The organism is Klebsiella pneumoniae complex sp. WS1778 (genome assembly GCF_049472055.1).
Lineage (GTDB): Bacteria > Pseudomonadota > Gammaproteobacteria > Enterobacterales > Enterobacteriaceae > Klebsiella > Klebsiella quasipneumoniae.
Genome location: NZ_JBKGTJ010000001.1, coordinates 1 through 111,808 on the forward strand (window position 1 = coordinate 1; position 111,808 = coordinate 111,808).

116 protein-coding genes and 1 tRNA gene (1 of these 117 cut by a window edge) are annotated in these 111,808 nt (G+C 55.8%); 75 read left to right on the forward strand and 42 right to left on the reverse strand.

Features of this window, described 5'->3' with window-relative positions; all coding sequences use genetic code 11:
- Positions 1-223 precede the first annotated feature (223 nt).
- Positions 224-311: transfer RNA gene (locus ACLEXF_RS00005), tRNA-Ser, on the reverse strand.
- A 268-nt stretch (positions 312-579) separates the two neighbouring features.
- On the opposite strand from ACLEXF_RS00005, the gene ghrA reads away from it, so the two are divergent.
- From ghrA to ACLEXF_RS00035, 6 genes are all read left to right on the forward strand, one after another.
- The gene (ghrA, locus tag ACLEXF_RS00010) at positions 580-1,518 is read left to right on the forward strand and encodes a glyoxylate/hydroxypyruvate reductase GhrA (protein ID WP_117263666.1); all 939 of its coding nucleotides are present in this window, start codon (positions 580-582) and stop codon (positions 1,516-1,518) included.
- Positions 1,519-1,606: 88 nt separating this feature from the next.
- The gene (locus ACLEXF_RS00015; RefSeq protein WP_407259857.1) at positions 1,607-2,344 is read left to right on the forward strand and encodes a phosphatase; all 738 of its coding nucleotides are present in this window, start codon (positions 1,607-1,609) and stop codon (positions 2,342-2,344) included.
- 22 nt (positions 2,345-2,366) lie between these two features.
- Positions 2,367-2,921, forward strand: coding sequence for a TorD/DmsD family molecular chaperone (locus ACLEXF_RS00020; RefSeq protein WP_049092945.1), 555 nt, complete (start codon positions 2,367-2,369; stop codon positions 2,919-2,921).
- Positions 2,922-3,024: 103 nt separating this feature from the next.
- Positions 3,025-3,507, forward strand: a complete 483-nt coding sequence (locus ACLEXF_RS00025) for a DUF1097 domain-containing protein (protein ID WP_004204528.1) — start codon at positions 3,025-3,027, stop codon at positions 3,505-3,507.
- Between the two features lie 152 nt (positions 3,508-3,659).
- Positions 3,660-4,187, forward strand: a complete 528-nt coding sequence (ymdB, locus tag ACLEXF_RS00030) for an O-acetyl-ADP-ribose deacetylase (protein ID WP_023317904.1) — start codon at positions 3,660-3,662, stop codon at positions 4,185-4,187.
- Positions 4,188-4,253: 66 nt separating this feature from the next.
- On the forward strand, positions 4,254-4,847 hold the full coding sequence (locus tag ACLEXF_RS00035; protein WP_043523171.1) for a TetR/AcrR family transcriptional regulator: 594 nt from the start codon (positions 4,254-4,256) through the stop codon (positions 4,845-4,847).
- A gap of 34 nt (positions 4,848-4,881) precedes the next feature.
- Here the strand turns inward: ACLEXF_RS00035 and mdoC are convergent, their stop codons facing one another.
- A complete protein-coding gene (gene mdoC, locus ACLEXF_RS00040; protein ID WP_064178142.1) occupies positions 4,882-6,042 on the reverse strand; it encodes a glucans biosynthesis protein MdoC in 1,161 nt (386 codons plus the stop codon).
- Between the two features lie 251 nt (positions 6,043-6,293).
- On the opposite strand from mdoC, the gene mdoG reads away from it, so the two are divergent.
- The 3 genes from mdoG to ACLEXF_RS00055 all read left to right on the forward strand — a co-directional run bounded on the left by mdoG (position 6,294) and on the right by ACLEXF_RS00055 (position 10,662).
- Positions 6,294-7,847 (forward strand): glucans biosynthesis protein MdoG, encoded by a 1,554-nt coding sequence (gene mdoG / locus ACLEXF_RS00045; RefSeq protein ID WP_064150321.1) that lies wholly within the window; start codon positions 6,294-6,296, stop codon positions 7,845-7,847.
- Positions 7,840-10,368, forward strand: coding sequence for a glucans biosynthesis glucosyltransferase MdoH (gene mdoH, locus ACLEXF_RS00050; RefSeq protein ID WP_004204533.1), 2,529 nt, complete (start codon positions 7,840-7,842; stop codon positions 10,366-10,368). Before mdoG ends, mdoH begins: the two co-directional genes overlap by 8 nt.
- A gap of 66 nt (positions 10,369-10,434) precedes the next feature.
- On the forward strand, positions 10,435-10,662 hold the full coding sequence (locus ACLEXF_RS00055) for a YceK/YidQ family lipoprotein (RefSeq protein ID WP_004204534.1): 228 nt from the start codon (positions 10,435-10,437) through the stop codon (positions 10,660-10,662).
- On the opposite strand, the gene ACLEXF_RS00060 is transcribed toward ACLEXF_RS00055, so the two are convergent.
- From ACLEXF_RS00060 to ACLEXF_RS00070, 3 genes are all read right to left on the reverse strand, one after another.
- Positions 10,663-11,049 carry a MysB family protein gene (locus tag ACLEXF_RS00060; protein WP_002898981.1) on the reverse strand — a complete coding sequence of 129 codons (387 nt, stop codon included), beginning with the start codon at positions 11,047-11,049 and terminating at the stop codon, positions 10,663-10,665.
- A 91-nt stretch (positions 11,050-11,140) separates the two neighbouring features.
- The gene (mdtG, locus tag ACLEXF_RS00065; protein WP_407259856.1) at positions 11,141-12,379 is read right to left on the reverse strand and encodes a multidrug efflux MFS transporter MdtG; all 1,239 of its coding nucleotides are present in this window, start codon (positions 12,377-12,379) and stop codon (positions 11,141-11,143) included.
- Between the two features lie 171 nt (positions 12,380-12,550).
- Positions 12,551-13,471, reverse strand: coding sequence for a Kdo(2)-lipid IV(A) acyltransferase (locus ACLEXF_RS00070; RefSeq protein ID WP_023317908.1), 921 nt, complete (start codon positions 13,469-13,471; stop codon positions 12,551-12,553).
- A 205-nt stretch (positions 13,472-13,676) separates the two neighbouring features.
- On the opposite strand from ACLEXF_RS00070, the gene ACLEXF_RS00075 reads away from it, so the two are divergent.
- The gene (locus ACLEXF_RS00075; RefSeq protein WP_017900742.1) at positions 13,677-14,741 is read left to right on the forward strand and encodes a rhodanese-related sulfurtransferase; all 1,065 of its coding nucleotides are present in this window, start codon (positions 13,677-13,679) and stop codon (positions 14,739-14,741) included.
- Here the strand turns inward: ACLEXF_RS00075 and ACLEXF_RS00080 are convergent.
- From ACLEXF_RS00080 to mdtH, 7 genes are all read right to left on the reverse strand, one after another.
- Entirely contained in the window at positions 14,727-14,840 is a 114-nt protein-coding gene (locus tag ACLEXF_RS00080; protein WP_004204539.1) for a DUF2770 family protein, read from the reverse strand. The two genes, ACLEXF_RS00075 and ACLEXF_RS00080, sit on opposite strands and share 15 nt — an antisense overlap.
- A gap of 72 nt (positions 14,841-14,912) precedes the next feature.
- Positions 14,913-16,031, reverse strand: coding sequence for an N-methyl-L-tryptophan oxidase (gene solA, locus ACLEXF_RS00085; RefSeq protein ID WP_004204542.1), 1,119 nt, complete (start codon positions 16,029-16,031; stop codon positions 14,913-14,915).
- A gap of 125 nt (positions 16,032-16,156) precedes the next feature.
- A complete protein-coding gene (gene bssS, locus ACLEXF_RS00090; RefSeq protein ID WP_002898992.1) occupies positions 16,157-16,411 on the reverse strand; it encodes a biofilm formation regulator BssS in 255 nt (84 codons plus the stop codon).
- 302 nt (positions 16,412-16,713) lie between these two features.
- Positions 16,714-16,965: a DNA damage-inducible protein I gene (gene dinI, locus ACLEXF_RS00095; RefSeq protein ID WP_002898994.1), complete on the reverse strand. Its 252-nt coding sequence runs from the start codon at positions 16,963-16,965 to the stop codon at positions 16,714-16,716.
- 72 nt (positions 16,966-17,037) lie between these two features.
- Positions 17,038-18,084, reverse strand: coding sequence for a dihydroorotase (gene pyrC, locus ACLEXF_RS00100; protein ID WP_004893020.1), 1,047 nt, complete (start codon positions 18,082-18,084; stop codon positions 17,038-17,040).
- A 125-nt stretch (positions 18,085-18,209) separates the two neighbouring features.
- Entirely contained in the window at positions 18,210-18,770 is a 561-nt protein-coding gene (locus ACLEXF_RS00105) for a lipoprotein (RefSeq protein ID WP_004204546.1), read from the reverse strand.
- Positions 18,771-18,883: 113 nt separating this feature from the next.
- On the reverse strand, positions 18,884-20,092 hold the full coding sequence (mdtH, locus tag ACLEXF_RS00110; protein WP_023289127.1) for a multidrug efflux MFS transporter MdtH: 1,209 nt from the start codon (positions 20,090-20,092) through the stop codon (positions 18,884-18,886).
- 228 nt (positions 20,093-20,320) lie between these two features.
- Here mdtH and rimJ point away from each other — a divergent pair, with 228 nt between their 5' ends.
- From rimJ to murJ, 4 genes are all read left to right on the forward strand, one after another.
- Positions 20,321-20,905, forward strand: coding sequence for a ribosomal protein S5-alanine N-acetyltransferase (gene rimJ, locus ACLEXF_RS00115; RefSeq protein WP_017900738.1), 585 nt, complete (start codon positions 20,321-20,323; stop codon positions 20,903-20,905).
- A 9-nt stretch (positions 20,906-20,914) separates the two neighbouring features.
- A complete protein-coding gene (locus ACLEXF_RS00120) occupies positions 20,915-21,568 on the forward strand; it encodes a YceH family protein (RefSeq protein WP_004204549.1) in 654 nt (217 codons plus the stop codon).
- Positions 21,569-21,582: 14 nt separating this feature from the next.
- On the forward strand, positions 21,583-22,494 hold the full coding sequence (locus ACLEXF_RS00125) for a Gfo/Idh/MocA family protein (protein WP_072140422.1): 912 nt from the start codon (positions 21,583-21,585) through the stop codon (positions 22,492-22,494).
- 111 nt (positions 22,495-22,605) lie between these two features.
- The gene (murJ, locus tag ACLEXF_RS00130) at positions 22,606-24,141 is read left to right on the forward strand and encodes a murein biosynthesis integral membrane protein MurJ (RefSeq protein ID WP_004204551.1); all 1,536 of its coding nucleotides are present in this window, start codon (positions 22,606-22,608) and stop codon (positions 24,139-24,141) included.
- A 53-nt stretch (positions 24,142-24,194) separates the two neighbouring features.
- Here murJ and ACLEXF_RS00135 read toward each other — a convergent pair whose 3' ends face one another.
- On the reverse strand, positions 24,195-25,409 hold the full coding sequence (locus ACLEXF_RS00135) for an MFS transporter (RefSeq protein ID WP_004204552.1): 1,215 nt from the start codon (positions 25,407-25,409) through the stop codon (positions 24,195-24,197).
- A 16-nt stretch (positions 25,410-25,425) separates the two neighbouring features.
- Between ACLEXF_RS00135 and ACLEXF_RS00140 the strand changes: the two genes are divergently transcribed.
- Entirely contained in the window at positions 25,426-26,454 is a 1,029-nt protein-coding gene (locus ACLEXF_RS00140; RefSeq protein ID WP_072140423.1) for a LysR family transcriptional regulator, read from the forward strand.
- A gap of 38 nt (positions 26,455-26,492) precedes the next feature.
- Here ACLEXF_RS00140 and rne read toward each other — a convergent pair whose 3' ends face one another.
- On the reverse strand, positions 26,493-29,738 hold the full coding sequence (rne, locus tag ACLEXF_RS00145) for a ribonuclease E (protein ID WP_335894915.1): 3,246 nt from the start codon (positions 29,736-29,738) through the stop codon (positions 26,493-26,495).
- 699 nt (positions 29,739-30,437) lie between these two features.
- Between rne and rluC the strand changes: the two genes are divergently transcribed.
- Entirely contained in the window at positions 30,438-31,391 is a 954-nt protein-coding gene (rluC, locus tag ACLEXF_RS00150) for a 23S rRNA pseudouridine(955/2504/2580) synthase RluC (protein WP_012542245.1), read from the forward strand.
- Positions 31,392-31,428: 37 nt separating this feature from the next.
- On the opposite strand, the gene ACLEXF_RS00155 is transcribed toward rluC, so the two are convergent.
- A complete protein-coding gene (locus ACLEXF_RS00155; protein WP_004204559.1) occupies positions 31,429-32,013 on the reverse strand; it encodes a Maf family protein in 585 nt (194 codons plus the stop codon).
- A gap of 141 nt (positions 32,014-32,154) precedes the next feature.
- Between ACLEXF_RS00155 and yceD the strand changes: the two genes are divergently transcribed.
- From yceD to ACLEXF_RS00265, 22 genes are all read left to right on the forward strand, one after another.
- Entirely contained in the window at positions 32,155-32,676 is a 522-nt protein-coding gene (yceD, locus tag ACLEXF_RS00160; RefSeq protein WP_017900733.1) for a 23S rRNA accumulation protein YceD, read from the forward strand.
- Between the two features lie 16 nt (positions 32,677-32,692).
- Positions 32,693-32,866 (forward strand): 50S ribosomal protein L32, encoded by a 174-nt coding sequence (gene rpmF / locus ACLEXF_RS00165; RefSeq protein WP_000290724.1) that lies wholly within the window; start codon positions 32,693-32,695, stop codon positions 32,864-32,866.
- A gap of 203 nt (positions 32,867-33,069) precedes the next feature.
- Positions 33,070-34,167 carry a phosphate acyltransferase PlsX gene (gene plsX / locus ACLEXF_RS00170; RefSeq protein ID WP_162544122.1) on the forward strand — a complete coding sequence of 366 codons (1,098 nt, stop codon included), beginning with the start codon at positions 33,070-33,072 and terminating at the stop codon, positions 34,165-34,167.
- 53 nt (positions 34,168-34,220) lie between these two features.
- Positions 34,221-35,174 (forward strand): beta-ketoacyl-ACP synthase III, encoded by a 954-nt coding sequence (locus ACLEXF_RS00175; protein ID WP_002899288.1) that lies wholly within the window; start codon positions 34,221-34,223, stop codon positions 35,172-35,174.
- 15 nt (positions 35,175-35,189) lie between these two features.
- The gene (gene fabD, locus ACLEXF_RS00180; protein WP_004204563.1) at positions 35,190-36,119 is read left to right on the forward strand and encodes an ACP S-malonyltransferase; all 930 of its coding nucleotides are present in this window, start codon (positions 35,190-35,192) and stop codon (positions 36,117-36,119) included.
- 12 nt (positions 36,120-36,131) lie between these two features.
- On the forward strand, positions 36,132-36,866 hold the full coding sequence (gene fabG / locus ACLEXF_RS00185) for a 3-oxoacyl-ACP reductase FabG (RefSeq protein WP_002899294.1): 735 nt from the start codon (positions 36,132-36,134) through the stop codon (positions 36,864-36,866).
- Positions 36,867-37,076: 210 nt separating this feature from the next.
- Positions 37,077-37,313: an acyl carrier protein gene (gene acpP, locus ACLEXF_RS00190; protein ID WP_000103754.1), complete on the forward strand. Its 237-nt coding sequence runs from the start codon at positions 37,077-37,079 to the stop codon at positions 37,311-37,313.
- An 88-nt stretch (positions 37,314-37,401) separates the two neighbouring features.
- Positions 37,402-38,643 (forward strand): beta-ketoacyl-ACP synthase II, encoded by a 1,242-nt coding sequence (gene fabF / locus ACLEXF_RS00195; protein WP_002900666.1) that lies wholly within the window; start codon positions 37,402-37,404, stop codon positions 38,641-38,643.
- 125 nt (positions 38,644-38,768) lie between these two features.
- On the forward strand, positions 38,769-39,578 hold the full coding sequence (pabC, locus tag ACLEXF_RS00200) for an aminodeoxychorismate lyase (RefSeq protein ID WP_043523203.1): 810 nt from the start codon (positions 38,769-38,771) through the stop codon (positions 39,576-39,578).
- Between the two features lies 1 nt (position 39,579).
- Entirely contained in the window at positions 39,580-40,602 is a 1,023-nt protein-coding gene (yceG, locus tag ACLEXF_RS00205) for a cell division protein YceG (RefSeq protein WP_004204565.1), read from the forward strand.
- Positions 40,592-41,233: a dTMP kinase gene (tmk, locus tag ACLEXF_RS00210; RefSeq protein ID WP_004204566.1), complete on the forward strand. Its 642-nt coding sequence runs from the start codon at positions 40,592-40,594 to the stop codon at positions 41,231-41,233. The genes yceG and tmk overlap by 11 nt, the downstream gene beginning before the upstream one ends.
- Positions 41,230-42,234 carry a DNA polymerase III subunit delta' gene (gene holB / locus ACLEXF_RS00215; RefSeq protein ID WP_277449013.1) on the forward strand — a complete coding sequence of 335 codons (1,005 nt, stop codon included), beginning with the start codon at positions 41,230-41,232 and terminating at the stop codon, positions 42,232-42,234. Before tmk ends, holB begins: the two co-directional genes overlap by 4 nt.
- A 10-nt stretch (positions 42,235-42,244) precedes the next feature.
- A complete protein-coding gene (locus ACLEXF_RS00220; protein ID WP_004204569.1) occupies positions 42,245-43,039 on the forward strand; it encodes a metal-dependent hydrolase in 795 nt (264 codons plus the stop codon).
- 296 nt (positions 43,040-43,335) lie between these two features.
- A complete protein-coding gene (gene ptsG, locus ACLEXF_RS00225; RefSeq protein WP_004204570.1) occupies positions 43,336-44,769 on the forward strand; it encodes a PTS glucose transporter subunit IIBC in 1,434 nt (477 codons plus the stop codon).
- Between the two features lie 261 nt (positions 44,770-45,030).
- Positions 45,031-45,387 (forward strand): purine nucleoside phosphoramidase, encoded by a 357-nt coding sequence (gene hinT / locus ACLEXF_RS00230; protein ID WP_004204571.1) that lies wholly within the window; start codon positions 45,031-45,033, stop codon positions 45,385-45,387.
- Positions 45,388-45,391: 4 nt separating this feature from the next.
- Entirely contained in the window at positions 45,392-45,766 is a 375-nt protein-coding gene (locus ACLEXF_RS00235) for a YcfL family protein (RefSeq protein ID WP_004204572.1), read from the forward strand.
- A gap of 21 nt (positions 45,767-45,787) precedes the next feature.
- Positions 45,788-46,426 (forward strand): penicillin-binding protein activator LpoB, encoded by a 639-nt coding sequence (gene lpoB / locus ACLEXF_RS00240; RefSeq protein ID WP_072096711.1) that lies wholly within the window; start codon positions 45,788-45,790, stop codon positions 46,424-46,426.
- Entirely contained in the window at positions 46,407-47,234 is an 828-nt protein-coding gene (thiK, locus tag ACLEXF_RS00245; RefSeq protein WP_043519502.1) for a thiamine kinase, read from the forward strand. The genes lpoB and thiK overlap by 20 nt, the downstream gene beginning before the upstream one ends.
- Before the next feature lie 23 nt (positions 47,235-47,257).
- Positions 47,258-48,268: a beta-N-acetylhexosaminidase gene (gene nagZ, locus ACLEXF_RS00250; RefSeq protein ID WP_072140424.1), complete on the forward strand. Its 1,011-nt coding sequence runs from the start codon at positions 47,258-47,260 to the stop codon at positions 48,266-48,268.
- A gap of 35 nt (positions 48,269-48,303) precedes the next feature.
- Entirely contained in the window at positions 48,304-48,846 is a 543-nt protein-coding gene (ycfP, locus tag ACLEXF_RS00255) for an alpha/beta hydrolase YcfP (protein ID WP_002900775.1), read from the forward strand.
- Between the two features lie 243 nt (positions 48,847-49,089).
- Entirely contained in the window at positions 49,090-50,394 is a 1,305-nt protein-coding gene (locus ACLEXF_RS00260) for an NAD(P)/FAD-dependent oxidoreductase (protein WP_008805997.1), read from the forward strand.
- A 193-nt stretch (positions 50,395-50,587) separates the two neighbouring features.
- Positions 50,588-51,127, forward strand: a complete 540-nt coding sequence (locus tag ACLEXF_RS00265) for a glycine zipper 2TM domain-containing protein (protein ID WP_002900781.1) — start codon at positions 50,588-50,590, stop codon at positions 51,125-51,127.
- Between the two features lie 57 nt (positions 51,128-51,184).
- On the opposite strand, the gene ACLEXF_RS00270 is transcribed toward ACLEXF_RS00265, so the two are convergent.
- Entirely contained in the window at positions 51,185-53,374 is a 2,190-nt protein-coding gene (locus ACLEXF_RS00270; RefSeq protein WP_043519501.1) for a TonB-dependent siderophore receptor, read from the reverse strand.
- Positions 53,375-53,443: 69 nt separating this feature from the next.
- Between ACLEXF_RS00270 and ACLEXF_RS00275 the strand changes: the two genes are divergently transcribed.
- Positions 53,444-53,566, forward strand: a complete 123-nt coding sequence (locus ACLEXF_RS00275) for a hypothetical protein (protein WP_004140642.1) — start codon at positions 53,444-53,446, stop codon at positions 53,564-53,566.
- A 52-nt stretch (positions 53,567-53,618) separates the two neighbouring features.
- Here ACLEXF_RS00275 and ACLEXF_RS00280 read toward each other — a convergent pair whose 3' ends face one another.
- Both ACLEXF_RS00280 and ACLEXF_RS00285 read right to left on the reverse strand, forming a co-directional pair.
- Positions 53,619-54,254, reverse strand: coding sequence for a TetR/AcrR family transcriptional regulator (locus ACLEXF_RS00280; protein WP_004204579.1), 636 nt, complete (start codon positions 54,252-54,254; stop codon positions 53,619-53,621).
- Positions 54,251-54,370: a hypothetical protein gene (locus ACLEXF_RS00285; protein ID WP_048294479.1), complete on the reverse strand. Its 120-nt coding sequence runs from the start codon at positions 54,368-54,370 to the stop codon at positions 54,251-54,253. The genes ACLEXF_RS00280 and ACLEXF_RS00285 overlap by 4 nt, the downstream gene beginning before the upstream one ends.
- Before the next feature lie 133 nt (positions 54,371-54,503).
- On the opposite strand from ACLEXF_RS00285, the gene bhsA reads away from it, so the two are divergent.
- Entirely contained in the window at positions 54,504-54,761 is a 258-nt protein-coding gene (gene bhsA / locus ACLEXF_RS00290; RefSeq protein WP_002900788.1) for a multiple stress resistance protein BhsA, read from the forward strand.
- Positions 54,762-54,889: 128 nt separating this feature from the next.
- Here the strand turns inward: bhsA and ldtC are convergent, their stop codons facing one another.
- Both ldtC and mfd read right to left on the reverse strand, forming a co-directional pair.
- Positions 54,890-55,843: a L,D-transpeptidase LdtC gene (ldtC, locus tag ACLEXF_RS00295; RefSeq protein WP_017898955.1), complete on the reverse strand. Its 954-nt coding sequence runs from the start codon at positions 55,841-55,843 to the stop codon at positions 54,890-54,892.
- Between the two features lie 164 nt (positions 55,844-56,007).
- Positions 56,008-59,454 (reverse strand): transcription-repair coupling factor, encoded by a 3,447-nt coding sequence (gene mfd / locus ACLEXF_RS00300; protein ID WP_043519500.1) that lies wholly within the window; start codon positions 59,452-59,454, stop codon positions 56,008-56,010.
- A gap of 39 nt (positions 59,455-59,493) precedes the next feature.
- Here mfd and ACLEXF_RS00305 point away from each other — a divergent pair, with 39 nt between their 5' ends.
- The 9 genes from ACLEXF_RS00305 (at position 59,494) to ACLEXF_RS00345 (ending at position 68,766) form a co-directional block, all read left to right on the forward strand.
- Positions 59,494-59,625, forward strand: coding sequence for a hypothetical protein (locus tag ACLEXF_RS00305; protein WP_004140630.1), 132 nt, complete (start codon positions 59,494-59,496; stop codon positions 59,623-59,625).
- Positions 59,626-59,758: 133 nt separating this feature from the next.
- Complete coding sequence (gene lolC, locus ACLEXF_RS00310; protein ID WP_004204582.1) at positions 59,759-60,958, forward strand: lipoprotein-releasing ABC transporter permease subunit LolC; 1,200 nt, start codon at positions 59,759-59,761, stop codon at positions 60,956-60,958.
- Positions 60,951-61,652: a lipoprotein-releasing ABC transporter ATP-binding protein LolD gene (lolD, locus tag ACLEXF_RS00315; RefSeq protein ID WP_004204584.1), complete on the forward strand. Its 702-nt coding sequence runs from the start codon at positions 60,951-60,953 to the stop codon at positions 61,650-61,652. Before lolC ends, lolD begins: the two co-directional genes overlap by 8 nt.
- Entirely contained in the window at positions 61,652-62,896 is a 1,245-nt protein-coding gene (gene lolE / locus ACLEXF_RS00320) for a lipoprotein-releasing ABC transporter permease subunit LolE (RefSeq protein ID WP_008806005.1), read from the forward strand. Before lolD ends, lolE begins: the two co-directional genes overlap by 1 nt.
- Before the next feature lie 48 nt (positions 62,897-62,944).
- Positions 62,945-63,856, forward strand: coding sequence for an N-acetylglucosamine kinase (nagK, locus tag ACLEXF_RS00325; RefSeq protein ID WP_043519499.1), 912 nt, complete (start codon positions 62,945-62,947; stop codon positions 63,854-63,856).
- 14 nt (positions 63,857-63,870) lie between these two features.
- Positions 63,871-64,701 (forward strand): Sir2 family NAD+-dependent deacetylase, encoded by an 831-nt coding sequence (gene cobB / locus ACLEXF_RS00330; protein ID WP_043519498.1) that lies wholly within the window; start codon positions 63,871-63,873, stop codon positions 64,699-64,701.
- A 90-nt stretch (positions 64,702-64,791) separates the two neighbouring features.
- Positions 64,792-65,136, forward strand: coding sequence for a hypothetical protein (locus ACLEXF_RS00335; protein ID WP_023317922.1), 345 nt, complete (start codon positions 64,792-64,794; stop codon positions 65,134-65,136).
- 280 nt (positions 65,137-65,416) lie between these two features.
- Positions 65,417-67,045: a long-chain fatty acid--CoA ligase gene (locus ACLEXF_RS00340; protein ID WP_407259854.1), complete on the forward strand. Its 1,629-nt coding sequence runs from the start codon at positions 65,417-65,419 to the stop codon at positions 67,043-67,045.
- Positions 67,042-68,766, forward strand: a complete 1,725-nt coding sequence (locus ACLEXF_RS00345; RefSeq protein ID WP_205426010.1) for an aldehyde dehydrogenase family protein — start codon at positions 67,042-67,044, stop codon at positions 68,764-68,766. The genes ACLEXF_RS00340 and ACLEXF_RS00345 overlap by 4 nt, the downstream gene beginning before the upstream one ends.
- Before the next feature lie 46 nt (positions 68,767-68,812).
- On the opposite strand, the gene potD is transcribed toward ACLEXF_RS00345, so the two are convergent.
- The 4 genes from potD to potA are packed head-to-tail and all read right to left on the reverse strand — an operon-like array spanning position 68,813 to position 72,615.
- Positions 68,813-69,859, reverse strand: a complete 1,047-nt coding sequence (gene potD / locus ACLEXF_RS00350) for a spermidine/putrescine ABC transporter substrate-binding protein PotD (protein ID WP_004206631.1) — start codon at positions 69,857-69,859, stop codon at positions 68,813-68,815.
- Positions 69,856-70,641 (reverse strand): spermidine/putrescine ABC transporter permease PotC, encoded by a 786-nt coding sequence (gene potC, locus ACLEXF_RS00355; RefSeq protein ID WP_004150813.1) that lies wholly within the window; start codon positions 70,639-70,641, stop codon positions 69,856-69,858. Before potC ends, potD begins: the two co-directional genes overlap by 4 nt.
- Positions 70,638-71,495 (reverse strand): spermidine/putrescine ABC transporter permease PotB, encoded by an 858-nt coding sequence (gene potB / locus ACLEXF_RS00360; RefSeq protein WP_048323692.1) that lies wholly within the window; start codon positions 71,493-71,495, stop codon positions 70,638-70,640. The genes potC and potB overlap by 4 nt, the downstream gene beginning before the upstream one ends.
- The gene (potA, locus tag ACLEXF_RS00365; protein WP_004150811.1) at positions 71,479-72,615 is read right to left on the reverse strand and encodes a spermidine/putrescine ABC transporter ATP-binding protein PotA; all 1,137 of its coding nucleotides are present in this window, start codon (positions 72,613-72,615) and stop codon (positions 71,479-71,481) included. The genes potB and potA overlap by 17 nt, the downstream gene beginning before the upstream one ends.
- Before the next feature lie 257 nt (positions 72,616-72,872).
- Between potA and pepT the strand changes: the two genes are divergently transcribed.
- Positions 72,873-74,105 carry a peptidase T gene (gene pepT, locus ACLEXF_RS00370; RefSeq protein WP_004206633.1) on the forward strand — a complete coding sequence of 411 codons (1,233 nt, stop codon included), beginning with the start codon at positions 72,873-72,875 and terminating at the stop codon, positions 74,103-74,105.
- A gap of 139 nt (positions 74,106-74,244) precedes the next feature.
- Here the strand turns inward: pepT and ACLEXF_RS00375 are convergent, their stop codons facing one another.
- The 3 genes from ACLEXF_RS00375 to phoP all read right to left on the reverse strand — a co-directional run bounded on the left by ACLEXF_RS00375 (position 74,245) and on the right by phoP (position 77,589).
- On the reverse strand, positions 74,245-75,366 hold the full coding sequence (locus ACLEXF_RS00375) for a cupin domain-containing protein (RefSeq protein ID WP_004206634.1): 1,122 nt from the start codon (positions 75,364-75,366) through the stop codon (positions 74,245-74,247).
- Positions 75,367-75,451: 85 nt separating this feature from the next.
- Positions 75,452-76,918 carry a two-component system sensor histidine kinase PhoQ gene (gene phoQ, locus ACLEXF_RS00380; RefSeq protein WP_004206635.1) on the reverse strand — a complete coding sequence of 489 codons (1,467 nt, stop codon included), beginning with the start codon at positions 76,916-76,918 and terminating at the stop codon, positions 75,452-75,454.
- Positions 76,918-77,589, reverse strand: a complete 672-nt coding sequence (gene phoP / locus ACLEXF_RS00385; protein WP_004206636.1) for a two-component system response regulator PhoP — start codon at positions 77,587-77,589, stop codon at positions 76,918-76,920. The genes phoQ and phoP overlap by 1 nt, the downstream gene beginning before the upstream one ends.
- Positions 77,590-77,871: 282 nt before the next feature.
- On the opposite strand from phoP, the gene ACLEXF_RS00390 reads away from it, so the two are divergent.
- Positions 77,872-78,678 carry an AraC family transcriptional regulator gene (locus tag ACLEXF_RS00390; RefSeq protein ID WP_004206637.1) on the forward strand — a complete coding sequence of 269 codons (807 nt, stop codon included), beginning with the start codon at positions 77,872-77,874 and terminating at the stop codon, positions 78,676-78,678.
- Between the two features lie 83 nt (positions 78,679-78,761).
- Entirely contained in the window at positions 78,762-79,124 is a 363-nt protein-coding gene (locus ACLEXF_RS00395) for a cupin domain-containing protein (RefSeq protein ID WP_004206638.1), read from the forward strand.
- A gap of 54 nt (positions 79,125-79,178) precedes the next feature.
- On the opposite strand, the gene purB is transcribed toward ACLEXF_RS00395, so the two are convergent.
- The 5 genes from purB to rluE are packed head-to-tail and all read right to left on the reverse strand — an operon-like array spanning position 79,179 to position 83,537.
- A complete protein-coding gene (purB, locus tag ACLEXF_RS00400) occupies positions 79,179-80,549 on the reverse strand; it encodes an adenylosuccinate lyase (protein WP_004150804.1) in 1,371 nt (456 codons plus the stop codon).
- Positions 80,550-80,552: 3 nt separating this feature from the next.
- The gene (gene hflD, locus ACLEXF_RS00405) at positions 80,553-81,194 is read right to left on the reverse strand and encodes a high frequency lysogenization protein HflD (RefSeq protein ID WP_004140557.1); all 642 of its coding nucleotides are present in this window, start codon (positions 81,192-81,194) and stop codon (positions 80,553-80,555) included.
- Positions 81,195-81,248: 54 nt separating this feature from the next.
- A complete protein-coding gene (gene mnmA / locus ACLEXF_RS00410; RefSeq protein ID WP_012542211.1) occupies positions 81,249-82,355 on the reverse strand; it encodes a tRNA 2-thiouridine(34) synthase MnmA in 1,107 nt (368 codons plus the stop codon).
- A 56-nt stretch (positions 82,356-82,411) separates the two neighbouring features.
- Positions 82,412-82,870: an NUDIX hydrolase gene (locus ACLEXF_RS00415; RefSeq protein WP_004150802.1), complete on the reverse strand. Its 459-nt coding sequence runs from the start codon at positions 82,868-82,870 to the stop codon at positions 82,412-82,414.
- 16 nt (positions 82,871-82,886) lie between these two features.
- The gene (gene rluE / locus ACLEXF_RS00420; RefSeq protein WP_032452457.1) at positions 82,887-83,537 is read right to left on the reverse strand and encodes a 23S rRNA pseudouridine(2457) synthase RluE; all 651 of its coding nucleotides are present in this window, start codon (positions 83,535-83,537) and stop codon (positions 82,887-82,889) included.
- Between the two features lie 240 nt (positions 83,538-83,777).
- Between rluE and icd the strand changes: the two genes are divergently transcribed.
- On the forward strand, positions 83,778-85,028 hold the full coding sequence (gene icd / locus ACLEXF_RS00425) for an NADP-dependent isocitrate dehydrogenase (RefSeq protein ID WP_004150800.1): 1,251 nt from the start codon (positions 83,778-83,780) through the stop codon (positions 85,026-85,028).
- A gap of 117 nt (positions 85,029-85,145) precedes the next feature.
- On the opposite strand, the gene ACLEXF_RS00430 is transcribed toward icd, so the two are convergent.
- From ACLEXF_RS00430 to ACLEXF_RS00460, 7 genes are all read right to left on the reverse strand, one after another.
- Positions 85,146-86,273 (reverse strand): site-specific integrase, encoded by a 1,128-nt coding sequence (locus ACLEXF_RS00430; protein ID WP_122927441.1) that lies wholly within the window; start codon positions 86,271-86,273, stop codon positions 85,146-85,148.
- Entirely contained in the window at positions 86,254-86,499 is a 246-nt protein-coding gene (locus tag ACLEXF_RS00435; RefSeq protein ID WP_423265692.1) for an excisionase, read from the reverse strand. The genes ACLEXF_RS00430 and ACLEXF_RS00435 overlap by 20 nt, the downstream gene beginning before the upstream one ends.
- A 52-nt stretch (positions 86,500-86,551) precedes the next feature.
- Positions 86,552-88,690, reverse strand: a complete 2,139-nt coding sequence (locus tag ACLEXF_RS00440; RefSeq protein ID WP_423265693.1) for a 3'-5' exoribonuclease domain-containing protein — start codon at positions 88,688-88,690, stop codon at positions 86,552-86,554.
- A gap of 141 nt (positions 88,691-88,831) precedes the next feature.
- On the reverse strand, positions 88,832-89,176 hold the full coding sequence (locus ACLEXF_RS00445; RefSeq protein WP_014228879.1) for an Rrf2 family transcriptional regulator: 345 nt from the start codon (positions 89,174-89,176) through the stop codon (positions 88,832-88,834).
- A 42-nt stretch (positions 89,177-89,218) separates the two neighbouring features.
- On the reverse strand, positions 89,219-89,413 hold the full coding sequence (locus ACLEXF_RS00450) for a DUF1482 family protein (protein WP_012542202.1): 195 nt from the start codon (positions 89,411-89,413) through the stop codon (positions 89,219-89,221).
- 421 nt (positions 89,414-89,834) lie between these two features.
- Positions 89,835-89,957, reverse strand: a complete 123-nt coding sequence (locus ACLEXF_RS00455) for a hypothetical protein (protein WP_016529975.1) — start codon at positions 89,955-89,957, stop codon at positions 89,835-89,837.
- A gap of 272 nt (positions 89,958-90,229) precedes the next feature.
- The gene (locus tag ACLEXF_RS00460; RefSeq protein ID WP_223178525.1) at positions 90,230-90,574 is read right to left on the reverse strand and encodes a transcriptional regulator; all 345 of its coding nucleotides are present in this window, start codon (positions 90,572-90,574) and stop codon (positions 90,230-90,232) included.
- Positions 90,575-90,754: 180 nt separating this feature from the next.
- Between ACLEXF_RS00460 and ACLEXF_RS00465 the strand changes: the two genes are divergently transcribed.
- From ACLEXF_RS00465 to ACLEXF_RS00485, 5 genes are read left to right on the forward strand one after another with little or no spacing between them, the layout of a single operon-like run.
- A complete protein-coding gene (locus tag ACLEXF_RS00465) occupies positions 90,755-90,976 on the forward strand; it encodes a transcriptional regulator (RefSeq protein ID WP_004147982.1) in 222 nt (73 codons plus the stop codon).
- A gap of 2 nt (positions 90,977-90,978) precedes the next feature.
- On the forward strand, positions 90,979-91,533 hold the full coding sequence (locus tag ACLEXF_RS00470; RefSeq protein ID WP_069197138.1) for a toxin YdaT family protein: 555 nt from the start codon (positions 90,979-90,981) through the stop codon (positions 91,531-91,533).
- 51 nt (positions 91,534-91,584) lie between these two features.
- On the forward strand, positions 91,585-92,568 hold the full coding sequence (locus tag ACLEXF_RS00475) for a DnaT-like ssDNA-binding domain-containing protein (protein WP_122927444.1): 984 nt from the start codon (positions 91,585-91,587) through the stop codon (positions 92,566-92,568).
- Positions 92,480-93,025 (forward strand): replication protein P, encoded by a 546-nt coding sequence (locus tag ACLEXF_RS00480; protein WP_228688653.1) that lies wholly within the window; start codon positions 92,480-92,482, stop codon positions 93,023-93,025. Before ACLEXF_RS00475 ends, ACLEXF_RS00480 begins: the two co-directional genes overlap by 89 nt.
- A gap of 13 nt (positions 93,026-93,038) precedes the next feature.
- Entirely contained in the window at positions 93,039-93,479 is a 441-nt protein-coding gene (locus ACLEXF_RS00485; RefSeq protein WP_032439844.1) for a PerC family transcriptional regulator, read from the forward strand.
- Between the two features lie 205 nt (positions 93,480-93,684).
- On the opposite strand, the gene ACLEXF_RS00490 is transcribed toward ACLEXF_RS00485, so the two are convergent.
- Positions 93,685-95,472: a DUF4209 domain-containing protein gene (locus ACLEXF_RS00490; protein WP_020315086.1), complete on the reverse strand. Its 1,788-nt coding sequence runs from the start codon at positions 95,470-95,472 to the stop codon at positions 93,685-93,687.
- Positions 95,473-95,883: 411 nt separating this feature from the next.
- Here ACLEXF_RS00490 and ACLEXF_RS00495 point away from each other — a divergent pair, with 411 nt between their 5' ends.
- The 5 genes from ACLEXF_RS00495 (at position 95,884) to ACLEXF_RS00515 (ending at position 98,454) form a co-directional block, all read left to right on the forward strand.
- Positions 95,884-96,117 carry a DinI family protein gene (locus ACLEXF_RS00495; protein WP_023279529.1) on the forward strand — a complete coding sequence of 78 codons (234 nt, stop codon included), beginning with the start codon at positions 95,884-95,886 and terminating at the stop codon, positions 96,115-96,117.
- 62 nt (positions 96,118-96,179) lie between these two features.
- On the forward strand, positions 96,180-96,419 hold the full coding sequence (locus ACLEXF_RS00500) for a hypothetical protein (RefSeq protein ID WP_050597314.1): 240 nt from the start codon (positions 96,180-96,182) through the stop codon (positions 96,417-96,419).
- Positions 96,420-96,459: 40 nt separating this feature from the next.
- Entirely contained in the window at positions 96,460-96,852 is a 393-nt protein-coding gene (locus ACLEXF_RS00505; protein WP_049114843.1) for a DNA-binding protein, read from the forward strand.
- A 199-nt stretch (positions 96,853-97,051) separates the two neighbouring features.
- Positions 97,052-98,083: a DUF968 domain-containing protein gene (locus ACLEXF_RS00510; RefSeq protein WP_423265694.1), complete on the forward strand. Its 1,032-nt coding sequence runs from the start codon at positions 97,052-97,054 to the stop codon at positions 98,081-98,083.
- A gap of 11 nt (positions 98,084-98,094) precedes the next feature.
- The gene (locus ACLEXF_RS00515) at positions 98,095-98,454 is read left to right on the forward strand and encodes an antiterminator Q family protein (protein WP_129550460.1); all 360 of its coding nucleotides are present in this window, start codon (positions 98,095-98,097) and stop codon (positions 98,452-98,454) included.
- A gap of 233 nt (positions 98,455-98,687) precedes the next feature.
- Here the strand turns inward: ACLEXF_RS00515 and ACLEXF_RS00520 are convergent, their stop codons facing one another.
- On the reverse strand, positions 98,688-101,852 hold the full coding sequence (locus tag ACLEXF_RS00520; RefSeq protein WP_423265695.1) for a metallophosphoesterase: 3,165 nt from the start codon (positions 101,850-101,852) through the stop codon (positions 98,688-98,690).
- A gap of 861 nt (positions 101,853-102,713) precedes the next feature.
- On the opposite strand from ACLEXF_RS00520, the gene ACLEXF_RS00525 reads away from it, so the two are divergent.
- Genes ACLEXF_RS00525 through ACLEXF_RS00535 form a run of 3 tightly spaced genes read left to right on the forward strand, consistent with a single transcriptional unit; the run spans position 102,714 to position 103,967 of the window.
- On the forward strand, positions 102,714-102,950 hold the full coding sequence (locus tag ACLEXF_RS00525) for a class II holin family protein (RefSeq protein ID WP_004111739.1): 237 nt from the start codon (positions 102,714-102,716) through the stop codon (positions 102,948-102,950).
- Positions 102,928-103,458, forward strand: a complete 531-nt coding sequence (locus tag ACLEXF_RS00530) for a lysozyme (protein WP_023317949.1) — start codon at positions 102,928-102,930, stop codon at positions 103,456-103,458. Before ACLEXF_RS00525 ends, ACLEXF_RS00530 begins: the two co-directional genes overlap by 23 nt.
- Positions 103,455-103,967 carry a DUF2514 domain-containing protein gene (locus ACLEXF_RS00535; protein WP_129550462.1) on the forward strand — a complete coding sequence of 171 codons (513 nt, stop codon included), beginning with the start codon at positions 103,455-103,457 and terminating at the stop codon, positions 103,965-103,967. The genes ACLEXF_RS00530 and ACLEXF_RS00535 overlap by 4 nt, the downstream gene beginning before the upstream one ends.
- Positions 103,968-104,201: 234 nt before the next feature.
- Here the strand turns inward: ACLEXF_RS00535 and ACLEXF_RS00540 are convergent, their stop codons facing one another.
- Entirely contained in the window at positions 104,202-104,462 is a 261-nt protein-coding gene (locus tag ACLEXF_RS00540; protein WP_423265696.1) for a hypothetical protein, read from the reverse strand.
- A gap of 316 nt (positions 104,463-104,778) precedes the next feature.
- On the opposite strand from ACLEXF_RS00540, the gene ACLEXF_RS00545 reads away from it, so the two are divergent.
- The 9 genes from ACLEXF_RS00545 to ACLEXF_RS00585 all read left to right on the forward strand — a co-directional run.
- Complete coding sequence (locus ACLEXF_RS00545) at positions 104,779-105,141, forward strand: HNH endonuclease (RefSeq protein WP_117064037.1); 363 nt, start codon at positions 104,779-104,781, stop codon at positions 105,139-105,141.
- Positions 105,093-105,410, forward strand: coding sequence for a hypothetical protein (locus ACLEXF_RS00550; protein ID WP_016160653.1), 318 nt, complete (start codon positions 105,093-105,095; stop codon positions 105,408-105,410). Before ACLEXF_RS00545 ends, ACLEXF_RS00550 begins: the two co-directional genes overlap by 49 nt.
- On the forward strand, positions 105,407-105,838 hold the full coding sequence (locus tag ACLEXF_RS00555) for a hypothetical protein (RefSeq protein ID WP_077272073.1): 432 nt from the start codon (positions 105,407-105,409) through the stop codon (positions 105,836-105,838). Before ACLEXF_RS00550 ends, ACLEXF_RS00555 begins: the two co-directional genes overlap by 4 nt.
- Positions 105,839-106,086: 248 nt before the next feature.
- The gene (locus ACLEXF_RS00560; RefSeq protein ID WP_023297387.1) at positions 106,087-106,521 is read left to right on the forward strand and encodes a phage terminase small subunit P27 family; all 435 of its coding nucleotides are present in this window, start codon (positions 106,087-106,089) and stop codon (positions 106,519-106,521) included.
- Positions 106,521-108,242, forward strand: a complete 1,722-nt coding sequence (locus ACLEXF_RS00565; protein WP_049115063.1) for a terminase large subunit — start codon at positions 106,521-106,523, stop codon at positions 108,240-108,242. Before ACLEXF_RS00560 ends, ACLEXF_RS00565 begins: the two co-directional genes overlap by 1 nt.
- Positions 108,236-108,415, forward strand: coding sequence for a hypothetical protein (locus ACLEXF_RS00570; RefSeq protein WP_020318187.1), 180 nt, complete (start codon positions 108,236-108,238; stop codon positions 108,413-108,415). Before ACLEXF_RS00565 ends, ACLEXF_RS00570 begins: the two co-directional genes overlap by 7 nt.
- Entirely contained in the window at positions 108,415-109,674 is a 1,260-nt protein-coding gene (locus ACLEXF_RS00575) for a phage portal protein (protein WP_004148010.1), read from the forward strand. Before ACLEXF_RS00570 ends, ACLEXF_RS00575 begins: the two co-directional genes overlap by 1 nt.
- Positions 109,675-109,710: 36 nt before the next feature.
- Complete coding sequence (locus ACLEXF_RS00580; protein ID WP_100097636.1) at positions 109,711-110,631, forward strand: S49 family peptidase; 921 nt, start codon at positions 109,711-109,713, stop codon at positions 110,629-110,631.
- A 77-nt stretch (positions 110,632-110,708) separates the two neighbouring features.
- Positions 110,709-111,808, forward strand: the 5' portion of a protein-coding gene (locus tag ACLEXF_RS00585) for a phage major capsid protein (protein ID WP_023279519.1). Its footprint extends 187 nt past the window's final position; only the first 1,100 of its 1,287 coding nucleotides appear in the window; it begins with the start codon at positions 110,709-110,711; the stop codon falls past the right edge of the window.

The window sequence follows — 111,808 nt, forward strand, 5'->3', positions numbered from 1 at the left end:
AAAAAAAGCCCGTACTTGCGTACGAGCTCTTCTTAAAATATGGCGGTGAGGGGGGGATTGACTCGCTTCGCTCGCCCCTGCGGGGCAGCCCGCTCGCGGGCTCGCGGTCTGTCCAACTGGCGTTGCCAGTTGTCGAACCCCAGTCGGGGGTTCTCTACCCCCCCCGGTGGGTGCCACATGCGAAAAAAAAGCCCGTACTTTCGTACGAGCTCTTCTTAAAATATGGCGGTGAGGGGGGGATTCGAACCCCCGATACGTTGCCGTATACACACTTTCCAGGCGTGCTCCTTCAGCCACTCGGACACCTCACCATATTGTCTTTCCCGTTGTTGTCGGGAACGGGCGCTAATGTAGGGAAATACGTATCGCCCGTCAATCAACTTTTTGCAAAATCAGCGCGTTTAGACAAACTTCGAACAACTTGCTCCTTAAACGTGCGAAATTAGTTTTTTTTGTCGCCACTCCCTTTTCACTTTGCGGCAAGGGGAAATTTGTTATGCTGGCAAACCAATAGAAAACAATAAGTAAAATAAGACGCCTGCATTAACCTGCTCCGGGCGTCTGCTATCAGGAGCCCCTATGGAGATTATTTTTTACCATCCGACCTTTGATACCCAATACTGGATCCGAGAGCTGGAAAAGCAGTTACCCGGCGCGCGAGTACGCGAATGGAAAGCGGGCGATAACCAGCCGGCGGACTATGCCCTGGTCTGGCATCCACCGGTAGAGATGCTGCAAGGCAGGGCGCTGAAGGCCGTGTTCGCCCTTGGGGCGGGGGTGGATTCGATCCTTAGTAAGCTGCGCGATCATCCGGATATGTTGCCCTTGTCGATCCCGCTGTTTCGTCTCGAAGATACCGGTATGGGACGGCAGATGCAGGAGTATGCCGTGAGCAAGGTGCTCCACTGGTTCCGCCGGTTCGATGACTATCAGGCGTTGAAGTTGGCTTCCCGCTGGCAGCCGCTGCCCGAGTACCGCGCCGACGAATTCACCATCGGGATTATGGGCGCCGGCGTGCTGGGGGCGAAGGTTGCGGAAAGCCTGCAACCCTGGGGATTCCCGCTTCGCGTCTGGAGCCGTAGCCGTAAATCCTGGCCGCAGGTACAGAGCTTTGCCGGCCAGGCCGAGCTGGGTGGATTCCTGCAGGGGACCCGCGTCCTGATCAACCTGCTGCCGAATACCGCCGAAACCGTCGGTATTATCAACCAGACGCTTTTGGCGCAGCTGCCTGATGAGAGTTATCTCCTCAACCTTGCCCGCGGCGTGCATGTCGTAGAAGAGGATCTGCTGGCGGCGCTGAACAACGGTAAGCTCAAAGGCGCGATGCTCGATGTCTTCAGTCGCGAACCGCTGCCGCAGGAGAGTCCGCTATGGGCGCACCCGCGGGTGGCTATGACTCCCCACGTGGCGGCAGTCACCCGCCCGATGGAGGCAATTGCCTATATCGCCGGGACCATTAGCCGGCTGGAGCGAGGGGAATCGGTTAGCGGTCAGGTCGATCGTCAGCGCGGTTATTAAGATAAGCGAACCCCGCCACGGCGGGGTTTTTGCTAATCAATAGCCCGGTTTCCTGCTATTCTTGCGGCAAACAGAAGAGGAGAATGTGATGTATCCCGTTGACCTGCACATGCATACCGTCGCCAGCACCCACGCCTACAGCACCCTGCACGATTATATTGCGGAAGCAAAGCGTAAAGGGATCAAACTCTTCGCCATCACCGACCATGGCCCGGATATGGCGGATGCCCCGCACTACTGGCACTTCGTTAATATGCGCATTTGGCCCCGCCTGGTAGACGGGGTGGGGATCCTGCGCGGTATTGAGTCGAATATTAAAAATATCGAAGGTGAGATCGACTGCTCCGGGCCGATGTTGACGTCGCTCGATTTGATCATCGCCGGATTCCACGAGCCGGTGTTTCCGCCGCAGGATAGCGCCACCCATACGCAGGCGATGATTGCCGCGATGGCCAGCGGTAAAGTGCATATGATTAGCCATCCCGGTAATCCGAAATTCCCGGTGGATATCCCGGCCATTGCCGAAGCGGCGGCCCGTTACCAGGTGGCGCTGGAGATCAATAACTCCTCTTTCGTTTCATCGCGCGTGGGCAGTGAAGATAACTGCCGTGCTATCGCCGCCGCGGTGCGCGACGCGGGAGGGTGGGTGGCGCTGGGCTCGGACTCTCATACGGCGTTTACCCTCGGAGAGTTTACCGAGTGCCGCAAGATCCTTGATGCTGTCGATTTCCCGGAGGAGAGGATCCTCAACGTTTCTCCGCGTCGCCTGCTCGACTTCCTCGAGTCGCGTGGTATGCCGGCGATCCTGGAATTTGCTGACCTTTAATTTGTATAACTGGAATAACTGAATGAACGAGTTTTCAATCCTCTGCCGCGTGCTGGGTTCGCTGTATTACCGTCAACCGCAGGACCCGCTGCTGGTGCCGCTGTTTAGCCTGATCCGCGAGGGCAAACTGGCCGCCAGCTGGCCGCTGGAGCAGGACGAGCTGCTGGCGCGTCTGCAGAAAAGCTGTGAAATGCAGTCCCTGGCGACGGACTATAATGCGCTGTTCGTCGGTGAAGCCTGCAGCGTTCCGCCGTACCGTAGCGCGTGGGTGGAGGGTTCCTCTGAAGCGGAGGTCCGGGCTTTTCTGAGCAATCACGGCATCCCGACAGGAGAAGGTCCGGCGGATCATCTCGGATCGCTGCTGCTGGCCGCCTCCTGGCTGGAGGATCATGCCACAGAAGCGCAGAGCGAGACGCTGGAGCTCCTGTTTGCCGACTATATCCTGCCGTGGTGCGGGACGATGCTGGGGAAAGTCGAAGCGCATGCGCACACACCGTTCTGGCGCACCATGGCGCCGTTAACCCGCGACGCCATCGCCGCGATGTGGGATGAGCTTCAGGAAGAAGATGAGCAATAAAATGTGATTTAAGTCACTAATTTAATGTAACTGAAATCAGGTTCATTCATTTATTGTGTTTTAGATCGCATTCTTTCGGTGCGTATCTGCTAGGATACGCGCCATGAACATACTCTTCGCAATCGCATTAACGACGGGCATTCTCTCCGGGATTTGGGGATGGGTGGCCGTCGCCCTCGGCCTGCTGAGCTGGGCCGGTTTCCTCGGCTGTACGGCCTATTTCGCCTGCCCGCAGGGCGGTCTGAAAGGCCTGGCCATCTCCTCCTGCACGGTAATGAGCGGCGTGGCCTGGGCGTTGGTGATTATCCACGGTAGCGCGCTGGCCCCACAGCTGCAGATCCTCAGCTATATGATGACCGGCGTCGTGGCCTTTCTGATGTGTATCCAGGCGCGACAGACGCTGCTGTCGTTTGTCCCTGGCACCTTTATCGGCGCCTGCGCGACCTTCGCGGCAGATGGCGACTGGCGTCTGGTGATCCCTTCCCTGGCGCTGGGCCTGGTCTTTGGCTATGCCATGAAGAATAGTGGCCTGTGGCTGGCGGCCCGTGCGGAAAAGCAAAAATCGTTCGCCAACGACAACGCCTGAACGGCGGGACGATGATATCAACAGGACCCTCAGGGTCCTGTTTTTTTTAACTTCTTGTCGCCGGCGCTGCGGGATAATCTTGCTCCCGGGGGCGGGTATGCCCTAGTATCGGCAGAAAGCCGTACCCACGCGCTATGCCGACAGGAGGAGAAATGGCTGTTCAACCTGAAGTAATTCTCGGCGATATTACGACGCTTGATGTCGATGTGATTGTGAATGCGGCAAACCCCTCGCTGTTGGGCGGCGGCGGGGTGGATGGCGCGATCCACCGGGCGGCCGGTCCCGCGTTGCTGGCGGCCTGCAAGCAGGTGTTGCAGCAGCAGGGCGAATGTCCCCCAGGTCATGCGGTGATCACGATAGCGGGCGATCTTCCCGCCAGCGCGGTGATCCATACCGTGGGTCCGGTCTGGCACGGCGGCGACCGCATGGAGGCGCAAACCCTGGCCGACGCCTACAAAAACAGCCTGCAACTGGCGGCGGCAAACAACTATCGCTCCATTGCGTTTCCGGCGATCAGCACCGGCGTGTATGGCTATCCGAAAGAGGAAGCGGCGGCGATCGCCGTGCGCACCGTGACCGCGTTTCTCACCCGCTATAACCCGCTTGAACGGGTCCTGTTCGTCTGTTTCGACGAGGAAACGGCAGCTATCTATCGTCGCCTGCTGGCGGCATGCCCCTGATTCAGCAGAATAGGCTATGATAACCGCCGATATTGACAGGAATGATGGATTGCAGGAGGGAGCAGGGTGTCAGAAGGAAAAGTACAGCAGAAGCAGCAGGCGCGCCGCGCGGAGATCGTTGCCGCTGCCCAAAGATGTTTCGCGGCGAAGGGATTGCATGGCGCCTCTGTCGCGGATATCGCCCGCGAGGCGGGTCTGAGCGTCGGTCAGCTGTATCGCATTTTTGCCAGCAAGGAAGCGATCATCGAAGCAATTGTCAGCGAAATCGTCAACGCCAGAGTCGGCGAGATGATCGATGAAAACCACAATCTGGCGCGAAAAGCGGCGGTGCTGGCGGGCAGGATCCCGACTTCGGCAGCCACCAAAAGCGACAATTATCTGTTGATGGAAATTAACGCCGAAGCCTCGCGCAACCCACGCTTGCGCGAGATCCTGGTGCAGGCCGACCGGCGGTTGAAAGAGGAGGGCGGGCGTTTGTCGCAGCGTTATCATCCCGGGCTCAGCGATGCGCGACGCAATGCCGCTTCAGAGCTCATCGCCGTTCTGACGGAGGGGGCAGCCTACCGCTGTGAGCTGAGCGCATCCACCCCGGTCGATAAAGCGGATTTAGAAGCCCTGTATAACATGATCTTCGACCGGCTGTTTGATGAGCAAGCGTAGCGCGGCACGCCAGGCGTGCCGCAAAAGCTAAAGGTTAACTGGCCGAGGCCGGGGTTTTGGCCGGTTTGTTCATCGGTTTACCGGAGAACAGGAAACGCAGCAGCGGAATACGCAGGTGAATTTCGTACAGGATCAGGGCAATACCCACCACAAAAACCAACCCGCCAATAAAGCCTAAGGTATTTGACTTGATGGCCGGGGTGATCCACGCCCCGTACAACAGCGTCAGCGGATGGTGCACCAGGTAAATAAACAGCGAAGCATTGACGAAATAGGTCACCCGCGCCGACTGGAAGTTCAGCAGGCGATGGCCGAGCGAAAAGACGACATTGACCATCCACAGCCCCAGCACCATGGTGATCACCGATTCCGTTTCATACATCCAGCCGTCGCCGGAGCCGTACTGCTGGTTCAGCCGATAGGCGATAAATCCCAGCAGCGCTGCCGCGTAGCACCATGGCGACGGCGTGGTGAACATCGCCTTTAAGCGCGGATTAATAAAGGTCTGCGCCCCCAGCACAAAGAAGGGCAGATAGAACAGCGTCTGCATGACCACAAAGTTAAACAGACCATTGCTTAGCAGGGGCGGATAGATCACGAACAATGACCGACGGATCAGCGCGTAAAGCACCCCTAGCGCAAGGAAAATCATCGTCAGCTGGCCCATAGTGACAGTGTCACCGAAAGCGTGAGCACCTCCTGCCGGGCGGCGCGTCAGCCATTTAAACAGCACCACGCCCAGCGAAGTCAGCACCACCAGGACCAGCAAAAACCACAGGTGGGAAATGAGCTCCCACGCCAGGGTGTTGAATTTGTCGTACCCGGAAAGGGTGTGCCAGTTTTCCGCCTTGCCGTTGACGTACTGCAGCATAATAAACTGCGGCAGCGTCAGCAGCGGGATGGCGGTCAGCATCGGAATGCCGACCCGTTCGACGCGCACTTTCCACCACTTTTTCAGCGGGTAGCGCAGGAACAGCATATAGGAAAAATAGCCGGAGATGACGAAGAAGACCTGCATGCGGAAGGCATGAATGAAATCATTAAACAGCGTCAGCCACCACGAGGGCTCAGCGCTGTTGACATGCCAGCTGTGGCTGGAATAAATCAGCGAAATGTGAAAAGGGATCCCCAGCAGCATCAGCCAGGCGCGGATGCTGTCGAAAAAATATTCACGCTGTACCGGAGTATTATTCATACGATTCACGACAATCTCAGATAATTCGTCTTATCACTCAAGATGATAACGCTTACATTATCAGCAACCCTACATGAACTCGGGGTACCTGTCTCCAGGATAAGCACGCAAAGTGCAAACGGGACTGCGAACTGTTTATTCCCTGCGCCGCTACGCTGAACAAAGCAGGGATTATGTTGTCGGATTGCCTGAGTTTCCATTAAAATAGATCGGATCGATTTAAGCACACAAAGGGGGAAGTGCTTACTTATATGAAACATAAACCACAGATGATGAAAATGCGTTGGTTAAGCGCAGCCGTAATGTTGTCCCTGTGTACTTCATCTGCATGGGCATTTAGCATTGATGACGTTGCAAAAGAGGCCAAAACGTTAGCCGGGAAAGGCTATGAAGCGCCAAAGAGTAACCTGCCCTCCGCTTTCCGCGATATGAAATACGCGGACTACCAGCAAATTCAGTTTAATCACGATAAAGCTTACTGGAATAACCAGAAAACCCCATTCAAGCTTGAATTTTACCATCAGGGTATGTACTTCGACACGCCGGTCATCATCAATGAAGTGACGGCCACCAGCGTGCGTAAAATTAAATATAGCCCGGACTATTTTAACTTTGGTAACGTTCAGCACGATAAAGACACGGTGAAAGACCTTGGTTTCGCCGGCTTCAAAGTACTGTATCCGATCAACAGCAAAGATAAGAACGATGAAATCGTCAGCATGCTCGGTGCCAGCTACTTCCGCGTGCTGGGTCAGGGTCAGGTATACGGTCTGTCCGCGCGCGGTCTGGCTATCGATACCGCGCTGCCTTCCGGCGAAGAGTTCCCGCGTTTTCGTGAGTTCTGGATCGAGCGACCAAAAGCCACCGACAAGCGTTTGACTATCTATGCGCTGCTGGATTCGCCGCGGGCAACCGGCGCCTATCGCTTTGTGATCATGCCGGGACGCGACACCGTGGTGGATGTCCAGTCCAAAGTTTACCTGCGTGACAAAGTGGGCAAACTGGGCGTGGCGCCGCTGACCAGCATGTTCCTGTTCGGTTCCAACCAGCCTTCTCCGGCGCTCAACTATCGTCCGGCGCTGCACGACTCCAATGGTCTGTCGATCCTGGCGGGCAACGGCGAGTGGATCTGGCGTCCGCTGAACAACCCGAAACACCTGGCCGTTAGCAGCTATGCGATGGAAAACCCGCAAGGGTTCGGCCTGCTGCAGCGCGGCCGTCAGTTCTCGCGCTTCGAGGACCTTGACGATCGTTATGACCTGCGCCCGAGCGCCTGGATCACCCCGAAAGGGGAGTGGGGCAAAGGGAAAATCGAACTGGTCGAAATCCCGACCAACGATGAAACCAACGATAACATCGTGACTTACTGGACGCCGGATCAGCTGCCGGAGCCGGGCAAGGAGATGAACTTCAAGTACACCATCACCTTCAGCCGCGATGAAGACAAGCTGCATGCGCCGGATAACGCGTACGTTATGCAGACCCGCCGCTCTACCGGCGACGTGAAGCAGTCGAACCTGATCCGCCAGCCGGACGGCACCATTGCTTTCATTGTCGACTTCACCGGCGCCGATATGAAAAAACTGCCAGCGGATACCCCGGTCGCCGCCCAGGCGAGCACCGGCGATAACGCTGAAATCGTTGAAAATACCGTGCGTTACAATCCGGTGACCAAAGGCTGGCGTATGATCCTGCGTTTGAAGGTGAAAGATCCGAAGAAAACGACGGAAATGCGCGCCGCACTGGTTAACGGTGATGACACGTTGAGCGAAACCTGGAGCTATCAGCTGCCTGCCAATGAATAAGATAACGAAGTACATTGACGCATTGCCGCTGTCGGACGCCGAGAAATCGGCGCTGCCGGACACCAGCCTGCAGGCCGTTCATCAGGCCCTGGATGACGAACATCAGACCTTCGCCCGCGAAGACGACTCCCCGCTGGGGTCGGTAAAGGCGCGGCTGGCGCACAGCTGGCCGGATTCGCTGTCTGGCGATCAGCTGGTGAAGGATGATGAAGGCCGCACCCAGCTGCATGCGATGCCGAAAGCCAAGCGCTCCTCGATGATCCCGGACCCGTGGCGTACCAACCCGGTTGGCCGCTTCTGGGACCGTCTGCGCGGACGCGATGTCACGCCGCGCTATCTCTCCCGCCTGACGCAAGAAGAGCGCGAGAGCGAGCAAAAATGGCGTACCGTCGGCACTATTCGTCGCTACATCCTGCTGCTGCTGACGCTGTCGCAGACCGTGGTGGCCACCTGGTACATGAAAACCATTCTGCCTTATCAGGGCTGGGCGCTGATCAACCCGGCCGACATGGTGGGGCAGAACCTGTGGATCTCGTTCATGCAGCTGCTGCCGTACGTGTTGCAGAGCGGCATTCTGATCCTCTTCGCGGTGCTGTTCTGCTGGGTTTCCGCTGGCTTCTGGACCGCGTTAATGGGCTTCCTGCAGCTGTTGATCGGTCGCGATAAGTACAGTATTTCCGCCTCGACGGTCGGTGACGAACCGTTGAACCCGGCGCACCGTACAGCGCTTATTATGCCGATCTGTAACGAAGACGTTGACCGCGTGTTCGCCGGGCTGCGGGCGACCTGGGAGTCGGTGAAAGCCACCGGCAACGCCGCCCATTTCGACGTCTATATCCTCAGCGACAGCTATAACCCCGATATCTGTGTCGCTGAGCAAAAGGCGTGGATGGAGCTGATTGCCGAAGTGCAGGGCGAAGGGCAGATCTTCTACCGTCGTCGTCGTCGTCGCGTGAAGCGTAAAAGCGGCAACATCGATGATTTCTGCCGCCGCTGGGGCAGCCAGTATAGCTACATGGTGGTGCTTGACGCGGACTCGGTAATGACCGGAGAGTGTCTGAGCAGCCTGGTGCGTCTGATGGAAGCGAACCCGAACGCCGGGATCATCCAGTCATCCCCACGCGCCTCGGGCATGGACACGCTGTATGCGCGTTGCCAGCAGTTTGCCACCCGGGTGTATGGTCCGCTGTTTACGGCGGGTCTGCACTTCTGGCAGCTGGGGGAGTCCCACTACTGGGGACACAACGCCATTATCCGCGTGAAGCCGTTCATTGAGCACTGCGCGCTGGCGCCGCTGCCGGGCGAGGGCAACTTTGCCGGGTCAATTCTGTCGCACGACTTTGTTGAAGCCGCGCTGATGCGTCGCGCCGGCTGGGGCGTGTGGATTGCCTACGATCTGCCGGGCTCTTATGAAGAGCTGCCGCCGAACCTGCTGGACGAGCTGAAACGCGACCGCCGCTGGTGCCAGGGCAACCTGATGAACTTCCGCCTGTTCCTCGTGAGAGGGATGCACCCGGTCCACCGAGCGGTGTTCCTTACCGGCGTGATGTCCTACCTGTCAGCGCCGCTGTGGTTTATGTTCCTTGCCCTGTCGACAGCGCTGCAGGTGGTGCATGCCCTGACCGAGCCGCAGTACTTCCTGCAGCCTCGTCAGCTGTTCCCGGTGTGGCCGCAGTGGCGTCCGGAGCTGGCTATTGCACTGTTCGCTTCGACCATGGTGCTGCTGTTCCTGCCGAAGCTGCTGAGTATTATCCTGGTGTGGTGTAAGGGGCCGAAGGAGTACGGTGGATTTATCCGCGTGACGCTTTCCCTGCTGCTGGAGGTCCTGTTCTCGGTCCTGCTGGCGCCGGTTCGCATGCTGTTCCACACCGTCTTCGTGGTCAGCGCCTTCCTCGGCTGGGAAGTAGTGTGGAATTCGCCGCAGCGTGATGATGACTCCACGCCGTGGGGAGAAGCCTTTATGCGTCACGGCTCGCAGCTGCTGCTGGGGCTGGTATGGGCGGTCGGAATGGCATGGCTGGATCTGCGCTTCCTGTTCTGGCTGGCGCCGATTGTCGTATCGCTGATTCTGTCGCCGTTCGTGTCGGCTATCTCCAGCCGGGCGACCGTGGGCCTGCGCACCAAGCGCTGGAAGCTGTTCCTGATTCCGGAAGAGTATTCGCCGCCGCAGGTGCTCAAGGATACCGATGCGTACCTGACGCTGAACCGTCAGCGTTCGCTGGACGATGGCTTTATGCACGCGGTGTTTAACCCGTCGTTTAACGCCCTCGCCACCGCGATGGCCACCGCGCGCCACCGTCAGGGTCATATCCTGGAGATCGCCCGCGAGCGTCATGTCGAACAGGCGCTGAATGAAACGCCGGATAAGCTGAACCGCGATCGTCGACTGGTGCTGTTGAGCGACCCGGTAACCATGTCGCGTCTGCACTATCGCGTATGGGCCGCGCCGGAGAAATACTCCTCGTGGGTGAACGCCTATCAGCAGCTGGCGCTTAACCCGCTGGCGCTGAAAACGAAATAAGCCGTACGTTAATGAAAATACCGGCAGCGATGCCGGTATTTTTTTATCTGAAAGACGAGGTTGTGGATGCGAATACTACCGATCATTGCCATGGCGCTGCTGCTCAGCGGCTGCGGCAGCATTATCAGCCGGACGGTGCCCGGGCAGGGGCATGGCAATCAATATTACCCGGGCGTGCAGTGGGACGTTCGCGATTCAGGATGGCGCTATCTCACCATTCTGGACCTGCCGTTCTCGCTGGTATTCGATACGCTTCTGCTGCCGCTGGACGCCAGCCACGGGCCCTATAACTGATTAACGCTCGTCCCACTCGTCGGCCGCCGTCTGTCCCTCTTCGGTGTCCAGAGAGGGCTCGAGCTGGAATTCACCTTCATCCCACTCATGAAGCGTATTTTCCTCCAGCCACTCCTGACGGAGCTCTATCTCATCATAATCCCCATCGAAGACGCTCTGCGCGGCTTCGCCGCTAAGCATCGGTAAGCATTCGCCTTGTTCCTCTTCGTCAGCAAAAAATTCGGCCTGCCAGGCGATATCGCCATCCTGCAGCACATACTTTTGAATATTGAGCTGCTCAACGTTAGCGCTCTCTTCATCGCTGTCAGGGTTGTTGGCGAGAAATTCTTCACGTGCTGCATCAATAGCTTCTTCGAGCGTGGCATAGAACATCGAATCCTTTGGCATAGCGAATCTCCTGAGAAGAATATGAATTGAACACGATTCAATCTATAGAAGGCGCTTGGCAAGGCGTCAAGGGGCTGAGCCCCTCTGGACGTTAATTTACTGAATGGCGGTCGGGCTGCGAGGCGTCCGCGGCTGGTCGGCGCAGGCTAAGGGTCGAATAGATCGCGTTAAACAAAACCACTCCTGCGGTGACAAGGAAGACGGCGCGAAAGCCGTAGTTGGCGGAAACCGAGGCGCCGATCAGGGGGCCGGTGACGTTGCCAATATCACGAAATGACTGGTTATAGCTGAAAATCCGCCCGGAGATCTGGCTGGTGGAGTTATACACCAGCAGGGTTTGCACTGCCGGCAGCAGCGCGCCGTCCGCGGCGCCGAGCAGGAACCGCAAGATACCTAACTGCAGCGGGGTCTGGACGAACGCCATCGGGATCAGCAACAGCACCGAGATAATCAGCGCCACGATGAGGATTTTTTCCGGTCCGATACGATCCCCCAGTTTGCCCAGACGGGGGGCGCTCATCAGGGCGGCAATGCCCGGCACTGAGGCGATCATCCCGCTGATAAAGGCGATATTGCTGACGTTACCCGCCAGATCGCGCACGTAAAGCGTCAGGATCGGCGCAATGGAGCCGGTGGCGACCTGGATGATCAGCGAGGTGACAAACAGGCTGAGCACCAGTTTCGGATTCTGCAGAGAGGAGAATACCGCCTTCGCGCTGAGCATCTCTTTTTTAGCAATTGGGACAAAATTTTCACGGATTAAAAACAGGGTAAACAGAAAGCAGATAAACAGCACTGCGGCGGTCATAAAGAAGACGGTACGCAGGCCCGAGTGGTCTGCCAGGAAACCACCCGCCAGCGGGCCGAGCAGGGCGCCGCTTACCGCGCCGGTTGACAGCGTGCCCAGCGCCCAGCCGCTTTTATGACGTGGGATCTGGGTGGCGATCAGGGCGTTGGCGTTGGGAATAAAGCCGCCCAGCAGGCCGAGCAGCGCGCGCAGCAGCAGAAACTGCCAGATATTCTGCGCCATCCCCATCAACATCATGACGATGGCCATCCCGAGGGCTGAACGCAGCAGCATGATTTTACGTCCCTTGCGGTCAGCAAGTCCGCTCCAGAACGGCGAGGCGATGGCGGAGAAGAGAAAGGTAATGCTAAAGACCAGCCCGGACCACATGTTCAGGGCGCTATGGCCGGTGACGCCGAGTTGTTCGACATAGAGCGGCAGAAAGGGCATGACCAGGCTGAAGGCGGCGCCGGTTAAAAAGCAGCCAAGCCAGGTGACGGTCAGGTTTCGTTTCCAGTTGATGGGGGTATCAGCAGACGACATAGGGTTCCACTGGCCTGCGCAGCAGGTCAAATTAAGAGAAAATATGAGCCTGCTAATTATGCGCCTGGGAAATAAATGCCGCAATGGAGGAGAGCTTTTAAAGCTAAAGCAGAGCGTAAAGCCTGAGCGGTGGGGATTCCCGGCCGGGAGGCGCGCGGCCGGGAAAGGGGATCAGTAGCGGGAGGGCGTCCCCTCGGGGCGGGTTTTAAAGCGGCGATGGAGCCACATATACTGTTCCGGGGCCATCATAATGCACTGCTCTACTATCTTGTTCATCCACGCGGCGGTGGTTTCCGCGTCGTCCAGCGGCGGGGAGCACTCTGGCGGCAGGATAATCAGTTCATAACCTTTACCGTCCGGTTTACGGCGTGGAACAAAGGGCACGATGCAGGCTTTGGACATTTTCGCCAGCATCCAGGTGCCGGAGGTGGTCGCCGCCTGGTCAACGGCAAACAGTGGGGCGAAGACGCTGGCGGTCGGGCCGTAATCATGATCCGGCGCGTACCACACCACCTCGCCTTTTTTCAGCGCGCGGATCATACCTTTCAGATCCTTGCGGTCGATCATGTCCTTGTTGGAGCGCAGCCGGCCCCAGGTCTGCAGCCAGTCGATGACCGGGTTATCGTTGGGACGATAGACGCCAATCCCCGGCTCGTTCATGCCGAACATTCGCGCGCCCATTTCCAGTGTCAGGAAATGAATGCCGATCAGCAGAATGCCGCGCTGCTGCGCCTGCACATCGCGAATATGCTCAAAGCCGATGGTGTCGGTCCAGCGGGCGATTCGGCGAACTGGCCAGAACCAGGCCATACCGGTCTCCATCAGCCCCATGCCAACCGATTCGAAGTTCATCACCACCATCCGGTGACGTTCCTGCTCGCTTTTCTCGGGGAAGCAGAGCTCAAGGTTGCGATAGGCGATCTTCGCCCGGCGCTTCATAAAGCGCATGGCCAGGCGGCCGATGGCGTTCCCGATGCGGTAGATCAGCGGGTAGGGCAGTTGGACAACCAGCCACAGCAGGCCGATACCCAGCCACAGCAGCCAATAGCGCGGATGCAGCAGCGCCGGAGAAAATTTAGGCAAATGAGTCATTTCATACCCGTATCAGTAAGCAACATCTTATATTATCGCATTTTTTTACCGGCCAGCCAAAGGCGGCGACAGGCACATTGTTTTGTTAAGTGGGGGGCGACCGGGGGAGAAAAATGTAGCGTAAAATGTAGGGATGTAAATTAATAAGCTTTGCTATATCATGCCCGCCGTTTATTTCCTCATTTCTATGTCGAGCAGGTACACCATGCCAGTGTTACACAACCGCATTTCAAATGAGACGTTAAAGGCGCAAATGCTGGCTGAAACCGAGCCGCGCACGACGATCTCGTTCTATAAATATTTCACCATTGTCGATCCGCAGGCGACCCGCGATGCGCTGTGGGTTGCCTTAACCCAGCTGAAAGTCTTTGGCCGCATCTATCTGGCCCGGGAAGGGATCAACGCGCAAATCAGCGTGCCGCAAAGCAACGTTGAAGCCCTGCGTGAGTTTCTCTATGGCTTCGATCCTGCGCTGGCGGGGCTGCGTTTCAATATCGCTCTCGAGGACGACGGTAAATCGTTCTGGGTACTGCGCCTGAAAGTACGTGACCGCATCGTTGCCGACGGCATCGACGATCCCTCCTTCGACGCCTCCAACGTCGGAGACTATCTCAAGGCGGCTGAGGTCAATGCGATGCTTGACGATCCGGATGCTGTGTTTATCGATATGCGCAACCACTATGAATATGAGGTGGGCCATTTCGAAAACGCGCTGGAGATCCCGGCGGATACCTTCCGCGACCAGTTGCCGAAAGCCGTGGAAATGATGCAGGACCATAAAGACAAAAAAATTGTCATGTATTGCACCGGCGGTATTCGCTGTGAAAAAGCCAGCGCCTGGATGAAGCATAACGGCTTCAATAAGGTCTGGCACATCGAGGGTGGCATCATCGAGTACGCCCGCCGCGCCCGTGAGCAGGGGCTGCCTGTGCGTTTCATTGGCAAAAACTTTGTCTTTGATGAACGGATGGGCGAGCGGATCTCCAATGACGTTATCGCGCACTGTCATCAGTGCGGCACGCCGTGCGACACCCATACCAACTGCCTGAACGATGGTTGCCATCTGCTGTTTATCCAGTGCCCGAGCTGCGCCGAGAAGTTTGCCGGCTGCTGTAGCGAAGCCTGCATGGAAGAGCATAAGCTACCGGAAGAGGAGCAGCGTAAGCTGCGCGCCGGGCGTGAAAACGGCAATAAAATCTTTAATAAATCGCGTGGTCGGCTGAACACCAAACTCGGGATCCTCGATCCTGAGCCATCAGAAAAACCATAACCAGACGAGATCGATGATCGCCAGCAGCAGCCAAAGCGCCAGGTAGATCATAAAGTGCTCGCGGACGTTATTGACCAGCAAATTAAACAGGCGACGCATAATCGCTCTCAATGACTAACGGCCTCGACAGAGGCCGTTTTTTTTGCCCGACTGCAAAAGTGCCGCATTCCATTACGCGTTAAAGCGCGCCAGCGAGAAGGGCGCCAGGTTGAAGCTCGATGCTTCGCCCTGAGCAAACTGACTGGCAATTTCCCCCAACACCGGGGCAAACTTAAAGCCATGCCCGCTCAGACCGGTGATTAGCAACGTGTCTGGTCTGCCGGGTAACGTATCGATAATAAAATCTTCATCGACGGTATTGTCATAAGTACAGGAGGCGCCGTGCAAGCAGCCGCCGATCCCTGGCAGGACGTTGCGCAAAAAAGGAAACGATTCGGAGCCATCGCTGGCGACAGCGCCAAATGCCACTCGCTCCTGCGGCATGGAGATCGGTTGACCGCCGTTATGCTTGCCAATCTTCAGCTCGTTATCTTCTGCCGGGAAACCGTAGTATTGATCTCCGTTGGGCAACTCGCCGGTGAAGGCCGGAAAGTGATTCTTGCTGCTGTAACGGCCATCGGCCTGGTACCAGGCAAACACCTTACGTACCGGCTGGATGGGGAGGTCCGGGAGCAGGCGGGTGACCCAGGTCCCGGCGCTGACCAGCAGCTTTTTACCATGATATTCACCGTCGAGGGTATCGATGGTGATCCCGTCAGCATGGTGATGAATAGCCGAGACCGGACAGTTGAATAGCTGCGCGCAGCCTGCTTCCCGCGCCAGACGGATCCAGGTTTCGACGGCCAGCTCGCTGCGCAGTACGCCGGAAGCGGGTTCGAAAATCGCCCGATAGTCCTCGGGGAGGCGTATCTCTGGCCAGCGCTGCATTACGGCCTGGGCATCCAGCTCTTCCACCTCAAGCTTGAACGCACGGGCGCTGGCGGCGACGTTGGCGAGAAAAGCGGAGCTGGCGGGGCCGAGGTTAATGACGCCGGTGCGTTCAAACACGGCTTCGCCACTGATCTCTGCCAGTTCATCCCATAGCTGCTGGGCACGCAGCACCAGCGGAACATATTTCTCACCTTCGCCATAGGCGTGACGGATAAGACGGCTGCTGCCGTGATGGCTGCCTTCCTGGTGGGGAGGTTGATGGGCGTCGGTCATCAGAACATTGAGTCCGGCACGGCGCGCATAATAGCCAGCGGCGGCGCCGACGGAGCCGCTGCCAATAATGATAAGATCGTATTGCATGGTGAGTTCCGGGTAATTGCCTTGTTAGCAGGGTAATTAACTCCCTGTGCTTATACAAGCCCGAAAATAATTCAGGCACCCGCAGGTGCCTGTTAAGTTTAATGTTAAGTCATTCGCAAGCCGCGTTAATGTCGGCGGTACTCGTTTTCCTGGTATTCGCCAGATTCAATCTTCGCAATGCCTGCTTCCAGGATTGAAATAAACTGACGTGCGACGTCCGTCGTTAGCCATAGCGTCTGGCCGATCTCAGCATCATTACTGTTTTCTTGAGTGGGGTTCTGGTAGTGCAGGCGCAACATCAGCGCATCGTAGCTATCAACGGTGCTGATGTCCCATCCAACGAGGGGATGGGTCTGAATGACTTCATTATTTTTTTCCATCATAACCCCTTATTCATATGTTAAAAGACAACAATTCTCGAGGTTTAATGCATATTTTTTGAAGCAAGTTAATTATATCAGGGATCAAGAATAAACTCGAGAAATTAAATGAAAGGCAGCATGATTTTCTTCTTTTGCCGCTTTTTTATTCAAGATAAGCGCGTAAAATGGCCACTTTAGTCGATATTGAGCAGAATAATCAGGACTATTCTGAACAGAAGAGGGGCTAAAAAAAGCCGGGGCGACCCGGCAAAAAAAGCACAATGAGGGAGCAAACCAGAGTAACTGGATCCCGCTATGCTTCAGGAGAGATCGTGGACAAACCAGTCGTCCGCGCTTTCCCATGTTTCCTGCAGGATTTCGCTTATCCGGTCTTTGTCTTCTTTCAGGGCGCCAAACACCGAGAGCTGATTGCCGGTGGCGTAGCGGACGCTCACCTGGCTGTCGATGGCCGGGAATTGCTCGGCGATACGGCGAGAGAGTTCGTTATTCAGCGCTTCCAGCGCGCCGTTGGGTAAGGCGGTAGTTTTGGCGATAGACACTTCAATGCGCATAATTGCCCCCTGCGTTCGATACTGGTTATTTATACAGTACCCGGTTGGCGTTGACAACAGGGGGCTACGTTTTTATTTCTTCACGGTCCAGCGAACGGTTTCACCTGCCAGGAAGGGCACCAGGGTGTCATTAGGCAGGGAAATGCTGTCCACAACGGTCGTCTCTTCACGCACCAGTTCAACGTAGCTCTCATTGACCGGCAGACCGTAGAAGCGCGGGCCGTTCAGCGAGCAGAAAGCCTCAAAGTGCTGCAGAGCGTTCATTTCTTCAAACACCGTGGCGTAGCTGCCGAGGGCGGTCGGGGCGTTGAAGCAGCCGGCGCAGCCGCAGCTGGCCTCCTTACGGTGGCGGGCGTGCGGTGCGGAGTCGGTGCCGAGGAAGGCGCGGCTGAAGCCGCTGGCGACCAGCTCCCGCAGAGCCTGCTGATGAATATTGCGTTTAAGTACCGGCAGGCAGTATAAGTGAGGACGAATACCGCCGACCAGCATATGGTTACGGTTGAACATCAGATGCTGCGGGGTGATAGTGGCCGCCAGCAGTTCATTGCCGTCACGCACATACTCGGCGGCATCTTTGGTGGTGATATGCTCAAAGACCACCTTCAGTCCGGGCAGGCGCTGGCGCAGCGGCTCCATCACGGTTTCAATAAAGCGCGCTTCGCGATCGAATATATCAATCTCGGCGTGGGTGACTTCCCCATGTACCAGCAGCGGCATCCCCAGTTTTTCCATCCGCTCCAGCACCGGCATAATGGCGTCGGTGCTGGTGACGCCGTGGCTGGAGTTGGTGGTGGCGTTGGCCGGGTAGAGCTTGGCGGCGGTGAATACGCCTTCGTTAAAGCCGCGCTCCAGCTCCGCCGGGTCGAGGGAGTCTGTCAGATAGCAGGTCATCAGCGGGGTAAAATCATGCCCGGCCGGGACGGCGTCCATAATGCGCTGGCGATAGGCGATAGCCGCCGCGACGGTGGTGACAGGCGGCACCAGATTCGGCATCACGATCGCCCGGCCATAAAACTCACTGGTATAAGGCACGACGGTTTTCAGCATATCGTCATCACGTAGATGAATATGCCAGTCGTCTGGGCGGCGGATTTTCAATACCTGGGATTGTGCTGTCATGGAAGGCTCCGGCTAATAGGTTCAGTCATCAGGGCTGTTTTTTGCCGGGCACTAAGGATAAGCGTAAACGTTTTCCTTTGCACTCATTTCCGTAAAAAATTGAGGGCGCCGCGGCGCCCTGGAGATTAATTGGTAAAGGGGATGACAATCTCGCCCGGCTTCACCTCAATGCCTTTGGCGTATTTCTTCGCCAGCGCTTCACCGGTGCTGGCGTCCTCACGCAGGACATAGGCCGGCTGCTGGCTGAAGTAACTGCGCAGCGACTGATTTAGGTAGGGGAGCAGGGCCTGAATGACCGACTGCAGCTTCTCGGGCGCCACTTTGGCATCCACCACCTCCATTTCCTGCAGGAAGATGGCGCCTTTCTCTCTGTCAAAGGTTGGCAGCGCTTTGAGCTTCAGATCGATCGTCGCTTTCTGCGTGCCGAACAGGGAGTTCAGGTCAACGTTAGCGATCCCGGTCAGCGTGACTTTGCCCGGCTCCTCGCGCCCGATAGCGCTGGTCAGGTTCTGCAGTTCGATATGGGCGTCGGCAACGCCTTTCAGACCAATATCTTTGGCAAAATGGTTTCGCTTCTGCAGGGCCTGGTTAATCTCCTGCTCGCTTACCGTGTATTGGGTCAGCTGATTACAGCCGCTCAGCAGGCCGCTGACAATCAGCGCGGCGGCGATCAAAATCTTTTTCATGGGGTTCCTCTGGCTCATACCTTCATTCATCCTGACACAAAGCATCATGACCTGTCAGCATCCTCGATACCAGCAGAATAGGCTGAAAGCAGGAGAAACCGCCGCCGCGCGCATCAGGTCCGCGGCTCCAGCATGCCGGAGGCAGAGCGTTTCGGACTAAACTGCCACCACAGCGCCAGAAAGGTGATAACCCCGATGGCCCCGAGCATCAGCCACGGCAGCTCGGGCTGACCGGCGGCTTTACCAGCATCAAACAGCCAGCCGCCGCCCGCATATCCCAGCGCGCCGCCAAAGGCGAGCCCCAGGCGGCTGAAGCCCATATAGCTGCCGCGCGCCCGGGCGTCCGCCAGCGAGGCGCCCAGCGTCTCCCGGGCAGGTTCGGCAATGATGGAACCGATGTAAAACAGGCAGATCAGGGTAAACAGCTGCTGCAAACTGCTGGTCATGCCGATGGGGAGCATGGCCAGGGTCATCACCAGCAGACCGGCCATCAGCCGGTGCTCAAGGCGAAAACGTTTTTCGCTCCAGCGGGCAATGGGATAGAGCAGGGTCAGCGAAATGGTGGCTTCGATGGCGTACATCCACTTTACGGCGGCCGGCGAGCCGGCGATGTCATTCACCATGATCGGCAGCATCAGCATCACCTGCACCGCCAGCATGTAATAGCCCGTCAGCGTCAGGACATAGGTGACGAAGCGCTTGTCCCGCAGCACCCGGCCCAGCCCCTCGCGGATCGGCGTTTTTACCGTCGAGAGCTTCCATGCCGGCAGATACCAGGCGTTAAACGCCGCGCAGGCGATAAACAGCGCGGCGCCGGCGCTGCACACCAGGCGGAAATCATACTGCAGCAGCCAGCTGCCCAGCAGCGCGCCAATCACCGCGCCGGCGCTATCCTGCATCATCAGGATGGAGAAAAAGCGGCCGCGCTGATGCGGGCGCACCAGCTTAACCACCAGCGCCGCCCGCGGCGGGTCGAACAGCGTGCCGCCGAGCCCGGAAAGTATGCATGAGAACCACAGCACCCACGGCTCATGGGCGACGGCCATCGCCGCGAAGCCGCCGGCGCGCATCAGCATACCGGTGACAATCATCGGTTTGGCACCAAAGCGGTCGGCGATGGCGCCGCCAAAGATACCTAATCCCTGCTGCACGAGCTGGCGCAGGCCGAGCGCGATGCCGACCATCAGCGCCGCCCAGCCCATCTGATCGACAAAGCGGATGGAAATCAGCGGGAAGACGACAAAAAAGCCCAGCACGACCAGCATGTTATCGACTAACAGGAAATATTTACCCAGGCTCCTTGCCTGCGAGACGCGGGACATTTCCCCTCCAGGGAAAAATAGAGATAAGCGTGAATATTCTGCGGGCAATCTGCTGCTTTTCCCAGCGCCCTTGCGACAATATTTTTTTATCAAAATGCAAGTTCGATTGAGGCTATTCATCGAAAAGAGGAGATGGCGCAGAAAATGGTATGTTGCTGTTTTCACACCGTCGCGCAGGACAGGTATAGTGAAGGCAGCAAGAATGAAGTCAGGGGGACTGAAAAGGAAATGTTTGGCTATCGCAGTAACGTGCCGAAGGTGCGTTTGACGACGGACCGGCTGGTGGTGCGCCTGGTTCACGATCGTGACGCCTGGCGTCTGGCCGATTATTACGCCGAGAATAAGGCGTTCTTAAAACCCTGGGAGCCGGTTCGTGACGACAGCCACTGCTATCCTTCCGGATGGCAGGCGCGTCTGTCGATGATCGCCGAGTTTCATAAGCAGGGGTCTGCTTTTTATTTCGCGCTACTCGATCCGGAGGAAAAGGAGATCGTCGGCGTGGCGAATTTTTCCAACGTGGTGCGCGGGTCATTCCATGCCTGTTATCTCGGCTACTCTATTGGCGAGAAGTGGCAGGGGCAGGGGCTGATGTTTGAAGCGCTGACGTCGGCGATTCGCTATATGCAGCGTACGCAGCATATTCATCGCATTATGGCCAACTATATGCCGCATAATCAGCGCAGCGGCGCGCTGCTGGCGCGGTTGGGGTTTGAAAAAGAGGGTTACGCCAAAGATTACCTGCTGATTGACGGGCAGTGGCGTGACCATGTATTGACGGCGCTAACGACGCCGGACTGGTCAGCGGGACGTTAAGGAGAGAGGATGAAATATCAGTTAACCGCGCACGAAGCGCGCGTCATTGGCTGTCTGCTGGAAAAGCAGGTCACCACGCCTGAGCAGTATCCGCTGTCGGTGAACGCCGTAGTGACCGCCTGCAATCAGAAAACCAACCGCGAGCCGGTGATGTCGCTGAGCGAAGGCGAAGTCCAGGCTCTGCTGGATACCCTGGTGAAACGCCATTATCTGCGTACGGTCAGTGGCTTCGGCAATCGGGTCACTAAGTATGAGCAGCGCTTTTGCAACTCCGAATTTGGCGATCTGAAGCTCAGCGCCGGCGAGGTGGCGGTGGTGACGACGCTGCTGCTGCGGGGCGCCCAGACGCCGGGTGAATTACGCAGTCGGGCGCAGCGGATGCATGAGTTCAGCGATATGGCGGAAGTGGAAAGCGTGCTGGAAGGGCTGGCGACCCGCGAAGATGGTCCCTTTGTCGCCCGTCTGCCCCGGGAGCCGGGGAAACGGGAAAGCCGCTATATGCATCTGTTTTGCGACGACATGGACACACTGATCACGACAGTGGAAGCACTCTCGCCGCTGGAAGAGGAAGACGATCTGCGTGCCAGGGTTGAAGCGCTGGAAGGCGAGGTGGCGGAGCTGAAAGCGCGCCTCGATTCGCTGTTACACCATCTGGGGGACTAAACGTGGGGACAAGATTGCGCATCGGGGTGGTTGGCCTGGGCGGTATTGCGCAGAAAGCGTGGCTGCCGGTTCTGGGGGCGGCGGAAAGCTGGACGCTGCAGGCGGCCTGGTCGCCGGGAAAAGAGAAGGCGCTGCGGGTTTGCGAAACCTGGCGGATGCCATACGCTGAATCGCTGGATGCCCTGGCGGCGCAGTGCGATGCGGTCTTTGTTCATACGTCGACGGCTTCACATTATGAAGTGGTGAATCATTTGCTGAATGCCGGGGTTCATGTTTGCGTAGATAAACCGCTGGCGGACAAGCTGAGTGAGGCGGAGACGCTGGTCGAGCTGGCGGCGCGGCGTCGTCTGACGCTGATGGTCGGTTTCAATCGCCGCTTCGCACCGCTCTATCGGGAGCTAAAGGGGCGGCTGGGCGAGGCGGCCTCGCTGCGGATGGATAAGCACCGCAGCGATAGCGTGGGCAACGATCTGCGCTTTACCCTGCTTGATGACTATCTGCACGTGGTGGATACCGCGCTATGGCTGGCCGACGGTCAGGCGCGTCTGCGCGGTGGCGCGCTACAGATCACTCCGCAGGGCGAGATGCTGTATGCCGAACACCAGTTCAGTTCGCCCCGGCTGCAGGTCACCACCAGCATGCACCGCCGCGCAGGCAGCCAGCGCGAGTGGGTGCAGGCGGTTACGGATGGCGGGCTATATGCCGTCAGCGAGATGCGCGAATGGCAGGAGGAGTGCGGTCACGGCGTGGTCCAGCGCCCGGTCGCCAGCTGGCAAACCACCCTTGAGCAGCGCGGCTTTGTCGGCTGCGCGCGCCATTTTATCGAATGCGTGCAAAATCAGACGGTTCCTGAAACCGCAGGCGAACAGGCGCTGCTGGCTCAGCGGGTGGTCGACAAACTTTGGCGCGACGCCATCAGCGAATAATCCGTTGTAACAACTGACAGTAGTAATTCATGTTGAACCCGGTAGACTATCGCCACTTTCCAGCGCCCGCATTTGCGGGCGTTTTACTCCAGGGTTTGGAATAACAGCGTAATGAACCTTTTAAAATCACTGGCGGCCGTCAGTTCGATGACCATGTTTTCGCGCGTGCTGGGCTTTGCCCGCGATGCGATTGTGGCGCGCATTTTTGGCGCCGGGATGGCGACCGACGCCTTTTTCGTCGCCTTTAAACTGCCTAATCTGCTGCGGCGTATTTTTGCCGAAGGCGCCTTCTCTCAGGCGTTTGTACCGATCCTTGCCGAATATAAAAGCAAGCAGGGCGAAGATGCCACCCGGGTGTTTGTCTCGTATGTCTCCGGATTGCTGACCCTGGCCCTGGCGATCGTCACCGTTATCGGGATGCTGGCGGCGCCGTGGGTGATCACCATCACCGCCCCCGGGTTTGCTGATACCGCCGATAAATTTGCGCTGACTACCCAATTGCTGCGCATTACCTTCCCCTATATTTTGCTGATCTCCCTCGCCTCGCTGGTGGGGGCGATCCTTAATACCTGGAACCGCTTCTCGGTGCCGGCCTTTGCGCCGACGTTCCTCAACGTCAGCATGATTGGCTTTGCGCTGTTTGCCGCACCGTACTTTCATCCGCCGGTGCTGGCCCTGGCCTGGGCGGTCACGGTCGGCGGCGTGCTACAGCTGGCCTACCAGCTGCCGCACCTGAAGAAAATTGGCATGCTGGTCCTGCCGCGCATCAATCTGAAAGATGCCGGCGCGATGCGGGTGGTGAAGCAGATGGGGCCGGCGATCCTTGGCGTGTCGGTAAGCCAGATCTCCCTTATTATCAATACTATCTTCGCTTCGTTTCTCGTGTCGGGATCGGTGTCTTGGATGTACTACGCCGACCGTCTGATGGAGTTTCCGTCCGGTGTCCTGGGAGTGGCGCTCGGCACTATCCTGCTGCCATCGCTGTCAAAAAGCTTCGCCAGCGGTAATCATGACGAGTATTGCCGGCTGATGGACTGGGGGCTGCGTCTCTGCTTCCTGCTGGCGCTGCCGAGCGCGGTGGCGCTGGGGATCCTCGCCAAACCGCTGACCGTGGCCCTGTTCCAGTACGGCAAATTTAGCGCTTTTGATGCGGCAATGACCCAGCGCGCGCTGGTGGCCTATTCCGTGGGACTAATGGGGCTTATCGTGGTGAAGGTGCTGGCGCCGGGCTTCTATTCCCGCCAGGACATCAAGACCCCGGTCAAGATTGCTATTGTCACCCTGATTATGACCCAGGTGATGAACCTGGCGTTTATCGGCCCGCTGAAGCATGCGGGTCTGTCGCTGTCCATTGGCCTGGCGGCCTGCCTGAACGCCGCGCTGCTTTACTGGCAGTTGCGTAAACAGAAGATCTTTACCCCGCAACCGGGCTGGCTGGCCTTCCTGCTGCGTCTGATTGCTGCGGTGCTGGTTATGGCTGCGGCGCTGCTGGGCGTCATGCATATCATGCCGGAGTGGTCGCTGGGGACGATGCCGTTCCGTCTGATGCGCCTGCTGGTGGTGGTTGTCGCCGGGGTGGTGGCCTATTTCGCCACACTGCTGCTGTTGGGCTTCCGCGTGAAAGAGTTTGCCCGACGTACAGCCTAAGCGGTTGTGCGGGAATGGATGAACCCGCTTCGCCTCAGGCGAAGCGGGTTTTTTTATGATGCGCGGCGTTCGGCAGCGACGATACGGGCATTCTCCAGCAGGCGGATTGCCAGGGCGATCGCCCCGCTGACCACCGCCAGGGTAACCACCCCGTTCCAGCCGGCCAGCACGTACAGCTTGCTACCCAGCACCGACCCCAGCGACATCCCGATGAAGACCACGGTAAACAGCAGGGCGTTAAGGCGGCCGCGGGCCTGCGGCTCGAGGCCATACACCAGGTTCTGATGCGCCACCAGGCTTGACTGCAGGCCAAGGTCGAAGCCAATCGCCGACAGGGCAATCAGCGCCAGCTGGCCATGCAGTGGCAGCAGCGGCAGTATAAACATCAGGGCGAAGGAGACGGTGACCAGCGCCGCCCCCATTTGAGTCACTTTACCAGCGCCAAATTTATCGGCCAGTCCGCCGGCCAGCGGCGCGGCCAGCGCCCCGGCAGCCCCGGCGATACCAAAGCCGCCCGCTACCGCACTGCCCATGTGATAGTGTTCGGAGAGCATCACCGCCAGCGTCGACCAGAAGGCGCTGAAGGCGACAGAGAGCGCCCCCTGAGCCAGCGCAGCGCGGCGTAGCGCCGGGTAGCGCTGCCACAGATGCGCCATTGAGGCCATCAGCTGCGGATAGCTCAGCGTCGAGTGAATGGCGAAGCGCGGCAGCACCCGCCACATCACCAGGCCAATCAGTGCCACGCTGACCGCCGCCGCCTGATACATCACCCGCCAGCCGAACACTGCGCCCACCACGCCGCTGACCGTCCGGGAAAGCAGGATCCCCAGCAGCAGCCCGGTCATCACCGTGCCCACCATTTTGCCCTGCTTGCCCGCCGGGGCGAGGATCGCCGCCGCAGGGACGATATCCTGTGCCATGGTCGCCGCCATACCGATCAGCAGACTGACCACCAGCAGTGAGCTGAGCTGGCCGGTGAGGCTGCACAGGAGCAGCAGGAGCGCCAGCAGCGCGCTTTTCACCAAAATCAGCCGGCGGCGATCGTGGCGGTCGCCGAGCGGGAGCAGGAACAGAATGCCGAGCGCATAACCCGCCTGCGTCAGAGTAGGGACCAGACCCATACCTTCTACCGTCAGGTGGAGATTGGCGCCCATCAACGGCAGCAGCGGCTGCGCGTAGTAGATAGAGGCGACGCTAAAGCCGGCGCCGAGCGCGAGAATGAAGATAATCCAGCCTGCGTCGCGGGTGGAAAGGGAAGTCGGTGTCATGATCAATACCTCGTGAATGCGATGGGGCTATTTTTCCCTGAATGCGGCTGGCGCGGTAGCCGGGCTGGTGGTAAAACGGTTATACGTAGCACGTATAGGCAAAAGAAAAATGAAAAGACAGGAGCGTATAGATCGCATTGAGCTGATGCGTACCTATATTCGTATTATAGAGGCAGGGTCGCTCTCCGCCGCGGCGGGGCAGATGGAGACCACCCAGGCGACCGTCAGCCGCCGCCTGCAGTCCCTTGAAGGGCTGCTGGGAGTCAAGCTGATCCTGCGTACCACCCATGCGATGAAGCTCACTGACGATGGCGAACGCTGCTACCGTCACGCCCGCCAGCTGGTGGATGCCTGGCTGGCGCTGGAAGACGACCTGCGTATTGCCGACGATCGGCCGGTGGGGGTGCTGCGGGTGAGGGCGCCGCACGCTTTTGGCCAGCAGCAGCTGCTTGGGCCGCTGGTCGCCTTTCTCCAGCGCCACCCGCAACTGTCGGTGGAGTGGATGCTGAATGATAATACTGTCGACTTTCTCAGCGATAATATCGACTGCGCCATCCGCGTGGGGGCGGAGGTGGATCCGGCCACGGTCTCCGTGCTGCTGGCGGAAGTGCCGCGCTGCGTGGTGGCCTCCCCTGAACTGCTGGCGAAGTACCCGCCGTTAACCTCGCTGGAGGCGTTATCCGGCCTGCCGTGGATCGCCATTAACACCTTTTATCAGCATGAGGTGCGGCTCCGACATCAGGTCAGCGGACAGCTCGTCTCCACGGCGATCACCCCCTGTCTGAGCACCGACAGCCTTTACGTCGCGCGTAACACTGCGCTGGCGGGGCTGGGGGTGGCGATGGTGTCCAGCTGGGCCGTGGCGGAGGATCTTGCTGCCGGAAGGTTGACAGAGCTGTTCCCGCAGTGGCGTCCCGCCTCGCTGCCGGTCCACCTGGTCTATCCCTGGGCGCGCTATTATCCGACGCGGCTGCGTAAGTTCCTCGACCTGATGCGGGAGATCATGCCGGACCTCGCCGGCATGCAGCCTCCGCAAAGCGCATAAAAAAACCGGCCAGGAGGCCGGTTTTTTATTTAGCACGCTTACTCGACGGGCTGTGGGCGGGTCGGTTCAGCGGTGGCTTTATGGGTGGCGCTATGACCGCCGGCGGCGCCTTTGCCTTCAAAAGCGAATGGCGGGCGCACCCAGGTGCTGTGGCGCGGCGCTTCCGGGACATAGTCCGGCGCTGGCGCACGGGTCATTGGCGCGGTGGCATGGCGATGACCCGCCACCACTACCGGCTTACTCACCGGAGGCTCGGCTTTGACCGGCTCGACAGGCGCGGCTTCGACAACCGGTGCGTCAACAACCGGTGCTTCAACTGCGGTTTCCGCCGCCGGCGCGATGGCTTCCACTGGCGCTTCAACGACAGGCGCCGTTTCCACCACTTCAGGTTCTACCACCACCGGCTCGGCGTCGAGCGTCGCTGGCGCGATAGCCTGAGGCGCTTCGACAGCCGGCGCTTCGGTGACCAGCTCCTGCGGCGCTGGCTCGACGGCTGCTGGCGCGACACCCTCCGCAGCATCAACCACCACCGGCTCGGCGGCTACGACCGGCTCGACGACCACAGGCTCGGCGGTAACCGGCTCCATGGTAGCCGGCTCGACGGTGACCGGGGCAGCGGTAACGGTTTCAACGATGGCAACCGGGGTCGCGACGGCCGCGACGGTTTCCACAAGGTTGTCGTTCTGAACCTGAACCTCTTCCGGCTGCTGATCCTGCGGACGAACCACCGGGTAGCGGATCCAGACTTTACCGGAAGCCATCTCCGGCGATGCGCAGGCTACGGTCAGCGGCATTGGCGACTGGGTCGGATAGCGTTCGTCACGATAGCGACGACGACGCTGACCGCTAACGCGCAGGTGACGCGGGGAACGACGTGAGCGACGCGGCATACCGTTCGTTTCACGGGATTCGCCATTTTCGTCCTGGTCAGCCCTCTCCACTACTGCTGGCAGCTCGCCTTTCACCGGCTCGCTGCGCGGAGCGATAACTTCCGCCACTACGGCTTCTGGCACGATCTCGGCAACCTGCTCAACGACAGCGGACTCAACGCGTACTTTCTGTGCCAGCTGGCGCGGTTTACGACGCGGCAGGGTCTGCACACGCTCTTCCTGCTCCGTCTCCTGCGCTACCGGCTCTTCGCGAGTCTGCGCTTTGGCTTCCTGCTGCGCCTGACGTTTGTCGTCATTGCGGCGGCGGGTGCGTTCGCGGCGCGGCTGCTGCTCGTCACGAGATTTCGCTTTCTCCGCGTCGTCGCCTGAGGTCTGGCGAACATCACGGGCTTCCACGTTCTGCGACGGCTTCTCACGACGGTTGCGACGGTTCTCTTCACGCGATTCGCGCGGTTCACGGCCCTCGGCATTGTCCGCACGAGTGTCACGATTGTCACGGTTATCGCGGTTGTCACGATTGTCGCGGTTTTCACGGCGGTCGTTGCGATCGCGGCGGTTGTTGGCGCGCGGTTTACGGCGCTCCTGCTGACGCTCCGGTTTTTCTTCCGCTTTCTTCTCGACCTTAACCTCAGCCGGTTTGGCCTCTTCGGCGCCTGAGAAGATATTCTTCAGCGCGCTGAAGAAGCGTGAGAGCAGGCCAGGCTGCGCCGGTGCGGCGGCCGCGACCGGTGCCGCTGCGGCGACAGGCGCGGCGACAGGCTCTTCAAGCATCGGGGCCGGCGGCGCGTCAGGCATGACAAAAGCGGCCAGGGCCGGCTGTTCCGGACGTTTCCGTTCTGCCGGCTCATCGTCGCCCGGCAGCGCCATCTCTTCTTCATGCAGCTTCGGCAGCAGGTAGCTCAGCGTTGAGGTCTCTTCACCTTTGCGCACGCGCAGGACGGAGTAGTGCGGCGTCTGCATTTCGTCGTTTGGCACGATAATAACGCGCACATCGCCCTGACGGGATTCGATAGCGCTCACCGCGGCACGTTTTTCGTTCAGCAGATAGGAGGCGATCGGTACCGGAACGATGGCGTGTACTTCTTTGGTGTTCTCTTTCAGCGCTTCTTCTTCAATCAGACGCAGAATAGAGAGCGACAGCGATTCGTTATCACGGACGGTACCGGTGCCGGAGCAGCGCGGGCAGACGTGGTGGCTGGATTCGCCCAGCGACGGGCTCAGGCGCTGGCGGGACATTTCCAGCAGGCCGAAGCGCGAGATATGGCTGATCTGAATGCGCGCCCGGTCCTGACGGACGGCTTCGCGCAGACGGTTCTCCACAGCGCGCTGGTGGCGAACCGGAGTCATATCGATAAAGTCGATAACGATCAGGCCGCCGAGGTCGCGCAGACGCAGCTGGCGGGCAATCTCGTCAGCCGCTTCGAGGTTGGTGTTGAACGCCGTCTCTTCGATATCGCCGCCGCGGGTGGCGCGGGCGGAGTTGATATCGATCGCGGTCAGCGCTTCAGTGCTGTCGATGACGATAGAGCCACCGGACGGCAGACGCACTTCACGCTGGAAGGCGGATTCAATCTGGGATTCGATCTGGTAGTGGCTGAACAGCGGGATTTCACCGGTGTACAGTTTGATTTTGCTGCTGAAATCAGGACGACCCAGCGCGGCGATATGCTGGCGCGCCAGCTCGAGCACTTTCGGATTATCGATCAGGATTTCGCCGATATCCTGGCGCAGATAGTCACGGAAGGCGCGGACAATGACGTTGCTTTCCTGGTGGATAAGGAACGGCGCCGGACGGCTTTCCGCGGCTTTCTGAATCGCTTCCCAGTGTTTCAGACGGAAGCTCAGGTCCCACTGCAGGGCTTCGGCAGATTTGCCGACGCCAGCGGTGCGAACGATAAGGCCCATGCCGTCCGGAAGCTCCAGGCTCGCCAGCGCTTCTTTCAGTTCGGTACGGTCGTCGCCCTCGATACGGCGGGAAATTCCCCCCGCGCGCGGGTTGTTCGGCATCAATACCAGATAGCTGCCCGCAAGGCTGATAAAGGTGGTGAGCGCAGCGCCTTTGTTGCCGCGTTCTTCTTTATCAATCTGCACGATAACTTCCTGACCTTCACGCAGTACGTCTTTGATATTAGGACGGCCGTGCGCATTGTAGTTGGCGGGGAAATATTCGCGGGCGATTTCTTTGAGGGGGAGGAAACCATGACGCTCGGCGCCGTAATCAACAAACGCGGCTTCAAGGCTGGGTTCAATGCGGGTGATTTTGCCTTTGTAGATGTTCGCTTTTTTCTGTTCGTGCCCGGGGCTTTCGATATCCAGGTCGTACAGGCGCTGCCCATCAACAAGGGCGACGCGCAACTCTTCCTGCTGAGTTGCGTTGATTAACATTCTTTTCATCGTAACTTACTCATTATTCTTACATTGACGACTAAGCTGCGGGCAGAGTAATGCCTTTCCGGGGGAAAACCGATGGCCTCGTGTCTGGTTCACGTCGCCAACCTCACGGTTGTCGCGCGCTTAAGAGGCGCAGAGTGTCGGTCGCCTGTGTTTCAAACGGAAACACAGCGCAATTATTCAGGGGAACAGCCTGGGATGTATCACCAGAGAATATTCCATTTATACTCGTCGTCTTTCGCGTTGCAGGCATGATGGCTTAACCTGCTCACCTCGATCAGCGGATCCAGATGAGCTCCCGGGAGTCCCGGAGTTGACGCCTTCCTGCGACTTGAAATCCATAGAGCCTGTACCGGTAAGGACTGCAACCCGCAGCCCGCTAACTGTCTGAAAGATCACAACGTCTTACGCCATTGCTGCGTGGGCGATCGGTCAGACAAAACTGGTCATTCCGCTAATGTCTTGTTCTAACAAGATGCAATACGGAAAACGGTCTCATTATTCCATTGCTAACCTTGTTATAGCAAGTTGACTTTCACCTTTTATCACCCGGTTACTCACAGTTTTATCACCTGCCCATACAGATTGTTCTAATAACAAACAATATGGCGGTCAGGCAAACCGTGAAAACAGGATAATGATAAATATAAGCATATAAAAATGAGTGGCGCTAATGCGTCCGGCTATTTAGAATCGCGCACCATGAAAACTGAGACCCCAACCGTAAAAATGGTTGCCATTGCTGCTGATGAAGCGGGGCAACGTATCGACAACTTTTTGCGTACCCAATTGAAAGGCGTACCGAAGAGCATGATTTATCGCATCCTGCGTAAAGGCGAGGTGCGGGTGAATAAAAAACGCGTGAAGCCGGAGTATAAGCTGGAAGCGGGCGATGAAGTCCGTATCCCGCCGGTGCGTGTGGCGGAACGTGAAGAAGAGGCGGTATCGCCGCATCTGCAGAAAGTGGCGGCGCTCTCTGAGGTGATCCTCTATGAAGACGATCATATTCTGGTCCTCAATAAGCCATCCGGTACCGCGGTACATGGCGGCAGCGGCCTGAGCTTCGGCGTGATTGAAGGGCTGCGCGCCCTGCGCCCGGAGGCGCGCTTCCTTGAGCTGGTACATCGGCTCGACCGCGATACCTCTGGCGTGCTGCTGGTGGCGAAAAAGCGCTCGGCGCTGCGTTCGTTGCACGAGCAGCTGCGTGATAAAGGCATGCAGAAAGACTATCTGGCGCTGGTCCGCGGCCAGTGGCAGTCGCATACAAAAGTGGTGCAGGCCCCGCTGTTGAAGAACATTCTGCAGAGCGGCGAGAGAATCGTCCGCGTGAGTCAGGAAGGCAAGCCGTCAGAGACGCGCTTCAAAGTGGAAGAGCGTTATGAATTCGCCACTCTGGTGCGCTGCAGTCCGGTCACCGGACGCACGCATCAAATTCGCGTTCATACCCAGTATGCCGGCCATCCTATCGCCTTTGACGACCGCTATGGCGACCGCGAATTTGACAAGCAACTCTCTGGTACCGGTTTAAACCGCCTGTTCCTCCACGCTGCTGCGCTGAAGTTTACCCACCCGGGGAGCGGGGAGGTGATGCGCGTTGAGGCGCCGCTGGATAACCAGCTGAAGCACTGTCTACAGGTGCTACGGAAGAGCAAATAAGTGCAACGGCGGAATCAGTTCCGCCGTTTTTTTTACCTCAGCCTAACAGCGGGTTGTAATTTTCGCGGCGCAGCATCTGACAGAGCGCGATCAAGGGTAAACCGACCAGCGTATTCGGATCGCGGCCTTCCAGCCGTTCGAACAGCGTAATACCTAACCCCTCGCTCTTAAAACTCCCGGCGCACTGCAGCGGGTTCTCTTTACGCACATAGCCTTCGATCTCTTTATCGCTGAGATGCCGGAAGTGGACGTCAAAGGGCTCGCATTCGGTTTGCAGATGACCGCTGGCGGAGTTGTACAGCGCGAGGCCAGTATAAAAGGTAATGATCGACCCGCTCGCCTTTCTCAACTGCCTGCGGGCATTTTCCTCGGTGTGCGGTTTGCCGGTGATCTCACCGTCCAATACGCAAACCTGATCGGAGCCTATAATAAGGTGATTGGGGTAGCGCGAAGCCAGGCTCTGCGCTTTGGCCTGCGCCAGCCGGGTGACAAGCTGACGCGCGGATTCTTCAGGGCGGGGCGTTTCGTCGACGTCAGGCGCCGCACATTCAAATGGTAACCCCAGTTTTTCCAGCAGCATGCGCCGCCAGGGAGAGGTTGACGCCAGGATAAGTTGAGACATATTTTTTCATCCACATATAGCGCTTCGCAGAGCATCATCTTAAACTATGCGCCGCAATGTGTGCGAATAAATGGCAAAAGGCAACCTGAGGCTGCCTTTTTCTTTGACTCTATGACATTACAAAGTTAATATGCGCGCCCTATGCAAAAGGTAAAATTACCCCTGACTCTTGATCCGGTACGCACGGCTCAAAAACGCCTTGATTACGAAGGCATCTATGCCCGCGATCAGGTTGAACGTGTAGCCGATTCTGTAGTCAGCGTGGACAGCGATGTGGAATGCAGCATGTCGTTCGCTATCGATAACCAGCGTCTCGCCGTTATTACAGGCGATGCGAAGGTGACGGTAACCCTCGAATGCCAGCGTTGCGGGAAACCGTTCTCCCATCACGTCCACACCACGTATTGTTTTAGCCCCGTCAGAAATGACGAACAGGCCGAAGCACTACCGGAAGCGTATGAGCCGATTGAGGTTAACGAATTCGGTGAAATCGACCTGCAGGCAATGGTCGAGGATGAAATTATCCTCTCCCTGCCCGTAGTTCCGGTGCATGATTCTGAACACTGTGAAGTGTCCGACGCGGACATGGTCTTTGGCGAACTGCCTGAAGAGGCACAAAAACCAAACCCATTTGCCGTATTAGCCAGCTTAAAGCGTAAGTAATTGAGGAGTAAGGTCCATGGCCGTACAACAGAATAAACCAACCCGTTCCAAACGTGGCATGCGTCGTTCCCATGACGCGCTGACCGCAGTCACCAGCCTGTCTGTAGACAAAACTTCTGGTGAGAAACACCTGCGTCACCACATCACTGCCGACGGTTTCTACCGCGGTCGCAAGGTTATCGCTAAGTAATCACGCGATACTCGCAGGATTTCCCGTTGCAGGCCATGGCGGGTTTGTACGTACCTGGGCACTCGGTTAACCCGATAACCAGAGGCGTCAATGCCCGGATTGTTGCGTCTGCAGCGTGAAAATTCGCGGGTGCCAGCGTGATGAAGCTTAGTGAGGACTCCCCGGGCAACTGGGGAATCACCGAACCGGGCAGCGACGATACCTTGACACGTCTAACCCTGGCGTTAGATGTCATGGGGGGCGATTTCGGCCCATCCGTGACAGTGCCTGCAGCACTGCAGGCACTGAACTCTAATTCGCAACTCACACTTCTTTTAGTCGGCGATCCCGACGCCATCACGCCATTACTCGCCAAAGCTGACTTCGAACAACGTTCGCGTCTGCAGATTATTCCTGCGCAGTCAGTTATTGCCAGTGATGCGCGACCCGCACAGGCTATCCGCAGCAGTCGCGGAAGCTCAATGCGCGTGGCGCTGGAGCTTGTGAAAGAAGGGCGGGCGGAAGCCTGCGTCAGCGCCGGCAACACCGGCGCGCTGATGGGCCTGGCGAAACTGCTGCTCAAACCGATTGAAGGTATTGAGCGGCCGGCGCTGGTGACGGTGCTGCCGCACCAGCAGAAGGGCAAAACCGTGGTGCTGGATCTCGGCGCCAACGTCGATTGCGACAGCACGATGCTGGTGCAGTTCGCGGTGATGGGGTCAGTGCTGGCGGAAGAGGTGGTCGGCATTGCCAATCCTCGCGTCGCCTTGCTGAACATCGGCGAAGAAGAGATGAAAGGCCTCAGCAGCATCCGCGATGCTGCCGCAGTGCTCAGAACGCTGCCTTCCCTCAACTACATCGGCTATCTTGAAGCCAATGAACTGTTGACCGGAAAAACCGATGTGCTGGTTTGTGATGGATTCACGGGCAACGTCACATTAAAAACCATGGAAGGTGTTGTCAGAATGTTCCTTTCACTGCTGAAATCTCAGGGAGAGGGCAAAAAACGGTCGTGGTGGCTGCTGTTACTAAAACGTTGGTTACAAAAAAGCCTGGCGAGGCGATTCAGTCACCTCAACCCCGACCAGTATAATGGCGCCTGTCTGTTAGGATTGCGCGGTTCCGTGATCAAGAGTCATGGTGCTGCCAATCAACGCGCCTTTAGCGTCGCGATAGAGCAGGCAGTGCAGGCGGTGCAGCGGCAAATTCCCCAACGGATCGCCGCGCGCCTGGAATCTTTATACCCAGCTGGTTTCGAGCTGCCGGAAAGCGACAGTGACGTGAACGCCCGACAGCAAAGCGGGACGAATGGACACCACTGACGCCGCGGCGGTTGAACGAGGCGGGTATATTACCCAAGAGTGACTGAGCGTACATGTATACGAAGATTATTGGTACCGGCAGCTATCTGCCCGAGCAAGTGCGTACAAACGCCGACCTGGAAAAAATGGTAGAGACCTCTGACGAGTGGATTGTCACCCGCACAGGTATCCGTGAGCGTCGTATTGCCGCAGCGCATGAAACAGTTGCTACGATGGGCTTTGAAGCCGCAAAGCAGGCGCTGGCGATGGCGGGCGTGTCCGCGGAGCAAATTGGTCTGATCATCGTTGCGACCACCTCCGGCACGCACGCGTTTCCGAGTTCGGCATGCCAGATTCAGTCTATGCTGGGCGTCAAGGGCTGCCCGGCGTTTGACGTCGCGGCCGCCTGCGCCGGTTTCACCTATGCGCTGAGCGTCGCCGATCAGTATGTCAAGAACGGCGCGGTGGACTATGCGCTGGTCGTCGGCGCTGATGTGCTGGCGCGCACCTGCGATCCGGCCGATCGCGGGACGATTATTATTTTCGGCGATGGCGCCGGGGCGGTGGTGCTGGGCGCCTCCGAAGAGCCTGGCATTATCTCGACGCATCTGCATGCTGACGGTAGCTATGGCGAACTGCTGACCCTGCCGAACGCCGATCGCGTCGATCCGGAAAATCCGATCTATCTGACGATGGCCGGCAATGAAGTCTTCAAAGTGGCGGTCACCGAGTTAGCGCACATCGTTGATGAGACGCTGGCCGCGAATAATCTCGAACGTTCAGCGCTGGACTGGCTGGTGCCGCACCAGGCAAACCTGCGGATCATCAGCGCGACGGCGAAGAAACTGGGCATGTCGATGGATAACGTCGTAGTGACCCTCGACCGCCATGGCAACACCTCCGCGGCGTCAGTCCCTTGCGCGCTGGATGAGGCCGTCCGCGATGGCCGCATTCAACGTGGGCAGCTGATTTTGCTGGAAGCCTTTGGTGGCGGTTTCACCTGGGGTTCCGCGCTGGTTCGTTTTTAGTATAAGGATTTAAACATGACGCAATTTGCTTTTGTGTTCCCGGGACAGGGCTCGCAGGCCGTAGGCATGCTGGCCGATATGGCGGCGACCTGGCCGGTCATTGAAGAGACCTTCGGAGAAGCTTCCGCAGCGTTGGGTTACGATCTGTGGGCGCTGACGCAACAGGGCCCGGCAGAAGAACTGAATAAGACCTGGCAGACCCAGCCAGCGCTGCTGACCGCCTCCGTGGCGCTGTACCGCGTCTGGCAGCAGCAGGGCGGCAAAGCGCCGGCGCTGCTGGCTGGCCACAGCCTCGGCGAATACTCCGCGCTGGTTTGCGCGGGCGTTATCGCTTTCGCTGATGCCGTTCGCCTGGTTGAACTGCGCGGCAAATTCATGCAGGAAGCTGTACCGGAAGGTACTGGCGCCATGTCAGCGATTATCGGTCTGGACGACGCGGCTATTGCCAAAGCCTGTGAAGAATCGGCCGAAGGGCAGGTCGTCTCTCCGGTGAACTACAATTCCCCGGGCCAGGTGGTTATCGCCGGTCACAAAGAGGCCGTTGAACGCGCAGGCGCCGCCTGTAAGGCCGCGGGCGCTAAACGGGCGCTGCCGTTGCCGGTGAGCGTGCCGTCTCACTGTGCGCTGATGAAGCCAGCTGCGGAGAAACTGGCGCTTGAGCTGCAGAAAATCACCTTCAACGCGCCGACGATCCCGGTGGTAAATAACGTCGACGTGAAGTGCGAAACCGCGCCTGACGCCATTCGCGACGCGCTGGTACGCCAGCTGTATAGTCCGGTTCAGTGGACTAAAACCGTTGAGTTTATGGCTGCTCAGGGCGTAACGCATCTGTATGAGGTGGGCCCGGGTAAAGTCCTCACCGGCCTGACCAAACGTATTGTTGACACCCTGACCGCTTCCGCGCTTAACGAGCCGGCGGCGATGTCTGCGGCGCTTGAGCAATAAAAGAGGAAAACCATGAGTTTTGAAGGAAAAATCGCGCTGGTTACCGGTGCAAGCCGCGGTATTGGCCGCGCCATCGCTGAAACGCTCGTCGCCCGCGGCGCGAAAGTTATCGGTACTGCGACCAGCGAAAGCGGCGCGCAGGCGATCAGCGACTATTTAGGCGCCAACGGTAAAGGTCTGATGTTGAATGTGACCGACCCGGCATCTATTGAATCTGTTCTGGAAAATGTGCGCGCAGAGTTTGGCGAAGTGGATATCCTGGTGAATAATGCCGGGATCACTCGCGACAACCTGTTAATGCGCATGAAAGATGACGAGTGGAACGATATCATCGAAACCAACCTGTCATCGGTTTTCCGTCTGTCAAAAGCGGTAATGCGCGCTATGATGAAAAAGCGTCATGGACGTATTATCACTATCGGTTCTGTGGTTGGTACCATGGGAAATGCGGGTCAGGCCAACTACGCTGCGGCGAAAGCGGGTCTGATCGGCTTCAGTAAATCACTGGCGCGTGAAGTTGCGTCCCGCGGTATTACTGTAAACGTTGTTGCTCCGGGCTTTATTGAAACGGACATGACGCGTGCGCTGACCGATGAGCAGCGTGCGGGTACGCTGGCGGCAGTTCCTGCGGGGCGCCTTGGCACCCCAAATGAAATCGCCAGCGCGGTTGCATTTTTAGCCTCTGACGAAGCAAGTTACATCACTGGTGAAACCCTGCACGTCAACGGCGGAATGTACATGGTCTGACCGAGATTTGTGCAAAACGTTCAGGAACCGCGCACTTCGCACGGTTCTCTGTGCGGTTTTGTGCGAAAAGATTTGCGTTCTTAGGGCAAACGGCCTCAAAATAGCGCAAAATCGTGGTAAGACCTGCCGGGATTTAGTTGCAAATTTTTCAACATTTTATACACTACGAAAACCATCGCGAAAGCGAGTTTTGATAGGAAATTTAAGAGTATGAGCACTATCGAAGAACGCGTTAAGAAAATTATCGGCGAGCAGCTGGGCGTTAAGCAGGAAGAAGTTACCAACAATGCTTCCTTCGTTGAAGACCTGGGCGCTGATTCTCTTGACACCGTTGAGCTGGTAATGGCTCTGGAAGAAGAGTTTGATACTGAGATTCCGGACGAAGAAGCTGAGAAAATCACCACCGTTCAGGCTGCCATTGATTACATCAACGGCCACCAGGCGTAAGTGAACATCTCCAGGCGGTCATTCGACCGCCTGAGTTTTATCTTTATTTGTCCCACAAGAATCTATTTTCCCTCCCTGGAGGACAAACGTGTCTAAGCGTCGTGTAGTTGTGACCGGACTGGGCATGTTGTCTCCTGTCGGCAATACCGTAGAGTCTACCTGGAAAGCTCTCCTTGCCGGTCAGAGTGGCATCAGCCTGATCGACCATTTCGATACTAGCGCCTATGCAACGAAATTTGCTGGCTTAGTAAAGGATTTTAACTGTGATGACATCATCTCGCGCAAAGAGCAGCGCAAGATGGATGCCTTCATTCAATATGGAATTGTCGCTGGCGTTCAGGCCATGCAGGATTCTGGCCTTGAAGTGACGGAAGAGAATGCTACCCGTATTGGTGCCGCAATCGGCTCTGGTATTGGCGGTCTCGGCTTGATCGAAGAAAACCACAGTTCGCTGGTCAACGGCGGACCGCGTAAGATCAGCCCATTCTTCGTTCCCTCCACAATTGTTAACATGGTGGCCGGCCATCTGACCATCATGTTTGGTCTGCGTGGACCAAGTATCTCCATCGCGACCGCCTGTACTTCAGGCGTGCACAACATCGGTCAGGCTGCGCGCATCATCGCCTATGGCGATGCCGATGCGATGGTGGCAGGCGGTGCGGAAAAAGCCAGTACCCCCCTTGGCGTGGGCGGCTTTGGCGCAGCGCGGGCGCTCTCCACGCGCAATGACAACCCGCAGGCGGCAAGCCGTCCGTGGGATAAAGATCGCGACGGTTTCGTGCTGGGCGACGGCGCGGGCATGGTGGTGCTGGAAGAGTACGAGCACGCAAAAAAACGCGGCGCGAAAATCTACGCCGAGATCGTCGGCTTCGGCATGAGCAGCGATGCTTACCATATGACGTCACCGCCGGAAGATGGCGCGGGCGCCGCGCTGGCGATGGTGAATGCCATTCGCGATGCGGGCATTGAACCGGGCCAGATCGGCTACGTCAACGCCCACGGCACCTCGACGCCGGCTGGCGATAAAGCGGAAGCGCAGGCGGTTAAGTCTGTCTTCGGCGATGCGGCGAGCCGCGTACTGGTGAGCTCCACCAAATCCATGACCGGGCATCTGCTGGGCGCGGCAGGGGCGGTAGAGTCGATTTACTCTATCCTGGCGCTGCGCGATCAGGCGGTTCCGCCGACGATCAACCTCGACAACCCGGATGAGGGCTGCGACCTCGACTTCGTTCCGCACGAAGCGCGTCAGGTTTCCGGTATGGAGTACACCCTGTGCAACTCCTTCGGCTTTGGCGGCACTAACGGTTCGCTGATCTTCAAAAAAGTGTGACAGGGCTTGCCCCGGTACTGCTTTAACAAAAGGCCCGATTGTCGGGCCTTTTTTATTCGGCTTTCTCCGCTTGTCCTCTGCTCCGTGTCCTGAGACACTCACCGACCAGTGAAAAGGAGTCCTTTATGTTCTTGATAAATGGCGTTGAACAGGACACGCTGGCGGTGAACGATCGCGCCGTCCAGTTTGGCGACGGTTGTTTTACCACTGCCCGTATACAGCATGGACAGGTTGCGTTACTGGACGCCCATCTGCAGCGTTTGCAGACAACCTGCGAAAAATTACGCATCCCGTTTGACGACTGGCTGACGCTAAGCGACGAGATGCAGCGTCTGGCTCGACCGCACGCGCAGGGCGTGCTTAAGGTGACCCTTACCCGCGGCGTTGGGGGAAGGGGATACAGCACGGCGGGCTGTGCGTCGCCCACCCGTATTCTGAGCGACTCTCCGCTTCCGGCGCACTACGCGCGCTGGCGGGAGGAGGGCATTACCCTGACCCGGAGCCCGGTGACCCTGGGGCGCAACCCCTGGCTGGCTGGCCTGAAGCATCTTAATCGTCTGGAGCAGGTGCTGATTCGCTCTCATCTTGAACAGACGGACGCCGATGAGGCGCTGGTCCTTGACAGTGACGGGTGGCTTACGGAATGCTGTGCCGCGAATTTATTCTGGCGTCAGGGACGGGATGTATTTACTCCGCGACTCGATTATGCCGGGGTCAACGGCATAATGCGGCAGCGCTGTATCGCGCAGCTGGCACCATCGACGTTTCGCGTTGTCGAAGTGACAGCGCGTCCCGAGGCGTTGCGGGAGGCCGATGAAGTGCTGATCTGCAATGCGCTGATGCCGCTGGTGCCGGTTCGTCGCTGGGAGGAGACCGTCTGGTCCTCGCGCGAGCTTTACCATTTTTTAGCCCCTTTGTGTGAGCTGTCTGGTTAGTATGAAGAAAATGTTACGTTTTATCCTGTTGCTGGTGGTGCTGTTGGGCATCGCCGCGGCGGCAGGAATGTGGAAGGTACGCCAGCTGGCGGACAGCAAGCTGCTGATTAAAGAAGAGACCATCTTTACCCTCGAAGCCGGCACCGGCCGGCTGGCGCTGGGGCAGGATCTCTATCGCGAGAAGGTGATCAATCGCCCGCGCGTGTTCCAGTGGCTGCTGCGGATGGAGCCTGAGCTGTCTCACTTCAAGGCCGGGACCTATCGCCTCACGCCGCAAATGACGGTGCGCGAGATGCTGCAGCTACTGGCCAGTGGCAAAGAGGCGCAGTTTCCGCTGCGCTTTGTCGAAGGCATGCGCGTCAGCGACTACCTTCGTCAGCTGCGCGATGCTCCCTACGTGAAGCACACGCTTGAAGACGATAGCTACGCGACGGTGGCTAAGGCGTTAGGTCTTGACCATGCCGACTGGGTGGAAGGCTGGTTCTGGCCGGACACCTGGATGTACACCGCCAATACTAGCGACATCGCCATCCTCAAGCGCGCGCATCAGAAAATGGTCACTGAAGTGGCGAAGATTTGGGAAGGACGGATGGATAATCTGCCCTATGCCGATCAGAATCAGCTGTTGACCATGGCCTCGATTATTGAGAAAGAGACCGCGGTGGCGGAAGAGCGCGATCGCGTCGCGTCGGTATTTATCAACCGCCTGCGCATCGGCATGCGCTTACAGACCGATCCAACGGTGATCTACGGGATGGGCGAAGGGTATAATGGAAAGTTAACGCGTAAGGATCTGGAGACGCCGACCGCGTACAATACCTATACCATCAGCGGCCTGCCGCCAGGCCCTATCGCGGTGCCGGGCGAAGCGTCGCTGAAGGCGGCCGCCCATCCGGCGAAAACACCATACCTCTATTTTGTCGCCGACGGGAAAGGGGGCCATACGTTTACCACAAACCTGGTCAGCCATAACCGCGCGGTGCAGGACTATCTGAAAGTACTTAAGGAAAAAAATGCGCAGTAACTATATCGTCATCGAGGGGCTGGAGGGCGCCGGGAAGACCACCGCACGTCAACTGGTGGTGGAGACGCTGCAGTCGGCAGGTATTCACGATATGGTGTTTACCCGTGAGCCGGGGGGCACAATCCTTGCTGAAAAACTGCGTAGCCTGGTGCTGGATATCCAGTCCACGGGCGATGAAGTGATTAACGATAAAGCGGAAGTGCTGATGTTTTACGCGGCGCGCGTCCAGCTGGTGGAGACGGTGATTAAGCCTGCTCTGGCTCGCGGCCAGTGGGTGATCGGCGATCGTCACGATCTCTCCACCCAGGCCTATCAGGGCGGCGGCAGGGGCATTGACCGCACGATGCTGGCGACGCTGCGCGACGCCGTTCTCGGCGATTTTCGTCCCGATTTGACGCTGTACCTCGACGTTACGCCGGAAGTGGGGCTGCAGCGCGCCCGCGCCCGCGGCGAACTGGATCGCATTGAGCAGGAGTCGATGAACTTCTTCAATCGTACCCGCGCGCGCTACCTTGAGCTGGCTGCGGCAGATCCTTCTATCCGCACGGTGGACGCGACGCAGCCGCTGGATGCCGTCGCACGCGATATTCGCGCCACGATCGCCCAGTGGATGGCGGAGCAACCGGCATGAAATGGTATCCGTGGCTGCGCCCCTCGTTCGAGCAACTGGTCGGTAGCTATCAGGCCGGACGTGGCCACCACGCCTTACTGTTACAGTCTCTGAGCGGGATGGGCGGCGAGGCGTTGATTTATGCGCTGTGCCGCTTCCTGATGTGCCGCCAGCCTGAAGGGCATAAAAGCTGCGGTCACTGCCACAGCTGCCAGCTGATGCAGGCCGGTACGCACCCCGATTACTATGCGCTGAGCCCTGAGAAAGGCAAGAGCGCGCTGGGTATTGACGCGGTGCGCGATGTCAACGACAAGCTCTATGAGCGCGCGCGCCTCGGTGGGGCGAAGGTGGTATGGATTAGCGATGCCGCCTTGCTGACCGATGCCGCCGCCAACGCGTTGCTGAAAACGCTGGAGGAGCCGCCGGAAAATACCTGGTTCTTCCTCGCTTGCGAGGAGCCGGCGCGTCTGCTGACCACCCTGCGCAGTCGCTGCCGCCTGCACCACCTGTCGCCGCCGACGGAATCTTATGCCCTGGCCTGGCTGGAGCGTGAGGTGAACCTGCCGCAGGAGGCGCTGCTGGCCGCGTTACGTCTGTGCGCCAGCGCGCCGGCCGCTGCGCTCGAGCTGCTTAAGGAGCCGCAGTGGACGGCGCGACAGCAGCTGTGTCAGGCGCTGGCGACCACACTGGCGAGCGGTGACTGGCTGGCGCTGCTGCCGATACTCAATCATGAACAGGCGGCGGTTCGCCTGCACTGGCTGGCATCGCTGCTGGTCGATGCGCAAAAACGACAGCAGGGAATTGCCCTGGTGAGTAACCCGGATGTCTGGCCGCTGCTGGAGCAGCTGGCGCACAGTCTGCCCGCCGCCCGGCTGCAGGCGATTGCCCATGACGTCTGTACCTGCCGCGAGCAATTGCTGAACGTCGTCGGCGTCAACCGCGAACTGCTGCTCACCGAGCGCCTGCTGCGCTGGGAACATTACCTGCAACCCGGGACGGTTTTACCCGTCTCCCACCTCTGAGTGAGACATTATGTTTTTAGTCGACTCCCACTGCCATCTTGATGGTCTGGATTATCAAACCCTGCACAAAAACGTCGATGACGTACTGGCAAAAGCGGCCGCACGCGATGTGAAATTTTGCCTGGCGGTCGCCACGACGCTGCCTGGCTACCGCAGTATGCGCGAGCTGGTAGGAAGGCGTGACAACGTCGTCTTCTCCTGCGGCGTGCACCCGTTAAACCAGGATGAGCCCTACGAGGTGGAGACGCTGCGCACGCTGGCGGCGGAAGAGGGCGTCGTCGCGATGGGAGAGACCGGACTGGACTATTTTTATACCCCGGAAACCAAAGTCCAGCAGCAAACTTCGTTCCGTGACCATATCCGCATCGGCCGGGAGCTGAACAAGCCCGTGATCGTGCATACCCGTGACGCTCGCGCCGATACCCTGGCCATTTTACGCGAAGAAAAGGTGACGGATTGCGGAGGCGTACTACACTGTTTCACTGAGGACAGGGAGACGGCGGGTAAGCTGCTCGACATGGGGTTCTATATCTCGTTTTCCGGTATCGTCACTTTCCGTAACGCCGAGCAGCTGCGCGATGCGGCGCGCTATGTTCCGCTGGATCGTCTGCTGGTGGAGACCGATTCGCCATACCTGGCGCCGGTACCCCATCGCGGCAAAGAGAACCAGCCGGCGCTGGTGCGTGACGTTGCTGAATACATGGCGGTACTGAAGGGTGTGTCGCTGGAGCAACTGGCTCAGCAGACCACCGACAATTTTGCCACGCTGTTCCACATTGACCCCGCCCGCTTGCAACCTGCTTGATCTGCTTATTATTTTAAGGCTCGTAATTAATAGCCAAAGCGAGTAAAGTTCACCGCCACAAAAGTGGCGGTGAAGGTTTTTTGGCAACATCTGGATACAACTTATGTAAGCTGATGTAAATTTTTACCGGAAGGCTGATTGAAACGTGATAGCCGTCAAACAATCATCCCGTTAATTATTTTACTCTGTGTAATAAATAAAGGGCGCTTAGATGTCCTGTCCACGGCGCGGTTCTCCCCCCGGGCCAATGCGTGAAAACGTAAAAAAGTACCAAATACTCAGGAGCACTCTCAATTATGTTTAAGAATGCATTTGCTAACCTGCAGAAGGTCGGTAAATCGCTGATGCTGCCGGTATCCGTACTGCCTATCGCAGGTATCCTGTTGGGCGTCGGTTCCGCAAACTTCAGCTGGCTGCCAGCCGTGGTCTCCCACGTTATGGCAGAAGCAGGCGGTTCAGTTTTCGCCAACATGCCGCTGATCTTCGCTATCGGTGTGGCCCTCGGCTTCACCAATAACGACGGTGTATCCGCACTGGCTGCAGTGGTAGCTTACGGCATCATGGTGAAAACCATGGCGGTGGTTGCGCCGCTGGTGCTGCATTTACCTGCTGACGAGATTGCGGCAAAACACCTGGCTGATACCGGCGTGCTTGGCGGTATTATCTCCGGTGCTATCGCCGCGTACATGTTTAACCGCTTCTATCGCATTAAGCTGCCAGAATATCTCGGCTTCTTTGCGGGCAAGCGCTTTGTACCGATTATCTCTGGTCTGGCCGCTATCTTCACCGGCGTGATCCTCTCCTTCATTTGGCCGCCGATCGGTTCCGCGATCCAGACCTTCTCCCAGTGGGCTGCTTATCAGAACCCGGTGGTGGCGTTTGGTATCTACGGTTTCATCGAGCGTTGCCTGGTGCCGTTTGGTCTGCACCACATCTGGAACGTTCCTTTCCAGATGCAGATCGGCGAATACACCAACGCGGCTGGTCAGGTATTCCACGGCGATATCCCGCGCTACATGGCAGGCGACCCGACCGCGGGCAAACTGTCTGGCGGCTTCCTGTTCAAAATGTACGGTCTGCCGGCAGCGGCTATCGCGATTTGGCACTCTGCTAAACCGGAAAACCGCGCCAAAGTGGGCGGTATCATGATCTCCGCCGCGCTGACCTCGTTCCTGACCGGTATCACCGAGCCGATCGAGTTCTCGTTCATGTTCGTGGCGCCGATCCTGTACGTTATCCATGCCATCCTGGCGGGTCTGGCGTTCCCGATCTGTATCCTGCTGGGTATGCGTGACGGTACTTCGTTCTCTCACGGCCTGATCGACTTTATCGTGCTGTCCGGTAACAGCAGCAAGCTGTGGCTGTTCCCGATCGTCGGTATCTGCTATGCGATCGTGTACTACGTCATTTTCCGCGTGCTGATTAAAGCCCTGGATCTGAAAACACCGGGTCGTGAAGATACCACCGAAGAGAGCAAAGCTGGCGCAACCAGCGAGATGGCTCCGGCTCTGATCGCCGCTTTCGGCGGTAAAGAGAACATCACCAACCTCGACGCATGTATTACTCGTCTGCGTGTTAGCGTGGCGGATGTAGCGAAAGTTGACCAGGCTGGCCTGAAAAAACTGGGCGCCGCTGGCGTGGTAGTGGCAGGTTCTGGCGTACAGGCCATCTTCGGTACCAAGTCCGATAACCTGAAAACTGAAATGGATGAGTACATCCGTAACAGTTAAGACGTAGTATCGGGGAGACTAAGGCAGCCAACTGGCTGCCTTTTTTACGTGACAAGATCGGCCTTCCAGAGGCGATAACCCTGCTAACTGTCCGCCAAATGCTTATTCCCTCAGCAGCTAAGTCTATAGTTGAATAAGAAAAAGAGCTTTCAGGTTGAAAGAGAGGGAGGATGTCGCTCATACTCTTACCGGAACCTGTGCGTCTGCGTTTATCTGCAGAAGCAGGCCAGCGTACGGGATAAAACTAATAAGGAATCAGTCATGGCAGAAGAAACGATTTTCAGCAAAATCATTCGCCGGGAGATCCCGTCGGATATTGTTTATCAGGATGAGCTTGTGACCGCTTTTCGCGACATCTCCCCGCAGGCGCCCACCCACATTCTGATTGTCCCGAACGTTCTGATTCCTACCGTAAATGACGTCACCACCGAACATGAACTGGCCCTGGGCCGGATGATGACCGTCGCGGCGAAGATTGCCCGCGATGAAGGCCTCGCCGACGATGGCTACCGGTTGATCGTCAACTGCAACCGCCACGGCGGCCAGGAAGTTTACCATATCCATATGCATCTGCTGGGCGGTCGTCCGCTGGGTCCGATGCTGGCGCACAAAGGCTAACGCCATGCTAAGGACCCTTTTGGGCGCGTGTCTGGCGGCGGGGCTGCTGGCCGGATGTAGTTCACACCCGGAGATCCCGGTTTCTGACCAGCAGGCGCTGGTGATGGAGTCGAGCGTGCTGGCCGCCGGGATCAGCGCCAGCGAGCCTGTCGTCGTGGCGACGGAGATCCAGGCCACCGCCTCCTCTACGCTGTATAACGAGCGCCAACAGCCGGTCACCGTGCATTATCGTTTTTTCTGGTATGACGCCCGAGGGCTGGAGATGCACCCCCTGGAGGCGCCGCGCACCATCGTGGTCCCGGCTCGCTCCTCGGTGACGTTGTATGGCAGCGCCAATATCCTGGGGGCGCATAAGGCCCGCCTTTATCTTTATCTGTAAGGGGTAATTATAATGATGAAAATGTGTCGCTATGCGTTAATCACAGCACTGGCGATATTCCTCGCAGGCTGTGCGGGGCTGCGTGAGCAGCCCGCGCCGGTAGAAGAGGCCAAACCGCAGCCGCAGCAGCCTGCGCAGCCGCAGCCCACGGTGCCGACGGTACCGGCGGTGCCCTCCGTCCCGTCGCAGCCAGGACCGATTGAGCATCAGGATCAGCAGTCGGGTCAGCCGGCGCCGCGCGTGCGTCATTATGACTGGAACGGCGCGGTGCAGCCGATGGTGGGACAGATGCTGCAGGCGGGCGGGGTCAATGCCGGCAGTATTCTGCTGGTTGACAGCGTGAACAACCGCACCAACGGTTCGCTGAATGCCGGAGAAGCCACCACCGCGTTACGTAACGCGCTGGCGGGCAACGGCAAATTTACCCTTGTTTCACCGCAGCAGCTGGCGGTCGCCAAGCAGCAGCTGGGCCTGTCGCCGCAGGACAGCCTCGGCAGCCGCAGCAAAGCCATGGGCATCGCCCGCAACGTGGGCGCGCAGTATGTGCTTTATTCCAATGCCACTGGCAACGTCAACGCGCCCGAGCTGAAGATGCAGTTGATGCTGGTGCAAACCGGCGAGATTATCTGGTCAGGTAAAGGTGCGGTTCAGCAACAATAAGCTAACGCGCGACGAGCTCTTGTCGCGCTTCTTTCCCCACTATCATCCTGTCGCCTCGCTGAGCCAGACCGGCCTCAGCGGCGGCAGTGTGATTATCAGCGATGGCGACCAGCGACGAGTGCTGCGTCAGCCGCACGACCCGTCTGCCGCTGCCTGTTATTTTCGCCGTCAGTATCGTGCGCTGCGCCGGCTGCCTGCCAGGCTGGCGCCCAATCCTCTGTTTTACTCGCCCTGCTGGATGGTGGTGGAGTATTGCGCGGGTGAGGTGAAAAGCGAGTTACCTGACTGCCCGCAACTGTCTGGCTTATTGTATGATTTGCATCAGCAACCACGGTTCGGCTGGCGTGCTAGTCTCGGGCCGCTGCTGGCGCAGTACTGGCAGAGGAGCGATCCGGCCCGGCGCACGCCGCGCTGGCTACGTTGGCATCAGCGGCTGTGCCGCCGGGGCGAGCCTCGTCCTCTGCGGCTGGCGCCGCTGCATATGGATGTCCATGCCGGCAATATTATCCACAGCGACGCCGGTCTGAAGCTGATCGACTGGGAATATGCCGGCGATGGCGATATCGCGCTGGAGCTGGCCGCCGTGTGGATCGCCCCGGACGAGCGCCGCCAGCTGGTGGCGGCATATGCCCGACGGGCGGCTATCGACGCGCAGCAGCTATGGCGGCAGGTGGCGCGCTGGCGTCCGTGGGTACTGCTGCTCATGGCGGGCTGGTATGAAATGCGCTGGCGGCAGAGCGAGGATCGGCAATTTATCATGCTGGCAGATGAAACATGGTGTCAGTTAGACAACGAACGCAAAGGATAAGAGAGGTCAGTGTGGGCCCAGTGATGTTGGATGTTGAAGGGTATGAACTGGATGCGGAAGAGCGAGAAATTCTGGCGCATCCATTGGTGGGAGGGTTGATCCTCTTCACCCGAAATTATCACGATCCGGCGCAACTGCGGGAGCTGGTGCGCCAGATCCGCGAAGCCTCCCGTAACCATCTGGTGGTGGCGGTCGATCAGGAAGGGGGACGCGTTCAGCGTTTCCGCGAAGGCTTTACCCGTTTACCGGCGGCCCAGTCTTTCGCTGCGCTGCTGGGGATGGAAGAGGGGGGCAAACTGGCCGCCGAGGCCGGCTGGCTGATGGCCAGCGAAATGATCGCCATGGACATCGATATCAGCTTTGCGCCGGTGCTGGACGTCGGCCATATCAGCGCCGCAATCGGCGAACGTTCTTATCATGAAGATCCGCAGAAAGCGCTGACGATGGCGCGTCACGTCATTGACGGCATGCACGCCGCGGGCATGAAAACCACCGGCAAACACTTCCCGGGACACGGGGCGGTGACTGCCGATTCGCACAAAGAAACCCCGTTCGATCCGCGTCCGGCATCGGTTATCCGCGACCACGATATGGCGGTATTCAAAAGCCTTATCGCCGAGCAGCGTCTGGATGCCATTATGCCGGCGCATGTGATTTACCCGGAGCTCGACCCGCGTCCGGCGAGCGGTTCGGCCTATTGGCTGAAAACGGTGCTGCGCGGCGAGCTGGGCTTCGATGGGGTGATTTTCTCCGACGATCTGTCGATGGAAGGGGCGGCGATCATGGGCAGCTATGCCGAACGCGGCCAGGCATCGCTCGACGCCGGTTGCGATATGATACTCGTCTGCAATAATCGTAAGGGCGCGGTCAGTGTGCTGGATAACCTGTCGCCGATCAAAGCAGAGCGTGTTACGAAATTGTATCATAAAGGTTCCTTTTCCCGTCAGGAGTTAAGGGATTCAGCCCGTTGGAAAACGGTGAGTGCCCAGCTGGAGCAGCTTCATGCGCGCTGGCAAGAGGCGAAGTCCGCGTAACGCTCTGCGGGGCGTTGTTGTCTGGTGAGGATGCGATGATTATCTATTTACACGGTTTTGACTCGAACAGCCCCGGTAACCACGAGAAGGTGATGCAGTTGCAGTTTATTGACCCTGACGTGCGGTTGATAAGCTACAGCACGCGCCATCCCAAGCACGACATGCAGCATCTGCTGAAAGAGGTTGATAAAATGCTGCAGCTTACCGCCGATGACCGGCCGCTGATCTGCGGCGTTGGACTCGGCGGTTACTGGGCGGAGCGGATTGGTTTCCTGTGCGATATCCGTCAGGCGGTGTTCAATCCGAACCTGTTTCCGCATGAGAATATGGAAGGCAAAATCGACCGACCGGAAGAGTATGCTGACATCGCCACCAAATGCGTGACCAACTTCCGCGAAAAGAACCGCGATCGCTGCCTGGTGGTGCTTTCCCGACAGGACGAAGCGTTGGACAGCCAGCGTTCCGCCGACCTTCTGCACCACTATTATGAAATTATCTGGGATGAAGAGCAGACCCATAAGTTTAAAAACATTTCGCCGCACCTGCAGCGGCTGAAAGCGTTTAAAACCCTCGGTTAAGCCTTTCCCCTGTCTCCAAACCCGCGCCGGGTTCGCCGCGCGGGTTTTTTCATGTCTACACTTATTGGTTTCGCTGAAAAAATACGCGACAAAACTTGATGCACATCAATTTTGGTATGACCAATGCACCGTTCATGGTATTCTCGACAGTGCTGAATGGTTTCATTGACGTAACTTGTTGTTAAATAAAGGCTATTATAATAACTTTTATTTAACAATTGGTTAATAATTTTAGGGGTACACATGACTACGCCATTGAAAAAAATCGTAATTGTGGGTGGCGGCGCAGGCGGACTGGAACTGGCAACTCAGCTGGGGAAAAAGTTAGGGCGCCATAAGAAAGCGAAAATCACCCTGGTGGACCGTAACCACAGCCATCTGTGGAAGCCGCTGCTGCACGAAGTGGCCACCGGTTCTCTGGATGAAGGTGTCGATGCGCTGAGCTATCTGGCCCATGCCCGCAACCACGGCTTCCAGTTCCAGCTGGGGTCGGTGGTCGATATCAATCGCGAAGGGAAGACCATCACCCTCGGCGAGCTGCGCAATGAAAAAGGCGAGCTGCTGGTGGCTGAGCGTAAACTGCCGTACGACACGCTGGTGATGGCGCTGGGCAGTACCTCGAATGACTTCAACACCCCTGGCGTTAAAGAGAATTGCATTTTCCTCGACAACCCGCACCAGGCGCGTCGTTTCCATCAGGAAATGCTCAACCTGTTCCTTAAATACTCCGCGAACCTCGGCGCTAACGGTAAAGTCAACATTGCCATCGTCGGCGGCGGCGCCACCGGCGTGGAACTCTCCGCTGAGTTGCATAATGCCGTGAAACAGCTGCACAGCTACGGCTACAAAGGGCTGACCAACGAAGCGCTGAACGTCACGCTGGTCGAAGCGGGCGAACGCATTCTGCCGGCGCTGCCGCCGCGCATTTCCGGGGCGGCGCATAATGAGCTGACCAAGCTGGGTGTACGGGTGCTGACGCAGACCATGGTCACCAGCGCCGATGCGGGCGGCCTGCACACCAAAGATGGCGAATATATTGAAGCGGATCTGATGGTCTGGGCGGCCGGGATCAAAGCGCCAGATTTCATGAAAGAGATCGGCGGCCTGGAAACCAACCGTATCAATCAGCTGGTGGTTGAGCCGACGTTGCAGACCACCCGCGACGCGGATATTTTCGCCATTGGCGATTGCGCCTCCTGCGCCCGTCCGGAAGGCGGCTTTGTACCACCGCGTGCCCAGGCGGCGCACCAGATGGCCACCTGCGCGCTGAATAACATCCTCGCGCAGATGAAAGGTAAACCGCTGAAGGCGTATACCTATAAAGACCATGGCTCACTGGTGTCGCTATCCAACTACTCCACCGTCGGCAGCCTGATGGGCAACCTGATGCGCGGCTCGATGATGGTGGAAGGGCGCATTGCGCGCTTTGTGTACATCTCCCTGTACCGTATGCACCAGATCGCCCTGCACGGCTATTTCAAAACCGGCCTGATGATGCTGGTTGGGCGCATCAACCGCATCATTCGCCCGCGCCTCAAGCTGCATTAATTGCTGTTGCGACCCGGAGCGCGCCCTGGCGGCGCCTCCGGGCTCTTCTGCTGAACCGGCGGCAATCCCGCTCGGAATCCTCTGAATCCCTTTGATTTGCAGCGAATTCTCGCACTTTTCATCCGCTATCTGATTTGCGCCTTCCCGGGTCCGGTTGCAAAATTGTATCAACAGCAACAAAGGAGGATCTCCCGTGAATAAATCTATGTTGGCGGGTATAGGGATAGGCGTGGCTGCCGCGCTGGGCGTTGCAGCTGTCGCTGGTCTCAACGTGTTAGATCGCGGCCCGCAGTATGCGCAAGTGGTCTCCAGTACACCGATTAAAGAAACCGTGAAAACCCCGCGCCAGGAATGCCGCAATGTCACCGTGACCCATCGTCGTCCGGTACAGGATGAAAACCGCATCGCCGGTTCTGTGCTGGGCGCGGTGGCGGGCGGGGTGATTGGCCACCAGTTTGGCGGCGGTCACGGACGCAGCGTGGCGACGGTGGTGGGCGCGCTGGGCGGCGGCTATGCCGGTAACCAGATCCAGGGCGCGATGCAGGACAACGACACCTACACCACCACGCAGCAGCGCTGCAAAACGGTGTATGACAAATCCGACAAAATGCTGGGTTACGATGTGACCTATAAGATAGGCGATCAGCAGGGGAAAATCCGGATGGATCACGATCCTGGCAGCCAGATCCCGCTGGACAACAACGGCCAGCTGGTCCTGAACAACAAAATCTAAAAACAGATTTGTGTATTGATTAGCCCCTCAATCGCTCAGGCTGAGGGGCTTTTTTTATCAGAAGGTTAACGCGTAATTCAGACCGAAGGTGCGGCCGCGGCCCTTGTATTCATACAGCGACGAGCTGCCGTAGGTTGGGCTGTAGAGCAGCGGCGCGCGCTGGCCCCAGATGGTGATATAGTCTTCGTTAAGCAGGTTTTCGATACTGAAGGTCAGTTTTCCCACCGGCAGCGCGTAACTGCCGATAAAATCGACGGTGTTATAGCCTTCCAGCTTGTTGCCGGCGGCGTCGCTGAGGTCAAACACCTGCTGGCTCTGCACGCGCAGGCTCCACGGATCCGGCGCCCAGCCCACCCAGGCGGTGGCTTTGGACGGCGAGGCGAGGGTGACGTCCCACTTCTGCCAGCGGCCATCGGTCTGCACCTGTGATTTCAGCACGTTGAAGTTGCCGCCGACGCTCCAGTCGCTGTCCGGAATAAAGTAATCGACCGCACCCTCAACGCCGTAAATACGCCGTTTGTCGGACTGAACATCGATGGTCATATCGGTACGGTTGACGACGATGGTCTTATCCGAAGTCGAGTAATACGCCGCCAGCTGGGTGCGCAGGTTATCGCCGGTATAGCGCCAGCCCAGCTCATACGAGTTAACTTTGATCCCCTGCAGCGGCGAGTCATCGACGTTGACGCTGGAGAGCAGCGGCAGATGACCGTTGACCGCCGCGCCGTATTTCCCGATGCCATAGTATTTACCCGGATCCGGCAGCTCAACGCCCTGCGAGAAGTTAAACCAGGTCTGCTGACGCTCGGTCAGATGGGCCACGATCCCGGCGTTAAACAGGAAGTTGTCATAATCGGTTTTGCCGCCTTTGATGGCGTCGGCGGAGCGCGCTTTGCCGTTGGCGATATCCTGTTGCTGGGCGTAGCCGACAAAGTCGTCAACCCGGTTTTCGGTCCACTGGTAGCGAACTCCGCCGCTGAGGGTAAAGATATCGTTCAGATCATAGCTCGACTGCAGGAACGGCGCGACGTTGGAGATACTGTATCCCGGATAGCGGCCGGTGGTGTAGATCGATTCGTTGTGCAGCCCGCCCGACGCCAGCGATTGTTGCAGATCGAAGAACATCTGGTTGGCATTGAAGGTCTCATGATCGGCGTCGAGACCCCAGGTGAGATCCCATCCCGCCAGCGGCTGGCTGTTGAGGGTCAGCTTTGCCCCGTACTGATCGGTATCCTGCTGCGACGAGGAGAAGCTGCTGACCTGACCTTTGCTGAGCGTCGGGAATGGATAAAAGGTGAGGGACTCATCGCGATAGTACACCTGGCTCACCAGATTCTGGCCGAAGAAATCGGCATCGGAGTACTGGAGGCTGATCAGATGGCGCTCGGTGCCGGGGATACGATCGGAATTGAGCCCATCGGTGGTGTACGCTTTGCCGCCGCTGGTGACCGCGGACATATTTTTCCCGAGCCACAGGCCATAGTCATCATCGCCCTGGCTTTTATAGTACTGGGTGACCAGCTGCAGCTGGCGGTTGTCGTCGATCTCGATCGTTCCCGTCCCCATGACGTCCAGACGATCAGAGTGCTGGAGCCCCGTTTGGGTGTTATCGAGGATCAGCGCATCGTTATTGCCGTCGTACCAACCGCCGAAACGCTGATAGGCTACCGATAAACGCCCGGACGCGTGGTCTGTCCCGCCGCTGACCGCCGCCGCGACACGCTCATCATGATCGTTGCTGTTTGCAAACCCGCTCTTGCTGCCCACCTCAAGATCGACCTGGCGATCCTGCTGCCCTTTTTTGGTGACGATGTTGATAAGTCCGCCGGTACTGCCGCCGCCGTACAGCGAGGTTGCCCCGGAGATCACTTCGACATGCTCGATGTTGAACGGGTCGATGGCGTCGAGCTGGCGGCTGTCGGTGCGTGAAGAGTTGAGCCGGACGCCGTCAATCAGCACGACGATGGCGCGCCCGCGCATGTTCATCCCATAGTTGGTGCGCCCCTGGCTGCTGACGTCGATGCCCGGGATCAGCTGCGCCAGCACGTCTTTGAACTCTTTTCCGCCCTGGACCTGCTGCTCAATTTCCTGGCCCTCAATGACCCAGGTGGTTTGGGCCATTTCGGCTACGGTGCGATGGGTGCGGTTCGCGCTAACGATGATGCTGTCTTCTTCAGACTGAGCCGCCAGCGCAGGCAGAGCGCTGGCCAGCAGCAGAGGGTGGAGCACCCAGAGGCGCTTTTTCATATCCATTCCTTTTATGAGCAAGTTGTTTTGTCGTTGTTATGGGCCGGCGTCGGGCCGGTATTCGTTACAATGCGAAACATCTGGAAAAACTCAAAAAAGGATTTTGCACATAATGAATATCGCAATCAATATCATTTGCGTTTATCTTGCGCGAGAAAAGGTAATAAAAATCAATCTATTTTGTGGGGATAAAGCGAAACGGCTGGCGGTTCCGGCGGTTGAACACCGCCGGAAGCGGGGCGCATCAGGACTCGAGGACCAGCGGCCAGAGACGGAGGGTGGTGTCAGTGATTTGCATCAGTTTGTCAAAATCGGCGCCTTCCCGTGCGCTGATGGACATCCCCTGCAGGACACAGTTGAGAAACTGCGCCAGCTGCCCCACGTCGCGGCCCGCGGGCAGTTCGCCCTGTGCTTGCCGCTGCTGCAGAAACTGGGTTAGCGCCTGCTCCTGCATCGCATGGCGGGATTTGATGGTATTGGCGATATCCGTCGAGGAGGCGGCCAGCGCGGCGGAGGTATTAATGATAAAGCAGCCGGCCGGTGTCTCTTTGCTGGTAAAACAGGTGGCGACCGCGGTGAAGTAGTCGCGCAACGCCCGATCGACGGATTTTCCCTCAGCAAACAGCACGGCTTCGTGCTTCGCGGCAAAGCGCGAAATGTAACGGTCCAATACTGCGCGGAACAGTCCTTCTTTATTCACAAATTCCGCATACAGGGTGGGGGCTTTTGCTCCTGTCGCCTCGACCAGATCGGCGAGCGAGGTCGCCTCATAGCCGTGCTGCCAGAAGAGTGTCATGGCTTTGTCCAGCGCCGCATCCCTGTCGAACACCTTCGGTCGGCCACGGCTTTTTTTGGCGCAACTTTGAACGTCAGTTGTCATGATGCCGTTGTACCTATGTTGGTTTGGTGAATCGTCATTATAAAAATAAACGATCGCCGGGGCCAGCGCTGTTGGTTCAAAAATAAATAATTCATATGCGTATGAAAATTAAGCATTTTATAAATAGTTAAACGATCGTTATAAAAATGCGTTGACGTGTGACTTAGATCACATTAATATTTACCTATCGATCGTTAAGTTAATGCTTACGACCCTACTATAAAATTCATCTGCATAGGTATAATAATCATGAAAACCGTTAATACTCTGGCTATTGCCGCCGTTCTTAGCTCCCTCTCTTTCGCCAGCTTTGCCGCTGTTGAGGTGCAGTCCACCCCAGCCGGCCAGCATAAAGTGGGTACTATCTCAGCTTCCGCAGGGACTAACCTGGGTTCGCTGGAAGACCAGCTGGCGCAGAAAGCGGATGAGATGGGCGCCACCTCATACCGTATTACTTCGGTAACCGGTCCGAATACCCTTCACGGTACCGCGGTTATCTACAAGTAAACCCGATGCGTCGCTGCCCGGCCCCCTTCACCGGTCAGCGATGAGTAAAACCCTGTTGTACCCCTGTTTGACCCTTGCCAACAAAAAACCCGCCTTCAGGCGGGTTTTTTGTTTTCTGCGGTGTGAGGTTACAGCGACTGCGGGCCGGGGTCCGCATGACGGGTGACGTCAATGGGCATGCCCGAGCGGTAATTCATCGCGCGCTCCATCACTGTTCCGTCGGTCTGCGGCGCCTGTTTGAACGCCTTCATGGCCGCGTTAAGCGTAATAGGCAGGGTCTGCGGGTCGTCATCGATATGCTCAGACAGCGGCTGATGGACCTCAACCAGACGGCGACCGTCCGGCTCTACCGACGCCTTGATCGGCGTGTTGATAATATTCACCTTCGTGCCCGGCGAGATGGCGTTGTACAGCGCCTTGATATCGTTGTCGCGCAGACGAATACAGCCGGAGCTGACGCGCATACCAATGCCGAAATCGGCATTGGTGCCGTGCAGGAGATAGACTCCGCCATAGGCGGCGAGGCGGATGGCGTGATGTCCCATCGGGTTGTCAGGACCGGCAGGCACCACCGCCGGCAGCTCAATCCCCATCGCTTTGTAGCGCGCGCGAATGTTGGCGGTTGGCGTCCAGGTCGGATTGGCCCGCTTGTCGGACACGGTGGTAACCATTGTCGGTGTGATGGTGGTTCCGCCCAGCTGGCCGATGCCTATCGGGTAGACGGTCACTTCATTCTTGCCCGGCGGGTAATAGTAGAGGCGCAGTTCGGCAAGGTTAATCACCAGCCCTTCGCGCGGCGCATCGGGCAGCAGCGTCTGCAGGGGGATGGTCAGCACGCTGCCGGCGCGCGGAACGTAGGGGTCCACCCCGGGATTGGCCTGCAGCAGGGCCAGGAAGCCGACATTGTACTTTTTGGCAATCGCCTCCAGCGAACCGCCGTTATCCTGCACCACATGGAACTGATTCTGCCCCACCAGTCGGCTGCCCGGCGGGGGAAGGGGCCAGGTGTTAGCGCGCGCGGGCAGCGCCAGCGCAGCAACCAGCGCGACCAGCGCCAGCATCAAGGGGAAACGGATTCTCATTACCATAACTCCAAAATATATAAGTGGTTATTTTTATATGAAAAAGGAGATGAGATTATGGCGTGAGTCTGTGTGGGGAAATCCAGGCGGATTGCAAAATGTTTGTAAAGATTGCCAGATATGTGGAAAGGGGGATACGGCGTAACGGCCATATCCCCCCGCGATCAGGCGACGGCGTTCTCTTCCAGCTGGCGCATGAACTGGCGAACCCAGTCCATCCGCGTCTTACGCTCCTCGAGATCCTGCATGAACTTCAGGCGCGTCGGCCCGTCCAGGCGGAAGTGCTGCGGCTGCTTCTGCAGCAGGCCAATTAACCACACTGGATTGACGTTGTTTTTCTCGTTAAATTCGATCACGCCGCCTTTTTCGTTACTTTCCAGTTTACGGATCCCCAGCTTCTGCGCCTGCTGACGCAGACGGGCGATATCCAGCAGGTTGCGGGCGGCGTCGGGCAGGCGACCAAAACGATCGATCAGCTCGACTTTGATCTCCTCCAGATCCTGTTCGTTTTTGGCGCTGGCAATGCGCTTATAGAACGACAGGCGGGTATTGACGTCGGGGATGAAATCGTCAGGCAGCAGGGAAGGCATGCGCAGTTCGACTTCGGTCTGCTGGCTGGTGAGATCCTCCAGCGACGGCTCGCGCCCGGCTTTCAGCGCATCCACCGCATTCTCCAGCAACTCCATATACAGGGAGAAGCCGATGGTCTCCATCTGACCGCTCTGATCTTCGCCCAGCAGTTCCCCGGCACCGCGGATCTCCAGATCGTGGGTGGCTAGCGCAAAGCCGGCGCCGAGATCTTCCAGCGAGGCAATGGCTTCGAGGCGCTTTTGCGCATCGGTGGTCATCGCCTTTGGATGCGGCGTCAGCAGCCAGGCATAGGCCTGGTGATGGGAGCGGCCAACGCGGCCGCGCAGCTGGTGCAGCTGGGCGAGGCCAAAATGGTCGGCGCGTTCGATGATGATGGTGTTGGCGGTGGGAATGTCGATCCCGGTTTCGATGATGGTGGTGCACACCAGCACATTGAAGCGCTGGTGATGGAAGTCATTCATCACCCGCTCCAGCTCACGCTCCCGCATCTGACCGTGGCCGATGGCGATCCGCGCCTCAGGCACCAGCTCCGCCAGTTTGTCGGCGGCTTTCTGGATGTTCTCGACGTCATTAAACAGGTAGTAAACCTGGCCGCCGCGCAGTGTTTCACGCAGGATCGCCTCGCGCACCACCAGCGCATCGTATTCGCGAACGAAGGTCTTTACCGCCAGGCGGCGCGCCGGCGGCGTGGCGATGATCGACAGATCCCGCATCCCGCTCATCGCCATGTTCAGCGTTCGCGGGATCGGCGTGGCGGTGAGGGTCAGGATATCGACATCGGCGCGCATCGCTTTGATGCGCTCTTTATGCCGCACGCCAAACCGGTGCTCTTCGTCGACGATCAGCAGCCCCAGATCGCGCAGCTTCACCTCGCTTTGCAGCAGCTTGTGGGTGCCGATCAAGATATCGATTTTGCCTTCCGCGGCCTGCTCGAGGATCTGCGCCTGCTCCTTAGCGCTGCGGAAACGGGAGAGCATTTCGATGCGTACCGGCCAGTTGGCGAAACGATCGCGGAAGTTGTCATAGTGCTGCTGAGCCAGCAGGGTGGTCGGCACCAGTACCGCCACCTGTTTGTGGTTCTCCACGGCGAGGAAGGCGGCGCGCATGGCCACTTCAGTTTTGCCGAAGCCCACATCGCCACACACCAGGCGGTCCATGGCCAGCGGCTGGCACATATCGCTGAGGACGGCGTTGATCGCCTGCGCCTGATCCGGCGTGGTTTCAAATGGGAAACCGTCGCAGAACAGCTGATACTGTTCGCGGTCGTGTTTAAAGGCAAACCCGGCTTTCGCTGCGCGCTGGGCGTAGATATCCAGCAATTCGGCCGCGACGTCGCGTACCTTCTCGGCCGCTTTTTGCCGCGCCCGGGTCCAGGCATCGCCGCCCAGCTTGTGCAGGGGCGCGTTCTCTTCCGCTCCGCCGGCGTAGCGGCTAATAAGATGCAGGGAGGAGACCGGAACGTATAATTTGGCATCGTTAGCGTAGGTCAGCATCAGGTATTCGCCGGTGATGCCGCCCGCCTCCAGGGTAGTCATGCCTGCGTAGCGGCCCACGCCGTGTTCCAGGTGAACGACCGGCTGGCCGATATGCAGTTCGGCAAGGTTGCGAATGAGTGTGTCAGGGTTAATGGTGCGACGGGAATCCTGACGACGGCGCGCTACGCGCTCGCCGAGCAGGTCGCTCTCGCAAATCAGCGCCAGGCCGCGCTGGCTGTCGATAAACCCGTGCTCGGCGGCGCCAATCATCAGATAGCGGCCGTTGCCGGTGGCTTCCTCCAGACGCAGCACGTGTTTTGGCGCAACTTTAATCCGCGCCAGCATTTCGCTCAGCGCTTCACGGCGACCCTCGCTTTCCACCGAGAAGATAACCGGGCCGGTAAACGCTTCGAGGAAGCGGCGCAGATTATCCAGCGGCGCTTTGTTTTGTGCCTGGACGGCGATGTCCGGCAGCGTCTGGTAGCCCAGATTGGTATTTGCCGCTTTGTCCGCCAGGCGCTCGGTTTTCAGCTGTACGCGCGGCCACTTTTTCAGTTCGCTAAACAGCTCATCGCTGCGCAGCCACAGCAGTTCCGGCGGCAGGAGCGGGCGCATCGGATCGACGCCGCGGTTTTCAAAACGGGCGCGGGCTTCATTCTGGAAACGCTCCGCGCTGGTCTCGAGATCGCCGGTGTTGACGATCAGCGTGCTGGACGGGAAATAGCTGAATAACGGCGGCAGCGGCTCGCTGAAGAACAGCGGCTGCCAGTATTCGATACCGGCAGGCAGCGTCCCTTTACTGACCTGCTGATAGATATGCTCGGCATCGCGTTTCACTTCAAAGCGGTCGCGCCACTGGCTGCGGAACAGCTCGATGGCGGTCTGGTCGGTGGGGAATTCGTGCGCCGGGAGCAGGTTAATGGCCGCCACTTCCTCCAGCGTGCGCTGGCTGTCGACGTCGAACAGGCGCAGGCTGTCGATTTCATCGTCAAAGAAATCGAGGCGGTAGGGCTGGTCGCTGCCCATCGGGAACAGATCGAGCAGCGCGCCGCGGGTAGCATATTCGCCATGCTCCATCACCTGATCGACATGGCGGTAGCCGGCCCCCTCAAGCTGATCGCGCAGCGCATCGCGCGACAGGCGCTGACCCTTTTTCATCACCAGCGCGTGGCCGTGAAGGAAGCTGTGCGGACAGACGCGCTGCATCAGCGTGCTGACCGGGACGATCAGCACGCCGCGCTGCATGGTGGGTAACTGGTAAAGGGTGGCAAGACGGGAGGAGATGATGTCCTGATGCGGTGAGAAGCTGTCATAAGGGAGCGTCTCCCAGTCCGCCAGCCCCATCACCATGCTGTCGGTGAACTGCCTGATCTCGTCGTTCAGACGCAGCGCGTTTTGCATGTCAGGCGCCACCAGCACCACCGGGCCCTTGTGGCGTTCGGCCATCTCCGCCACCAGGGTGGCGCAGGCTGCGCCGGTCAACTCGCCAAGCTGGCGCTGGTCACCGGCTTTCACCGGCAATGAGTATCGATATTGTTCAGGCATAGACGGTTTCATGGTCTCTTAGGGATTCGCTCTGCCGATATGGAGGGCAACTCGCTGATATTCAATAGTGAGATTATCCGCGATTGGTCTGGATTCGCCAACCCGAATTGCCATCGCGTGTTGGGTGAAGAAAGGTCAGCGCTGTCGATAAGCGTAAAGATAAATAAGTAAGTACTTATCTATCCGTTTGTATTTGCTTGGGTTTTAGGATTTTTGCTAATAAAGTCGTCAGGTATCAGTCATTTACGCTGCCCCTAATCGCTTATATACTCGGGAATCGGCTATCAGCAACCAGATGGATGACATGTATCAACCTGCCGCACTCTTTATCGGCCTGCGCTATATGCGTGGGCGAGCAGCCGACCGCTTCGGTCGCTTCGTCTCCTGGCTTTCCACCATCGGTATTACCCTCGGCGTCATGGCGCTGGTGACGGTCCTGTCGGTGATGAACGGCTTTGAACGCGAGCTGCAAAACAACATCCTGGGGCTGATGCCCCAGGCCATACTTAGCGCCAAACAGGGTTCGGTGAATCCCCAACAGCTGCCGGAGCGCGAGGCGAAACTCCAGGGCGTAACCCGGGTGGCGCCGATCACCACCGGCGACGTGGTGCTGCAGAGCGCGCGCAGCGTGGCGGTTGGGGTCATGCTGGGCATCGACCCGGCGCAGAACGATCCCCTGACCCCGTATCTGGTGAACGTCAAACAGAGCGATCTGCAGGCGGGTAAATATAACGTTATTCTCGGCGAGCAGCTGGCGGGTCAGCTGGGGGTTAATCGCGGCGATAAAATTCGCCTGATGGTTCCTTCCGCCAGCCAGTTTACGCCGATGGGCCGCGTGCCGAGCCAGCGCCTGTTTACGGTCATCGGCACCTTCGCTGCCAACAGCGAAGTCGATGGTTATCAGATGCTGACCAACATCGACGACGCTTCCCGTTTGATGCGCTATCCGCTGGGGAATATCACCGGCTGGCGCCTGTGGCTGGATAAACCGCTGCAAGTGGATACCCTCAGCCAGCAGACGCTGCCGCCGGGCACCCAGTGGCAGGACTGGCGCGAGCGCAAGGGTGAACTGTTCCAGGCGGTGCGCATGGAGAAAAATATGATGGGCCTGCTGCTCAGCCTGATCGTCGCCGTCGCGGCCTTCAACATTATTACCTCGCTGGGGATGATGGTGATGGAGAAGCAGGGCGAAGTGGCGATCCTGCAGACCCAGGGGCTGACGCCGCGGCAGATTATGGCCGTCTTCATGGTGCAGGGCGCCAGCGCAGGGATCGTCGGCGCGCTGCTGGGAGCGGTGCTTGGTGCGCTGCTGGCCAGCCAGTTGAATAATTTAATGCCGATCATCGGCGCCTTCCTTGACGGCGCGGCGCTGCCGGTGGCGATTGAGCCGCTGCAGGTCGTCGTTATCGCCCTGGTGGCGATGGCGCTGGCATTGTTGTCTACGTTGTACCCTTCCTGGCGCGCTGCCGCCACTCAACCCGCTGAGGCTTTACGTTATGAATAAGATCCTGCTGCAATGCGACAACCTGTGCAAACGCTATCAGGAAGGCAATGTGCAAACCGATGTCCTGCACAATGTCAGCTTCAGCATTGATGAAGGCGAGATGATGGCCATCGTCGGTACCTCCGGCTCCGGCAAAAGTACCCTGCTGCATCTGCTGGGCGGCCTCGATACCCCCACCTCTGGCGACGTGATTTTCTCCGGCCAGCCGATGAGCAAGCTCTCCACCGCCGCGCGCGCCGACCTGCGTAACCGCGAGCTGGGCTTTATCTATCAGTTCCACCATCTGCTGCCGGACTTTAGCGCACTGGAAAACGTGGCGATGCCGCTGCTGATTGGCAAAAAGAAGCCGGCGGACATTGAACGCCAGGCGAAAGCGATGCTGCAGGCGGTCGGGCTTGAACACCGCAGCCATCACCGTCCGTCGGAACTCTCCGGTGGCGAACGCCAGCGGGTGGCGATTGCCCGCGCGCTGGTGAACAAACCGCGACTGGTATTGGCGGATGAGCCGACCGGTAACCTCGACGCTCGCAACGCCGACAGCATCTTCCAGCTGCTGGGCGAACTGAACCTCGCGCAGCGCACCGCGTTTCTGGTGGTGACCCACGACCTGCAGCTGGCGAAGCGGATGAGCCGCCAGCTGGAGATGCGCGATGGCCGCCTGACCGCCGACCTGACCCTGATGGGGGCCGAGTAATGGCCTCTCCGTTATCGTTACTGATTGCATTGCGTTTCAGCCGCGGCCGGCGGCGCGGCGGCATGGTGTCGCTGATCTCGGTGATCTCCACCATCGGTATTGCGCTGGGGGTGGCAGTGCTGATCGTCGGCCTCAGCGCGATGAACGGCTTTGAGCGCGAGCTGAATAACCGCGTGCTGGCGGTGGTGCCGCACGGTGAAATCGAACCCGTGAACCAGCCGTGGAATAACTGGCAGGAGGCGCTGGCTAAGGTGCAGAAAGTGAAGGGGATAGTCGCCGCGGCGCCCTATATTAACTTCACCGGCCTGGTGGAAAGCGGCAGCAATATGCGCGCCATCCAGGTGAAAGGGGTCGACCCGCAGCAGGAAACCCGGCTCAGCGCGCTGCCCACCTTTGTGCAGAATAACGCGTGGGCCGGCTTCAAGGCCGGTGAACAGCAGGTGATTCTGGGTAAAGGCGTCGCTGATGCGCTGCACGTGAAGCAGGGAGACTGGGTGTCGATCATGATCCCTAACGCCGACGCCGACCATCAGCTGCTGCAGCCGAAACGCGTCAGGCTGCATGTGACCGGTATTTTGCAGCTGAGCGGCCAGCTCGATCATAGTTTTGCCATGATCCCGATGCAGGATGCGCAGCAGTACCTGGAGATGGGCGGCAGCGTGACCGGTATCGCCATCAAGGTCACGGACGTTTTCCATGCTAACAAGCTGGTGCGCGACGCCGGCGAGGTGACCAACAGCTACGTCTATATCAAGAGCTGGATCGGCACCTACGGCTATATGTATCGCGATATCCAGATGATCCGCGCCATTATGTACCTGGCAATGGTGCTGGTGATCGGCGTGGCTTGCTTTAACATCGTCTCGACGCTGGTGATGGCGGTCAAAGACAAGAGCGGCGATATTGCGGTGCTGCGCACGCTTGGCGCAAAAGACGGCTTAATTCGCGCGATTTTCGTGTGGTATGGTTTATTAGCCGGATCGGTAGGCAGCCTGTTTGGGGTGGTGATCGGCGTGATCTGCGCGTTGAACCTGACGTCAATCATCAACGGCATCGAATACCTGATTGGGCATAAATTCCTCTCCGGCGACATCTATTTTATTGACTTCCTGCCGTCAGAACTGCACTGGCTGGACGTCTTTTATGTGCTGGTGACAGCACTGTTGCTGAGTTTGCTGGCCAGCTGGTATCCCGCCCGCCGCGCCAGCCGTATCGACCCGGCGAGGGTGCTGAGTGGCCAGTAATTTATCGTCATCGTCGGCCTGGCTGACGACACAAGAGGAATTGCTGAAATGTACTATGGATTTGACATTGGCGGCAGCAAGATAGCACTGGGCGTATTTAATCAGGAGCGGCGGCTGCAGTGGGAAAAACGCGTCGCCACGCCGAAAAGCAGTTATGAGGATTTTCTCCAGGCGGTAGAGGCGCTGGTCCGCGAGGCCGATGAGCGCTTCGACCAGCAGGGGTCGGTTGGGATCGGTATCCCGGGGATGCCGGAAACGGCGGACGGCACGCTGTATGCCGCTAACGTGCCTGCCGCCAGCGGCCGGCCGCTGCGCGCCGACCTCAGCGCGCGGCTGGGGCGCGATGTGCGCCTCGATAATGACGCCAACTGCTTCGCGCTGTCGGAAGCGTGGGACGATGAGTTTACGCAATACCCGCTGGTGATGGGGCTGATCCTCGGCACCGGCGTGGGCGGCGGCCTGGTGTTGAACGGTAAATCGATTACCGGACATAACTATATCACCGGCGAGTTTGGTCATATTCGTCTGCCGGTGGATGCCCTGGAGGTGGTCGGGCGTGATTTTCCGCTGCTTCGCTGCGGCTGCGGCCAGCTGGGCTGCATTGAAAATTATCTCTCCGGCCGCGGTTTTGCCTGGCTGTATGAACATTTTTATCAGCAACCGCTCACCTCGCCGGAGATTGTGGCGCAGTGGCAGCAGCACGATCCGCGCGCCCAGGCGCACGTAGAGCGCTATCTCGATCTGCTGGCGGTGTGTCTGGGGAATATACTGACCATTGTCGACCCGGATTTGCTGGTGCTCGGCGGTGGATTATCTAACTTTACGGCCATTAGCGAAGGGCTGGCGCAGCGATTGCCGCGCCATCTTCTGCCGGTCGCCAGAGTACCGCGCATTGAGCGCGCGCGCCATGGCGATGCCGGGGGAATGCGCGGTGCGGCCTTCCTTCATCTGACCCATTAATCACAGAGGTAGCTATGCAGTCGCGCCGTTTACATCGATTGAGCCGTTTTCGTCGCAATAAACGTCAGTTGCGTGACCGTCTGCGTCAGCGGATTTTCTTTAGGGAGGACAGGATGAAGCCTGAAGCGATGGCCAAACCGAGAGTGGTGGTGTTAACCGGCGCGGGCATATCGGCGGAGTCGGGGATCAAAACTTTCCGCGCGGCCGATGGCCTGTGGGAAGAGCATCGGGTGGAAGATGTGGCGACGCCGGAAGGCTTCGCCCGCGACCCGGCGCTGGTGCAGGCGTTCTACAACGCCCGCCGTCGTCAGCTGCAGAGTCCGGAGATCGCGCCGAACTCGGCGCATCTGGCGCTGGCGCGTCTGGAGGATCTGCTGGGCGACCATTTTCTGCTGGTCACCCAGAATATCGATAATCTGCACGAACGCGCCGGCAACCGCCGGGTGATCCATATGCACGGCGAGCTGCTGAAGGTGCGCTGTTCGTGGAGTGGCCAGGTGCTGGAGTGGACCGGCGACGTCACCGCAGAGGATAAGTGCCACTGCTGCCAGTTCCCGGCGGCGCTGCGTCCCCACGTGGTCTGGTTTGGCGAAATGCCGCTGGGGATGGACGAGATCTACAGCGCGCTGGCCGAAGCGGATATCTTTATCGCCATCGGCACCTCCGGCCACGTTTATCCGGCGGCCGGCTTTGTGCACGAGGCGCGGCTGCACGGCGCCCACACCGTTGAACTGAACCTGGAGCCCAGCCAGGTGGGCAGCGAGTTTGCCGAAAAGCACTACGGACTGGCGAGCGAAGTGGTGCCCGCCTTTATCGATAAGCTGCTACAGGAAAACGCGCTGTAAACTGAAGCAGCCTGCCGGGGACGAGGGCGACGCCCGCCGCCTCCGGCAACGCTGCTGACAAGGATGATACGTCATGACAGGAGTCAGACCATGCATAATCCCCTGGTCATTGAATCGATCGCCTTGATCGCGGCCATTCTCGTTGGCGTCTGGAGCCAGCGTGCTTTACCGCTACACGCCGACAGCCGACCGATCCTCTTCCTGCTGTGTCTGTTCGTCGGCACCGGCAGCGCATTGTGCCTGCTGCTGGATGGTTTAGCCCTGTTGCTAACCGGCCAGATAGCGACCGGCGGTGTGCGAATATACGGCCCGTTGCTGCTGCTGGTGGCGCTGTGGAAACCCCTCAACGGGGTTGTCGGCATCATGGAGGGGGTTTTGCAGCGGCGAGCCGCAAAAGGGAAGGGTAAAGGCCAGCGCGACGGCGGACGACGCTGATTCGCTTCCCCCTGAGACGCGCATAACTTTCTCCTTGCTACCGTCAGCCCCCGGCGGTCGCTCTGACGATATCGCCCGGACCGGCGCCGGGCAATGACCTCCATCCTGTCATTCTCGGCTTCTCCTTTCTGAGCGATTTCCTACTCTATTTTGTGCGTGACCGCTGATTTCTGTACGTTTTTTTGTGCAGACCGGCAAATGTAGACCAGATTCAATAGGCGCCCGCGCGATCGCGCCGCACCCCTCAATTCCGCCGGAAGTCTGCAAAGGAGACCCCGCCATGCCGTCACCGATGATTTATCAGGATCTCACCACCACCGCGCTGCTCAGCCATGCGGCGCAATACCACAGCGAGACCGAGATCGTCTCGGTGAGCGCTGGCGGTGAGAAGGAGCGCAGCAGCTGGGGGGAGGTGGCCTGCCGCGCTCAGCGGCTGGCCTCGGCGCTGGCATCATTGGGGCTGCCACCGGGCGCCCGCTGCGCCACCCTCGCATGGAACAACCGCCGCCATCTGGAGATCTATTTTGCCGTCGCCTCCGGCGGCTGGGTGACGCATACCGTCAATCCGCGGCTGTCGGTTGACCATCTGCGGTATATCCTCAACGACGCTGCCGATGAAGTGCTGTTTTTTGACCAGACCTTTTTGCCGCTGGTAGCGCAGCTGCTGCCGCAGCTGCCGACGGTGAAACACGTCGTGCTGATGGAGTCCCGCAGCGAAGCGGCGCTCAGCCAGCTGCCCTCATTGCTGTTTTATGACGATCTGTTGCAGCAGGGGATGGCAGACTATCGCTGGCCGCAGCTCAATGAACTGACTCCGGCTTCGCTCTGCTACACCTCGGGAACCACCGGCCGGCCGAAAGGGGTGTTGAATACCCATCGTTCGCTGGTCCTGCACGCCCTGAGCGGCAACCAGCCGGACGCCGCCGGCATATCGGCGAAGGATAGCCTGTTGCCGGTGGTGCCGATGTTCCATGTCAACGCGTGGGGGACGCCGTTTATCGCCGCCATGGTCGGCGCGCGGCTGGTGCTGCCGGGGCCGCACCTCGATGGCGACAGCCTGCTGCAGCTGCTGGCCGCCGAGAAGGTGACGGTGGGGTTTGGCGTGCCGGTGATCTGGGCCGGCTTGCTGGCGGCGATGCGCCGGACAGAGGTCCGGCTGCCTGAATTTAAACGTGCGCTGGTCGGCGGCTCCGCGCTGCCGCCGTCGATGGCCGAGGCCTTTCAGCGCGATTACGGCATTGCGCTGACCCACGCCTGGGGAATGACCGAAACATCGCCCATCGGCACCATCAACACACCGTTGAGCAAACATGACGCGCTCCCAGCACAGGAGCAGCAAAAGCAGCGCGCCGGTCAGGGGCGGCCCATTTTCGGCATCGAACTGCAGGTGGTGGACGTGGATGGCGAACCGTTGCCCCGGGATGGTCAAAGCCAGGGGTATCTGCAGGTCAGAGGGCACTGGGTGGTAGAGCAATACTATGGTCAGGACGCGAGCGCCCTGACCGCGGCAGGCTGGTTTGATACCGGTGATATCGGTACGCTCGACGCCAATGGTTATCTGGTGATCAGCGATCGGGCAAAGGATATTATCAAGTCCGGTGGCGAGTGGATCTCCACCGTTGAGCTGGAGAATATCGCCATCGCGCATCCGGGGGTGCGCAGCGCAGCGGCCATCGCCGCCCGCCACCCGCGCTGGGACGAACGGCCGGTGCTGCTGTGCGTCCGCGCGGAAGGGGGGGAAGTGGAGGAGAGCGATCTGCTGGCCTGGTTTGAGAAACGGGTGCCTAAATGGCAGATCCCGGACCGGGTGATATTTGTCGATGCGCTGCCGGTCAGCGCCACGGGTAAGGTGCTTAAAAACCAGCTGCGCCAGGCCTACGGGGAAATTTTAATGAGTGAGGGACAATGAGCCACGCGCGACCCGGTCTGACGACCTGCTCTCAGTATGACGCAGCGCTGCACGCCTTGTCGGCGGCGCGCCAGCGCTGGGCGGAAACCTCAGTGAACCGTCGTCTGGCGCTCCTGCGCCAGATCAAGGATGCCCTGGCCAGCATAGCGCCGGCGTGGGTGGAGGCGGCGGCGAGGGCTAAAGGGCTGCCGCCGGGGGATCCGCTGACGGGCGAAGAATGGCTGGCGGGCCCCTGCGCGCTAATGGTCGGCTGCAACGGGCTTATCACCACCCTGGAGCAACTGGAGGAGAAAACCTTTCTGCGGCGGATCCCGCTGAGGACGCTGGCGGACGGCCGGCTGGCGCTGCGGGTGGTGCCCGGCACGCTCTGGGATCGGTTGCTGCTCTCCGGTATTCGCGCTGAAATTTGGATGCAGCCGGGAGTCACCCGGGCCAATCTCGATCGCTGCGCGGCAGCCGCATACGACATCCCGCCGGCCGCGCGGCAGGGCAAGCTGGCGCTGGTGCTCGGCGCCGGAAATGTGGCCTCTATCGCGCCGCTGGACGTGTTACACAAGCTGTTTATTGAAAATCAGGTCTGCCTGCTGAAGCTCAATCCGGTGAATGATTATCTGCACGATCTGCTGGCTCAGGCCCTGGCGCCGCTGATCGCCATGGATGCGCTCCGCATCGTCACCGGCGACGCCCGGGCGGGGGCGTGGCTGACCACCCATCCCGCTGTCGATGAGATCCATATCACCGGATCGCGGGAGAGCCATGACGCCATCGTCTGGGGCGACGGTGAGGCCGCTCGCCAGCGTCGGGCCGCCGGGATGCCGCTGAACCCGCGCCGGGTGACCTCAGAGCTGGGCGGGGTCAGCCCCACCATTATCGTCCCCGGGCCATGGAGCGAGGCGGATATCGCTTTTCAGGCGCAGCAGCTGGCGACGCAGAAAATGAACAACGGCGGGTTTAACTGCGTGGCCAGCCAGGTGCTGATCCTGCAGCAGGGCTGGGAGCCGGCGTCGGCCCTGCTTAACCAGCTGTACCGGCTGATCGCCGCCAATACCCGCCAGGACTATTACCCCGGTGCGGAAAACCGGTTGACTAACTTTCGCCTGCGCGCCCGCCAGCCGCTGGAGATAGCGCGCGGCGATGCGCTGCCGTTGATTGTGGCGAACACCGAGGATGACCCCGACTTCTGCCAGCAGGAGGTCTTTGGTCCGGGGCTGTCGATCACCCGCCTTGAGGCCGACAGCGCGGAAAGCTTTCTGCGTCAGGCGATCGGCTATGCCAATCAGCGGCTGCAGGGCACGCTGGGGGCCAATATTGTGATCCACCCGCGCACCCGTAAAGCGATAGGGCGTAAGCGTTTTAACGCGCTGATCGCCGAGCTGCGCTACGGCACGGTGGCGATCAACTGCTGGAGCGGGGTAGCCTTCCTGTTAGCCCCTTGCCCGTGGGGGGCGTTCCCTGGCCATACGCTCGACGATATTCAGAGCGGGCGGGGCAAGGTGCATAACAGCTTTATGCTGGAGAAAACCGAGCGCACGGTGATTGAGGCGCCGTTTCGGCCGTTTCCGCGTAGTCTTTGGCATGGCGAACTGACGCTGATGCCCCTGCCGCCCTGGTTCATCACCCACCGGGGGCAGGAAGCGGTGGCGCAGCGGCTGGTGGATTTTTACCATCGGCCGCGCTGGCGCAAATTGCCGGCGCTCCTCTGGCGCGCGCTGCGGGGCTAAGGTGAGAGCAAAAAAAAGGGCGGAACCGCGGTTCCGCCCTGCGGGATTAACGGCCCGCTTTCAGCTTCTGGTAATACTCTTCATAAATGGCGCTGGCGCTGCCGACGTCATTCTGCCATTCGCCTTTCTCAATGGTTGCGGCGTCCGGATAGAGCGATTTATCGTTGGCCACTGCCGGGCTGAGCATCTTGCGCGCCGCAAGGTTCGGCGTCGGATAACCGATGGTTTCAGCGACCTGTTTGGCGACATCCGGGCGCAGCAGGAAGTTAATCAGCTTCAGCGCGCCGTCGACGTTTTTGGCGTTCGCCGGGATCGACAGGCTGTCCATCCAGAAGATGCCGCCCTCTTTCGGCCAGATCACTTCCAGCGGAGTACCTGCCTGGCGGGCGACGTAAGCCGAGCCGTTCCATACCATCCCGAGGTTCACTTCGCCTTCCATATACGGGTTCGCCGGGTTATCAGAGTTAAACGCTGCGACGTTGGGCATCAGCTTTTTCAGCTCGTTATAGGCGGCTTCAATCTCTTTCGGGTCGGTCGTGTTGCCGGAATAACCCAGCTTACGCAGCGCCATCTGGAACACTTCGCGCGCGTCGTCGGTCAGCAGCAGGCTGCTTTTGTATTCCGGTTTCCACAGGTCGGCCCAGCTGGTGACGGTTTTCGGATCGATAGCGTCGCTGTTAACGCCGATAGCCGTCGCCCCCCAGATGTAGGGGATGGAGTAGTCGTTATTCGGGTCGAACGGTTTGTTCAGCATCTGCGGATCGAGGTTGCTGAAGTTAGTCAGCTTGCTCTTATCGATCTTCTGCAGCATGCCTTCTTTGCGCATCTTGTCGACGAAGTAGGTCGACGGGACGACCAGATCGTACGCTCCGTCTTTATAGGTCTTGAGCTTGGCGTACATGGTTTCGTTCGACTCGTAGGTCGAGTAAATAACCTTGATGCCGGTCTCTTTGGTGAACTGCTCCAGCAGGCCCGGCGGCACATATTCGGTCCAGTTGTAGAAGTAGAGCGTTTTGCTGTCGTCCGCGTGGGCAGCGCTCATGCCGATTGCCAGAGCGCCCGCCGCGAGCAGGTGGCGTGACCATTTTTTCATTTTAACGTCCCCTGAGTTTTATCACGTGCAATTAACTGACTGGCGATAACCATCACCAGCGACAGAACCAACAGTATCGTTGCCAGGGCGTTCACCTCTGGCGAAACGCCGACCTTCACCATCGAATAGATCTTCAGCGGCAGGATTTCATACCCCGGACCGGTGACGAACGAGGAGACCACCACGTCATCCATCGACAGCGTGAAGCTCAGCAGCCACCCGGCGGCCACCGCCGGCAGGGCCAGCGGCAGGATGATTTTACGCAGGATGGTCATCTCGCTGGCGCCCAGATCTTTCGCCGCCTCCAGCATCCGCACGTCAAAGCCTTTCAGCCGGGAGTATACGGTGACCACCACAAACGGCAGGCAAAAGGTGATATGCGAAAACAGCAGCGACCAGAAGCCAAGCTGGACGCCAATCAGCATAAACAGCACCAGCAGGGAGATAGCCATGACAATATCTGGCGACATCATCACTACAAACAACATACCGCTAACGAACGGTTTGCCGCGAAAGCGATAGCGATACAGCGCCACGGCGGTCAGCGAGCCGATAAGGGTGGCGAAGGTCGCCGACAGCACCGCCATGGTCAGCGAGTGCTGGGCGGCCTGCAGCAGGCTGTCGTTGTTCATCAGCAGGCTATACCAGTCGGTGGTGAACCCCTGCCAGTTGATGCCGAAGCGCGACCGGTTAAACGAGTTAACGATCAGGATAATAATAGGGATGTAGAGATACGCGTAGATGGCGGTCATAAAGCCGCCGCGCAGCAGTCGACCGATCATTCCAGCTCCACCTTTTTATTCAGCAGGCGCGCCGCGCGCCAGTAAATCAACAGCATCAGGCCCATCACCAGGGTTAAGGTAATGCTGGTTGCCGCGCCGAACGGCCAGTCGCGAATATTGAGGAACTGGCTCTTGATCACGTTGCCGATCAGCAGGTTCTTGGCGCCGCCCATCAGGTCGGAAACGTAGAATAGCCCCATCGCCGGCAACATCACCAGCAGGCAGCCGGCGATGATCCCCGGCATGGTTAGCGGAATGATGATGCGGATAAACGTCTGCAGCTTGCTGGCGCCGAGATCTTTCGCCGCTTCCAGCAGCGGACGGTCCAGTTTCTCAATGCTGGAGTAAAGCGGCATCACCATAAACGGCAGCAGGATGTATACCAGGCCGATAATCACCGCCGACGGAGTGAACATAATGCGTATCGGCGTGTCGATCACTCCCAGCCACAGGAGAAACTCGTTAAGGTAGCCTTTGGTGCTGAGGAAAATCTTCAGCCCGTAGATGCGGATCAACGAGTTGGTCCAGAAGGGAACGATCAGCAGGAACAGCAGCAGGGGGCGCACCTTCTGCGGCAGCCGGGCGAGGAACCACGCAAACGGGTAGCCCAGCGCCAGGCAGGCGAGGGTCGCCAGCAGCGCCATGTTCAGCGAATGCAGCAGCACGTCGTAATAGAGCGGATCCAGCAGCCGCGAGTAGTTGTCCAGCGTGAAGACCAGCTTGACGAAGTTAGCGTCGTCGCGGGTCAGGAAGCTGGTGGCGATGATCATCAGGTTAGGCAGAAAGACAAACAGCACCAGCCAACCGACGATGGTGGCGATCACCACACTCTGGAATTTACTGGTGTTCTTCATCGGCCAGCACCACCTCCCAGCTTTCCACCCAATTGATAGACATTTTCTGATCAAGAGAGTGGTCGAAATCCGGGTCGTCTTCGTTAAAGAATTCGCTGACCATCACCATTTTGCCGTTTTCCAGCTCCACCACCGACTCGAGGGTCATGCCCTTATAGTTGCGCTCGCGGACATAGCCGATCAGGCCGTCGGCGTCGCTGTTGTGGTGGATCTCATCGACGCGCAGATCTTCCGGGCGCAGCAGGACATGCAGGCGCTGGCCGGCCTCCACCGCAAAATTGACGGTGATGTTGCATTCACGCCCTTCCACGCTGGCCCGCACGCGCTGTTCGTCGAGGCGTTCAATGACCGTGGCGTCGAAGATATTGATCTCGCCGATAAAGCTGGCGACGAACAGGTTTTTTGGCTCTTCGTAGATCTCGCGCGGGGTGCCGTCCTGCTCAATTTTGCCATCACGCATCACCACGATGCGATCGGACATGGTCAGGGCCTCTTCCTGGTCGTGAGTGACGAAGACGAAGGTGATGCCGAGCTTACGCTGCAGCGCTTTCAGTTCGTTCTGCATCTGCTTGCGCAGCTTGTAATCCAGCGCCGAAAGGGACTCATCGAGTAGCAGCAGGCGCGGTTTGTTGACCACCGCGCGGGCGATGGCCACGCGCTGCTGCTGGCCGCCGGAGAGCTGGTGCGGTTTGCGCTGGGCAAAGGCCTCCAGCTGCACCATCTTTAAGGCATCCATCACCCGTGGGGTGATTTCCGCCGCCGGGGTTTTCTGCATCCGCAGGCCAAAGGCGACGTTCTCGAACACCGTCATATGCGGAAACAGGGCGTAGCTTTGGAATACGGTATTAACGTGGCGGTTTTCCGCCGGAACATGAGTGATATCGTGATCTTCGAGATGGATCCGTCCGCTGTCGACGTTTTCCAGGCCGGCAATAAGGCGCAGAACGGTGGTTTTACCGCAGCCAGAGGGGCCAAGCAGGGTGAGAAACTCACCATTGTTGATGGTCAGGTTAAGGTTATCGATGACCGTTTTACCATCAAAGCTCTTGCGAATTCCCGCCAGATGCACCAGCGGCGAACGCGAACGCGGTTGTATATTCAATTTTTGACTCTGTCCCATGTAGACGCAACGGAAATTTCCGGCCGCTGCGGGGTTTGTGATTAACCACCTTTGGGGTTGCACGTTTTTAATAAGGGCCAGCATTCTACGGCAAACGAGGGTAATCGCCAATCCTTGATACGCCCGCATAGTCTACCTTTACACCATAACGTCGGTTCCGTTATTAAATTTCGCTTTACGGGCTAAAAATGACCTGACGCAATATTTGTCTTTTCTGGCTTATCAATAATGTTGTCACAAAAGAAGAGGGTGGCTACATGGATAAATTGCTTGAGCGTTTTTTGCAGTACGTTTCTTTGGACACGCAGTCGAAGCCTGGCGTTCGTCAGGTCCCCAGCACGGAAGGGCAGTGGAAGCTGTTACGCCTGTTGCAGGCGCAGCTGGAAGAAATGGGACTGGTCAAGGTAACGCTGAGTGAAAAAGGGACGGTAATGGGAACCCTGCCCGCCAACGTTGAGGGCGATATCCCGGCCATCGGCTTTATCTCTCACGTCGACACCTCCCCGGATTTCAGCGGCAAAAACGTTAACCCGCAGATTGTCGAAAACTATCGCGGCGGCGATATCGCGCTCGGCATTGGCGATGAGGTGCTCTCTCCGGTGATGTTCCCGGTTTTGCATCAGCTTTTGGGGCAGACGCTTATCACCACCGACGGGAAGACGCTGCTGGGGGCGGACGACAAGGCCGGCATCGCCGAAATCATGACCGCGCTGGCGACCCTGCAGGCGAAAAACATCCCCCACGGCGATATCCGCGTGGCCTTCACCCCCGATGAAGAGGTGGGAAAAGGGGCGAAGCATTTCGACGTCGAGGCCTTTGACGCCCGCTGGGCCTACACCGTAGATGGCGGCGGGGTCGGCGAACTGGAGTTTGAAAATTTCAATGCCGCCTCGGTGACCATTAAGATCGTCGGCAACAACGTGCACCCCGGCACCGCGAAAGGGGTGATGGTCAACGCGCTGTCGCTGGCCGCGCGCATTCATGCCGAAGTGCCGGCCGACGAGGCGCCGGAGACCACAGAAGGCTATGAAGGCTTTTATCACCTCACCAGCATCAAAGGCAGCGTCGATCGGGCCGAGATGCACTACATCATCCGCGATTTTGACCGCAAGCACTTTGAGGCGCGCAAGCGCAAGATGATGGAGATCGCCAAAAAGGTGGGCAAGGGGCTACACCCGGACTGCTATATCGAGCTGGTGATCGAGGACAGTTATTACAACATGCATGAGCAGGTGATCGCCCACCCGCACGTGGTCGATATTGCCCGCCAGGCGATGGTGGACTGCGATATCGAACCGCAGATGAAACCGATCCGCGGCGGTACCGACGGCGCGCAGCTCTCGTTTATGGGACTGCCGTGCCCGAACCTGTTTACCGGCGGCTACAACTATCACGGCAAACATGAGTTTGTCACCCTGGAAGGGATGGAGAAAGCGGTGCAGGTGATCGTGCGTATCGCCGAGCTGACGGCGGCACGAACAGGGAAATAATCTTCGCAACCAGACCGGTCATTCTGCTTGTCGCATAAGATGCCGGATGGCGGCTTTGCCTTATCCGGCATACGGTCCAGCCGGTGACTTCAGAACCCGTAGGCCCGGCAAGCGCAGCGCCGCCGGGCAGGATGGAGACTCAGTCGCCAAAGAACCAGTAGCCGCTGTTGACCAGCGCCGCCAGCATGGCGAGGAAGGAAGGATCTTCCAGCGCATCGCCAAAATGGTCGGCGCGCAGCGTCAGGTGGGTAGCTAAGGCGTCCAGCGCCGGACGGTGCGGGGAGTTGATCTTCTCGCCATTGACGAACACCTCGCCGTCAATGCGCAGCACCCGCAGTCCGCCAAGGCGTTCCAGGGTATCGCCCTGCTGCAGGGCATCATAAATCTCGTCAGGCTGATACGGCGGCTCCGGCGGCGCGACGTCAAGTTCATGACGCGACTGGGTGATAAACTCGCCGAACCACTGCTTAAAGTGCTCCGGTTGGTTAATCAGCCCCAGCATCATCTCGCGCAGGCGGTCGAGTTCGGCCGGTAAAATATCCGCCGGATGGTCGCGCGACGGCACGTCCGGATCGGCGTAGCGCTGGCTGCCCAGTTCGCGCTGGAGAACGTAGTCGGCAAATCCGCTGAACAACTCGCGGGCATTCGGCGCGCGATAGCCGACCGAATAGTTGAGCGAGTTTTCCAGCGAATACCCCTCATGCGGGAATCCTGGCGGAATATAGAGAATATCCCCCGGCTCCATCTCTTCATCGATGATCGCCTCGAAGGGGTCAACCTGCAGCAGGTCCGGATGCGGGCAGTGCTGTTTCATCGGCACTTTTTCCCCGACGCGCCAGCGTCGACGGCCGGTGCCCTGAATGATAAACACATCATACTGATCCAGATGCGGGCCGACGCCGCCGCCCGGTACTGAGAAGGAGATCATCAGGTCGTCGATACGCCAGTCCGGCAGGGCGCGGAACGGGTGCATCAGCGCCGCAGACGGCTCATGCCAGTGGTTAACCGCCTGTACCAGCAGGGACCAGTTGTTTTCGCTCAGGTGATCGTAGCTTTCGAAGGGACCGTGACTGACCTGCCATTTTCCATCCTGATGGCTGACAAGGCGGCTATCGACCTCGCTCTCCATGGCCAGTCCAGCCAGTTCGTCCGGGCTCAGCGGGTCGATAAAATTGGCGAAGCCGCGCTTCAATACCACCGGCCGTTTTTGCCAGTAGCGTTCGATAAAGTCGGGCCAGTTAAGCGTTAATTGATAATCCATATTGATATTCCACTGCAGGTGTCTGACAGGGATTATAACGGATGCGGCGCCCCGGCGATGCAGGCGCCGTGAAAAAACTCAACGATTAACTCTCTTTATCTTCCATCAGCTGGCGGCCAAACACCACCTCCATGCAGGCGCCGCCGAGCAGGCTCTCGCCGGCGATGATCTCCCCGTCATATTGTTCGACGATTTCCCGGGCGACGGAGAGCCCCACCCCCTGGCCGGGACGCAGAGTATCCGCCCGCTGGCCGCGGTCGAAGACGGCGCGGCGCTGGCTCGGTGGGATCCCCGGCCCATCGTCTTCCACCAGGATGTGCAGATGGCTGTCGGTGGTCTGGCGCACGGAAACCTCCACGAACTCCAGGCAGTACTTACAGGCGTTATCGAGAACGTTGCCCATCACTTCCATAAAATCGTTCTGCTCGCCGACAAAACTGATCTCCGGCGAGATGTCGAGCGAGATATTGACCCCCTTGCGCTGATAGACCTTATTGAGGGCGGAGGTCAGGCTGTCGAGCAGCGGGGCGATCGGATGCAGCTCCCGGCTCAGCAGGGTGCCGCCGCTGCGCATGCTGGCGCGATGCAGATAGTAGCCAATTTGTTGCGAGATACGGCTGATCTGCTCCAGCATCACTGGCTCCGCCTCGTCGACGCTGATCTTCTCGCCGCGCAGCGAGCGCAACGTGCTCTGCATCACCGCCAGCGGCGTTTTCAGGCTGTGGGTGAGATCGGTGAGGGTGGTGCGGTATTTGTCATAGCGTTCACGCTCGCTGCGAACCAGCCGGTTAAGGTTGCTCACCAGTCGGGTCAGCTCGCGGGTGGTGTTGGGATTGAGCTTCTCGCGGTGATGTTCCTCCAGCTCGCGCACCTCTTTGGCCAGCGACTCGATGGGGCGCAGGCTCCACCAGGCGGCGACCCACAGCAGGGGGATCACCAGCAACAGGTTGGCGGCCAGCACGTAGATAAACCAGCTCCACACCATATAGCTGCGCTTGAGCTCCACCGGGATGGTGTCGACCACCACGATACTGAGCTGGGGCATTTTGCTGGTGGCTGGGTAGAAGTTGATCGCCACCGAGTGGGTCATCTCCGAATCGTCGCCCTGTTCGCGGATGGCGTCCAGCTGTTCCTGAACCTCATGGTTATTGCGCAACAGCATACTGCTGCTGTCGACATCGGCTTCAATTTCATGGAAGCCATTGCGTTTCAACCAATCCGGTTGAATGCGCTTCGTCAGCCAGGGGACATCGCGCTGCGCCCACAGTAGTTTGCCCTTCTCATCGTAAATAAGGGTCACCGTCGGGCTTTCCATATTCAGATTTTCCGGGATATCGACATCAATGGCGCCGTTCTCCCATTTGGCCAGCATATAAAAGAGATTGCTCTCGCCGCGTAGCAGACGGAAGGTGGTTTTATCGAAGCTGACGCTGTAGCCCACCAGCGCCACCATGCCATAGGCCAGGGAGAGCACCAGCACCACCCCGGCGGTCGCCAGCAGGAAGCGAACCCGTAATGACAGCGGGAAAATATGCCGCAACAGTCCCTTCATCAGCGCAGTTCGAATAGATAGCCCTGGCCGCGCACCGTGGTGATGACGTCCTGCGGGTATTCAGCCTGAATTTTCTTACGCAGCCGGCCCATCAGCACGTCGATGGTATGGCTTTCACGCAGTTCGGCATCCGGGTAAAGCTGGAGCATCAGGGAATCTTTACTGACCACTTTGCCGCGGTTGCGGATCAGGGTTTCCATAATCGTGTACTCAAAGGCCGTCAGCTTGATCGGCTGATCGTTCACCGACAGCTCGCGGCGGGAGAGGTCGACCTGAAACGGCGGCAGAGAGATCACCTGCGAGGCCAGGCCGCTGTTGCGGCGCAGCAGCGCCTGCATGCGAGCGGCAACCTCTTCAATATGGAAAGGCTTGGTGACGTAATCATCCGCCCCGGCGCTGAGCACTTCGACTTTATCCTGCCATCCTTCGCGGGCGGTCAGCACCAGCACCGGCAGCGACACGTCATGGCTGCGCCAGCGACGGATCAACGATAATCCATCTTCGTCCGGCAGGCCGAGATCGACGATGGCGATATCCGGGAGATGTTCGCCCAGATAGTAATCCGCTTCCTTGGCATCCTCTGCGGCATCGACCTGATGGCCCAGCTCCTGGAGCTGAACTTTGAGGTGGTGACGCAGCAGGGCATTATCCTCAACCACGAGTACGCGCATGGCTGTTCTCCCTTGCAATTTCGAAAGTAGTCTGACGTTTATTATATACGCAAAATATAAACAGCTGTTAAATAAAGCTTTTTATACAAACGGCGTGGAGCATCGCCGGGCAGGCCGGCGTTGAGCGGCGCCTTTTGCGCAGCGGGTATGGAACTCCTTCATTCTATGCGTAATTTCAGCAAACGCCCAGCGGCTGGGCGCGGCAGTGAGCGGGTTGGTGATGTTAATTTTTTGTGTAATAGTGCTCGAATCCTCCCTCAAGAACGCCGCAGGTTATTCATTATGTCTCAGCAGCAGAGCGCGGATTGGGTCAGGCTGGCGCAATCGCCCAGCCGCACGGAGCGCATCGAAGCCTTCTTCGGCGGCCACGGCTACGAGCCGCACCGGCATGATACCTACGCCATCGGCCAGACGATCGCCGGCGTGCAGAGCTTTCACTATCGCGGCGGGCTACAGCACAGTCTGCCCGGCGGGACGATGGTCCTTCACCCGGACGAAATACACGATGGCGAGGCGGGCACCGAGGCGGGGTTTCACTACCGCATGGTCTACATTGAGCCAGCGCTGATCCAGAAGATACTCGGCGGCAGGCCATTGCCGTTTATCCCCGGCGGCCTGTCGGCGGATCCACGGCTAGGTCGCGCCGTGCAGCCGCTGTTGAAAGCGGTCACGGATACCTTCGAGCCGCTGGAGGAAGAAGACGCCCTGTACGACCTGGCGCAGACCCTGGCCGTGGTCGGCGGGCAGCGTTCCCGTCGCCAGGCGTTTGATTATCAGGCGGCGGAGAGGGCTCGGGAGTATATCCATGCCTGTTTTATGCAGGATATGACCCTCGACACCTTGTCGCAGGTCAGCGGCCGGGACCGCTGGAGCCTGAGCCGTGATTTCAGAACGCTGTACGGCACCAGCCCGTGGCGCTACGTCATGATGCGCCGGCTCGATTTTTGTCGCCAGCGGATGCGCGCCGGGGAGCGTCTGGTGGATATTGCCGCTGACGCGGGCTTTGCCGACCAGAGCCACATGACGCGCCAGTTTATCAGCCGCTTTGGCCTCTCTCCGGGGCGCTGGCTGCGGGCGATCCGCGGCTAAGGCGGCGCAGGTTGCACAATCGTTCAAGCGTCAACGCGGCGAGGCGAACTATGCTGACTGCCTTTATCACAAGGAGACAGCCTATGTATCAACTCGTTAATCTTGCTCAGAAATTTTCCCTGTTCAGCGAACAATGGCAGCCCAAAGTGGTGGCCGAAATGAATGACTATCAGTTCAAGATCGTGCGCATCGCCGGCGACTTTATCTGGCACAGCCACCCGGAAACCGATGAGACACTGATGGTGGTGGAGGGGGTATTGCGCGTGGACTTTCGCGACGGACATGTGCTGGTGAAGGCCGGGGAGATGATCGTCGTGCCGCGCGGGGTGGAACATAAGACCTCGACGGAGACGGAAGCGAAGCTGATGCTGATTGAACCGCGCGGGGTGTTAAATACCGGCCACGAGGGCGGCGAGCGGACGGCGGTGAACGACGTTTGGATCTGATCGCTTTCCGGCGATAAAACGCCCCTCTTTCCGGCGGAAAGAGGGGCAGGGCGATTACTTCAGCTCGTCAACCATGGTGGTTGCCCGACCGATATAGTTGGCCGGGGTCATCGCTTTGAGACGCACTTTTTCCTCTTCCGGCAGGGCGAGGCTGTCAATAAACTGCTTCATCCCTTCCGCGTCCACGCGTTTGCCGCGGGTCAGCTCTTTCAGCTTCTCGTACGGTTTTTCGATACCGTAACGACGCATCACGGTCTGGATCGGCTCAGCCAGTACTTCCCAGTTGTGATCCAGTTCGTCCAGCAGGCGATCCTGGTTCAGCTCCAGCTTGCTGATCCCTTTGAGGGTGGACTGATAGGCGATCAGCGCATAGCCGATGCCCACGCCGAGGTTACGCAGGACGGTGGAGTCGGTCAGGTCGCGCTGCCAGCGGGAAACCGGCAGTTTGCTGGCCAGGTGCTGCATGACCGCATTGGCCAGGCCGAGGTTGCCTTCGGAGTTTTCGAAGTCAATCGGGTTCACCTTGTGCGGCATGGTGGAGGAGCCGATTTCCCCGGCGATGGTCTTCTGTTTGAAGTGGTTGAGCGCGATGTAGCCCCACACGTCGCGATCGAAGTCGATCAGAATGGTGTTAAAGCGCGCGATGCAGTCAAACAGCTCAGCGATATAGTCATGCGGCTCGATCTGCGTGGTGTACGGGTTCCACTGAATGCCCAGCGAAGTAACAAACTCTTCGCTGAACTGATGCCAGTCGACTTCCGGGTAAGCGGCGATGTGGGCGTTGTAGTTACCCACCGCGCCGTTGATTTTACCAAGGATTTCCACCTGGTTCAGCTGACGGTACTGGCGCTCCATACGGTAGGCGACGTTGGCCATCTCTTTACCCATGGTGGACGGTGTCGCTGGCTGGCCGTGGGTACGGGAGAGCAGCGGCACATCGCGGTACTGGGTCGCCAGATCTTTTACCGCGTCAATCAGTTTGCGCCAGTAAGGCAGAACCACTTCGTCGCGGGCGGTTTTCAGCATCAGCGCGTGGGAGAGGTTATTGATGTCTTCGGACGTACAGGCGAAGTGAATAAACTCCGACACGGCGTGCAGTTCGGCGATGTCAGCGACTTTCTCTTTCAGAAAGTACTCTACCGCTTTCACATCGTGATTAGTGGTGCGCTCGATGGTTTTGATGCGCTCGGCGTCTTCGACGCTGAAATCGGCAACGATTTTGTCAAGGAAACCGTTTGCGTCGGCAGCAAAAGCAGGAACTTCCTTGATCGCTGCGTGGGCGGCCAGTTTTTGCAGCCAACGTACTTCCACCTGAACGCGGAATTTCAGCAAACCGAATTCGCTGAAGATACCGCGCAGCGCGCTGACTTTATCGCCGTAGCGGCCGTCTACAGGGGAAACGGCGGTCAGTGAGGATAATTCCATAGATCACAACTCCGGGGTTAAATGAGCAAGAATTTGCTTTGCCTGGTTAACCAGACGATTACGGGAAAACATAAGCTGGAGACGTCCGCCGCCCACCTGATGCCAGAGCACCGCGGCGCGAATACCCGCAAGCAGCGCTGAGCGAACTTTCGCCTGCACCTGCGGGCTTTGCAGCACGGCAGGGGAGCCGGTCACCTGAATACGCGGGCCCAGCGGGCTTATCACATCGACATAGATGCCCGCCATGGCGCTGAGCAGCGTTTCGGACTGCAGGTCAAAGTGCTCCAGCTGACGGTGCAGGCCGGCGATGCGGTTGCCGAGCGTGTCCATCGCCCCTTTACTGGCGGCGAGCTTGCGCTCCAGCACCATCAGGCTCAGGGTATAGCGGGTGAGTTCCGCATTGAGGCCCTGACGGCTGCTGGTATTGAGCACCCCGAGCAGCGTTTCAAGGCCGAGGCGAAGATTGGCTTCACTGCCACCGAACACCGCCAGCGTCGACTCGGGATCGAGGTCGATGATGCTGTTCAGCGACACATGCAGGGCATCGCTGTCGCAATGTCCCTGATGCGCCAGTTGCTGAACCAGTCGCGCCGCCTGGCAAACGCCAGCCAGCGCCAGGGTGATGTCATAGTAATTCTTCGCCACACATACTCCTTGTCAGCCGCCGGGGCGGTTCGTCCCGGCGGAAATAACGCGCGTTCAGGACTGCAGAGGCAGTCGTTGTTCAATAATTCCGCCGCCGAGACACACTTCACCCAAATAGAATACCGCGGACTGGCCCGGTGTCACCGCCGCGACCGGCTCATCGAAGCGGACTTCGATACGGTCTTCATCCAGCGCGGTAACGGTGCAGGGGATATCGGTCTGGCGATAGCGGGTTTTCACCGTGCAGCGCAGGGTGCCCTGCAGCGGTTCACGGTCAACCCAGTGCAGCTGTTGGGCAATCAGACCGACGGACATCAGGCGCGGGTGGTCATGGCCCTGGGCGACGATAAGAATATTATTCTCAACGTCTTTATCGACCACGTACCATGGATCTTCACTACCCTCTTTGGTGCCGCCGATACCCAGCCCTTTACGCTGGCCCAGGGTGTGGTACATCAACCCCTGATGGGTACCGATCTCCTCGCCGTCGACGGTGAGGATTTTGCCCGGCTGCGCCGGCAGGTAACGGCCAAGGAAATCGCGGAATTTACGCTCGCCGATAAAGCAGATGCCGGTGGAATCTTTTTTCTTCGCGGTGATCAGATCCAGCTCTTCGGCGATCTTACGCACCTGCGGTTTTTCCAGTTCACCCACCGGGAACAGGCTCTGGGCAATCTGCTCGTGGCTGAGGGTATAAAGGAAGTAGCTCTGATCTTTATTGCCGTCGAGTCCGCGCAGCAGCTGGCTTTTACCGTCGACATCGGCGCGGCGCACATAGTGCCCGGTGGCGATGTAGTCGGCGCCGAGGTCTTCGGCAGCAAACTCGAGAAAGGCTTTAAATTTGATCTCTTTATTGCACAGAATATCCGGGTTCGGCGTGCGGCCGGCTTTGTACTCTTCCAGGAAGAGCTCAAAGACGTTATCCCAATATTCGGCGGCAAAGTTAACGGTGTGCAGTTCAATGCCCAGCTTATCGCAGACCGCTTGCGCATCGGCAAGGTCGGCGGCGGCGGTGCAGTATTCCTCGCCGTCGTCTTCCTCCCAGTTCTTCATGAACAGGCCTTCCACCTTATACCCTTGCTGCAACAACAGGTACGCGGAGACCGAGGAGTCGACGCCGCCGGACATGCCGACGATCACTTTTTTCTGGCTTTCTGACATGGAAATACTCGCTACATTGAACTTCGAGGCGGCGTATTCTAGCACGCGCTCACCGTTCATTCACCCCCTGTGAACGGCCAGTTAAATGCGCCAATCAGCGACAGCGGCTGGCGCGGGTCCTGCAGGTAGCAGCGAATGCTTTCGGCAACCAGCGGCGAGCGCAGGTTTGGCGCGTTAAGAATTTCCTCAGCACTGAGCCACAGGCAGCGATCGATATCGCTGTCGTGCGGTTCAGTGGCGCACAGATCGCTAAGTTCGATGGCGAACAGGAAGCGCAGAAACGGGGTGTTATCGGGGGCCAGCCACTGATGCATGCGGATGAAGTGCTGCGGCGTGGCGCGAATGCCTGTCTCCTCCCACAGTTCACGTTCGGCGGCCTGCAGCAGCGTTTCATTGGCCTCGAGATGGCCCGCCGGCTGGTTCCACAATGCTTTGCCGTTAATGGTCTCTTCGACGATGAGAAATTTATCCTGGGCGTGAACCACGCAGGCAACAGTGACATGAGGTTTAAACATCGCTTTTCCTTTTCGGTTATTCGGCTTTGCGCCAGTCGCCGTTGGCCAGCCCGTCGAGGGTGTAGCCGCCCATGGCGTAGCGGATCAGCCGCAGGGTAGGGAAGCCGACGTGGGCGGTCATCCGGCGCACCTGACGGTTGCGTCCCTCGTAGAGCGTGATCTTCAGCCAGCGGGTGGGGATCGATTTGCGCTCACGAATCGGCGGGTTGCGCGGCCACAGCCAGGCGGGCTCCTCCACAAGTTCTACGCCGGCAGGCAGGGTGGGGCCGTCGTTGAGGGTGACGCCGTCGCGCAAAGCGGCCAGCGCCTCGGGCGTGGGTTCGCCTTCCACCTGGACGTAGTAGATCTTGCCGGTGCGTTTACCCGGCTGGGTCAGCTTCGCCTGCAGCGCGCCATCGTTGGTCAGCACCAGCAGCCCTTCGCTGTCGCGATCGAGTCGACCTGCGGCGTAGACGCCCGCCACGGGAATAAAATCTTTCAGCGTGCTGCGACCGGCCTCGTCGGTAAATTGCGGCAACACATCATAGGGTTTATTGAACAAGATCACAGTTTTTGGCTGGCGTTCTTTACGTTGTCTGGTGACTTGTTGTGTGCTGAATCGCTCAACGCGATGTTTTCTAAATGAAGTTTTCTGCATGGTATTTTCAGGCTCTATCAATTGCCGCATTATAGCCTAATTACGAATGCCTTTCATGGACGCAAACATTCAGGTAGTATTGACATGCTCATTACAAATTATTAACAAAAAATTGCTCAAACCGATTCGCAACACAGGCAGGAAGGCGACACGGACGCGATAGCTCCGGTTAGCGGGATGACCCGGTACTCCGAAGCTGGCCGACTCAGCCAACACCAGGCTCGCGTGAAGAGGGAAGAGCAGAACCAGAAGCGCTCGAAGGAGAGGTTAATGGAAAGCAAAGTAGTAGTTCCGGCGGAAGGTCAAAAAATCACCCTGCAAAACGGCAAACTGAACGTCCCTCACAATCCGATTATCCCGTTCATTGAAGGTGACGGTATCGGCGTTGACGTTACCCCAGCGATGCTGAAAGTGGTTGATGCCGCCGTTGAGAAAGCCTATAAGGGCGAGCGTAAAATTTCCTGGATGGAAGTTTACACCGGTGAGAAATCGACCCACGTCTATGGCCAGGATGTCTGGCTGCCAGCTGAAACCCTCGATCTGATTCGTGACTACCGCGTTGCTATCAAAGGTCCTCTGACTACCCCAGTCGGCGGCGGCATTCGTTCCCTGAACGTGGCGCTGCGCCAGGAGCTGGATCTCTACGTCTGCCTGCGTCCGGTACGTTACTACCAGGGCACCCCGAGCCCGGTTAAGCACCCGGAACTGACCGACATGGTTATCTTCCGTGAAAACTCCGAAGATATCTATGCAGGCATCGAGTGGAAAGCCGACTCTGCTGAAGCAGACAAAGTGATCAAATTCCTGCGCGATGAGATGGGCGTGAAGAAAATTCGCTTCCCGGAACATTGCGGCATCGGCATCAAGCCGTGCTCTGAAGAAGGCACCAAACGTCTGGTTCGTGCAGCCATTGAGTATGCGATCACCAACGATCGTGATTCCGTCACTCTGGTGCACAAAGGCAACATTATGAAGTTCACCGAAGGCGCGTTCAAAGACTGGGGCTACCAGCTGGCTCGCGAAGAGTTCGGCGGCGAGCTGATCGACGGCGGCCCGTGGGTGAAAATCAAGAACCCGAACACCGGTAAAGAGATCGTGGTAAAAGACGTGATCGCCGACGCCTTCCTGCAGCAGATCCTGCTGCGTCCTGCGGAATACGACGTTATCGCCTGTATGAACCTCAACGGCGACTACATCTCTGACGCGCTGGCGGCACAGGTTGGCGGTATCGGTATCGCCCCGGGCGCCAATATCGGCGACGAGTGCGCGCTGTTCGAAGCGACTCACGGTACTGCGCCGAAGTATGCTGGCCAGGACAAAGTGAACCCGGGCTCCATCATCCTGTCCGCAGAGATGATGCTGCGCCACATGCAGTGGTTCGAAGCCGCAGACCTGATCGTCAAAGGCATGGAAGGCGCTATCGCCGCCAAGACCGTGACCTATGACTTCGAACGTCTGATGGAAGGCGCTAAACTGCTGAAATGTAGCGAGTTTGGCGACGCGATTATCGCGAACATGTAATCTGGCCCCCAGATTATGTCAGAACGGGAACCTGGTGGTTCCCGTTTTTATTATTAGTTTTCGAACGGTTATCAAAATTTTATCAAAACAAGTTATCAAAACCCCTCCCGAAAAACCTCATAGGGCCACCGTTGTCCACCCCTTCCCTCGATCATCATGGTACCGATCCGTTTGTTGTTGAGTTTTATGTCCAAGTAAATCTTTCGTATTTATACCCTGGGCTTTATATAACCGCTCGGAAAGCGATCTTTGTTCATGGAAAGTTGCCGGTGTACCTTGTCCCCAGTCAATATCTGCACTGTCTCTTGCCTTGCTGAAATTCATGGTCAGTGTTCTGGGTTTCACCTGTGCTCCTCGCTCAGCCTGTGAGGTGGTTCTAAAGAAATGAACCAAATAAGGGCTTACTGCATAATCCCGGCAACGACTGATTACATCTCGGAGGCTCCAGTTGATTGCGTTGCAACGCAGAGCTAATGGTATAGCGATTTTGCTTCCGGTTTTCTCTTGCTCAACGTGTAGATGATCGTCCCAGATGTCCGAGAATTTCATACGGGATATATCACCTAGTCGCTGTCCTGTTACTATGGCTAAAAGCATGGCGTTCCCCATGTATTTGTGATTTTCATCGGCTATATCAAAAATCTTTTGCCATTCCTCAAGAGTGAGGCGCTGGCGAGTGATCTTTCTACGAGGTTGTTTAGTTGCTAGTGCAGGGTTATAACCAGGAGGTACTTCCCCCGCATGCTGAGCTTCTTTAAAAACATCTATTAGGACAGAGCGAATGACCTGAGCCATTCTGGGTTGTCCCTCCGCTAAATATTCATCAAGAATTTGCGCAACATCTCGAACATTGACAGCGGATATTAATTTCATTCCTACCCGTTCCTTAAGCAGAGATACTGGTTTTGCTTTTTGTTTGACAGTGTTTTCTTTAATATCTCCGGACTTTAATCTTTCCTGCTGAATCTTCCAGTAACGTTCAAGCCAAGTGTTAGTTGATATTGATTTTCCTGAGCTGGTGGAAATTCTGTCAGTGATTGCCATTATCTGGCGGGTTTGTTGTTCCGCCAGTCTTTTATTTGCTTCAATAGCTATTGCCGTGGCCTCTGCTTCGTCTGTTCCTAGACTATGAAACTTACCAGTTATCGGGTGCTTATAACGCCAGTAAACTTTATTAACCTTTCTACTGTAGAGCGGGTATAAATTTGGAATAGATATATTATTTTTACGTGGTCTGGCAGCCATCGTTCAAAATCCTCTGCAAAAGAACAGGGTCGCTTTTCTTTACTACAGGAGTGGTCAATGTACCGACCAACTCAGCATCCTCCCTGACGCGCCAGAATCGACCTTCTTTTTTGGCTGGGGGAGAAAACATATTCTGTTTAGCATAATTCCTGAGAGTGGAAACGCTTGGAGGATTGCTTCTGTATTTCTCGTTTGCCCACTCTTCAAGGGTTAACATCTTGAGCATATGTTTTACCTCATTATGGCCCATTGCTGGGCCAGTATCTGAAAATAAAAAATCAGTTTTGCATCAATTTTTGCAGCACCTGATTGCCGGCAATTATTCGCTGCCAGATCGCTGATACATAGCGGGCCTGATGAATAGCATCAGCGAGGGCATTGTGACGAGCCCCTTCAAACGGAATCGTTGTTTTGGGGGCGAAGCTAATGGCCTGGCCGAGCTCTACCATTGTTCGTACGTCCCGATCGTTCCAGTATTCCCACGGATAATATTCAGCAATGCAATCGTAAGAAGAACGCAGAATAGAGTTGTCAAATGACGCACCGTTACCCCATACCTGCGCCTTTTTGCTCCCACCAGCGACATTATCAGAAACAAATTCTCTGAACTGGAGTAATGCATCCTGCAACGGGATAGCATCATCATTTACGATCGCAGAGCGTGCTTCGGAGGACTGCTTAAGCCACCAGATAACAGTAGATGGATCGATTACGGCGCCCCAGTTCACAGAGGATTCAAGGCATACGACTTTATAGAAACTTTCTCCAATAGAGCCGGTTGCCGGGTCAAAAACAACCGCACCAATAGCGACGATAGGGGCGTTATGTTTTTTACCCATGGTTTCCAGATCAACCATAACGTGAACATAATCAATTGGCTGATCTTCCTCCTTATTATGATGACTGGATTCAATATTTACAGAATCCGTTTGATGAACAACTTCATCTGTTTTTTCTTTTTGGTTAACCTTGCCCGTAACGTCAACAAGACCTTCAATGGAAAATACTCCGTCCCCAATTTTTGAAACTTCAGGCTGCCTGGTCTTGGTAAGGTCTTCGGTTACCCACTTCGGATCCGTAGGATCGCTAACCCCTTCAACATATTCGCCGCGCTCGGCGGCCAGAACCTGATTAGCATCCGGACGTTGCTTTTGAGCCTCTTTTACCAGTTCGGTACCAACTGCTTTAATGTCGGAGGAGAGTGTTTCCAGTTTTGCGCTGCTATCCTCTCCGGCGATTACTTGGTTTGTTGCATCCAGAGTGACTCCAGCAGATGGAATATGTCCCGCCTTGGTAAGCGTCTCAGCGCTCGGGGTATCATGCTTATGTTCAGTCAGATTCGCGTTGATGTAGCCACGCAACCGATCTGGAAAAGGAGTTATTCCACTGGATGCTTCCCTGATCAGTGCAAAAATCGCTGCACGGGAATAATCAAGGATGCCTGGTGTGCTCCGTAATGCTGCAGACCATTCTTTAAATGGACTTTCTTTCTTCTGTACTATTTCCTTAGCGCGGCGGTGGACTGATGCCGGAAAATTATAGATGTCAAAATCCATAGGCATCGTTGCAAGAGCGATCTCTATATCCAGAGTATCCAGCGAATGCTGATAATCCGGATTGCGGTCAGTTTTGTTACCGCCGCCAGCATTGGCGCCGGCATCGGTTTTGTTTATTGAGGTGATATAGTTTCCAGCAGCCCATTCCTTTGTAAGGATCCCGCGGTCAATGTGCGACGTTTCAAGCCACAATTTGGCGAACTGAATTTGCTTGCCGAGCTCATGGCGTTTCCCCACAGGAAATATGCTCTTAAATGCACTGGTAAATTTCCACAGACCAGGCATATCATATTTTTTAAGCTCCGGAATATTTTCTGCCGTCAGCAGCAGATTCTGCACACCGTGATTATCCGTATCCATTTCCATCGCTGAAAGGCGGTTACGATGAGGAATGCTAATGTGATACACGTGACGCTCGTCGGCCATATACTGGGCAAGCAGCTGCGTGCGGAATGACATTTCCGCCAGGTTGAAGAGTGCTTCTTCATTGTTCGAATAGTCCTCTTCATCGCTATTTGCAGGAGAGATATCGTTTTCTGGTTTACTGGAGGGCTGTGGTTCAGCAGCCGCCGGCGCAACGATTTTTTGCCATGCCAGCCCGTCTTCACCACCAAGCTCGTAGCGATCGCACCAGGTGTCATCCAGTACACCTTCTTCCGGTAAGTCATCAACGATGAGCCAGTTGGTGCGGATCGGCAGCTGATGGCTGGCGCCGCGGCCAACGTTAATTTCAGCGTCTTCCAGGATGTCTAGGATTTTGCGCTCGGCGCGAGAATCGGATTTAGCAGAGAACCAGCAGAAGAGATTTTTCGCTTCGTTTGCTTTTGCCTTCGCTTTAATGAGATACGGGTAGTTGTTCATTGCGTTTGGGCTCCTTTGGATTGTAAGATACCCGGCAGCTGATGGCAGCCGCCCTGGTGGTGGTCATTGGTCAAAACTCGATTCCGGAAAGCTTTGGTCGGCTGACCGGGTACTTAACCCGCCTTGCGCGGGTTTTGTGCTTTATGGGGCTGGCGAATCGCCCCGCAGCAGCTGTGATACGCGAACGTCGTCAAGCGCTCGCAGGATAGGCTCAAAAGTTTTATGGGCTGGCAGTTTGGATACTGCTGTGATCACTTCTGTAACGGTGATGTCATCGCCGCGGGGGCTATAACCACCACCTGGGCCACGCTGTGAAATAACCAGGTTACCCGCCCGCAGCTTTTTGAAGATTTGCTCAAGGTATGAAGTAGACAGCTTTGACTCTTTACTGATGGCCGTCAGTGAAACGGGCGAGCCGTCATAGAGCTTATTCAAAGTGGCGGCGGCCTGGACAGATGCCAGAACGCGTTTCATTCCAAATTCCATAATCACTTCTCCGGCCGTAACGGCCATTGGTCAAAACTCGATTCAAAAACTCACTGCAGGCTGTTGGTCGTCAGCCATGTTTTGTGTATTTCGGTAGGGGAGGCACTGGCCCTGTACTTTTTGTTCATCAGCGTTGCTGTTGCAACTGGCCTCTGATGGATAAACACCGATCAGAACATCAGAGCATTCACCAGTGAGAGCACATACGCTGATGACAAGGGCAAACAGGGTATTCATGCCTCAGCCTCAGGGTTTCCTTTCTGCGCCAGCAAGTAACATAGCTGGCGTAGTCTCACCTCGAACCAGTTCAGGCGGGTCGCCTGGTTCCCGGTAGGTACTCGGGCAAAATCCTTCATAGTTATCTCCAGTTAACTCATTATTAGGTTGTGGTTTTGCAATGCGGCGCCGGGTGCCTCCCGGTGACGGCAGCCAGTTAACAACTACCGCCGACAACTTTTTCCCCACAACGTGTGAATAACCGCCATGTTTACTTTTTTTAACTATGTCGCGTGCGCATAGCCGCATTCACCGCATTGCAAACCCTGATTTTTTATTTTCACTACTTCGACGCGCTTCGTCGGTGGTGTCGTGACGCTGATCTTCACGATTGAGCTTTTTCACCCTGCAATTCATCACCACGAAGCGCGCAGGATTTCCATTACATTTCAGAAGAGGCGCAGTCTGCCGGCTTACCTGAGAGTGCCGCGGTAAACTCGCTGAAACTCAGTGCCTCTTCACCTTCAGAGAGGTTTTCAAAATAGTCTTCGTATGCTTTATCCATACTTATTTCCTTCCCTTAAGGCCGGGCAGCCGAACGTTGAACCTGCTGCGATTGATATTGCTGTCATCTCATCCGGTGTTTCGTATGCCGCCGGCAGCTACTTCGTGGGCTTCCTGCCTCGATGACGTCATAGGACGGAGATAGTATTATCGATATAAACTACAGCTGTCAATTAAAACTGATGATTTAAATTTCAGAATTGGATGTGAGGTGGGGAGCAGACACAAAAAAACCGCCCGAAGGCGGCGCTTATGAAGGGGGGGAAGGCTGTTCTAGTCTTTCTTTCGTTTCATTAAATACTCGTTCATGAAAGCATCGAGTTCTTCCAGCCTTAACTGCATTAACCCGACGAATCGTTCTTGCTCCACTTGCGGAAGCTGATCGTAAATTTCTATGAGCTTTTTAGTCTCCGGGGTAAGGACATAGATATCTTCCGATCTTGGCTGCTGCAGCGTCTCTTCGTCTTCATCTGTCATGAAAAACCAATACAACGGTTTTCCTGTTATATCAGGAAGTTGCTCAAGCATTTCTTTTCTGGGAAGGATTCCAGCCTGACACCAGCCATTCACTGATTGGGATGTCGCACCGATCCTCCGCCCCAGTTCTGATTGAGACATTCCTATCTCATCTAAGACTCGTTGCAGTCGAACACCAAAGTTCATCTTCATCCACCCAAACAAACACATGAGAAAGATTATACAGATTTTTTCTTCAGGCCTCATATCGAATGATTTGACACTATCGAAATAAACTGATTAAACTGTAATTCAAATTTACAGTTCTTAGTGGAGCAGCACATGAAGCCATCACTTCAAAAAAAATTACTTGCCGTGTGTAGCCAATCGGAAATCGGACGGCGGCTTAATCGGCGAGCACAAACAGTAAATGGTTGGTTCAAACATAAAGTTCCCGGCGAGTTGGTTCTGAAAGTCAGTAAGGCATTGGAGTGGAAAGTTACTCCGCATGAACTCAGACCAGATCTTTACCCAAACCCAACGGATGGATTACCGAAGGAGTAAGTATGCAAACCATCTCTTTTAAAAATCATAACCCGGTAATGGGCCTGCAACTGAACTCAGAAAATCAGTTTTCCGGTCTACGCCGGGCTCGGATGAAGAGTAGAGCAATTTTTGCTGCCGTTCAGGAATGGGAGTCGACTTTACCTGGACGTGCACAGGACCACATCGCGCAGCTGGTGGATGAGCAATGGAGAAAACAAAACGGTCGCGGAATTAACGTCAATAAACAGAATCTGTACCGCTACCTGAAAAACGAATCCGGATCAGAGAAGTACACCAGCTACGTCATGCAGCTTTCAGGAGCGATCGCTGATGTGATGCCTATTGAGATTGCGCGCAAACACGGATTGAAACGTGGATTGACTGAAAGCGAGCTGGTGGCTCAAGCAATCAAAGAGTGTAGCGAAGCGCACCAGGCAAAATTGCTTGGTGCTCCGTTACAAAAGTTAGAGCGTGAAATTCGGGAGGCAGCAATTGCACTTTTTAACATGCTTCCTGCAGATGCGGCGGGACCACTTCTGGCGAGCATCAGCGCCGTAGCGCCGCAGTTTTTCTAATCGAGTTTTGACAATGACCACCAGCACCAGCTGGCTAATAAGAGGTTTCAGATGGCCCGCATCAGAACAGTTAAACCTGAATTCTGGACAGATGAGAAGGTGGTGGAATGTTCAGTTCCAGCGCGTCTCCTGTTTATCGGGTTGTTCAACTTCGCCAACGATATGGGATGCCTTGAGCGTTCGCCAAAACGGTTGAAGATGCAAATCTTCCCTGCGGACGCGCTCGATTGCGAACCACTAATACAGGAACTGATTACTCATGGATTACTCACTGAGTATTCAGTGAATGATGTCTGCTATTTGCAGATTAAAGGTTTCCTTAAGCATCAAAAAATAAACAGGCCTTCGGCCTCAAAAATACCTCTTCCGCCAGAATTCACTGAGTCTAAGGCAGGAAAGGAAGAAAAGAGAGCTCCTAATCAAGGAGGGCTCAGTGAGGACTCAGTGAATCCTCATGGAGGACTCACTGACGGAAAAGGAAGGGAAGGGAAGGGAAAAGGATCAAACCCCACTCTCTATGCGCAGGAGAGAAATTTTCCCCAGCAACCTCAGTATCTGCCTGGAGTGGATATTCCGATCGGGAAATTCGCCATGCACGACCTTTGGCTGCCGTCACAGGACTGGCCGCGACTGGCTGCTACCTGGGGTATAGCGCTTCCCGAACCGGCATACCTGCCGACAGAGCTGGCAGAGTTCACCGCGTACTGGAAATCCGAGGGGAAAGTGTTCACTCAGATTCAGTGGGAGCAGAAATTTGCCCGCAGCGTGATAAGTGCCAGAGCCAAATCTAAACCGCAACCAGCAACCGGAGGTAAAGACCATGCAGGAATTCAACCAGTTAACACCGCATCCCGGGCAGTTCAGGAAATTCAGGCAGCCAGAGAACGCTGGGAAAAGCAAAACGGACTTGCTGGCGGCGGATACGGCATGGCGGCTATGGACAGTCATGGGGGAAGTATTTTCGAACCGGTGGACCCAGAAGAACGGGGCGGCGCCCTCGGATATGTGGATTGCCCAGATTGGATCGATGAGTGAAGCCCAGATTACTCTGGTCTGCAGTCAGTGCATGGAGCGCTGCGCCGCGGGTAACACATGGCCACCGGATCTGGCTGAATTCGTTGCTCTGGTATCTGCCAGCGGTGCTAACCCGTTCAATCTGACATCCGAATCTGTAATGGCGGAATACAAGCGCTGGAGGAATGAGTCTTACCGATACTCGGGCAGCGACAAATACCCATGGAAACAGGATGTTATGTATCACATTTGCATTGAGATGCGCAGAACCGGAGTTGAGAGGAACCTGACTGAGGGAGAGCTGAAAAAACTGGCAGAAAACTTACTCACGAAATGGACCAAACACCTGGCTAACGGGTTTTCGATTCCCCCGATTCGTCGGCAGTTGGCAGCACCGAGGCATCCAGCAGGGCCGACGCCAGCGCAGGTTCTGATGGAAGAGTACAAACGCCGCAAGGCGGCAGGTTTAACCAAGTAAACGAGTTTTGACCATGACCAAACAATCAAAAACCAAAGTAACCAAAGCACAGATGGTGCTTGCCATCGTTAGCCGGACGCCAGAATGCGTCCTGCAGGATGTCTGCGATGCGCTGGACTTGCAAGCCAGTACAGCAGGTAACTTGCTGCGGCAGCTACATGCCGTGGGAAAACTCCATCGTACCCATAACGGCTGCCAGTATGTCTATCGAGTGGTTGCAGGCGTTGAGGTTCCCGATGTTGCCCTGCCGCAGACTGCAACACCATTATCTGAAGAGGATGTGAAAAAAGTCCAAAACGCACTGTCCCTGGCTAAGACGCTGGAAGACAAAAAGCTGTGGCGCCGGGCTGCGACTGTTTACACATCGATGCTTGGGATGACTACAACAGCAAACGAACTCTGGTTGCTTGCCAAAATGCGTAACCGCTGCCTGCGCAATGCGACGAGGTGCTGATTATGCCTAAAATGGAATCAACACCAGCTGGTATGGGATGTCAAAGCTAAGTTTAAATATTCCGGGGTGAGGCAAAGCTGAGATGTCCGCTGAGTGCCAAAAGCGGACATCAAATAATTTCAGCAGCACTCAACCTTATTAACCAAATCGCCTCAACTCATATCGACATGTATCCGGACTTGCCAACTTCGTAAACTTATTCACTTTAAGTCTGAGTCTCACTCCCTTGGCCGTAAGTGGCTTGCCAGTATCTCGCCGTAGGGTTCATTAGAATGTGCAATACAAGCCACCATGCAAAAATGCAGGGAGGTTGATTGTAGTAACCGGCAGGCACATATCCGTGAGCTAGTTGGTTTCGTAAATCACCATAGATTTTATCTACCAGTAAGGCCTGAAGATTGCCAATTATGTCTACGCCGAAAGCTTCAATAATCAGTGGATTATCTAGTAGTCCCTTGAGTCCATTTCGCTCTTGCGAACCGTCCCCGTGAAGCTGTGATGGCTCCTCACCTTTGATTTTCGCCACATATCTCAGACTATTTTCGATCTGTGGAATCAATACGTGGCATGCCGTCATAAAATCTCCATTGAAACCGCAAACCATACCCTGGATGAAAAACTCTTCATGCCCAAACGGGATGAAGGGATGATTGATGAACATATCGCGAAAAAACGCTTCCGAGATTGGATATTTCATTGTGATCTCATCCGTAGCAGGAATAATTTGCCCGGCTACTGCCAACTCATGGTCGATACGCATTCTCGTCATCATAATAGGCCAAATAACTGCCCCATTTGCATCATCAATCCCCAATCCTGCGGGTATGCGAGCAAGTGTCATTCCCTCATGATCAATATGTGTTGATCCAAACATCCAAGCTATGCTGTTGGCCTTTTGTTCTATTGCTTGAGCCTTGAGTCTCTCAATGCCGGTTGGCCGACAGACCAGCATCGCAAGTCTGAAAACCATATCAAACAAATCTCTTCCGACTACCCGACTCTTGGCTTGATGGACAATCTCACTAATGTCTTGAGGGGGAGACTGAAGGATAGACATCTGGTGACGGGATTCGATTTGGTAATCACGCATTTCTTCATACAGCGCAAGACGTTCTCCTCGGGTTCCTGGAATATTAGACAGTGCTTCAATAGCATTCTGCATGCAGGCTGCCGAAATCATGCCGCCATCTTGGAATTTTGACTCTTCAAGATGTGTATCGGCAAGAAGCCGCCAGAACTCAAACTGTGTATCTCTGTCACAGCAACTATTCGCAATCGGGATTGCGGTTTTACAGGCGTCGACGGCAAATGAAAATAATTTATGAGCCAGATATTTTTTTGTCAGAGACAGGAGTTCTTGGGCAATAAAAGATGGCTCACTCACTTTACAGTCGATATCGAGTTGCAGGAGTCGCAGCGGATAAGGTGAATCGGCTTGTCCACTGGTACGTTCATACTCTGCTAGTAGATGTGCCGAAAGCTGATCAAATTCATCCCTGAAATCAGTATTCTTTCGGAAAAAACAACACAGCCTAAGCGCACGCTCTAGGCGTTCTAAAGCACTAACCCACGACCCTTGCGATGTCATAATCGCCATGCTGGACGCATAATAAGCACGGACCGCCAGCAGAGGAAAACGGATTCCACCAATTTTACGAACCCAAAGTGTATCAGCAATACGAGCTTGAAGTTCGGGTAGCTCTATCGTCGGGCAAAATTGAGAAAGTACCTCCAGCGACAATCCGTTAATGTCATCCGGAATTGCTGATCTACCTTGGCTACTTTGAAAGCTCGGACCAAATGGTACCTGTGGATTTTCGGGACGAAAGTGAAAACCGCAAATATGGGTTAGCAGTCTTATCTCCGCTCTTCCATCCCCTAGGCTCGAAAGATACTTTGTGATATCAAAGCAGGTAACTGGCAGCTTACTCTGGATTAAGGGGGATAAATCAATAGTTTTAAGTTCGTCGAGGCTGATATTAATATCGTTCATGTCGTCACCTTGATGATTTGTTAATGCGGGGGCAACATTAATAACTATGTGCTTCTACCCTCTGATTTTTTACATGTGAATTGCTAGCTTGAAGCTTGAATAGCTCTATCATTATATACGTGGCACGAAATTATGGCCGCTTCTCGCACCCAGCGGACCTTCAGCTTCGTTAACACGTCCGCTTCGTGCCAAGAGCGGAATCTGGCGCGCCAGAGGTAGCAACGTTTCTTATCAAAGGTGTTGATCACCTCAAAAATGACTGTATCCCTGTGATAGCGGATTTCGTCCTTTGTGGAGAAAAGATCAATCTAAACATGAGCATGGGTTAGCGAAAAGTGGCATTAAACGCTTGAACATTTTACCTAACAAGTATACTGTTTATTTATACAGTACTTGCGTGAGGAGCTAGTTATGAAAGTGGAAATCACAATTGATCGCCAAAAAAAATTGCCGGATGGCGCTGTGCCTGCTCTGGAGAAGGAGCTACTGCGGCGATTGGATCAAAACTTTAATAACTGCAGTCTTGTGATTCGTCGGGCCAGCTCTGATGGGTTGACCGTGCTTGGTGGAATGGACGGAGATAAAAAACGTATTGAGGAAATCCTGCAAGACACCTGGGAAAGCGCTGATGACTGGTTCTGTTAAGTTAAGGTCCAGTGGCTTGCCTGGTTTATTTTGAGGATTTTGCTGTGAGTAAAAAACAAGAAATGCCGAACACCGGCTATGCAATTATCAGATGCGACGATGGGGTGATCGTTGCTCGTCTTACATCCTTTCCTGTGTGCGAGCGCGCTTTAATGTACCGGCGCGGCGACACTGTTTCGTTTATGCCTTTGCAGCCGGATGAGATCGTGGGGACTCTCTCTCTTTTTTCACAGATGATTGAAAAGGCTAAGTCTGGAGTTGGTTACCAGGTTCCCCCTGGTTCTGTTACAATCCCGTCATAGGCCTGAACAACCTATACCTGCTGCGTCGCGGAGAGAAACCATGACGCAAACCCCCGAAGTATCAAAATCCCATCAGACTGGTGCTCCTTCATCGAGCGCCGGTTTGCTTTCGTCTTCAAAACTAACTTTTCGACAGCAGGAAGTTTTCGATCTGCTGGTGGCCTACATCAATCAGCATGGCTACCCACCTACGCTATCTGAGCTGGCCGATATGCTCGGCGTTAGCTCGTCTAATGCTGTCCTGTTGCATCTGCGTGCGTTAGAGAGAAAAAATTTTATAAAACTCTCTCGCCGTGTCTCCAGAGGAATTTCCATCGTCGGGAGAAAGGAGCCTGTGCTCGCCGTGCAGCTGCTGCAGGAAATGATCGCTGAAGAACCCGGTGCGCGTGAAAGAGCGATTGAGTTTTTGCGACTGTTCGGTGATCAGCCATGAAGAAAAGTTGGTTTTTACACGAGCAACTTTCAGAGGCTGAGGCTACAGAGCTGGTGGAGCGATACCGTAAAAATAACTGTGTGGTTGAGAAAAGCTTGTCCAGAGACTTTGCATCGTGGGAGATCCGCGTGCTGTTGCCGGAATCGAAGAAGCCGCCACGGATTGACAGGACCTACATACAGAAGATGTGGAGGGACTGATGCGAGCTTTGCTTAACGTGGATATTGCACGCCATCTTGGAATTGTGCTGCTTAAGCCGGGTAGTGAATTAATGCCGTTATTCGGTGCCGGCCGAGTTCTTGTTGAAATGCCGCCGGCAAGCATGAAAAAGATACCCAGTGGACGTCTTCCTGATGCCCGGCAGCCGTTGCGGGATGATATGGGGATCAGACCTTTTTTCATGAAGAAGGCAGTTATCACTGCAGCTGGTGGGGTTAGTGCCCTCGAGTCATGGTTGCGTAGGCAGGTTAAAAACTGTCAGTGGACACATTCCGATTACCATCACCATGAGCTCGTCCCGTTTCGCCATTCGACGGGTGTAATAATCGCATGCTGGCACTGTGATAATGAGCTGAAAAACCAAACGGAAAAAACCCTCAATCAACTGGTAGGTGTTAACAACGCTGACTGGGTAATCGACACTGCCCGCATCGCGCTTGGTCTGGACGCTCAGCGCTCATTGTCACTGGCGGAGCTATGCTGGTGGGCGGTAGGCGCCGGGATTGGCGATGAAATTACAGAAGAAATGGCGCGCCGATCCCTGCGTATTAAAGACGATGGCATTAAATCGGTTTACAGGGAGAGTGAGATTGTTCCGTCGGTACCGGCCACCAGCATTCTTTCTCCCCGTCTCGAAAAAGCAATCAAGCCAACGGCAATAACAATGCCGGGCAAACCTCTGGTTCCTGTGAACGTCGATCCTGTTGCACCGGCGACACTATTCGCGAGACCTAAGCGGAGCCGATGGTTATCAGCTGACTTTATCTCATGGGTTAAAAAACAGCCGTGTATGTGCTGCGGGCAGCCTTCAGATGATGCACACCATCTTATTGGCTGGGGGCAGGGCGGCGTAGGCACCAAGGCCCACGATATTTTTACGATCCCATTATGCCGCAAGCACCACCGCGCTTTGCACCATGACCCTGTCGCTTTTGAGAGCGAACATGGCATCCAGCCGGTGTTGATTATTAAATTGCTGGACCGGGCATACTCGCTCGGTGTTCTATCCTGAGGAGCTTTAAAATGAGAGACATGTACGAATTAATGGACCGTTGGGGAGCTTGGGCGGCATCTGACAATAGTGGTGTTGACTGGCAACCCATTGCTGCTGGGTTTAAAGGTTTGCTGCCTCACGGAAAGAAAACACGCCAGCAATGTGATGATGATGAAGGCATTATGATAGACGGCTGTATTGCACAGTTGCGTAATTATAGACCTGCAGAATATGATATTGTTATATCCCATTTTGTGTTATGTCAATCGCTCAGAACAATAGCAAAAAAAAGAAAGTGCTCAGAGGGTAGAGTTCGTAAGGACATGAGTTTGATCTTAGGTTTTATATCGGGTTATCTTATTGGTCGGGAAAATGTTGATTTGCAATGATCACAATGTTGACTATACTATTAGACACAGAAAGGGTTTTTAATTATATGGGGATAGCATGAGTCAGTTTAATAAATTAATGGAAATGCACTTGCTACTTTCGAGGGAACTTATTTCTTCCAGTAGAAAGAATGCAAAGAAGTATATGGGTGATAAAAAACCTGAGGCTAATAACGTGCAGCGGAAAAACTATCTCTCATCAAGCAAGGCAAAATGATGAGAGATAATGTTTTTTATTTAATTATGCCGTCATCATTAATGGCAGACATTGCTCTGCTAATTGTTGACATACTGGTCATTTTCTTTTCGGTTGCAATTTTTCTCAAAGTGTTTTTCAGATTTTCAATATCTTTCCTAGGTAAGTCATAGTTGCTAATAATTGCATGGTTTATTTTAAAGAATAAAGATTCTTGTACTACATTGTTTTTTACTTTAGATAGTTCGTTTACTAATGGTATAATGTTTTCGTCTTTTATATCCATTAATACATATCCAAGAATAGCATTTTTTACTTCGTCCGTAGTTTTTTCTCTAGTTGCCTTAATGATATTTTCAATTCTTGGTTTTTTTGATGATATAACATCGGTCATAACCATTTGAATATTATTTGGCATTGCAGACCGGACTAAAGATAACACAGTCTTAAATAGTTCGATAACTTTCTTTTTCTCACGTTCTGAAAGATTGTCTTCAGCCATTTTATTTTCTAAAGCAGGCAGTATATATGGAATTACATAAGACTCATCCATCATTAAAATGAAGGATTTCATATAAAAAATGTATCCTTCTGTTATGTCATCGAATATATCAATTGTTTTTTCAGGGTCCATTGTTAACTCTGTATTTCTAAACACTCTCGAATACAAGGATAAATTCTGGAGTAAAATATTTGGCAGACCTGTTTTGTTATCTTCTTCTTCAATGGTGATTTCACAACTTTGGCCTTCGGAGTTTAAAGGTGCTACTTCATCAAGATGATTATCATTAGCAATCTTATCTGACTTCAGCTTTTCGACATAAGTTTCTACATCCTCCCTAGAGGAAATAAGATCTAATATTGAAATGCGTTCCATTGAGTTGATGTCTAACTGATTAACATCCGTGTTCTTTTCCTCTTTAATGGTTGAGGCCATTTCATCAATAATTAATTTTGTTCTTTCTTGTAAGATTTTTAAGAGTTCAAGGCTTGAAGCATTTTGAGATGCGTAATACTCTACAACTTTATCTAGTAATAAGTAATTGTCAGGGCTTAAAATTTTATTTTTTAATTCCTCGTCATGCTTCATAAAATATGATATGGCATAGTACATGAAGGAAGGCTGAGAAAAAGTTATCTCATTTTTATTTAAAGTTAAAATTCCGCTTTGAACCAATGGGTCGATAAAATCTTGTATATTATAATTGGATAGTGTTTTTTTGTTAAAATTAATTGCTAGCTCTAAGACTTCATTATTAGAAAAGAATGTTTTCTCATTGTCAAAACAATGCTTCCCAAAATATCCAAGAAAATGTAGTAGCTCTTTGTATTGCGGTTTATCTGAGGGTGTTGTCATTATGTGTTTTTTTAATAGAATTTCAATGAAATTCTCAATTATATCAGATTCACTCAAAATTCCTTTGATGTCAGGCTCTACTTCAAATATCGCTAGTAACATAGAATATATGAAATAATTATGCGGGAGTTGAGAGTTGTTAATTGTTTTAGTTATTTCATTGTAAAGTTTGTTTTCGCCAGAATATTGTATGGCAAATTCCCATCTTGAAACAATATCTCGAACATTACATCTTCTCAATGAACCAATCGAAATTGTTTTAAAATTATCAGGGCTTTGCTTTAATAAATTGGTGATGATTTCCGTGTTGTTATTTTTATCGCAAGATACAATATAGCGGCATGAACTGTTCTCCTTCATATAATCGAGTAAGGGTTTTAGTTTTTCTCTCTTCAGATAGTCAATGTTGTCAATAAATATTGTACAGTTCCCATTTTCAATCATGGATTTTATCTTATCTTCAAAGCTTGTTGATAGCTCTGCAGAAAAGTATGAATTGCATAATGTTCTGGATATTTTATGTGTGTTACTTAAGTCATCTTTAATACAGTCAATATAAAAATGAATAGAATCTATTATTTTGTATGTCTGTTTCTCAAGTCCTTTAATAAACATGTATTTTAAAAGTGATGTTTTCCCTGAACTATGTGCACCAAAAACAATGATATTATCATTATTGTTAATAATGTCTTTTGTAGCATTTATTTTTATTTTATCTAACGGGATTGAATCGTCTTCTACATAGTTAGGCTCGGTAAATAAAGTTCTTAGCTTCTTTTTCTTTTCGTTAGCTATGCCAATATTTATTAATAAGTCAGTGTCGACATCATTTAACATCGATGACGATACTGACGCAAATTTGGATACATCAAAATTAATCATGGTGTTAGTAGAATAGTTAAATTCCCCACCATTTCCTCTTTCTGTCCATGGCACATAGGATTCAAGTTTTTGATCAAACTTACGGTAAATGATACGACCGTCATCAACACTATTGGCATTATTAAAAAGAATTAAAGAATAGCCGCTTTGAGCTTCTCTAGTATCGAGTGTACCAGCTTGTAAAAAGAGGGTGATTCCCTCGTTAAAGTTATTTTCTTGTTTTTGTTGGAAGTCATGCATATGACCATAACATAGCATTGATATTTTTTTTTCGATAAAAGTCGAAAATATGTTTCGATCTGTATTCTCAAGCCAATCTAAGGGATGGTGAACTAGGCCTATGATTTTCGCATCTTGAGGGAATCTGACTCTATCAAGTATTTTTAACTGGCTTTCTGTAATTCTGAGATTTGAGTGATCTGAATCATCCTGCGCTAACCAAGCGCTGTTTATGCACATTACAAATAATTTATTGCTTATCTTAAAAACTTTACACAGTGCCCCATTGTGCTCGATATTTTTCTTATTGAATGTTGAGGTTGTATATTTGTTGTATTCTTCCGATCTTGGCCACACTTCTTGGTTTTTGTCTAAGCCACTAAAAATCTCTGATAACTGCTCATTCGTAAATTTATTTCGTAATGGTTTCTCAGTTAGCTTAATTGCGGATCGATTCATATCATGGTTGCCGGGAACCATGAAAACGCTATCTGAATTTAATCCTAATCCTGTCAGTAAAGGGGTGAGAAATGATTCTTGAAAGGAATGGAATTCTTCTTGACGGCCTGAAAACGATATATCTCCAGTAAAAAAAATTGTATCGATACTAAAGTTGGAGTCTTTTTTAAGTGATTCAAGATCCTCGAGAATATAATTAACAGTTTTTCTTGCTTGAGATTCATGAAAGCCGTAACTCTTATTCACTGATAAATGCAAGTCAGAAATGTGCAGTATGTTCTTCATTATTATCCTTAATGCTGGTGTGCGGAGAGAAATGAGTTTCTAAATTGAAAGATATATGCTTGTTATTACAGTTACGCACTGTTTACAAGTGCACTTTCGGGAAAGTGTGATCAATATCAAGATTGATGTTGATTGGAAGGTTTTGTGTTGATTTGAAATCATATCTGTGAATGGTGTTGTGCGTACGCAATATTTGTTATAGAGTAAAAGAATGGAACTTTTTGGCTGTCAACAAATGCTTCTTTAAGAATTGTTACTATAATATGGTACCTTAATAATTGCTTTAAAGGACTCTTCATCGTCATATTGTTTTTTTATATTAATGATACTGTTATGAACTATATACGGGTAACTACAATCACCGGCTTCTGTCAAGCATTCTGATTTTTCTGGCTAGGGGGATCACTTCTTCCCCGCTTTGTGACATCAAAGCCAGCCTCTGAGGTTTTTGCTTAATCCGCTATAAAGAATAACTAAATCTGTTTTCATTGCTGAAAACATATATTAATCAACAATTACGACTGTTCGAGCTAGTAGATAAAAGAGGGTTACTACTGGATTCAGCGCGATAGTATCGTCGATGTGGCGTACTTCACTACTGAAGAGTTTGAAAACCAGAATGTTACTTGAGTTTGGAACCTGCCATGAATGATGGCATTTTCCATAACGGTCATTTAGTGATCCTTTAAGGTCCGCTGCAACGATTTTTTTAAATAAATCACATATTAATTCCCTGGCACCCGCCGGGGATTTTTCATTTTCAGGCTCATGGAATCACTTCTTACCCCCCCGTTACGTTAGAGCCCGCGAGCCTGATCCTTTTCCAACACGCACAGCACCCGCGCTCAGCGAGGTGAGAGTATGTATCGCATGGACAAACTAACAACCGGCATTGCATATGGCGCATCAGCTGGAAACGCCGGGTTCTGGATGCTTCAGGTGCTAGATAAAGTCAGTCCATCACAATGGGCAGCTATTGGCGTGCTTGGCAGCCTTCTTTTTGGTCTGCTTACGTACCTGACGAATCTGTATTTCAAAATTAAAGATGACCGGCGCAAAGCGGCACGGAGTGGTGATGGGAAACAGAGCGAAACTTAGTGCCGCAATGCTGGCCCTCATGGCTGCTGGTGCATCAGCTCCAACATTGATGGATCAGTTCTTGGATGAGAAAGAAGGAAACAGCCTTACAGCGTATCGCGATGGCAGTCAGGGGATCTGGACAATTTGCCGCGGGGCCACGCGTATAGATGGTAAACCCGTCACTCAGGGTATGAAACTGACCAAGGCCAAATGCGATCAGGTAAACGCGATAGAGCGCGACAAAGCGCTGGCATGGGTTGATCGGAATATCCATGTCCCTTTGACCCCTCCACAAAAAGTAGGCATTGCCTCGTTCTGTCCATACAACATCGGGCCCGGAAAATGCTTCCCGTCTACGTTCTATCAGCGGATTAACGCCGGTGATCGTAAAGGCGCATGTGAAGCGATTCGCTGGTGGATAAAGGACGGAGGGAAGGATTGCCGGGTGCGCTCCAATAACTGCTATGGGCAGGTAACACGCCGTGATCAGGAAAGTGCGCTGACCTGCTGGGGGATTGACCAGTGAATGCAACTTACTTAAAGCCAGCTATCGCCGCGGTGATTATTGCTGGTGCCTTTGTTGCTGGTTTAGCCTGGAGCGATCGGGCATGGGAAAAGCGGTGGGCAGAACGTGATAGCGCCGAATCGTCCCAGGAAGTTAACGCGCAAACCGCCGCCCGGATGATTGAACAGGGGCGTCTGATCGCCCGCGATGAGGCCGTAAAGAATGCTCAAGCGCAAACAGCTGCAGCGCGTACTGCTGCCGCTAATCTCTCTGATACTGTTAGCCAGCTGCGGCAGCAGGCAAAAAACCTTGCCACCCGTCTGGACGCCGCAAGCCACACCGCAAGTCTTGCCGCTACCGTCAGAAGCAAAACAACCGGCGCCACCGCCGGAGTGCTCGCCGACATGCTTGGAAACCTTGCAGAAGAAGCTAGACGGTATGCTGCAATCGCTGACGAACGCTACACAGCGGGAATGACCTGTGAGCGGATTTACGAATCGGTGAGTATCCCTATAACCATTAAAAAATAGATGTTTAGACATCCATTAAAAGGATTCTAGTGAGAGCGGAAACTATGAGAATAAGTTCAGACGGACTAATTAATTAGTTTAATTGAATGAATTTTGAAAGAAAAGTAAGGGAGTCCATGAAACGTACCCTCAAGAATGAGCCACATGTTTATGTGAGACGGAATAATAAACTTCAAAATGTAAAAGACAGAAAGTGTGCTGATCCTACCTTTCTGTCTTCATTAATTAAGCCAACTACTGTACCTTTACATCGACTTTATCTATCAGCTGAAGCATGATTTTCTTTTCTGCCGTAGCAATTGCTGGAGCATTAAACGGGGTCAAATCAGCACTTTCTATCAGTTCTTTTACCCCTTCACGTTTAACAAGGCCTGCACCAATCATTGCAGAAATAATGTATATCGTTAATTCAGATCTTATGTGTAAGTGAGTTGTAACACCTTCAAGCTTCTGAATGCGAGCTTCAAAGTTTTCTATACGTTGCTCTAAAGACATTGTATTTCCTTATCAGAGGTCATCAGCCATCCCTCTATTAACGGAATGCGCCCGTGTCCCACCACGGGCGGGCTGAGGAGTAACCTTACACTCTGATGTGGAATAGTAACACCCTGATATTTAACCAGTAGCCTCGCATCTGCGGGGCTTTTTTATTCGCAAAGGTACATGATGAATAGCTTAAAAAATGAATACGTAGGTGGGAAGCTGGTGGCGATTGAGTGTAACGGATTGTCATGCTCATCGCTGCCCTTTTCACAGCTTCCCATCGACAGTACCGCTTTAACTCTCCCTCAACTCATGCTCGAGGACGTTTATGCCGCCACGAGCTAAACGACCTTGCCGGCACAGAGGATGCGCGAATGTGACCAATGATGTCGGTGGATACTGTGAGATGCATCGGCAGCAACACGCTGGTGATGGCTGGCGTAACTACCAGCCCGGAAAAACTCGGCAGGAACGTGGTTATGGTCGACCGTGGGAAATTAAACGGGCCCGTATCATGAAGAGGGATAAATACCTTTGTCAGAACTGCAGGCGAGACGGTATTGCCACGAAAGCCTCAAGTGTCGACCACATCATTCCTAAAGCTCATGGCGGTACCGATGATGACTTTAATCTGGAGTCATTGTGCTGGACCTGCCACAGCAAGAAAACAGCAACAGAGAGAACCCGATGAAGAGTTTCAAAATTGAATACGTTGATGGCGTTTTGACCGTTCTGGAGACGGATGGTCAGTCACGAATGAATGAAGCCGTGCATGGCATCCATTTTGAGCATGTCCAGGGCGGCCGCCCACTGCTGAAACTGACGATTGCGCATGATATTGCACCGGCACCGGCTGCTGAGTCGGCTCAGGAACCTTTAGTGGGTGAGCTGGTACAGGAGCAACAATCTCCGCTTCCCGGCGGCCGTCGTTCCCGCCATCGTAGGGGAGGTAAGCAATGATGTATAAACGCACGGATCTGACGCTCTCTATGTTCTATGCATCCAGCGCTGATGCAGACGGGAACAAAGTGGCTACGTTGACAATGCAGGTTATTGCGGCAGAGGCTGGAGCCGTCCAGACCAGCCAACTGCTATGCATCACCGATAGCGCGAAGAAAAAAACGTATAGCGTAGGTGAACAATCTGTCAGTAATGGTTCCGATCCGTTGCTGGTCGCGATTGAGAATTACTGGCGTCAGAGTACGGATACTGTCGTTAAAGGTTTGATCGCCGAGGTGACCGACTTCATCGCGGGGAACATCAACTCAGTGAGCACCTGGATCGGTCAGTTTGGGATGAAGGTGTTCGAGAATCAGCCATTAGATGAACGGCTACCAGAAAGCGTACTGCAGGCCGATGGAGGCTCCGCTACAGCGACAGGATCCTGACCGCCGGAATAACACTGGTGTTCATTGAACGTCTGAGATATGCCGGCCCACGCAATGCGAACCGTATTCGCCGCCGGCGCATCCGGAATGAGGACCTCCACCTCGACTGAGGCAGCTGCAGCCAGGGGGTAGGGGGGAGCAAATCCCTGACCCCTTTCGCGCTTCGGGACTGCCCGTTGAAGTCTATTTTTACACGCCAGAAATAAGAAACTTTTTTCCGGAAGGTTTCATCTATCAAAGGAACGTTTATGGCCGGAGGAATTCGATCGTCCGGTGGTGGCCGAAAACCCACTTTACCCACCGGGCAAAAAAGCAAATTAACACGTATTGCGCCTCCCGCTGAGTTAATGGGGGAGGCGGCAATAAAAATGTGGAAGACGCAAAGCAAAATACTCATCGACCGAGGGGTGTTTGAGCTGGAGGACGCACCTTTGTTGCTGGCTTACTGCAATGCTTTTCATCTGATGCTCGAAGCCGAAAAAATGCTGGCCAGCGGACTGACCTCAGAAAGTGAAATGGGGGGCCTGAAAAAACACCCTGCAGTTAATGTCCGGAATGACTCGGTTTCCCAGCTTGCCCGCCTGGGCTCTCTGTTGGGGTTAGATCCGCTCAGTCGTCTTCGCATGACCAGCGGACAAAAGGATCCGGATGATGACGGGAATGAATTCGATGAGTTTGACTGATGGCAACCTATCCGAACGTCAATGCAGCGAACCAGTATGCGCGGGATATCGTTGGCGGGAAGATTCTGGCGTGTCAGTTAACGATACTTGCCTGTCAGCGACATCTGGACGACCTCGAACGAGCAAAGGATCCCCACTGGCCCTACCGCTTCGATAAAAACAAAGCAGAACGATTTCTTCGTTTTGCCCAGAAAATGCCTCATACCTCAGGGGAATGGGCCCGGCGTAAACTCCGGATTGAATTTGAAGCCTGGCAGAAGTTCGCTCTTGGCGTACCGTTTGGATGGGTACACAAGAAGACAGGCCTGCGTCGTTTCTCTGAAATCTATATCGAGGTGCCCAGGAAGAACGGGAAATCCGCTATTGCCGCTGCTGTAGGAAATTATATGTTTTGTGCAGATGGCGAGCATGGTGCAGAAGTCTACTGCGGCGCCACGACTGAAAAACAGGCATGGAAGGTATTTTCTCCGGCGCTGCAAATGGTGAAAAAGCTGCCGGCATTGCGGCAAAAATTCTCGATAAAACCCTGGGCAAAAAAAATGACGCGCCCTGACGGTTCGGTTTTTGCGCCGGTGATCGGTGACCCGGGGGATGGTGATTCGCCATCATGCGCCATCATTGATGAATATCACGAACATACTACTGATGCGCTTTACACCACCATGACCACCGGTATGGGGGCTCGTGAACAACCGATGACACTGATCATCACCACTGCCGGCTATGACATTACATCCCCTTGCTATGAAAAGCGTACTCAGGTTGTCGAGATCCTGCGGAAAACCCGTAATGGCGAGGAAAATGAAACCATATTTGGGCTGATTTATGGCCTTGATGACGATGATGACTGGACGACTCCTGAGGCATTAATCAAGGCAAACCCCAACTATGGCATTTCGGTAAAAGCAGATTTTCTCCGGGCTAAACAATTATTGGGTATGTCGACGCCCGGGCAGACAAACAAGATTCTGACCAAGCATTTCAATCGCTGGGTAAGCGCAAAATCAGCTTATTACGACCTGAGAAAATGGATGGATGCAGCCGATAAAAACCTTAAGTTGTCAGATTTTGAAGGGGAAGAATGCTGGCTGGGTATCGATCTGGCCTCGAAAGTTGACCTCAATGCCGTGGTTCCAGTTTTTCGTCGTGAAATAGACGGAATAACACATTTTTACTGTGTTTCTCCTCTGTTCTGGGCACCCGAAGAAACCATTTACTCGCAGGAGACCGCGCTGAAGAGTACCGCAGAACGTTATCAATCCTTTGTCCGGCAGGGTAAGTTGATCCCGACCGATGGTGGTGAAGTTGATTACAGGCTGATATTTGAAACGATCCTGAAGCTGCGGAATACCGTAAAAATTGCCCAATGCCCCATTGATCCTTATGGCGCGACTTCATTACGTCACATGCTTGAGGAAGAGGGGCTTGAGCCTGTCGAGATAAGACAAAATTTTACCCACATGAGTGATCCTATGAGAGAGATTGAGGCTGCGCTCATCTCGGGGAGATTCCATCATGACGGACACCCCGTCATGAACTGGTGTATTTCCAATATCGTCGGCCAGTACCTTCCCGGAAGTGACGATATTGTGCGTCCCGGGAAGGAAGGGCGGCAGAACAAGATAGATGGTGCGGTTGGTTTAATGATGGGGCTGGGGCGCGCCATGCTTAACAGTTCAGTGATGACATCCGTATACGATGAGGAAGATATAGCATGCTAATTTCAGTTTTGAGTTTTATTGTCGGCCTCACTGGTGCTGGATTGTTATCCGCAGGTGCCTGGCTTATTTCTCCATCAGTGGGATTGATAACAGGAGGGATTATTTGTCTGGGCTGGTCATATATGACAACCCGGGCCTTTTCCTCCGGCGTCAGCAATGGCGGAGGTGAATAATGTTCCTTCCCCAGATGTTCAGGGGCCGACAATATTCGGGTAATAGCTTCTGGGAAGCCATGCTGGGTGGGGTTCGTTCAAGCCAGAGCAAAACTGGCATCATAATCACGCCGGAAACCGCTCTGGGACTTTCAGCGGTCCGGGCCTGTGTCACCCTCCTGGCGGAGTCCGTCGCGCAGCTGCCGTGCGAACTTTACCGGCGGGATAAAAATGGCGGGCGACAGCGTGCGACGGACCACCCGGTTTATGACCTGATTCACTCCCAGCCCAACAGGAAAGACACCTCATTCGAGTATTTCGAGCAGCAGCAGGGGTTGCTGGGGCTGGAGGGAAATTGCTACTCGATCATCGAACGGGACGGAAAAGGCTACCCGAAAGAGCTGATCCCCATTAACCCGAAAAAGGTCATTGTGCTGAAAGGGCCGGACGGTATGCCGTATTACCAACTCCCGGAAGTCGGCGAAATTCTGCCGATGCGCATGATGCACCATGTGAAGGTCTTTTCTCTGGATGGCTATATCGGCAGTTCCCCCATTCAGACGAACGCCGATGTTCTTGGACTGAATTTGGCCGTTGAGGAGCATGCGGCCGCGACATTCCGGCGCGGGACAACGATGAGCGGGGTGATAGAGCGTCCGAAAGAGGCCGCGACCATTAAAAGCCAGGATGCTATTGATCGCCTGCTGGCGAAATGGACCGAGCGCCATTCCGGTATTCACAATATGTTCTCTGTGGCATTGCTGCAGGAGGGCATGAGCTACAAACAACTGTCGCAGGATAACGAAAAGGCGCAGCTGCTACAGTCGCGGCAGTGGGGCGTGGAAGAGGTCTGCCGGCTCTATAAAATCCCGCCACATATGGTGCAGATGCTGGCGAAAGCGACCAACAACAACATTGAACACCAGGGCCTGCAGTTCGTGATGTACACGCTGCTGGCATGGCTGAAACGCCATGAGGGTGCGCTGCAGCGCGATCTGCTCCTGCCCAGCGAACGCCGCGATTTGTACATCGAGTTCAACGTTTCCGGGCTGCTGCGAGGCGATCAGAAATCACGCTATGAATCTTATGCGCTGGGCCGCCAGTGGGGATGGCTATCCACTAACGATATCCGGCGTATGGAGAATCTGCCGCCAATTGCTGGCGGGGACAAATACCTGACGCCGCTCAATATGGTCGACAGCGCGAAGATCCTTCCTGGCGATAAGTCGCCGACAGCAAAACAGCTGGCCGAAATTGAAACCCTTCTGGCCAGAGCCTGATTATTTCCCGCCACGCGGGATGACCTGGAAGACAACATGACAACGAAATTAATTAACCTGCCGCACCTGGCAGATATGGTCTTTGGTGTGCCGCATTACGTGACGCGGCAAACAATGGACTCCGTGAAAGCGGTGCTCATCCCCCGTATTCAGGGGATCACCGAAGATGCCGTCATTCAGATGGCGCTGAATCCGGGTAAATCCCCTGCAGCTGAGCAGGTCCAGCCCACCGGCGGGGTGGCGGTGATCCCCGTTCACGGCATTCTTGTTCCACGCCGGGGGCAGATTACGGCGATGTGCTCCGAGCTGACCAGCTACGAGCGGATCCGCGGGCAGCTGCAGGCGGCGTTAAACGACCCCTCAATCAGCGAAATCGTTCTGGATATTAACTCCGGCGGCGGCGCAGCGGTGGGGTGCAAGGAACTGGCCGATTACATTTATCAGTCTCGCGACACGAAACCCATCACGGCGATTGTGAACTACAGCGCGTATTCCGCCGCGTATTTCATCGCATCGGCCTGCAGCAAAATCATCGTCAGCCAGACCAGTGGCGTGGGGTCGATTGGTGTGATCATAGAGCACCTCGATACGTCGAAGATGGAAGAAAAAATGGGGCTGACGTTCACCACCATTTACCGGGGAGATAACAAAAATAATGGCACCCAACATGAACCACTGAGTGAAGAGTCGCTGGGTATGTTCCAGGGCATGATCGACGAAATGTACGAGACGTTTACGGGGTCGGTGGCCGAATATCGCGGCCTGAATCAGCAGGCCGTCATTGATACGCAGGCGGGGCTGTATTTTGGCCCTGGCGCTGTGTCCGCCGGCCTGGCGGATGAAGTCTCTGACCCCCAGGCGGCGATCAATGCTATCGCGGCAAAGTATCAGCAACCCCGTCAAAAAACCTCCATTCAGATGCAGGCAGCCGCGATGGATCTGCAAACCAAAATGTAACCCGGCGCAAACACAAACCGCGTCACCTTAAGCAGCCAGCAGGCTGCTTTTTTTATGTCTAAAAAGAGAGAAATAAAATGCCACATATTGAAGAATTGCGTCGTCAGCGTGCGGGTATCAACGAACAGGTTCAGGCCCTGGCAACCATTGAAGCCAGCGGCAGCACGCTGACTGCGGAGCAGCTGACGGAGTTTGCGAACCTGCAGCAGCAGTTCACTGATATCAGCGCCAAAATTGAACGCCTGGAAGCCGCCGAACGTGCTGCGGCGCTGGTCGCAAAACCCGTGAAAGCGACTCAGCAGGCCCCCGGCATTATTGTTAAGCAGGAGCCGAAACAGTACACCGGTGCTGGCATGACCCGACTGGTGATGTCTGTCGCCGCAGGCGCAGGGAATCTGCAGGACGCGGCAAAATTCGCTTCAGAAGAGCTGAATGACCAGTCCGTATCGATGGCCATTTCCACCGCTGCGGGTTCCGGTGGAGCGCTCATCCCGGAGAACATGCAAAACGAAGTCATTGAGCTGCTGAGCGACCGTACCATTGTCCGTAAGCTGGGTGCCCGCTCCGTTCCGCTGCCTAACGGCAATCTGACGTTACCGCGCTCGGCTGGCGGTGCAACGGCCAGCTACACCGGCGAAGGAAAGGATGCCAAGACGTCTGAGTCAAAATTCGACGACGTAAAACTGAGTGCCAAAACCATGATCGCCCTGGTCCCGATGTCGAACCAGCTGATTGGTCGCGCCGGTTTTAACGTTGAGCAGCTGGTCCTGCAGGATATTCTGACCGCCATCGCTGTTCGTGAGGATAAAGCGTTTATGCGCGATGATGGTACCGGCGATACACCTATTGGTATGAAGTCGCGTGCGACGCAGTGGAACCGTCTGCTGCCGTGGGAAGCGGGTTCCACGATCAACCTGAACACGGTTGATGAGTACCTGGACAAGATTATTCTGATGGCGATGGATGGCAACAGCCTGATGATCCGTTGCGGCTGGGGTATGTCGAACCGTACCTATATGAAGCTGTTTGGCCTGCGTGACGGCAACGGCAACAAAGTCTACCCGGAAATGGCACAGGGTATGCTCAAGGGCTATCCGATTCAGTATACCAGCGCGATCCCTGTTAACCTGGGCGAAAGTGGTAAGGAAACGGAAATTTATTTCGCCGACTTCAATGA

Excerpts from the sequence above, each read along its gene's own strand:
- ACLEXF_RS00510 (WP_423265694.1), top strand. The coding sequence starts at position 97,052 with ATGCGAGCTTTGCTTAACGTGGATATTGCACGCCATCTTGGAATTGTG.
- mdtH (WP_023289127.1), bottom strand. The coding sequence starts at position 20,092 with ATGTCCCGCGTCTCGCAGGCAAGGAGCCTGGGTAAATATTTCCTGTTA.
- ACLEXF_RS00530 (WP_023317949.1), top strand. The coding sequence starts at position 102,928 with ATGGGAAACAGAGCGAAACTTAGTGCCGCAATGCTGGCCCTCATGGCT.
- icd (WP_004150800.1), top strand. The coding sequence starts at position 83,778 with ATGGAAAGCAAAGTAGTAGTTCCGGCGGAAGGTCAAAAAATCACCCTG.
- lpoB (WP_072096711.1), top strand. The coding sequence starts at position 45,788 with ATGTGTCGCTATGCGTTAATCACAGCACTGGCGATATTCCTCGCAGGC.
- phoQ (WP_004206635.1), bottom strand. The coding sequence starts at position 76,918 with ATGAAGGGACTGTTGCGGCATATTTTCCCGCTGTCATTACGGGTTCGC.
- ACLEXF_RS00220 (WP_004204569.1), top strand. The coding sequence starts at position 42,245 with ATGTTTTTAGTCGACTCCCACTGCCATCTTGATGGTCTGGATTATCAA.
- ldtC (WP_017898955.1), bottom strand. The coding sequence starts at position 55,843 with ATGAGAATCCGTTTCCCCTTGATGCTGGCGCTGGTCGCGCTGGTTGCT.
- ACLEXF_RS00340 (WP_407259854.1), top strand. The coding sequence starts at position 65,417 with ATGCCGTCACCGATGATTTATCAGGATCTCACCACCACCGCGCTGCTC.
- ACLEXF_RS00375 (WP_004206634.1), bottom strand. The coding sequence starts at position 75,366 with ATGGATTATCAATTAACGCTTAACTGGCCCGACTTTATCGAACGCTAC.
- ACLEXF_RS00470 (WP_069197138.1), top strand. The coding sequence starts at position 90,979 with ATGCAAACCATCTCTTTTAAAAATCATAACCCGGTAATGGGCCTGCAA.
- ACLEXF_RS00440 (WP_423265693.1), bottom strand. The coding sequence starts at position 88,690 with ATGAACAACTACCCGTATCTCATTAAAGCGAAGGCAAAAGCAAACGAA.
- ACLEXF_RS00540 (WP_423265696.1), bottom strand. The coding sequence starts at position 104,462 with ATGTCTTTAGAGCAACGTATAGAAAACTTTGAAGCTCGCATTCAGAAG.
- ACLEXF_RS00395 (WP_004206638.1), top strand. The coding sequence starts at position 78,762 with ATGTATCAACTCGTTAATCTTGCTCAGAAATTTTCCCTGTTCAGCGAA.
- bssS (WP_002898992.1), bottom strand. The coding sequence starts at position 16,411 with ATGGAAAAAAATAATGAAGTCATTCAGACCCATCCCCTCGTTGGATGG.
- mnmA (WP_012542211.1), bottom strand. The coding sequence starts at position 82,355 with ATGTCAGAAAGCCAGAAAAAAGTGATCGTCGGCATGTCCGGCGGCGTC.
- cobB (WP_043519498.1), top strand. The coding sequence starts at position 63,871 with ATGCAGTCGCGCCGTTTACATCGATTGAGCCGTTTTCGTCGCAATAAA.
- bhsA (WP_002900788.1), top strand. The coding sequence starts at position 54,504 with ATGAAAACCGTTAATACTCTGGCTATTGCCGCCGTTCTTAGCTCCCTC.
- ACLEXF_RS00135 (WP_004204552.1), bottom strand. The coding sequence starts at position 25,409 with ATGACACCGACTTCCCTTTCCACCCGCGACGCAGGCTGGATTATCTTC.
- ACLEXF_RS00020 (WP_049092945.1), top strand. The coding sequence starts at position 2,367 with ATGAACGAGTTTTCAATCCTCTGCCGCGTGCTGGGTTCGCTGTATTAC.
- nagZ (WP_072140424.1), top strand. The coding sequence starts at position 47,258 with ATGTTGGATGTTGAAGGGTATGAACTGGATGCGGAAGAGCGAGAAATT.
- ACLEXF_RS00305 (WP_004140630.1), top strand. The coding sequence starts at position 59,494 with ATGGAGGGCAACTCGCTGATATTCAATAGTGAGATTATCCGCGATTGG.
- yceG (WP_004204565.1), top strand. The coding sequence starts at position 39,580 with ATGAAGAAAATGTTACGTTTTATCCTGTTGCTGGTGGTGCTGTTGGGC.
- ACLEXF_RS00430 (WP_122927441.1), bottom strand. The coding sequence starts at position 86,273 with ATGGCTGCCAGACCACGTAAAAATAATATATCTATTCCAAATTTATAC.
- ACLEXF_RS00475 (WP_122927444.1), top strand. The coding sequence starts at position 91,585 with ATGGCCCGCATCAGAACAGTTAAACCTGAATTCTGGACAGATGAGAAG.
- acpP (WP_000103754.1), top strand. The coding sequence starts at position 37,077 with ATGAGCACTATCGAAGAACGCGTTAAGAAAATTATCGGCGAGCAGCTG.
- ACLEXF_RS00070 (WP_023317908.1), bottom strand. The coding sequence starts at position 13,471 with ATGACTCATTTGCCTAAATTTTCTCCGGCGCTGCTGCATCCGCGCTAT.
- ACLEXF_RS00490 (WP_020315086.1), bottom strand. The coding sequence starts at position 95,472 with ATGAACGATATTAATATCAGCCTCGACGAACTTAAAACTATTGATTTA.
- fabG (WP_002899294.1), top strand. The coding sequence starts at position 36,132 with ATGAGTTTTGAAGGAAAAATCGCGCTGGTTACCGGTGCAAGCCGCGGT.
- holB (WP_277449013.1), top strand. The coding sequence starts at position 41,230 with ATGAAATGGTATCCGTGGCTGCGCCCCTCGTTCGAGCAACTGGTCGGT.
- ACLEXF_RS00575 (WP_004148010.1), top strand. The coding sequence starts at position 108,415 with ATGTTCCTTCCCCAGATGTTCAGGGGCCGACAATATTCGGGTAATAGC.
- ACLEXF_RS00175 (WP_002899288.1), top strand. The coding sequence starts at position 34,221 with ATGTATACGAAGATTATTGGTACCGGCAGCTATCTGCCCGAGCAAGTG.
- solA (WP_004204542.1), bottom strand. The coding sequence starts at position 16,031 with ATGCAATACGATCTTATCATTATTGGCAGCGGCTCCGTCGGCGCCGCC.
- pyrC (WP_004893020.1), bottom strand. The coding sequence starts at position 18,084 with ATGACAGCACAATCCCAGGTATTGAAAATCCGCCGCCCAGACGACTGG.
- ghrA (WP_117263666.1), top strand. The coding sequence starts at position 580 with ATGGAGATTATTTTTTACCATCCGACCTTTGATACCCAATACTGGATC.
- rne (WP_335894915.1), bottom strand. The coding sequence starts at position 29,738 with ATGAAAAGAATGTTAATCAACGCAACTCAGCAGGAAGAGTTGCGCGTC.
- lolE (WP_008806005.1), top strand. The coding sequence starts at position 61,652 with ATGGCCTCTCCGTTATCGTTACTGATTGCATTGCGTTTCAGCCGCGGC.
- nagK (WP_043519499.1), top strand. The coding sequence starts at position 62,945 with ATGTACTATGGATTTGACATTGGCGGCAGCAAGATAGCACTGGGCGTA.
- ACLEXF_RS00055 (WP_004204534.1), top strand. The coding sequence starts at position 10,435 with ATGCGAATACTACCGATCATTGCCATGGCGCTGCTGCTCAGCGGCTGC.
- ACLEXF_RS00480 (WP_228688653.1), top strand. The coding sequence starts at position 92,480 with ATGGGGGAAGTATTTTCGAACCGGTGGACCCAGAAGAACGGGGCGGCG.
- ACLEXF_RS00025 (WP_004204528.1), top strand. The coding sequence starts at position 3,025 with ATGAACATACTCTTCGCAATCGCATTAACGACGGGCATTCTCTCCGGG.
- ACLEXF_RS00525 (WP_004111739.1), top strand. The coding sequence starts at position 102,714 with ATGTATCGCATGGACAAACTAACAACCGGCATTGCATATGGCGCATCA.
- mdoC (WP_064178142.1), bottom strand. The coding sequence starts at position 6,042 with ATGAATAATACTCCGGTACAGCGTGAATATTTTTTCGACAGCATCCGC.
- ACLEXF_RS00500 (WP_050597314.1), top strand. The coding sequence starts at position 96,180 with ATGCCGAACACCGGCTATGCAATTATCAGATGCGACGATGGGGTGATC.
- ymdB (WP_023317904.1), top strand. The coding sequence starts at position 3,660 with ATGGCTGTTCAACCTGAAGTAATTCTCGGCGATATTACGACGCTTGAT.
- ACLEXF_RS00505 (WP_049114843.1), top strand. The coding sequence starts at position 96,460 with ATGACGCAAACCCCCGAAGTATCAAAATCCCATCAGACTGGTGCTCCT.
- purB (WP_004150804.1), bottom strand. The coding sequence starts at position 80,549 with ATGGAATTATCCTCACTGACCGCCGTTTCCCCTGTAGACGGCCGCTAC.
- ACLEXF_RS00450 (WP_012542202.1), bottom strand. The coding sequence starts at position 89,413 with ATGAATACCCTGTTTGCCCTTGTCATCAGCGTATGTGCTCTCACTGGT.
- potC (WP_004150813.1), bottom strand. The coding sequence starts at position 70,641 with ATGATCGGTCGACTGCTGCGCGGCGGCTTTATGACCGCCATCTACGCG.
- ACLEXF_RS00235 (WP_004204572.1), top strand. The coding sequence starts at position 45,392 with ATGCTAAGGACCCTTTTGGGCGCGTGTCTGGCGGCGGGGCTGCTGGCC.
- murJ (WP_004204551.1), top strand. The coding sequence starts at position 22,606 with ATGAACCTTTTAAAATCACTGGCGGCCGTCAGTTCGATGACCATGTTT.
- ACLEXF_RS00140 (WP_072140423.1), top strand. The coding sequence starts at position 25,426 with ATGCGATGGGGCTATTTTTCCCTGAATGCGGCTGGCGCGGTAGCCGGG.
- ACLEXF_RS00260 (WP_008805997.1), top strand. The coding sequence starts at position 49,090 with ATGACTACGCCATTGAAAAAAATCGTAATTGTGGGTGGCGGCGCAGGC.
- rluC (WP_012542245.1), top strand. The coding sequence starts at position 30,438 with ATGAAAACTGAGACCCCAACCGTAAAAATGGTTGCCATTGCTGCTGAT.
- ACLEXF_RS00580 (WP_100097636.1), top strand. The coding sequence starts at position 109,711 with ATGACAACGAAATTAATTAACCTGCCGCACCTGGCAGATATGGTCTTT.
- potB (WP_048323692.1), bottom strand. The coding sequence starts at position 71,495 with ATGAAGAACACCAGTAAATTCCAGAGTGTGGTGATCGCCACCATCGTC.
- ACLEXF_RS00485 (WP_032439844.1), top strand. The coding sequence starts at position 93,039 with ATGACCAAACAATCAAAAACCAAAGTAACCAAAGCACAGATGGTGCTT.
- ACLEXF_RS00080 (WP_004204539.1), bottom strand. The coding sequence starts at position 14,840 with ATGCGTCGCCTGTTTAATTTGCTGGTCAATAACGTCCGCGAGCACTTT.
- ACLEXF_RS00015 (WP_407259857.1), top strand. The coding sequence starts at position 1,607 with ATGTATCCCGTTGACCTGCACATGCATACCGTCGCCAGCACCCACGCC.
- rimJ (WP_017900738.1), top strand. The coding sequence starts at position 20,321 with ATGTTTGGCTATCGCAGTAACGTGCCGAAGGTGCGTTTGACGACGGAC.
- mdoH (WP_004204533.1), top strand. The coding sequence starts at position 7,840 with ATGAATAAGATAACGAAGTACATTGACGCATTGCCGCTGTCGGACGCC.
- ACLEXF_RS00335 (WP_023317922.1), top strand. The coding sequence starts at position 64,792 with ATGCATAATCCCCTGGTCATTGAATCGATCGCCTTGATCGCGGCCATT.
- ACLEXF_RS00570 (WP_020318187.1), top strand. The coding sequence starts at position 108,236 with ATGCTAATTTCAGTTTTGAGTTTTATTGTCGGCCTCACTGGTGCTGGA.
- potA (WP_004150811.1), bottom strand. The coding sequence starts at position 72,615 with ATGGGACAGAGTCAAAAATTGAATATACAACCGCGTTCGCGTTCGCCG.
- lolC (WP_004204582.1), top strand. The coding sequence starts at position 59,759 with ATGTATCAACCTGCCGCACTCTTTATCGGCCTGCGCTATATGCGTGGG.
- ACLEXF_RS00285 (WP_048294479.1), bottom strand. The coding sequence starts at position 54,370 with ATGCTTAATTTTCATACGCATATGAATTATTTATTTTTGAACCAACAG.
- rluE (WP_032452457.1), bottom strand. The coding sequence starts at position 83,537 with ATGCGGCAATTGATAGAGCCTGAAAATACCATGCAGAAAACTTCATTT.
- fabD (WP_004204563.1), top strand. The coding sequence starts at position 35,190 with ATGACGCAATTTGCTTTTGTGTTCCCGGGACAGGGCTCGCAGGCCGTA.
- tmk (WP_004204566.1), top strand. The coding sequence starts at position 40,592 with ATGCGCAGTAACTATATCGTCATCGAGGGGCTGGAGGGCGCCGGGAAG.
- pabC (WP_043523203.1), top strand. The coding sequence starts at position 38,769 with ATGTTCTTGATAAATGGCGTTGAACAGGACACGCTGGCGGTGAACGAT.
- yceD (WP_017900733.1), top strand. The coding sequence starts at position 32,155 with ATGCAAAAGGTAAAATTACCCCTGACTCTTGATCCGGTACGCACGGCT.
- ACLEXF_RS00270 (WP_043519501.1), bottom strand. The coding sequence starts at position 53,374 with ATGAAAAAGCGCCTCTGGGTGCTCCACCCTCTGCTGCTGGCCAGCGCT.
- hinT (WP_004204571.1), top strand. The coding sequence starts at position 45,031 with ATGGCAGAAGAAACGATTTTCAGCAAAATCATTCGCCGGGAGATCCCG.
- ACLEXF_RS00155 (WP_004204559.1), bottom strand. The coding sequence starts at position 32,013 with ATGTCTCAACTTATCCTGGCGTCAACCTCTCCCTGGCGGCGCATGCTG.
- ACLEXF_RS00105 (WP_004204546.1), bottom strand. The coding sequence starts at position 18,770 with ATGAAAAAGATTTTGATCGCCGCCGCGCTGATTGTCAGCGGCCTGCTG.
- ACLEXF_RS00415 (WP_004150802.1), bottom strand. The coding sequence starts at position 82,870 with ATGTTTAAACCTCATGTCACTGTTGCCTGCGTGGTTCACGCCCAGGAT.
- ACLEXF_RS00120 (WP_004204549.1), top strand. The coding sequence starts at position 20,915 with ATGAAATATCAGTTAACCGCGCACGAAGCGCGCGTCATTGGCTGTCTG.
- ACLEXF_RS00445 (WP_014228879.1), bottom strand. The coding sequence starts at position 89,176 with ATGGAATTTGGAATGAAACGCGTTCTGGCATCTGTCCAGGCCGCCGCC.
- ACLEXF_RS00435 (WP_423265692.1), bottom strand. The coding sequence starts at position 86,499 with ATGCTCAAGATGTTAACCCTTGAAGAGTGGGCAAACGAGAAATACAGA.
- ACLEXF_RS00520 (WP_423265695.1), bottom strand. The coding sequence starts at position 101,852 with ATGAAGAACATACTGCACATTTCTGACTTGCATTTATCAGTGAATAAG.
- ACLEXF_RS00560 (WP_023297387.1), top strand. The coding sequence starts at position 106,087 with ATGGCCGGAGGAATTCGATCGTCCGGTGGTGGCCGAAAACCCACTTTA.
- ptsG (WP_004204570.1), top strand. The coding sequence starts at position 43,336 with ATGTTTAAGAATGCATTTGCTAACCTGCAGAAGGTCGGTAAATCGCTG.
- ACLEXF_RS00275 (WP_004140642.1), top strand. The coding sequence starts at position 53,444 with ATGCGAAACATCTGGAAAAACTCAAAAAAGGATTTTGCACATAATGAA.
- mdoG (WP_064150321.1), top strand. The coding sequence starts at position 6,294 with ATGAAACATAAACCACAGATGATGAAAATGCGTTGGTTAAGCGCAGCC.
- ACLEXF_RS00465 (WP_004147982.1), top strand. The coding sequence starts at position 90,755 with ATGAAGCCATCACTTCAAAAAAAATTACTTGCCGTGTGTAGCCAATCG.
- ACLEXF_RS00345 (WP_205426010.1), top strand. The coding sequence starts at position 67,042 with ATGAGCCACGCGCGACCCGGTCTGACGACCTGCTCTCAGTATGACGCA.
- ACLEXF_RS00455 (WP_016529975.1), bottom strand. The coding sequence starts at position 89,957 with ATGGATAAAGCATACGAAGACTATTTTGAAAACCTCTCTGAAGGTGAA.
- rpmF (WP_000290724.1), top strand. The coding sequence starts at position 32,693 with ATGGCCGTACAACAGAATAAACCAACCCGTTCCAAACGTGGCATGCGT.
- ACLEXF_RS00495 (WP_023279529.1), top strand. The coding sequence starts at position 95,884 with ATGAAAGTGGAAATCACAATTGATCGCCAAAAAAAATTGCCGGATGGC.
- ycfP (WP_002900775.1), top strand. The coding sequence starts at position 48,304 with ATGATTATCTATTTACACGGTTTTGACTCGAACAGCCCCGGTAACCAC.
- ACLEXF_RS00545 (WP_117064037.1), top strand. The coding sequence starts at position 104,779 with ATGCCGCCACGAGCTAAACGACCTTGCCGGCACAGAGGATGCGCGAAT.
- ACLEXF_RS00555 (WP_077272073.1), top strand. The coding sequence starts at position 105,407 with ATGATGTATAAACGCACGGATCTGACGCTCTCTATGTTCTATGCATCC.
- dinI (WP_002898994.1), bottom strand. The coding sequence starts at position 16,965 with ATGCGCATTGAAGTGTCTATCGCCAAAACTACCGCCTTACCCAACGGC.
- potD (WP_004206631.1), bottom strand. The coding sequence starts at position 69,859 with ATGAAAAAATGGTCACGCCACCTGCTCGCGGCGGGCGCTCTGGCAATC.
- ACLEXF_RS00060 (WP_002898981.1), bottom strand. The coding sequence starts at position 11,049 with ATGCCAAAGGATTCGATGTTCTATGCCACGCTCGAAGAAGCTATTGAT.
- ACLEXF_RS00460 (WP_223178525.1), bottom strand. The coding sequence starts at position 90,574 with ATGTCTCAATCAGAACTGGGGCGGAGGATCGGTGCGACATCCCAATCA.
- ACLEXF_RS00565 (WP_049115063.1), top strand. The coding sequence starts at position 106,521 with ATGGCAACCTATCCGAACGTCAATGCAGCGAACCAGTATGCGCGGGAT.
- ACLEXF_RS00075 (WP_017900742.1), top strand. The coding sequence starts at position 13,677 with ATGCCAGTGTTACACAACCGCATTTCAAATGAGACGTTAAAGGCGCAA.
- mdtG (WP_407259856.1), bottom strand. The coding sequence starts at position 12,379 with ATGTCGTCTGCTGATACCCCCATCAACTGGAAACGAAACCTGACCGTC.
- ACLEXF_RS00390 (WP_004206637.1), top strand. The coding sequence starts at position 77,872 with ATGTCTCAGCAGCAGAGCGCGGATTGGGTCAGGCTGGCGCAATCGCCC.
- mfd (WP_043519500.1), bottom strand. The coding sequence starts at position 59,454 with ATGCCTGAACAATATCGATACTCATTGCCGGTGAAAGCCGGTGACCAG.
- ACLEXF_RS00280 (WP_004204579.1), bottom strand. The coding sequence starts at position 54,254 with ATGACAACTGACGTTCAAAGTTGCGCCAAAAAAAGCCGTGGCCGACCG.
- phoP (WP_004206636.1), bottom strand. The coding sequence starts at position 77,589 with ATGCGCGTACTCGTGGTTGAGGATAATGCCCTGCTGCGTCACCACCTC.
- lolD (WP_004204584.1), top strand. The coding sequence starts at position 60,951 with ATGAATAAGATCCTGCTGCAATGCGACAACCTGTGCAAACGCTATCAG.
- ACLEXF_RS00515 (WP_129550460.1), top strand. The coding sequence starts at position 98,095 with ATGAGAGACATGTACGAATTAATGGACCGTTGGGGAGCTTGGGCGGCA.
- pepT (WP_004206633.1), top strand. The coding sequence starts at position 72,873 with ATGGATAAATTGCTTGAGCGTTTTTTGCAGTACGTTTCTTTGGACACG.